Below are 115,343 nucleotides of genomic sequence, written 5' to 3'. Positions count from 1 at the left end.
GCCGATTACCAGCACGGCACCGGCCGCCATGGAAGCTGCATACCAGCGCAATTGACCGGTCTCGCTGCGGCTCAGGGCGGTGTGACCGGCCTTGGCTGCACGCGGGATCAAACCGATGGTCTGGTCGAGCGGGTCTTTGCGCAGTACGTGGCTGATCGCAAGGTAAGGCTTGACGAACAGTTTGTCGTAGATCCAGTCGAAGCCCCAGGCAGCGAACCACCAGGCCGAAAGGAAGCGGCCAATGCCACTGTTGGCGATGGCGGTGACGAAGCGGCGCTTGCCGAGGAACAGCAGGGCCGCCAGCAGGATACCGGCGATAGCGATGGCACCCGAGGCGATTTCCAGGCTGTGCTTGGCGGCGCCACCGGCATGGCCGGCGCTTTCCGGCAGTACACCGGCCAGAGGCGGGGTGATCATGGCGCCGACGAAGGTCGACAGGATGATCAGCACCGACAGTGGCAGCCAGTGGGAAATGCCGTGGCCTGCATGGGCTTCAGTCTTGGCTTCACCGTGGAACGTGATGAAGATCAGGCGGAAGGTGTACAGCGAGGTCATGAACGCACCCACCAGGCCGGCGTACAGCAGGCCGTGGTTACCGCTGGCAAAGGCTTCCCAGAGGATTTCGTCTTTCGAGTAGAAACCAGCGGTCACCAGTGGCAGGGCCGACAGGGCCGCACCGCCGACGATGAAGCTGGCGTAGGCCAGCGGCAGTTTCTTCCACAGGCCGCCCATCTTGAAGATGTTCTGCTCGTGGTGGCAGGCAACGATCACCGCACCGGAAGCAAGGAACAGCAGGGCCTTGAAGAAGGCGTGGGTCATCAGGTGGAAGATCGCGCCGTCCCAGGCGCCAACGCCCAGGGCCAGGAACATGTAGCCGATCTGGCTCATGGTCGAGTAGGCGAGGATACGCTTGATGTCGGTCTGAACCAGGGCAGCAAAACCTGCCAGTACCAGGGTCACGCCACCCACCAGGCCCACCAGATGCAGAATCTCCGGCGCCAGGGTGAACAGGCCGTGGGTACGGGCGATCAGGTAGACACCGGCGGTTACCATGGTTGCGGCGTGGATCAGTGCCGAAACCGGGGTAGGGCCGGCCATCGCATCCGCCAGCCAGGTTTGCAGCGGCAGTTGTGCGGATTTACCGACAGCGCCACCCAGCAGCATCAGGGTCGCCAGGGTGATCCAGAAGTCGCCGACCTGGAATTTCTGCGGCGCCAGCACCAGCAGTTCCTGGATGTTCAGCGTGCCCACTTGTTGGAACAGGATGAACAGGCCGATGGCCATGAACACGTCGCCGATCCGGGTCACGATAAAGGCTTTGAGTGCGGCGTTACCGTTATTGCGGTTGCTGTAGTAGAAACCGATCAACAGGTACGAGCACAGGCCCACGCCTTCCCAGCCGAAGTACAGGAACAACAGGTTATCGCCCAGCACCAGGAACAGCATGCTGGCGATAAACAGGTTGGTGTAGGCGAAGAAGCGCGAGTAACCGGCTTCACCGCGCATGTACCAGGACGCGAACAGGTGGATCAGGAAGCCTACACCGACGACCACGCCAAGCATGGTGATCGACAGGCCGTCGACGTAGAGGGCGAAGTTGGGCTTGAAGCCCTCCACCGACATCCACTGCCACAGCACCAGGGTGTAGTGGCCGCCTTCCGGCGGCGCGACGTTGAATTGCCAGATGACGTAGGCGGCGACAATCGCCGACAGGCCAATGGAACCCACGCCGACCAGGGCCGAGAGGTTTTCCGACCAGCGTCCACGGGAGAACGACAGCAGCAGGAAACCGATCAGGGGAAATACGAAAGTCAGAAAGATCATGTTCATCCGCGCATCTCACTGGCAGCGTCGATATCAAGCGTGTGGAAGCGACGATACAGTTGCAGCAGGATCGCCAGGCCAATACTGGCCTCGGCGGCTGCCAGGCTGATCACCAGGATGAACATCACTTGTCCATCCGGCTGGCCCCAACGGCTACCGGCCACGATGAACGCGAGTGCCGCGGCGTTCATCATGATTTCCAGGCTCATCAACACGAACAGAATGTTGCGGCGAACCATCAGGCCGACCAGGCCAAGGCAGAACAGGATGCCGGCGACCGCCAGACCATGCTCCAAAGGGATAGCAGGCATCGTCATTGCTCCTTGGCTTCGTTGCGGCCCAAGTGGAAGGCGGTGATGGCTGCGGCGAGCAGCAGCATCGAAGCCAGTTCGACCACCAGCAGGTACGGGCCGAACAGGCTGATGCCCACGGCTTTCGCGTCTACGGTGGTGTGGCCGATGGCCTGGCCGCTCTGGTGAGCGAACAGCACATACAGCAGTTCACCCAGCAGCAGGGCTGCGAGGATCACCGGGCCGAGCCAGATGCCGGGCTTGAGCCAGACGCGTTCCTGGGCGACCGAGGCCGGCCCCAGGTTGAGCATCATCACCACAAACACGAACAGCACCATGATGGCGCCGGCGTAGGCGATCACTTCCAGCACACCGGCGAACGGTGCGCCGAGGCTGAAGAAGGTCATGGCCACGGCGATCAGCGAAATGATCAGGTAGAGCAGGGCGTGCACGGGGTTAGTGTTGGTGATCACGCGAAGCGTGGACACCACTGCAATACCCGATGCGAAATAGAAAGCGAATTCCATCTTTCTTCCTTAAGGCAGCAAGCTCTTCACGTTGATCGGCTCGGCTTCGTTTTGTGCGGCGCCTTTCGGCTTACCGGCAACGGCCATACCTGCAACACGATAGAAGTTGTAATCAGGGTTTTTACCGGGACCAGAGATCAGCAGATCTTCTTTCTCGTACACCAGGTCCTGACGTTTGAACTCGGCCATCTCGAAATCCGGTGTCAGCTGGATCGCGGTGGTCGGGCAAGCTTCCTCGCAGAGGCCGCAGAAAATGCAGCGCGAGAAGTTGATGCGGAAGAAGTCCGGGTACCAGCGACCGTCTTCGGTTTCAGCTTTCTGCAGCGAGATGCAACCCACCGGGCACGCCACGGCGCACAGGTTACAGGCCACGCAGCGCTCTTCGCCGTCGGGGTCGCGGGTCAGGACAATGCGGCCGCGATAACGCGGCGGCAGGTACACCGCTTCTTCCGGGTATTGCAGGGTGTCGCGTTTGCGAAAGCCGTGACCGAACACCATCACCAGGCTTCGCAACTGGGTACCGGTACCCTTAACGATGTCGCCAATATATTTGAACATGGGTCAAATCCTCACTGAACCGCGCCCGCTGGCGTGTTCAACAACACAACGGCAGCAGTCACCAGCAAATTGATCAGGGTCAGCGGCAGGCAGAAACGCCAGCTGAAATCCATCACCTGGTCATACCGTGGACGCGGGATGGAAGCGCGCAGCAGGATGAACAACATGATGAAGAACGCGGTCTTCAGGAAGAACCAGAAGAACGCCAACTGCGGCAGGATGCCGAACGGACCGTGCCAGCCGCCGAAGAACAGCGTGACCAGCAGGGCCGAGATCAAGATGATGCCGATGTACTCACCCACGAAGAACATGCCCCACTTCATGCCGGCGTATTCAATGTGGTAACCGTCGGCCAGTTCCTGTTCCGCTTCCGGCTGGTCGAACGGGTGACGGTGAGTCACGGCGACGCCAGCAATGAAGAAGGTACAGAAGCCGAAGAACTGCGGAATGATGAACCACAGGTTCTGCGCCTGGTACTCGACGATGTCGCGCATGTTGAACGAGCCCACCTGCACCACGATGCCCATCAGCGCGAGGCCCATGAACACTTCGTAGGACACGGTCTGGGCCGAGGCCCGCAAGCTGCCCAGCAGGGCGAACTTGTTGTTGCTCGACCAACCGGCGAACAGCACCGCGTAGACCGACAAGCCGGCCATGGCGAAGAAGAACAGCAAGCCGATGTTCAGGTCCGCCACGCCCCAGGTCGGGGTGATCGGGATGATTGCGAAGGCAATCAGCAAGGCGCTCATGGCCACGACCGGTGCCAGGGTGAAGATCACCTTGTCGGCAAACGGCGGAGTCCAGTCTTCCTTGAAGAACATTTTCAGCATGTCGGCGGCGATCTGGAACATACCAAACGGGCCAACGCGGTTCGGACCGTAACGGTCCTGCCACCAGCCCAGCAGGCGACGTTCGACGAAGCTGAGCAAGGCGCCCGCCACGACCACGGCCAACAGGATCACGATGGCCTTGACCACCGCGATGATCACGTCGATCACTTCAGGGGTGAACCAGGTCATTGAGCTGCCTCCTGCAGACCGTCAACGGTAAGACCAAAGATCGCCGGAGGAATCCCCGCGAGGCCTTTTGGCAATGCAACCAGGCCAGCACCCAACTCTTCGTTGATGCGCAGCGGCAGACGCAGGGTCTTGCCGGCAACGTTCAAGCTGAGCAGGGCACCGTCGTTGACGCCCAGGCGGTCGGCTTCGGACTTGGCTACGGACACGTAGGCGGCCGGAATGCGCTCTTGTACCGGTGCGGCTTTGGAAGAGGTTTCTTCACTGCCGAACAGGTGGAAGAACGGCACAACCTGCCAGGTACCCTGGGCCGGGTTGAACGGACGCGGAACGCTGGCGAACCAGTTCAGCGAGTCACCGGTGCTTTCGATCAGGCGGGTGCCCGGGTCGCCAGCACGGATGTGACCACCGACTTCGTCCTGGAACTTGTTCCAGGCTTGCGGCGAGTTCCAGCCCGGCGACCAGGCGAAAGGCACCTGCTGACGCGGCTCGACCGAACCCGAGTAACCTTCCATGGAGAAGGCGAACGCGGTGTCGTTGTCTTGCGGCGTACGTGGTTCATGCACGCTGATGTCAGCCCGCATGGCGGTACGCCCGGAGTAACGCAGCGGTTCACGGGCCAGTTTCATGCCCTTGATGCGGAACGCGGCGGACGGTGCAGCGTCGACGATACGGGCCAGTTGCGGTGCAGCGGCGGCTGCGGCAGCGGTCACGTGGTCGAGTTGGGTCCAGTCGATCGGCTGGTTCAGCAGGGTAGCGCGCAGGGCATGCAGCCAGCGCCAGCCTTCGTGAACCAGGATGCTGGCGTCCATGTACTTCGGATCGAACACCTGGAAGAAGCGCTGGGCGCGGCCTTCCTGGCTGACCAGAGTGCCGTCGCCTTCAGCAAAGCTGGCGGCTGGCAGTACCAGGTGGGCGCGGTCGCTGGTGGCGGTTTTCTGGTGATCGGCAACGATCAGCACTTTGGCCGCGTTCAGCGCTGCGTCGACCTTGGCCGAATCAGTGCGGGTGTACAGGTCGTTTTCCAGTACCACGATGGCATCGGCGCTGCCGTCGGTCACGGCTTGCAACGCCGCGTCCAGGGACTCGCCACCGAGCATGGCCAGGCCGAGGCTGTTGGCTTCCGGCACGATCAGGCTGATGGAACCGTTCTTCTCGCGCAGCTTCAAGGCCTTGGCGATGTTGGCAGCGGCTTCGATCAGCGCCTTGGAACCCAACGAGGTACCGGCAATGATCAATGGGCGCTTGGCGGCCAGCAGGGCGTCGGCGATGCGTTTGGCCAGTTCAACGGCTTCAGCGTCCAGGCCTTCAACGGCAGGTGCGCTGGCGTCGAGGGCGTGGGCCACGGCGAAACCGAGGCGGGCCAGGTCGTCGGGCGCGGCGTGTACGCATTCTTCGGCGATGTCGTCGAGCTTGGTTTCAGCCAGGGATGCAATGAACAGTGGGTTCAGCGCGTGCTGGCCGATGTTTTTCACCGCAGCGTCGAGCCATGGCTGGACGCGCATGGCGTCGGCCATGTCTTCGGCCTTGCCTTTCACCGACTGGCGCAGGGACAGGGCCACGCGGGCAGCTGTTTGGGTCAGGTCTTCGCCGAGGACGAAGATCGCGTCGTGGTCTTCGATGTCGCGCATGTTCGGAACCGGCAGCGGGCTGTCGTTCAGAACTTGCAGTACCAGGCGGATACGCTCCAGTTCACCGGCTTCGATACCCGAGTAGAAGTGCTCGGCACCCACCAGCTCGCGCAACGCGTAGTTGCTTTCGAGGCTGGCGCGGGGCGAACCGATACCGACGATGTTGCGACCGCGCAGCAGGTCGGCGGCTTTATCCAGCGCTTCGTCGAGGCTCAGCTTGGCGCCGTCGGCCAGCAGTGGCTGACGCGGGCGGTCTTCGCGGTTGACGTAGCCGTAGCCGAAACGGCCACGGTCGCACAGGAAGTACTGGTTGACCGAACCGTTGAAGCGGTTTTCGATGCGACGCAGTTCGCCGTAGCGCTCGCCCGGGGAGATGTTGCAACCGCTGGAGCAGCCATGGCAGATGCTCGGCGAGAACTGCATGTCCCACTTACGGTTGTAGCGCTCGGAGTGAGTCTTGTCGGTGAACACACCGGTCGGGCAGACCTCGGTGAGGTTGCCCGAGAACTCGCTTTCGAGGGTGCCGTCTTCAACGCGACCGAAGTACACGTTGTCGTGGGCGCCGAACACGCCGAGGTCGGTGCCGCCGGCGTAATCCTTATAGAAGCGCACGCAGCGGTAGCAAGCGATGCAGCGGTTCATCTCGTGGGAAATGAACGGGCCCAGTTGCTGGTTCTGGTGGGTGCGCTTGGTGAAGCGATACCGGCGCTCGTTGTGGCCGGTCATCACGGTCATGTCTTGCAGGTGGCAGTGGCCGCCTTCCTCACACACTGGGCAGTCGTGCGGGTGGTTGGTCATCAGCCATTCGACGACGCTGGCGCGAAACACTTTCGCTTCTTCGTCTTCGATGGAGATCCAGCTGCCGTCGGTGGCAGGGGTCATGCAGGACATCACGATACGACCACGGGTGTCGTTCTCGTCGGTGTACTGCTTGACCGCGCACTGGCGGCAAGCGCCAACGCTGCCAAGGGCGGGGTGCCAGCAGAAATATGGAATGTCGAGGCCTAGCGACAGACACGCCTGTAACAGGTTGTCTGCCCCATCGACTTCGAGCTCTTTGCCGTCTACGTGGATAGTGGCCATGGTTCAAAGTTCTTCGTTGGCCCGGTGTCAGCGGGCGTGGCTAATGGAATCTTGTTATTCATGTGCATCAACACAGCCTTGAAGGCGTCAGCACATGAGAAAGCGAAGGGCACTGACCCTTCGCCTTTTTAAGCGTTACGCGCCGACTACAATCGGCCTTGCCAGAGGCGGGACGGCGGCGCTTTTGGGCGCGATGCCGGCTTCGAACTCCGAGCGGAAGTATTTGATCGCGCTGCCCAATGGCTCCACGGCGCCCGGTGCGTGAGCACAGAAGGTCTTGCCTGGGCCGAGGAAGCCGACCAGACCCAGCAGGGTCTCGATATCGCCGGGCTGGCCTTCGCCTTTCTCGATGGCCATCAAGAGCTTGACGCTCCATGGCAAACCATCGCGGCACGGGGTGCAGAAACCACAGGATTCGCGGGAGAAGAACTGCTCCATGTTGCGCAGCAACGACACCATGTTCACGGTGTTGTCCACGGCCATGGCCAGGCCGGTACCCATACGGGTGCCCACCTTGCCGATGCCGCCGGCGTACATTTGTGCGTCCAGGTGCTCAGGCAGCAGGAAGCCGGTACCGGCGCCGCCTGGCTGCCAGGCCTTGAGGGTGTAACCGTCGCGCATGCCGCCGGCGTAGTCCTCGAACAGTTCGCGTGCGGTCACGCCGAAAGGCAGTTCCCACAGGCCCGGGTTCTTGACCTTGCCGGAGAAGCCCATGAGCTTGGTGCCCATGTCTTCGCTGCCTTCGCGAGCCAACGATTTGTACCACTCCACGCCGTCGCCGATGATCGCCGGCACGTTGCACAGGGTTTCAACGTTGTTCACGCACGTCGGCTTGCCCCACACGCCAACGGCGGCGGGGAAGGGTGGCTTGGAACGCGGGTTGGCGCGGCGGCCTTCGAGGGAGTTGATCAGTGCGGTTTCTTCACCGCAGATATAACGCCCGGCGCCGGTGTGCACGAACAGCTCGAAGTCAAAGCCCGAACCGAGGATATTCTTGCCCAGCAGGCCTGCTGCCTTGGCTTCTTCCACGGCACGGTTCAGGTGCTTGGCGGCGGTGGTGTATTCGCCACGCAGGAAGATGTAGCCACGGTAGGTTTTCAGCGCGCGGGCACTGATCAGCATGCCTTCGATCAGCAGATGGGGCAGTTGCTCCATCAGCATGCGGTCTTTCCAGGTGTTCGGCTCCATTTCATCCGCGTTGCACAGCAGGTAGCGGATGTTGATGGATTCGTCTTTCGGCATCAGGCCCCACTTAACGCCAGTGGGGAAGCCTGCACCGCCGCGGCCTTTGAGGCCTGCGTCCTTGACGGTCTGGACGATGTCGTCCTGGGCCATGTCGGCAAAGGCTTTGCGCGCGGCCGCGTAACCGTTCTTGGCCTGGTACTCGTCAAGCCATACAGGCTCGCCGTCGTCACGCAGGCGCCAGGTCAGCGGGTGAGTCTCGGCCGACCGCTTGATGCGGTTGGCAGGACCGAAGGAAGTCAGGGTCATGGGTAGCCCTCGAGCAATTGGGTGACGCCAGCAGGCTGCACGTCGCCGAATGTGTCGTCGTCGATCATCAACGCCGGCGCCTTGTCACAGTTGCCCAGGCAGCACACCGGCAGCAGCGTGAAGCGGCCGTCCGGAGTAGTTTGGCCAAGGCCGATGCCCAGCTTGTTCTGGATCTCGCTGACCACGGACTCGTGGCCACCGATGTAGCAGACCATGCTGTCGCATACGCGAATGATGTGGCGGCCAACCGGCTGGCGGAAGATCTGGCTGTAGAACGTCGCCACGCCTTCAACGTCGCTGGCAGGGATGCCCAGGATCTCGCCGATGGCGTAGAGGGCGCCGTCGGGCACCCAGCCACGTTCCTTCTGGACGATCTTCAAGGCTTCGATCGACGCCGCGCGCGGGTCTTCGTAGTGATGCAGCTCGTGCTCGATGGCCGAGCGCTCGGTTTCACTCAAGGTGAAACGGTCTGTCTGGATAAGCGTGCTATTCATGCTTAGCGGTCCACGTCGGCCATAACGAAATCGATACTACCCAGGTACGCAATCAAGTCCGCGACCATTTCACCTTTGATCACCGAAGGGATCTGTTGCAGGTGCGGGAAGCTTGGAGTACGAATCCGGGTGCGGTAGCTCATGGTGCCGCCATCGCTCGTCAGGTAATAACTGTTGATACCCTTGGTCGCTTCGATCATCTGGAAGGATTCGTTGGCCGGCATGACCGGGCCCCACGAAACTTGCAGGAAGTGCGTGATCAGGGTTTCGATGTGTTGCAGCGTGCGCTCTTTCGGCGGCGGCGTGGTCAGCGGGTGATCCGCCTTGTACGGGCCTTCCGGCATGTTGCGCATGCACTGTTCGATGATCTTCAGGCTCTGGCGCATTTCTTCGACGCGCACGATGCAGCGGTCGTAGGCATCGCCGTTCGCCGCCAGCGGGACTTCGAATTCGAAGTTCTCGTAGCCGGAGTACGGGCGTGCTTTACGCAGGTCGAAATCGCAGCCGGTGGAGCGCAGGCCAGCACCGGTGACGCCCCATTCCAGGGCCTCTTTGGTGTTGTACTGGGCGACGCCGATGGTCCGGCCCTTGAGGATGCTGTTGTCCAGGGCGGCTTTCTGGTACTCGTCCAGACGCTTTGGCATCCAGTCGATGAATTCCTTGACCAGGCGTTCCCAGCCACGCGGCAGGTCGTGCGCCACACCGCCGATGCGGTACCAGGCCGGGTGCAGGCGGAAGCCGGTGATGGCTTCGATGACCTTGTAGGCGCGCTGACGGTCGGTGAAGGTAAAGAACACCGGGGTCATGGCGCCGACGTCCTGGATATAGGTACCCAGGAACAGCAGGTGGCTGGTGATCCGGAAGAACTCGGCCATCATGATGCGGATGGTGTCGACCTTGTCCGGCACTTTGATACCGGCCAGCTTCTCGACCGAGAGCACGTACGGCAGGTTGTTCATCACACCGCCGAGGTAGTCGATACGGTCGGTGTACGGGATGAAGCTGTGCCACGACTGACGTTCGGCCATCTTCTCGGCACCACGGTGGTGGTAGCCGATGTCCGGTACGCAGTCGACGATTTCTTCGCCGTCCAGCTGCAGGATGATACGGAAGGCACCGTGAGCCGAAGGGTGGTTCGGGCCCAGGTTGAGGAACATGTAGTCCTCGTTGGTGCCGGAGCGTTTCATGCCCCAGTCTTCCGGACGGAAGCGCGCAGCCTCTTCTTCAAGCTGTTGCTTGGCGAGGGTCAGGCTGAATGGATCGAATTCGGTGGCGCGGGCAGGGAAGTCCTTGCGCAGCGGGTGACCTTCCCACGTTGGCGGCATCATGATGCGCGTCAGGTGCGGGTGGCCCGGGAAATCGATGCCGAACATGTCCCACACTTCACGCTCGTACCAGTTGGCGTTTGGCCAGATACCGGTCACGGTCGGAACGCTCAGGTCGCTCTCGGAGAGGGCCACCTTGATCATCACGTCGCTGTTACGTTCCAGCGACATCAGGTGGTAGAACACGGTGAAGTCGGCGCCGCTCGGCAGTCCCTGGCGCTTGGTGCGCAGGCGCTCGTCCACGCCATGCAGGTCATAGAGCATGACGTACGGCTTGGGCAGGTTGCGCAGGAAGCTCAGGACTTCGACGAGCCTGGCACGCGCCACCCACAGCACCGGCATGCCGGTGCGTGTGGCCTGGGCGGTGAAGGCGTCAGGGCCAAAACGGTTATTGAGTTCGACGACCACATCCTGGTCGTCTGCCTTATAAGGCGGGATGTACAGAGCACTGCCTGTAGTCATGGTTTTTTATCGCTTTCGGTCAACGTAAAGAATGAAGCCAGGTTTTCGTTCTATAAAAGAAGCGGTTCTGGATCAGACTTCGTCGGGGCTGCGCAGGTTGGTTACCTGAATACGCTGTTCGCGGCGCTGTTCCTTTTGTGACGGCATCTCGGCGCGGTATACGCCTTGATCTCCGACAACCCAGGAAAGTGGGCGACGCTCCTTGCCAATCGATTCCTGCAGCAGCATCAAGCCTTGCAGAAATGCTTCAGGGCGGGGCGGGCAGCCAGGCACGTAGACGTCCACGGGCAGGAACTTGTCCACCCCCTGAACTACGGAGTAGATGTCGTACATGCCACCGGAGTTGGCGCACGAACCCATGGAGATAACCCACTTTGGCTCGAGCATTTGCTCGTAGAGACGCTGAATGATCGGCGCCATCTTGATAAAGCAGGTACCGGCGATAACCATGAAATCCGCCTGACGCGGCGAGGCCCGGATAACTTCGGCGCCAAAGCGCGCGATGTCGTGGGGCGCCGTGAAGGCGGTGGTCATTTCCACGTAGCAGCACGAAAGACCGAAGTTGTACGGCCACAGGGAGTTTTTACGCCCCCAGTTGACCGCGCCACTCAGCACGTCTTCCAGCTTGCCCATGTAGATGTTTTTGTGGACTTGGTCTTCTAACGGATCGGAAACGGTTTCCCGTTCGCCGATGGGGTACTGCTCGTTAGGAGCATCCGGGTCGATCCTGGTGAGATTGTATTGCATCGCCAAAGCCTCATTGTTTCAGCTTCGCTTGCCGCTTGCGACGAGCTTCCGGAGCCCAGTCAAGGGCGCCCACTCGAAATAGGTAGACAAGGCCTGCCAACAGAATTGCTATGAAAACGAGGGCTTCGACAAATCCGGTCCAGCCGCTTTCGCGGACGGACACAGACCAGGCAAAGAGAAAAAGGGCTTCGATGTCGAAGATCACGAAGAGCATCGCGACCAGATAGAATTTGGCTGAGAGCCGCAAGCGGGCGCCACCTGTAGGTAGCATGCCGGACTCGAACGGTTCGTTTTTGCTGCGGCCCCAGGCTTTTGACCCGAGGAGGCTGGAGACGCCGAGCATGAAGGCGCAGAGGCCGACGACACCGAGGAGGAAAATGGCAAAGCCCCAGTTGTGGGCCATGAGTCCTGTCGCTTCGGTCATGCTGGAAATCCTTAACAGAGAGCAAAGGTCTCTGAGCTCGAAAAAGTAACGATGCAGTGACGATATGTCGCAGCGCAATCAATCGCGGTGATTTTATGGCTAAACACCGGGCAAGTAAAATTCCTATAGCGAAATTATTCGATGGAATAAGGGCATAGTGCACCTTCTTGGGGCTGTAGGCCTTGTAGGGCGGGCATTAGCGGGCATTTCACCAATTATGTTTTGTTTAAGCTGTAAAGAAGTTTTCATGCTCTAAATGATAATGAATATTGTTTGCGTGGGTTTTAAACAGCTGTTCGGGGTTTAACGGGGGAAGTTGCTGTTACTTGTGTGGGTGATGCTAGTTGGTAAAGCGGATCTTTTAACTGGTTTTGTAGGTGGGGGTACCGCTCTGAATCAATGTTTTGATCGAAAATGGGGGTGGGGGGTGTACATATCCGTTGCTGCGGTAACGGCTGCTTATGGTTCCGCTCTTACAGCGGGTCACTTTTGGCAAACGCCCGGAATGCCGGCCCAGCCAAAAGTAACCAAAAGGTCTTTGCCCCACCACTCGGTGCCTCGCTTAGGCTCGGCATGCCGGAACGAAGGCCCGTTTCCGCGGGCCGCTCCACCGTGCCTACTTGCGGCCATCGTGGTTAACGGGGCCCGCAGATCAAGATCAAAAGCAGATCAAGAGCACGGCGGCCTGAAAGCCGACCTGAGTGGTAGAAGCAAAGGCAAAAGCCGCTTTTCTGTAGGAGCTGGCTTGCCGGCGATGCGGACAACTCGGTCTTTCAGATACACCGAGGCGATGCCATCGCCGGCAAGCCAGCTCCTACAGTGGACCGTGGTCGTTTTAGATTTTGATGTTGCCTTTGCTTCACCACACTCAAGCCGGCCTGTAGGCCGCTGTGCTTTTGCTGTTGATCTGCTTTTGATCTTGATCTTAGGCGGCCCGCTTCGTGCTGCCTGCGTTCGGGCACACCGAGCCTAGGCGAGGTGCCGAGTGGTGGGGCAAGAGCGTTTTGCTTACTTTTGCGCTCTTCAAAAGTGAGCCGCTGTAAGAGCGGAACCCATATCGGCCGTTACAAAAACAACGGATATGTACACCCACCCACCCACGCCCACAAAAAAACCTTGGCCAAACCAGTCACCCAAGTTGAAAGCTTTGACCATTGCCCGCCCAGCCCTCTAGAGCGACTATTTCACCGGTCTACGTACCCATCCTGAAAACAAAAAAACACACAGGGATTTGAAGCGATGCGTGATTACTCGGCTGCCACCACCCAATTCAACTACCAACACACCGTCGACGCCGCCCTGTCGGGCAACCTGCAGGCACTCAACGCCTGTGTCGAATGTTGCGACCGCCACGCATTACCCGGCCGCATCGCGCTGTTCTGGGAGGGCAAGGACGGCCGCAGCGCCACCTCCACCTTCACCCAATTGCAAGACCAGGCCGCCCGCTTCGCCAACTTCCTCCTGGCCCAGGGCGTAAAGCCCGGTGACAAGGTCGCCGGCCTGCTGCCACGTACCGCCGAGTTACTGGTTGTCGTCTTCGCCACCTGGCGCATCGGCGCGGTCTATCAGCCGCTGTTCACCGCCTTCGGCCCCAAGGCCATCGAACACCGCCTGACCAGCTCAGGCGCCGCACTGGTGGTGACCGACGCAGTAAACCGCCCCAAGCTCATGGAAGTAGCCGACTGCCCAACCATCGTCACCGTCGCCGGCCCTCAGGGCGAAGGCATCGTGCGCGGCGATTTCAGCTTCTGGGCCGAACTGCCCAACTATTCCAACGCCTGCGAGCCGGTGCTGCTGGGCGCCGAAGATCCATTCCTGCTGATGTTCACCTCCGGCACCACCGGCCCCTCCAAAGCCCTGGCCGTACCGCTCAAGGCCATCGTCGCGTTCCAGAGCTACACCCGCGACGCCGTGGACCTGCGCCCCGAAGACGCATTCTGGAACGTCGCCGACCCAGGCTGGGCCTACGGCATCTATTTCGGCGTCACCGGGCCGTTGTCCATGGGCCACCCGATCACCTTCTACGATGGCCCGTTCACCCTCGAAAGCACCTGCCGCGTCATCAATAAATACGGGATCACCAACCTCACCGGTTCCCCGACGGCCTACCGCCTGCTGATTGCCGGCGGCGAGCAGTTCGCCAAGTCGATCAAGGGCAAGCTGCGCATTGTCAGCAGCGCCGGCGAGCCATTGAACCCGGAAGTGATCCGCTGGTTCGCCGACAACCTCGGCGTGACCATACACGACCACTATGGCCAGACCGAGCTGGGCATGGTGCTGTGCAACCATCACGGCCTGGAGCACCCGGTGCACGTCGGTTCCGCCGGCTTTGCCTCGCCGGGCCACCGCATCGTGGTGCTGGACGACAACCATCAGGAACTGCCGGCCGGCCAGCCGGGCATCCTCGCCATCGACCGCGAGCAATCGCCGATGTGCTGGTTCGCCGGCTACGACGGGGTCAAGACCAAGGCCTTTGTCGGCAAGTACTACCTCAGCGGCGATACGGTGGAGCTGAACCCCGACGGCAGCATCAGCTTTGTCGGGCGCAGCGACGATGTGATCACCACCTCCGGCTACCGTGTAGGCCCGTTCGACGTGGAAAGCGCGTTGATCGAGCACCCCGCAGTCGTGGAAGCCGCGGTGGTGGGCAAGCCATGCCCGGAGCGCACCGAGATCGTCAAAGCCTTTGTGGTGCTCAGCGAGCAATACCGCGCCGAGCCGGCCCTGGCCGAAGAGCTGCGCCAGCACGTGCGCAAGCGTCTGGCCGCCCACGCGTACCCACGGGAAATCGAATTTGTCAGCGAGCTGCCCAAGACCCCGAGCGGCAAGCTGCAACGCTTCATTTTGCGTAATCAGGAAATTGCCAAGGCCCAGGCGGCCACGGCGTGACCCCCTTTTCAAGGAAACAGTGATGCAGATTGAGAACAAGGTTTTTCTGGTCAGCGGTGGCGCTTCCGGCCTCGGCGCGGCGACGGCCGAGATGCTGGTGGCGGCCGGTGCCAAGGTGATGCTGGTGGATTTGAACGCCGACGCGGTCGCCGCCCAGGCGCAGAAGCTCGGCGGGCAGGCCCGCAGCGTCGTCGCGGACATCAGCCAGGAAGCCGCCGCCGAAGCGGCCGTGCAGGCCACCGTGGCCGCCTTTGGTGGTTTGCATGGGTTGGTCAACTGCGCCGGCGTGGTCCGTGGCGAGAAGATCCTCGGCAAAAATGGCCCGCACGTATTGGCCAACTTCGCCCAGGTGATCAACGTCAACCTGATCGGCAGCTTCAACCTGCTGCGCCTGGCCGCAGCGGCCATCGCTGAAACCGAGGCAAATGCCGACGGCGAGCGCGGTGTGATCATCAACACCGCTTCGGTGGCGGCCTTTGACGGCCAGATTGGCCAGGCAGCCTATGCCGCCTCCAAGGGCGCGATCGCCAGCCTGACCTTGCCCGCCGCCCGTGAGCTGGCGCGCTACGGGATTCGGGTGATGACCATCGCCCCCGGCATTTTCGAAACACCGATGATGGCCGGCATGACGCCAGAAGTGCGCGAGTCCCTGGCCGCCGGCGTGCCATTCCCGCCGCGCCTGGGCAAGCCGGGCGAGTACGCCGCGCTGGTGCGGCATATCATTGAAAACAGCATGCTCAACGGCGAGGTGATCCGTCTCGACGGTGCCTTGCGCATGGCGGCCAAATAAGGAGATTTTTCATGACTGATCCAATCGTTATTGTCAGCGCAGTACGTACGCCCATGGGCGGGTTCCAGGGCGACCTCAAGGGCCTGACTGCCCCGCAACTGGGTGCGGCGGCGATACGTGCTGCGGTCGAACGTGCCGGTATCGCCACCGATGCGGTGGACGAAGTGCTGTTCGGTTGCGTACTGCCGGCCGGTCTCGGCCAGGCGCCTGCACGCCAGGCGGCACTGGGCGCAGGCCTGGATAAATCCACCCGCTGCACCACCCTCAACAAGATGTGCGGCTCCGGCATGGAGGCCACCATCCTGGCCCATGACTCGCTGCTGGCGGGCAGTGTGGAGGTGGTGATCGCCGGTGGCATGGAGAGCATGTCCAACGCCCCGTACCTGCTGGACCGCGCTCGCAGCGGCTACCGCATGGGCCACGGCCGGGTGCTCGACCACATGTTCCTCGACGGCCTCGAAGACGCCTACGACAAGGGCCGCCTGATGGGCACCTTTGCCGAGGACTGCGCCGAGCACAACGGTTTTTCCCGCGAGGCCCAGGACGCGTTCGCCATTGCGTCCCTGACCCGCGCGCAACAGGCGATCACCGACGGCAACTTCATTGCCGAAATCGTCCCGGTGCAGGTCACCGTGGGCAAGGAACAGAAAACCATCACCCACGACGAACAGCCGCCCAAGGCCAAGCTGGACAAGATCGCTACCTTGAAGCCGGCCTTCCGCGAAGGCGGCACCGTGACGGCGGCCAACTCCAGCTCGATTTCCGACGGTGCGGCGGCGTTGCTGCTGATGCGTGAATCCGAAGCCCACAAACGCGGGCTCAAGCCGCTGGCGGTGATCCACGGCCACGCAGCCTTTGCCGACGAGCCAGGCCTGTTCCCGGTGGCACCGGTGGGTGCGATCCGCAAACTGATGACCAAGACCGGCTGGAACCTCGATGAGGTCGACCTGTTTGAAATCAACGAAGCCTTCGCCGTGGTCAGCCTGGTGACCATGAGCAAGCTGGAGATTCCCCACAGCAAGGTCAATATCCACGGTGGTGCCTGCGCCCTGGGCCATCCGATCGGTGCGTCCGGTGCGCGGATCCTGGTGACCCTGCTCTCGGCCCTGCGCCAGAAAGGCCTCAAGCGCGGTGTTGCGGCGATCTGCATCGGCGGCGGTGAAGCCACGGCCATGGCCGTTGAATGCCTGTATTAAGGAACACCTATGCTCCCGAATGACGAACAACTGCAGATCCGCGAAGCCGCCCGGCAATTTGCCCAGGAGCGGCTCAAGCCCTTCGCCGCCGAGTGGGACCGCGAACACCGGTTTCCCAAGGAAGCCATCGGTGAAATGGCCGAGCTGGGCTTTTTCGGCATGCTGGTTCCGGAACAATGGGGTGGCTGCGACACCGGCTACCTGGCCTACGCCATGACCCTGGAAGAAATCGCCGCCGGCGATGGCGCCTGCTCGACCATCATGAGCGTGCACAACTCCGTGGGCTGCGTGCCGATCCTCAAGTTCGGCACTGACCAGCAGAAAGAGCAATTCCTCAAGCCCCTGGCCAGCGGTGCGATGCTCGGCGCGTTTGCCTTGACCGAGCCCCAGGCCGGTTCCGACGCCAGCAGCCTGAAAACCCGCGCCCGGCTGGAAGGCGATCACTATGTATTGAATGGCTGCAAACAGTTCATCACCTCCGGGCAAAACGCCGGGGTCGTGATTGTGTTCGCCGTCACCGATCCGGCCGCCGGCAAACGGGGCATCAGTGCGTTTATCGTGCCTACCGATTCGCCGGGCTACAGCGTGGCACGGGTCGAGGACAAACTCGGCCAGCACGCTTCCGACACCTGCCAGATCCTGTTTGAGGACGTGAAGGTGCCGGTGGCCAATCGCTTGGGCGAGGAGGGCGAAGGCTACCGGATCGCCCTGGCCAACCTTGAAGGCGGACGCGTCGGTATTGCCTCCCAGGCAGTGGGCATGGCGCGGGCGGCGTTCGAGGCTGCGCGGGATTACGCCCGCGAGCGGGAAAGCTTTGGCAAGCCGATCATCGAGCACCAGGCCGTGGCGTTCCGCCTGGCGGACATGGCGACGCAAATCGCGGTCGCCCGGCAGATGGTGCATTACGCCGCCGCCCTGCGTGACAGCGGCCAGCCGGCGCTGGTGGAAGCATCCATGGCCAAGCTGTTTGCTTCGGAAATGGCCGAAAAGGTCTGCTCGCAAGCATTGCAAACCCTCGGCGGTTACGGTTACCTGAGCGACTTTCCCCTGGAGCGGATCTACCGCGATGTGCGGGTCTGCCAGATTTACGAAGGCACCAGCGATATTCAACGCATGGTCATTTCACGCAATCTCTGAGGAGCATCTATGAGTTACGAAACCATTTTGCTGGACGTCCAGGGCCGTGTCGGGCTGATCACCCTCAATCGCCCACAGGCGCTGAACGCCCTCAACGCACAGTTGGTCAGCGAGCTGAACCAGGCGCTGGACAGCCTGGAAGCCAACCCGGAAATCGGCTGCATCGTGCTTACCGGCTCGAAAAAAGCCTTTGCCGCCGGCGCCGACATCAAGGAAATGGCCGAACTGACCTATCCGCAGATCTATCTCGATGACCTGTTCAGCGACAGCGACCGCGTGGCCAACCGCCGCAAGCCGATCATCGCTGCCGTTAACGGTTTTGCCCTGGGGGGCGGGTGTGAGCTGGCGTTGATGTGCGACTTTATCCTGGCCGGTGACAACGCCAAGTTCGGCCAGCCGGAAATCAACCTCGGCGTGCTGCCGGGCATGGGCGGCACCCAGCGCCTGACCCGCGCCGTGGGCAAGGCCAAGGCCATGGAAATGTGCCTGACCGGGCGGTTTATCGACGCGGTGGAAGCCGAGCGTAGCGGGATTGTCGCGCGGATCGTGCCGGCGGATGAGCTGCTGGATGAAGCGCTGAAAGTCGCGACCCTGATCGCCAGCAAGTCGGTGCCCATCAGCATGATGGTCAAGGAAAGCGTCAACCGCGCGTTTGAAGTGAGCCTGTCTGAAGGTGTGCGCTTTGAGCGCCGGGTGTTCCACGCGGCATTTGCCACGCTGGACCAGAAGGAAGGGATGGCGGCGTTTGTGGCCAAGCGCACGCCGGAGTTCAAGGACAAGTAAAAAGGCAGATCAAAAATATGGGAGCTAATAAGCTCCCATATTTTTTAGTAAAGTCAGCTAGTTACAGCTGATAGTTCTTCAATTCTCTAGCAATCACCATCCGCTGGATCTCGCTGGTGCCTTCGTAGATCTGGGTAATCCGCGCATCCCGGTAGTAACGCTCCACCGGGTAATCCTCCAGATAGCCATAACCCCCATGAATCTGCATCGCGGACGAGCACACCTTCTCGGCCATTTCCGAGGCAAACAGCTTGGCCTGGGACGCTTCCGACAGGCACGGCTTGCCGGCACTGCGCAAGCGGGCGGCATGCAGGATCAACAAGCGCGCAGCGTTGAGGCGGGTTTGCATATCGGCCAGCAGGTTGGCCACGCTCTGGTGCTCAATGATCGCCTTGTCGAACTGCACCCGGTCACGGGCATAGGCCAGTGCCGCTTCAAAGGCGGCCCGGGCGATCCCCAGGGCCTGGGCGGCAATCCCGATGCGCCCGCCTTCAAGGTTGGACAGGGCGATGGCCAGGCCTTTGCCGCGTTCGCCCAGCAGGTTGGCTTCAGGCACGGTGCATTGGTTGAGCGTGACGGCGCAGGTGTCGGAGGCACGAATGCCCATCTTGTGTTCGGTACGGTCGACCACGAAGCCCGGGGTGCTGGTGGGCACGAGGAATGCCGAGATGCCTTTCTTGCCCAGGTCCGGGTCGGTCACTGCAAACACGATCGCCAGTTTGGCGCGCTTGCCGTTGCTGACAAATTGCTTGGCGCCGTTGATGACCCACTGGCCGTCCCGCAGTTCGGCGCGGGTACGCAGGTTGTGGGCTTCTGAACCGGCCTGGGGCTCGGTGAGGCAGAAGCAGCCGATGGCCTGGCCGCTGGCCAGTTCGGCCAGCCAGGTTTCCTTCTGCTCCTGTGAGCCGTAGTTGAGGATTGGCCCGCAACCCACTGAATTATGGATACTCATCAGGGCGCCGGTGGCGCCGTCACCGGCAGAAATCTCTTCTACCGCCAGTGCGTAGGCCACGTAGTCGACGTAAGTGCCGCCCCATTCCTCGGGGACCACCATGCCCAGCAACCCCAGCTCGCCCATCTTGGCCACCAGGGCATCGTCAATCCAGCCGGCCTTTTCCCACGCCTGGGCGTGAGGCGCAATTTCGCCACGGGCAAAGTCCCGAGCCATGTCGCGAATCATTACCTGTTCTTCAGTAAATTCAATATCTTGCATGACTTAGTTCTCGTTCTTATCGAAGTCGCGGAAGAAGCTCTCGACATGATCAGCCTCCAACGCCTGGAGGGTCGGAGGGTTCCAGCGAGGGGTTTTGTCCTTGTCGATCAGCAGGGCGCGCACGCCTTCAATCAGGTCGCCCCGGGCGAACCATTGGCGGTCCAGGTGCAATTCCAGGGCGAAGCACTGCTCCAGGTGCAGATGACGGCCACGGCGCAGCATCTGCAGGGTGACGGCCATGGCCAGGGGCGAGCGGGTTTGCATCAGGCTGGCGGTGGTCAATGCCCAGTCATGGCTGTCGGCGACGGTGACTTGCTGCAACTGCTCGACGATGCTCGGTACGTCCGGCAAGGCAAAGAAGTGATCGATAGCCGGGCGAAGTGCGGCCAGTGGCGCATCGGGCAATTGCTGCACGGCCAGGCCGGCCAGCAGGCCTTGCAGGTCCTTGAGGGGTGAATCGTGCCATTTCAGGCGGTCCAGGCGCTGATCGAGCTCGCTCAGCTTGGCGCTGTCGAGGTACCAGTCGGCAAGCCCGCAATACAGGGCGTCGGCCGCCCGGATCTGCACGCCGGTCACACCGAGGTAGATCCCCAGTTCGCCGGGAATACGCGGCAGGAAGTAGCTGCCGCCCACGTCAGGGAAATAGCCGATGGCCACTTCCGGCATCGCCAGGCGGCTGCGTTCGGTGACCACTCGCAGGTCGGCGCCTTGCACCAGGCCCATGCCGCCACCGAGGACAAAGCCGTCCATCAACGCCAGGACTGGCTTGCGGTAGTGGTGAATGGCGAGGTCGAGGGCGTATTCCTCGACGAAGAAGTCTTCATGGAGGGTGTCGCCGCTCTTGAAGCTGTCGTACAACGAACGAATGTCGCCGCCAGCGCAGAAGGCTTTTTCCCCGGCACCGCGCAACACCACGGCGTGCACCTGGGGGTCGTTTGCCCAAGCCTGCAAATGCCGGCTGAGGCTGCGGACCATGTCCAGGGTAATGGCATTCAGGCCGGCGGGGCGATTGAGGGTCAGGTGACCTATGTGGTTGCGGACTTCAGCCAGGACCTCGTCATGCACGATCCCGGCGCTGCTTGCCTCGGATGAAACCTGAGCAGTCATCTCTAACTCCCTGCTTTTATTGTTCTTTATCAAGATGTTCGCGGGCGAACCATCTCGCGATCGTACCAGTGCAAATTTGCCAAGTACAAGTCGGAATCCTGCAGGTCGTTTTTGCATTTTTGCATGAGGGACGGCATCACCCCTGGCGTTGGAAAACCGCCCCGATTGCACGCCGCCGGGCATACCGCTCGCTGGCCTGGATCAGCTCTTCCAGCTCCTGTGGGGTCACATCCACGAACTGCTCGCGCTCGGCCAATGCCTGCTTGAGGTCTTCGGCGCTGATGCCGGGGGTGTCGGTGACCGTTGCCATAAAGTTCGGCGCGGCAGCTTCGCTGGCGCCTTTGGGGTAACGCGTGCGTGTCGCGTTGTTGTACGCCAGGGCGCACGCGAGCAGGGCGGCGGCGCCCAGCATGACCGCGGCCACTTCCTGCCAGCCCAGGGCGATGGAGGCGGGGTCCGCCAGCACCAGGCTCATGGCCAGCCCACCCGCAGGCGGGTGCAGGCAACGTAGCCAGCAGATCAGGATCACGGTCATCCCGGCGGCCAGGCACGCGCTGCCCAGGGTACGTCCCAGCACCCGGGCCACCAGCAAGGCAACAATGGCGGCACACAAGTAGCTGCCGATGATCGACCAGGGTTGCGCCAACGCGCCCGATGACACGGCAAACAGCAACACGGCCGATGCTCCGAGCGGGCCGATGAGGTGCAACGCCACCTCCATGCCGAATACTTGGGCACACACCCAGACACTGAACAGCGTGCCCAGGGCCATGCCGACGGCGGCGCGGCTCCATTCGGCGGGGCGGGTATTGACGGCAGCGGGTAACCAGCGAGCAAGCATTAACGGGAGATCCATAAAACGGGCGAAAAAAAAGGCTTGTCTGGTTTCCCGGAAAAGCCCTTCAAAAAAGTTCCTGCATTTGGGGGAGGAACCTGCGCAGTGTGCCCATCGAGCAAGGTTGCCGCCAATGCATATTAATGCAGGTCAAATGCAGTATTTTTGCAGTTAACCGGTCTCAGCCAAAGGGTATCAACCCGGTTGGGCGTTGCAGGGGGCTACTGATCTTGCCCAGCACCCGGTCATTGGTTTCCTCGTTGATCAGCAGGTTCTGTACGTTCTCCCTCAATGATGGATTGTTGGCCAGCGGCCCCTTGAGCACCACCAGCGCATCGCGCAGTTCCATCAGCCGATCCAGTTTGGGAATGGCGACGTAGCCGACATTGACCTGTGCAGGCGCTGTCTGGTCTGTGGGTGGCAAACCTGTCGCAACAGAGGGGTCGGGCAATGGTTGATCGGACACGGAGCATTCCTCTAGATGAAATAAACGGCAGGTTAAATGCTGTTTAAACTTATTTATTGTTATTGCAGCTCTGTCTATAACGGGCGTTTTTTTGTTTCTTTCAATATTGTCATGAAGGCCCTGGGGCGAGCGTTTGGCGATACTGGAAATACCTGGAAGGTAGTAACTAATTAACTCACTTGGCTGGCGAGTCTACAGTTGGGGACTTTGAGCGGGAAGGGGAGTTGCATCGCTGGTTACGTATAGATGCGTAGGATTTTTCTCGATAGTTACTATCTAGAAAGTTGCAGAAGTTGTTGGGCAAAGAAGTTTCTTACATGCACAGTGGTCCGAAGCTACTTATGCGTCTGGCGGCAGGACAAGCGGATTGCCCGCTTATCCTACCGCCAGTTATCAAGGCTGAGGGAGTTTAACCAAGTGCAGCAGCACATACGGGTTCTTGTCGAACTGCCCGGTCAGTACCGGCACCAGTGAGCGAAACCGGGGATCAGTCAACCCTTCAAAGTCCGCCTGGCTCATGATCAGCCAGGCCGGCGCCTGAATCGGTGTCAACTCGGCGGGCAGTTGGGTAAACAGCGGCACCCGGTCGCAATCGAGGTTGACCACGAACTTGATGGCTTTCGCGTCCTTGCCCAGCGCGTGCAGCACCAACGGCGCGCGTTCCTGCTGGATCAGCGCCTGGGCCTGAAGGGTAAAGGTGCGGGTGTCATACAAACGACGCGTCAGGGGCTCGACCATCACGATATACGTCAGCCACACAGCCAGCACCGCACCGAAAGCGGGGCCCAGGTAGCGAAGGCGCGGCTTGAACAGAAACACCAGTGCCAAGGCCTGGAACGCTATCAGGATGCCGAACACCGGATTGAGGCTGCCGATCTGCTCCGGGAAGCGATGACGCGCCACGAACAAGCCTGCGATCAGCAGCCCGGGAACTGCCGTCCAAAGCACCAGCATCAGCCAGCGCAGCCCGGCGAACAGCCGCCCGCGTGAGGCCTGGAACGGATACGCGGCGATGATCGCCGCCATCGGCAGCATCGGCAGCACATAGCGAGCCTTTTTCGCCTGGGGCACCGACAGGCCGATCATCACGATCAGGCCCGCGGCGAGGCAGTACAGCACCAGTTTCAGCGCCGGACCCTTGTCTTCGCGGCCGCCTGCGGCAATCGCAATCAGCGCCAGTATGGCCAGCGGGTATGCCGGGGCGTAGTTGCCCAGCGAACTGGTGAAGTAATACAGCACGCTGCCGGAACCTTCAGTACCGTCCATACGGCCGAGGAACTGCATGCGGATCACGTCCTGCATGAACACTTCGCCACCGCTGAGCTTGGCCAGCAGCAACAGCAGGCCGACACACGCGGCCAGCAACGCCAGCGCCAACAGGCCAAAACTGAACAGCTGCCGCCATTGGCGATTGATCAGGTAATAACTGCAGAGCATGCCGGTGGGAATCACCAGGCCGATCGGCCCGCGGATTGCGAAGCCCAGGATCAGCAGCAGAAACAGCCAGTGCAGGCGTTTGCCGGCGCCGAAGTGGTCATGGGCATACCCCAGGTAAAACACTGCCAGGGCCACGGCGGCCAGCATCTGGTCGAGGGACACGGCGCGGGTTTCGCTGATGAAGGTACTGCTGAGCAGCATCACCGCGATGCTCAGCAGCGCCCAGCGCCGGGAGTAGGGCGCCGTCAGCCGGTACACCAGCACCACGATCAGCGCCGAAGCGATGGCCGTGGGCAGCCAGGCCGTCAGGCTGGTGACCTGCCCGAGAGGCAGGGACAGCAGCCAGGTCATCAGCGTCGAGGTGGCCAGGTAATCGGCATACGGTTGCCCGTATGTCGTCGGGAAGAACCCAGGCCCATGGCGCAGCATCTCCTGGGCGAACAGTACGAAGCGCGAATCAAAGCCGATGATTGCCTGGTTCCAGTTGCCCGCGACAAACAGGACCAGAGCCAGGAGCCCCATTACCCATGAGTGGCGGCGGATCGTCGGGCTGAGCAGGGGCGGATGAGCTTTGTCCACGTCTTAGGCTTCCTCGGCCTGAGGCGCCCAGTTTTGCTGGGGGATCGGCAAATTGCAGGAATCGCCGCGGCCCATCGGGAAGTACTGGATGCCTTTGCGCGCCAGGCGCTCGCCGTCGTAAAGGTTGCGGCCGTCGAAGATCACCGGGGTTTTCAGGCGTTGCTGGATCAAGTCGAAATCCGGGGCCTTGAACTGCTGCCATTCGGTGCAAATGATCAAGGCGTCGGAGCCGCTGAGGGTCGATTCCGGGGTGCCCATCAGCATCAGGCGCGGGTCATCGCCGTAGATGCGCTGGGTTTCCTGCATGGCTTCGGGGTCAAACGCGCGCACATTGGCGCCGGCGGCCCACAGGGCTTCCATCAGCACTCGGCTTGGCGCATCGCGCATGTCGTCGGTGTTGGGCTTGAAGGCCAGGCCCCACAAGGCGAAGGTCTTGCCCTTGAGGTCGCCCTTGAAGAACGCGTTGGCGCGTTCGAACAGCTTGCTCTTCTGGCGCTGGTTGATGGCTTCCACGGCTTCCAGCAGGTCGCTGGAGCAGTTGGCGGCCTTGGCGCTGTGGATCAGGGCACGCATGTCCTTGGGGAAGCACGAGCCGCCATAACCGCAGCCCGGGTAGATAAAGTGGTAACCAATGCGCGAGTCGGCACCAATGCCCAGGCGCACCGCTTCGATATCGGCGCCCAGGTGTTCGGCCAGCTCGGCGATCTGGTTGATAAAGCTGATCTTGGTGGCCAGCATGCAGTTGGCGGCGTACTTGGTCAGTTCGGCGCTGCGCAGGTCCATGAAGATGATGCGGTCGTGGTTGCGGTTGAACGGTGCGTACAGTTCGCGCATCACCTCGCGCACTTCTTCACGCTCGCAGCCGATGACGATGCGGTCCGGGCGGCGGCAGTCGGCCACGGCCGAGCCTTCCTTGAGGAATTCCGGGTTGGAGACGATATCGAACTCCAGGTGGCGGCCGGCAAGGTGCAGGGCCTTTTCCATATGCGCGCGCAAGGTGTCGCCGGTGCCGACGGGCACGGTGGATTTTTCCACCAGGATCACCGGTTCGATCCGGTGACGGGCCACCGCGTCACCTACCGACAGCACGTACTTGAGGTCGGCCGAACCGTCTTCATCCGAAGGCGTGCCCACGGCAATGAACAGCACTTCGCCGTGTTCAACGGCGAGTTTCTCGTCATAGGTAAACGTCAGGCGACCGCCTTCGAGGTTTTCCTTGACCATGGCCGCCAGGCCCGGCTCAAAAATGCTCACGTGGCCTTGTTGCAGCAACTTGACCTTGTTCTCGTCTACGTCCATGCAGATGACATCGTGGCCGACTTCGGCCAACACGGTGGCCTGCACCAGACCGACGTAACCGCTACCAAATACACTGATTTTCATGGGGCATTCCTGGGACTTGTGGTGCTAGCACGACGAGAGTTGATAGTCAGGACTCCGAGAATGACCAAGGCCACTCCCGCAGTTTTTGAAACCGAAAAATGTTCGTTGAACACCGGCAGGCTGGCCGCCAGCAGGTACACCAGCGCGTAGCTGATGCTGAGCAGCGAATACGCGCGGCCCAGTGGCAAATCTTTCAGCGCGCCGAGCCAGCAGAGCATCGACAGCGCATAGGCGATGATCGCCAGGGTCACCACGCCCAGTGCGCCGAAGTCGATGGCGCCGGCGTTGAAGGCTGTCAGCCATTCGGTGGGCAGCGGCAGGCGCGTCATGCTCCAGCGCATGCCCAACTGCGCACCGCTCACCAGTGCAACGCTGCCCAGGGCCAGGGCAAAACCGCGCGCGCGACTCATACCTGGCGCCCCAGCAACACCACACCGGCAATCACCAGCAGCACGCCGAACCAGTGGCGGCCATCGATGTGTTCGTGGAACACAAAACGCGCCACCAGGGTCACCAGCACAAAGTTAAGGCTGAGCATCGGGTAAGCGATGCCGACTTCCAGGCGTTGCAGCACCAGCAGCCACACCAACAGGCCGAGGCCCAGGCACGCCAGCGCCGACCACAACCACGGCGAGCGCAGCTTCAAGGCCCAACCGTCGGGTTGGTCGCGCCAGCCTTCAACGGCGAATTTCTGCGACACCTGGCCCATGCAGGTCAGCAGGCAGGCGGCCAACAAAAGCAGCAACGTGGTCATGGCGCACTCTGCGGGAAGATCAGAATCACGATATTGCCCTGCTCGTAACGCTTGCCATCTTTGGGCAGCAGCTCCACTTCCTGACGCTCGTCATCACCCTTGACCCGCATCACCACGCCCACCGAGCCTTGTTTGCGCGCATCAGTCATCCATTGCTCGACATGGGCGGCATCGATCTTGCGGTAAGCGGTGTCCGGGAAGGCGATGCCGTATTTCACTTCGCCAACGGTGTTGTAGAGCATCACTTCGGGACGCTGCAGGCGCCAGGACAACGCCGAGGCCGCACCCAGGTCGTTGCTCAGCAACGCGGTGGTTGGCTGCAGCTCCTGGAGGTGGTCGATGATGAACTGGTCGGGGGTCTTGTTATAAACCACCGAGTGCGGCAGCGCGGCCGGCACCAGGGCCACCAGCAACCAGCTGCCGATCACCGGCGCGGCCCACATATGCAACGGGCGGGCGGCTTGCAGCAGGTTGGCGATGATCCAGCCGAACAGGAAGATGAACACCAGCACCAGGCTCAAGGTTTCCTGGCCGTGCTCATACACCGGCTTCTTCAATTGGAACCAGGTCAGGGCCAGCAGCCCCAGCACGCCGATGATCAGGTTCAGCCAGCCGTTGATGCGCAGCACGCGGCCACGGGCCTGAGCCAGCTTGTCGGCCAGGGTATGGCCCATCAGCAACGCCAGTGGCAGCAGGCACGGCATGATGTATGACGGCAGCTTGCCCTTGGCCAGGCTGAAGAACGCCAAAGGCATCAGCAGCCAGAACAGCAGGAAGGCGATCTTGGCACTGCGCTTTTCCAGCCACGCCTGTTTGACGGTGGACGGCAGCAGGGCCATCCACGGCAGAACGAACGCCACCATCAGCGGCAGGTAGTACCAGAAAGGTTCGGAGTGCTGGGCGTCTTCACCGGCAAAACGCTGGATGTGCTCGTGCCAGAAGAAGAAGTTCCAGTAATCCGGCTCCTGGGCATGCACCATCAGCGCCCACGGCAGGCTGACGACAATCGCCACCACCACGGCCACCAGGCCATAGGTGAGCAGTTCACGAAAGCGTTTTTGCCAGATCATGTAGGGCAGGGCGATCAGCACCGGCAGCAACCACGCCAGGAAACCCTTGGTCATGAAGCCCATGCCGCAGGCGAACCCGAGCAAGGCCCACGACCACAGGCGGCCGCGGGTGGTGGTGCTGTCGGCGCAGAACCACAGTGCGGCCCCGGTCAGGTTGACCCAGAAGGTGAACTGCGGGTCGAGGTTGGCGTAGCCCGCCAGGAACGCGACGCTGACGAAACTCATGTACAGCACGGTGCTGACCAGGCTCTTGCGCGGGTCGTTCCACAAGCGCCGGGCCACGCCGTACACCAGCAGGATGCTCAAGCCGGTGCTCAGGGCCGAGGCGAAACGCACGCCGAACAGGTTCTGGCCGAATATCGCCTGGCCCAGCGCGATCATCCAGTACCCGGCAGCGGGTTTTTCGAAGTAGCGAATCCCCATGAAGTGCGGCGAGGCCCATTTGCCGGTCAGCAGCATTTCCTGACTGATCTGCGCATAGCGGGTTTCGTCGGGAATCCACAAGCCGTGGGTGGCCAACGGGATCAGGTAGAACACCCCGAAAGCCAGCAGGAGCAGGGGCAGGGCCCAGCGCCGGATCATGCCTTTTGCACTCCGAGCCAGCCTTCACGGCCGCTCAGCACACCGCGCACCAGTTGTTGCTGGGGCAGGGTGGTCACGTCGGCGGGCAACAAGTCGCCCAACGGTTTGAAGTCGATGCCGCGCTGCCCTGCCTGGGCGAGCAACTGGCGAAAATCATTGGCCATCAGAATCCCTTCTACTTCTGCGTGGATCGTATAGACGTTGAGCTTCGACGGCTTGAAGCGGTCGAGGATGAACGCATTGAAATCCTTGGCGGCCACCACCGGGCCCACGACTTCGTCGAAGGTCGGCATGTCCACCGGAATTTGAGGCGTGCCGGCACTGCCATCCGCCAGTGTGGGCCGGAACAGGCTGGTACCACGGCAATCGCTGTTGTAACGGAAGTTGAACTGTTGCTTGGCTTGCACCACACGCTCATCGGCACGCCAGCCGGCGGCGGCTGAACAGTCGATGCGCTCACCGAGGATGTCGCTCAAGGTGTCGACGCCACGGCGGATCTGTTCGACCAGCTGTTTGTCGCTCCAGCTTCCGGTGTTGGCCTGCCAGCCATGGTGATCCCAGGCGTGCAGGCCGACTTCATGCCCGGCAGCCTTGGCCTGGCGCATCAGGTGCCCCAGGTCGCGACCAATGGGTTTGCCCGGCCAGGCGGTGCCGGCCAGCAAAATATCCCAGCCGTACAGGCCGGCAGCGTTGGAACGCAGCATCTTCCACAGGAATTGCGGGCGGATCAGGCGCCACAAGTGGCGCCCCATGTTGTCCGGCCCGACGCTGAAGAAAAAGGTCGCCTTGACCCCGGCTTCATCCAGCGACTCCAACAACCTTGGCACCCCTTCACGGGTGCCTCGGTAGGTGTCGACGTCGATGCGTAGACCGGCCTGCATTAACGCTTGTCCGCGATTTCGAGCATGGCCTCACGCAGGAAGAAATCCAGGGTGTTGCCGATGGTTTCGCTCATCTCCACGGTAGGCTCCCAGTTCAGCAGGCGCTTGGCGTTGTCGATGCTTGGCTTGCGGTGCGCCACGTCCTGGTAACCGGTGCCGTAGAACGCCTTGCTCTCTACGTCGCGGAAACCGGCGAACGGAGGGAAGTTGGCGCGCAGCGGGTGAGCTTCGAACTGACGCAGCAGCTCTTCGCCCAACTGACGGATGCTGGCTTCGTTTTCCGGGTTGCCGATGTTGATGATCTGGCCGTTGCAGTTATCATTGTCGTTATCAATGATGCGCGCCAGGGCCTCGATGCCGTCGGCGATGTCAGTGAAGCAACGCTTCTGCTCGCCGCCGTCGAACAGACGGATTGGCGTGCCTTCTACCAGGTTGAGAATCAGCTGGGTGATGGCGCGGGAGCTGCCGATACGGGCCGAGTCCAGACGGTCCAGGCGCGGGCCCATCCAGTTGAATGGACGGAACAGGGTGAACTTCAGGCCTTTGTCGCCGTAGGCCCAGATCACGCGGTCCAGCAGTTGCTTGGAGACCGAGTAGATCCAGCGCTGCTTGTTGACCGGGCCCACCACCAGGTTGGAGGTGTCTTCGTCGAAGTACTGGTCCTGGCACATGCCATACACTTCGGAGGTCGACGGGAAGATCACGCGCTTGTTGTACTTCACGCAGTAGCGAACCAGTTTCAGGTTCTCTTCGAAGTCCAGTTCAAATACGCGCAGCGGGTTGCGGGTGTATTCGATCGGGGTGGCGATGGCCACCAGCGGCAGAACCACGTCGCACTTCTTGATGTGGTACTCGATCCACTCGGAGTGAATGCTGATGTCGCCTTCCACGTAATGGAAGTTCGGGTGGCTGCGCAGGCGCTCGATGGCGTCGGAACCGATGTCCAGGCCGTAGATCTCGTAGCGGTCGTCACGCAGCAGGCGCTCGGACAGGTGGTTACCGATGAAGCCGTTCACACCCAGGATCAGCACGCGGGTACGGCGTGGCTTGCGGCCGGACTCGGCGCCGCGCAATACGGAACCGTCCACCAGGCCCAGTTCATCGGCCAGGGAAGGGCCCGCCAGGTACAGGCCGTTTTCGTTGCGCTGGCCAAACTTGACCACCAGGGAGTCTTCACCGCAGGCGATGCGCAGCGGGTTGACGCTGATCACGCGGCCTGGCGCCAGGCCTTCGTTGCCTTTAACGACTTCAGCGCTCCAGACGATCAGCTTGTGCTCGCCCACGGCGCAGAAGGCGCCCGGGTATGGCTGGGTAACGGCACGCACCAGGTTGAACAGTTCTTCAGCCGGTTTTTTCCAGTCGAGCTTGCCGTCTGCTGCGGTACGACGACCGAAGTAGGTGGCTTGGCTTTCGTCTTGTGCGGTTTCAGCCAGCTTGCCCTGAGCCAGTTGTGGCAGGGCGTCGCGCAGCAGGCTGGTGGCGGCGTCACGCAGTTTGGCGTGCAGGGTCAGGCCGGTGTCGGTGCGGTCGATCACGACTTTCTGCTGGGCCAGGATCGCGCCGGCATCGGCACGCTTGACCATGCGGTGCAGGGTTACGCCGGTTTCGGTTTCGCCGTTGACCAGCACCCAGTTGGCCGGTGCGCGGCCACGGTATTTAGGCAGCAGGGAACCGTGCAGGTTGAACGCGCCTTTTTTGGCGGTGGCCAGCAGGGCTTCGCTCAGCAGGTTGCGGTAGTAGAACGAGAAGATGTAGTCCGGGTTCAGCTTGGCGATGCGCTCGATCCACAGCGGGTGGTTGGCGTCTTCCGGGGCGTGCACCGGGATGCCGTTGCGGGCGCACAGTTGGGCGACGGAACCGTAGAAATTGTTTTCCTTGGGATCATCGGCATGGGTGAACACGGCAGCAATTTCGTAACCCGCATTGAGCAGGGCTTCGATGCCTGCACAGCCAATATCGTGGTAAGCGAAGACAACAGCTTTTGAATTCATGACGAAACCTGATCGGAAGGAGAAGTAGAGGTGTGGGAGGAGGTCAGGCCATCGACCGTAAAGGTCTCGGCCGGTGCTGCCGGCTGGTTGCGCAACACTTTTTCGATAAAGAACCGTGGGCGGGCCCGCACATCGCTGTACATGCGGCCCAGGTATTCACCCAAAAGGCCCATGCCGATGAACTGGCCACCGGTGAACACGAACAATATGGCGAACAGCACGAACATGCCGTCGCCGGCCCAGCCGGAGCCGAAGGCAATGCGCAGCACAATCAGCGCAAAGGCGAAGAGCATGCCCAGGGCCGCCAGGCTGAAACCGACGATGCTCAACAGGCGCAGTGGCGTGGTGGTCATGCAGGTCAGCAGGTCGAACATCAGGCTGATCAGGCGCATCGGGCTGTATTTGGACTCGCCGTGTTCACGCTCGGCGTGGTGCACCAGGATTTCCGTGGTGTGGCGTGCAAAGCTGTTGGCCAGGATCGGGATGAAGGTGCTGCGCTCGCGGCAGGCCAGCATTGCGTCGACGATGGTGCGCCGGTAAGCGCGCAGCATGCAGCCGTAGTCGCTCATGGCCACGCCGGTGGAGCGTTGCACGGCAAGGTTGATCAGGCGCGACGGCCAGCGGCGGAAGGCCGAGTCCTGGCGGTTGTTGCGCACGGTGGCAACCACGTCGTAGCCCAGGGCGGCCTGTTCGACCAGGCGCGGGATTTCTTCCGGCGGGTTTTGCAGGTCGGCGTCCAGGGTGATCACTACGTCGCCCCGGCAATGTTCGAAGCCGGCCATGATCGCGGCGTGCTGGCCGTAGTTGCGGTTGAGGATCACCGCGACCACGTTGCTGCCTTCAAGGGCTGCGGCGTCTTCGAGCAATTGCGCGGAGTTGTCGCGGCTGCCGTCATCCACCAGGATGATTTCGTATTCGTAAGCCAGTTGTTTGCAGGCGGCCATGGTGCGACGCAGCAATTCAGGCAGGCTTTCTTGTTCGTTGTAGACCGGGATAACGATCGACACGCAATGAATTGGATAGGGTTTCAAAGATTCATTACCTCGGGGGTTAGAGCAACTTGGAGCGTAAACACAGCAGTTATCATCAGCCTCGGATGACGGGCATCCGATCAAAGATAGCGTTGGTTTGTGGCATTCATTCGACAGTCCTGACAGGTCACAGTGGGTCTTCCATGGCTTACGTGAGTAAAGACCAAAACGCTCAAAGGTAAAGCGGAATCAACGAGTTAACCTGCAAAGTACGGTTCGCTCTCAAGTCGTGCCGCCAAGATTAAGCGCAAAAATGTTCAACGAATATGAAACGCAGATGAAAAAGTCGTTTTTTTGGCAGGTAGACAGCTAGTGTTCAGCTAAACAGCAGGAACACGGACAATGCCGTCCTGGCCACGCGTAGACAAGGATTAGACTTTTTCTGCGTGTTAGTTCGTTCCTGAAGAATCTTCTCTGCAATGCCGCGCAAGTGCCGGTAAAGTAAGCCATCTCTTGCCAGGGCAGTCGGATGAATAGCGTGCAGCGTTTACGGCCAATGTTGATGGTGTTGTTGATGTCCGTGGCGTGGGCCACGGTGGTGCGGGCCGATGACGGTGTGGCACTGACGGCCGTCGACCAGGTGCCCGATGGCGTGGAAGTGCGGGGTAAACAGGTCGGGGCCTACACCTGGAGCGATAAACAGGGCAAAAACCTGTTGGTGCTGGCGGAACAGGTCAGCGAGCGCGACGACGACGGCGCGCAGTCGGCCTTTGTCTATGCCGCCCAGTACCTGCTCGACGGCGACCGGCCCAAGCGGCTGTGGATGCTCTACGACGACGTGCAGCACTGTGAATTCGATGCCGGCGCGCACTTCAACACCGACGCCACCCAGGTCACCGACCTGCTGGGCGATGGCGTCAGCCAGGTCACCGTGGGCTATAGCCGCACCTGCACCAGTGATGTCAGCCCCAACGACTTCAAGCTGATCATGCACATCGGCAAATCCCAGAAGTACCGCCTGCGGGGCATCGACCGTTATGGCGCCAGTTGGTGGGATGAGGACGCCGGCGCCCTGCAGGGCATGCCATTGCCCAAGGATTGCAGCGTTGCAGCCCAGCAAGCGCTGGTCAGCCAGTTCAAGGAACAGGGCACCGAGCTGCCGTTGCCGGGCTGTTATGGCGACGAGCAGGACTTTGCCAAGGCGCCCAAACCGTACCTGGAGTTCATGCGCCAGCACTGGTTTGCCTTGATGCAGAAGCAGGACACCGACTGGAGCCAGCAGCAGACGCCGGCCCCGGCTGAAGACGATCAGGAATAGCCCTTCGGGATTGACCTGCGCTAGACTCGGCGCTCGCCAATTCACTAAATAGGTCGATTAATCAGATGGTTAGTCGGCTTATTTAATCCAAAGGCTGATCTACCTTGACTGAGTCTACCCGCAACCCGCTGACCCTCTATCTCACCCGCCTGGCGCCCTCCAGCCAGCTGACCATGCGCTACGTGCTGCAAGACGCCGCCGACCGCCTGGGCTTTGAAGACATCAACCTCGAAGACATCGACTGGCACCTGCTGCAGCCCGAGCAGGTCATGGCCCTGGTGGCCGTGCTGCGCGAAGACGGCTACGCGCCGAACACCTCGTCGCTGTACGTCAATGCTGTGCGCGGGGTGATGAATGAAGCCTGGCGCATGAGCCTGATCAGCCAGGATCATCTGCTGAAGATGCGCTCGGTCAAGGCCATGGCCGGCACCCGCCTGAGCCAGGGGCGCAACCTGCGGCGTACGTTGATTCGTGAGTTGATGGACGTCTGCGCCGCCGACCCGCGGCCCCAGGGATTGCGGGACGCGGCGGTGATCGGGATCCTGTATGGCTCGGGCATGCGCAAGTCGGAGTCGGTGAACATCGAGCTGAACCAGGTCAACTTTGAAGAGCGCAGCCTGCAGGTCACCGGCAAGGGCAACAAACAACTGATCAAGTACGCGCCGGCCTGGGCCTTTGCCAAGCTGGACGCATGGCTGGAATTTCGTCGCAGCCAGCTGAAACCGGGTGAACAGGACGACGGTTTCCTGTTCAACCGTATTCGCCGGGGCAGCCATATCACCCGGGAACGCATCACCAAGCACGCGATTTACTACATCGCCCGCCAGCGTGGGGAACAAGTTGGCGTGAAGATCATGCCCCATGATTTCCGGCGTTCGTTTATCACCCGGGTGATTGAAGAGTACGACCTGTCCATCGCCCAGAAACTGGCGCACCACACCAATATCCAGACTACCGCCAACTACGACGTGCGCGACGACAATGAGCGGCGCCGGGCGGTGGATCGGTTTGACCTGTAGCGCCGCCTGTAACCTGGGCCGCCAACTGCCTTGAACTCTGCCCGGCGGCTGGGCTCGCAATAACAGGGCGCGGGTTTTGCCGCGTGCCGTGTTCATTCAGTCAAGGGAGCAGACCATGGATACCTACAACATCAACAAGACCGGCACCGGTTGGGCGTTGACCAGGCAGGGCTCGGCACGACCGTCGAAAACCGCGGAGACCAAGGAGGCGATCGTTGAGTTGGCTAAGGAGTTTCTCAGCGACAAGACGGCGTCGCTGAGGATTCACAGCATGGATGGGCGGATTCAGGAGGAACGCACGTATCCGCGCAAGGCTGATCCGGTAAAGTCTCCCGGTTAGACGGTTGAAATACCAACAGGTGGCGAGGGAGCTTGCTCCCGCTGGTTTTGGGGGCGCTTCGCACCCCAACGGGAGCAAGCTCCCTCGCCACTGGGTACCTGCATTGCGATTTAGAGAATCGGCTTGCCACCTGTCACCGCATACCGCGAGCCCGAGATGTAGCTCGCTTCATCCGACGCCAGCAACACATAGATCGGCGCCACTTCCACCGGCTGCCCGGGGCGGCCCAGCGGCGTCTCGCTGCCAAAGCTGTTCACGTCTTCCTCGGGCATGGTCGAGACAATCAACGGTGTCCAGATCGGCCCCGGCGCCACGCTGTTGACCCGGATGCCCTTGCTGCCCAGCAGTTGCGCCAGGCCGCCGGTAAAGTTGGCAATCGCACCCTTGGTGGCGGCATACGCCAGCAACGTCGGCTTGGGCATATCGGAATTCACTGAGCTGGTATTAATGATCGACCCGCCGGCCTTCATATGCGGCAGCGCTGCCTTGCAGAGGCGAAACATCGCGGTAATGTTGATATCGAAGGTCTTGACCCATTCTTCATCGGGAATCTCTTCCAGGGTTTCATGGGTCATCTGGAACGCCGCGTTGTTGACCAGTACGTCGATGCGCCCGAACTGTTCGACAGTCTTGTCGACAAGCGCCTGGCAGGTGGCCTTTTGCGCGATATCCCCGGGCAGCAGCAAGCACTGGCGGCCGGCTTCTTCAACCCAGCGTGCGGTCTCCTTGGCGTCCTCATGCTCATCCAGATAAGCGATGGCCACATCGGCCCCTTCACGGGCAAACGCAATCGCCACTGCACGGCCAATGCCGCTGTCGGCACCGGTGATCAGGGCGATCTTGTTGGCCAGGCGGCCAGAGCCGGTGTAGCTCTTCTCGCCGCAGTCAGGGTAGGGGTCCATCTTCTTCTGGGAACCGGGAACGGACTGGGCCTGGCTGGCGAACGGTGGGCGTGGGTAGTCAGTCATCTCAATCTCCATAGATCACAACGGGTTCTATGGATTAGTGATTTTGCCAGCGGCAATAGTTGTAATCGATTCCCGCCAGGCCCGACGAATGGTTTTCCATCAACCGTGCTGGCAGGCATCGCCCATGCGCATGTAGTCCAGTTCGTGACGTACACCATGGCTATCAATATAGACCATGTGGCCCTTGACCGGACCGCACTCGGTGGAGGATTCGCTACTGACGCGTACCACCTTGGCGATATCCAGGTCCTGGGAGTAGTCGTATGTCTCACTCGCGGGTGCAGTGGCACTCACGGCTGGGGCCGGGTTTTCGCCCTGGGCGACGGCAAGTGTGCTGAACAAGCCCAGCACGGCGATAAGCAGATAACGCATGGGAACCTCCGACACCACGCAGGTGGTGAGTTGACTGTGGGGTTCATTCTACAAAGCGCTTGCCGTGGGGATGAACGACTGCGAGGCAATAGCAGACATCAGTCAAATCGATGGCGTGATTTTCCTGCGCCCGGCGCTTCCATATCCTTATTCCAAATCGGTATTTCCACGCCTTTCATAAGACTCCTTATGATCACGTCATAACTCGTTATGACAAGTGGTCCTGATGAACGAATCAACCGTCGCCTTATCTCCTCTGTCCAGCATTCCGTTGCATGCGCAACTGCGGGATCTGCTGCGCAGCCGCATCCTCGATGGTGAATACGCGCCGAACACCCAGATGCCGTCCGAAAGCGAACTGGGCGCGCGCTTCAAGGTCAGCCGCATCACCGTGCGCCAGGCGCTGGGTGATCTGCAAAAGGAAGGCCTGATCTACAAGATTCACGGCAAAGGTACCTTTGTCTCCAAGCCCAAGGCCTATCAGAACGTCAGCACCTTGCAGGGGTTGGGCGAGTCCATGACCGAGCGCGGCTATGAAGTGATCAACCGCCTGCGCAGTTACCGCTTTGTGCCGGCGGACAAACTGGTGGCCGAGCGCCTGGGTGTGGAGGAGGGCACCACGGTCACGCAGATCAAGCGCGTACGCCTGATCAACCGCGAACCGGTGTCGCTGGAAATCACCTATCTCAGCCAGGCCCTGGGCGAACGCCTGGAAAACGCCGACCTGGTGACCCGCGACATCTTCCTGATCCTGGAGAACGACTGCGGCCTGCAACTGGGCCACGCCGACGTAGCGATTGACGCGGTGCTCGCTGACAGCGAGCTGACCCAGGCGCTGAACGTCGAGGCCGGTTCGCCGATCATGCGCATCGAACGCCTGACTCATACCGCCAACGGCCAGCCCGTGGACTTTGAACACCTGTATTACCGCGGTGATGCCTTTCAGTATCGCCTGCGCATCGACCGTCAGCGAGGTAGCCGCCCGTGAGCCGCAAAACCCTGGAACTGGAATACGACATCGTGGTGATCGGCGGCGGCACCGCCGGCCCCATGGCGGCGATCAAGGCCAAGGAGGCCAACCGCGACCTGCGGGTGTTGCTGATCGACAAGGCCAACGTCAAGCGCAGCGGCGCCATCAGCATGGGCATGGACGGGCTGAACAACGCGATTATCCCGGGCCACTCAACGCCGGAGCAGTACACCAAGGAGATCACGATTGCCAACGACGGCATCGTCAACCAGGCGGCGGTGTATGCCTACGCGACCCACAGTTTTGAAACCATCGAGCAACTGGACCGCTGGGGCGTGAAGTTCGAGAAGGACGAAACCGGCGATTACGCGGTGAAGAAAGTCCACCACATGGGCGCCTACGTATTGCCGATGCCGGAAGGGCACGACATCAAGAAGGTGCTGTATCGCCAGCTCAAGCGGGCCCGGGTCAGCATCACCAACCGCCTGGTGTGCACCCGTCTGCTCACCGACAGCGAAGGCGCGGTGAATGGTGTGATGGGGTTTGACTGCCGCACTGCGGATTTTCAGGTGATCAAGGCCAAGGCGGTGATTCTGTGCTGCGGCGCGGCCGGCCGCCTGGGCTTGCCGTCCTCGGGTTACCTGATGGGCACCTATGAAAACCCGACCAACGCCGGCGACGGCTACGCCATGGCCTACCACGCCGGCGCCGAACTGGCGAACCTGGAGTGCTTCCAGATCAATCCGCTGATCAAGGATTACAACGGTCCGGCCTGCGCCTATGTCACCGGGCCCCTGGGCGGCTACACCGCCAACAACAAGGGCGAACGCTTCATCGAGTGCGACTACTGGAGCGGGCAGATGATGTGGGAGTTCCACCAGGAGCTGGAAAGCGGCAACGGCCCGGTGTTTCTCAAGCTCGATCACCTGGCCGAGGAAACCATCCAGAACATCGAACAGATCCTGCACAGCAACGAGCGCCCCAGCCGTGGCCAGTTCCACGCCAACCGGGGCACCGACTACCGCAGCCAGATGGTCGAGATGCACATCTCCGAGATCGGCTTTTGCAGCGGGCATTCGGCGTCGGGCGTGTGGGTCAACGAGCGCGCCGAGACGTCGGTCAAGGGCCTGTACTCGGCGGGTGACATGGCGGCGGTGCCGCATAACTACATGCTCGGTGCGTTCACCTACGGCTGGTTTGCCGGCACCAACGCTGCAGGCTTTGTGGCCGGGCGCGAGTTCAGCGCCGTGGATGCCGCGCAAGTGGCTGCAGAACAGGCTCGGGTCTATGCGCCACTGGACCGCGAAACCGGCCTGCCGCCGGCCCAGGTCGAGTACAAGCTGCGGCGTTTCGTCAACGATTACCTGCAACCGCCCAAGGTCACCCGCAAGATGGAAATCGGCTTGCAACGCTTCGCCGACATCGAACGCGACCTGGACCAGATGAAGGCGCACAACCCCCATGAATTGATGCGCGCCATGGAAACCAGCGTGATCCGCGACTGCGCCGAAATGGCCGCCCGCGCCTCGCTGTACCGCGCCGAAAGCCGCTGGGGCCTTTACCACCACCGGGTCGATCACCCGCAGCGCAACGACGCCGACTGGTTCTGCCATTGCCACCTGAAAAAGGGCGACGACGGGCAGATGGTCAGCTTCAAGAAACCCGTCGAGCCCTATGTGATCCCGCTGGACGCCGAAGAGATGCAGGCCTACGACCGCCTGCGCGTAGGGGCTGACGCCGCCTGAATGTGCCCCCCCAAGCTCGCTCACCACAGGACACCGTGAAATGGCCTATCAGCCCCAGGAAATATTCTTCCGTTCCAACGCCCCGGTGACGGTGGACGAAGACAAGTGCATCGCCGAAAAAGGCTGCACGGTCTGCGTCGACGTGTGCCCGATGGACCTGTTGGCGATCAATCCGGCAACGCAGAAAGCGTACATGGCCTTCGATGAATGCTGGTACTGCATGCCCTGCGAAAAAGATTGCCCCACCGGCGCAGTCAAGGTCGAGATCCCGTACCTGCTGCGCTGAGACCCGCCGCAAAAGCCATCCGCCAACACCGGACGCCGCCCTTGCCACACCCCCTCGTTTCCCACCGCGCCAGACCGTGGCGGAGACGATTCCTTTAACCATGATTCGAGGGGAAACACCCAATGTTATTGCGCGCAACGCTGGCCGGCCTGGTGCTGGCTTCCCTGGGCCTGTCGGCTCAGGCCCAAACGATCCGGGTAGCCATCGGCACCCAGGACACCACCATCAACTGCGCGGCGGGCGGCTTGCTGATCCGCGAGCTGGGGCTGTTGGACAAGTACCTGCCACACGACGGCACGTACAAGGACGCCACCTACGACATCCAGTGGAAAAACTTCACCAGTGGCGCGCCGCTGACCAATGAAATGGTCGCCGGCAAACTGGACTTCGGCGCGATGGCTGACTTCCCGGGAGCCTTCAATGGCGTGGCGTTCGAGGCGGCGGGCAAGCACAGCCTGTTTATCAGCGTGCTGTCGGGCAATATCAAGGGCAGCGGCAACGGCATCGTGGTGCCGACCGCTTCCAGCGCCCAGTCCCTGGCGGACCTCAAGGGCAAGACCATTTCCGTGCCCTTCGCCTCGACGGCCCATGGCATGTTGCTGCGCGCCGTAGCGGCCCAGGGTTGGGACCCGCTCAAGGACGTCAATATCATTGCCCAGGCGCCCGAAGTGGCGGGTTCGGCGTTGCAGGCCAACAAGATCGACGCCCATGCGGACTTTGTGCCGTTTGGCGAGTTGTTCCCCAACCGTGGGTTTGCCCGCAAGATCTACGATGGCTCGCAATCCAACACCCCGACATTCCACGGCGCGCTGGTGGATGAGGGCTATGCCAAACAGTACCCGGAAGTCGTCGTCGCCTACCTGCGTGCGAGCATCGAAGCCAATCAGTTGCTGGCGGCAGAGCCGGAGAAGTACAGCGAACTGATCGAAAAAGTCACCGGCGTTGAAGCCGAGGTCAACTACCTGTTCCATGGCCCACTGGGGGTACAGACCCGCGACCTGAGCTGGAAACCCGAATACCGCCAGGCCGTGGGCACCGCCATCGACACCCTCAAGCTGCTGAAAAAAGCCGACCGCGGGCTGGACCTCAATACCTTTATCAACGACCAGTACATCCGCGCCGCGTTCAAGGCGTCGGGCCTGGACTACGAGGCGCAATTGGGCAACTACGCCCAGGCACCGCTGAAGGCCAACGACGCCCTGAGCGGCGCGCCGATCACCGACTGGAAGCATGTCGCGCAAATCTGGGTCAAGGGTGAGCCCAAGGTGCGCAATTACGCATCGGCCGAAGCCGCATTCACCGCGTTGGACAGCCTGAACAAACAAGGCAAGGCCGTGCGCGCGGTGTATGCCCAGGCCGAGGACAGCGGCATCAAGTTGCTGGCGAGCCAGGCCTGGTTTGCGACCAACCAGCAAGGCCAGCTCAGTGCATTCCTGCTCAAGGGCCAGGCGCAGCAGTTCGCCCAGGCCCAGGGCGGCAAGGTGTTCAACTTTACCGACGCCGGCGCGCAGGCCGTTGCCGGTCGCTGAGGGAGCGCATTCATGACAAGCACCCCATGGCGCTGGTTGCCCAAGGCCGCTTCATTGCTGTTATGCCTGCTGTTCTGGCAGTTGGCGGCCAGCCTGCACTGGAACCTGGGCCTGGTGACCTTTGCCAACGTGCCCACACCGGGTTCCGTGGTGCAGGCTGCCCTGGGCCTGGTGGACTCGGGCAAGCTCGCCCGGCACCTGAGTGCGAGCTTGACCCGGGTATTCGAGGGCTACCTGGCGGCAGCGCTGGTGGGGATTGGCCTGGGTATCGCGATTGGCCGCTGGAAGTGGGCGGAAGACCTGCTGCTGCCGCCCCTGGAGGTGATCCGACCGATCCCGGCAGTAGCCTGGATCCCGCTGGCGATCCTGATGTTTCCCTCATCTGAGCTGTCGATGATCTTCATCACCTTCACCGGCGCGCTGTTTCCGGTATTGCTCAACACGGTGCATGGCGTGGAAGGCGTCGACCCACGGCTGATCGCCTCGGCGCGCAGCCTGGGGGCAGGGCGCCGGGCGATCCTGCTGGAAGTGATTCTGCCGGGCGCTGCGCCGAGCATCATTACCGGCCTGGCGATCGGCATGGGCACCTCGTGGTTTTGCCTGGTGACGGCGGAAATGATCTCCGGCCAGTACGGTATCGGCTATTACACCTGGGAGTCCTACACCATCCAGAACTATGCCGACATTGTCGTCGGCATGCTGTTGATCGGGGTGCTGGGCATGGGCAGCAGCCTGCTGGTCAAGCGCCTTGGCGCACTGTTCACTCCCTGGCATCGACCACGAGGTAAAGCCTGATGAGTCATCTTGAAGGCCGTGTCGACATACGCGGCTTGTCCATTGTATTGGGCGAAAAGCAGCAGGCGTTCGAGGCGGTAAAGGCCCTGGATTGCAGGATCGAACCGGGGCAGTTCGTGTGCGTTCTCGGGCCGTCCGGGTGTGGCAAGTCGACCTTGCTCGGTGCGCTGGCCGGGCACCTCACCCCGAGCCTGGGCACCCTGGAAATGGACGGCCAGCCGGTGGTCGGGCCGTCTCAGCAGCGGGGCATGGTGTTTCAGCAACACACGCTGTTTCCCTGGCGCTCGGTGCGCGAAAACGTCGCCTTCGGCCTGAAGATGCGCGGCGTGGGCAAAGCCGAGCGCCTCGCCGCGGCCGATGAGATTCTTCAACTGGTAGGCCTGGAAGGCTTTGCCGAGCGCTGGCCCAACCAGTTGTCCGGCGGCATGCAGCAGCGGGTGGAAATTGCCCGGGTGCTGATCAACCGTCCCAGCCTCTTGTTGATGGACGAACCCTTCGGTGCACTGGATGCCCTGACCCGCATGAAAATGCAGGCCTTGCTGCTGGACATCTGGACCCGCATCCGCACCACCGTCGTGTTTGTCACCCATGACATCGACGAAGCGTTGTTCCTCGCCGACCGCATCCTGGTGATGAGCCCGCGCCCCGGGCGCATCATCGAAGACTTCCCGCTGACCTTCCCGAGGCCACGCAGCACGGAGCTGATGACCTCCGCGGAATTTACCCACCTCAAGCGTCATTGCCTGGAACTGCTGCACCACGAAGATGGACGCCAGTTGCCACGGCTGAACCCGCTCGGGCTGCCCAACGATCACCCAAGACCGCGATTTGCCATATGACCTATGAAACCGAAAACCCCGACATCGAGGCCCTGCGTCCACGGCTGCAGGCGGCGGATGCCGGCATGCGCCGGATCGCCCTGATTGAGCTGGCCGACCTCGAAGACCCCGACGGCCTGGTGTGGCTGGTGGACAGCCTGGGCAACGACCCGGCCACCGATGTGCGCGCCCAGGCCGCCAGCCTGCTGGAGGCGTGGGAAGAAGACGAGGTGGTCGAGGCACTGTGCCAGGCACTCACCGACACCGAGGCGTCGGTACGTGACGCTGCCGCCCAGAGTTTGAGCGTACTCAAGACAACGCAGGCGGGCCGGTTATTACTGCCGTGGACCAGCCACGCCGATGTCAGCGTACGCACCGCGATATTCCGGGCACTGCGCGAGTTGCGCCTGGAAGCCGCGGCGCCGTCAGCCCTGCTGGCGCTGAACGATGCCGATGCCGGCGTACGTCGCGAAGCCGTGGGCGTGCTCGGCTGGCTCAAGCACCTGCCGGCCCTGGACGCCTTGGCGACCTTGGCCAGCACCGACCCGGATACCGAAGTCCGCCGAGCCGCCACCGGCGCCCTGGGCCTGGCCAGTGATGATCGGGTACTGCCGGCGCTGTATCAGGCGTTGCAGGACGCCACCTGGCAAGTGCGCGAAGAGGCCGCGACCACCCTGGGCAAAGTCGGCAGCGCCAGTGCCGGCGACGCCTTGATCAAGGCGCTGGCCGATGACTATTGGCAAGTCCGGCTGCGCGCCACCCGCAGCCTGGGGCGCTTGCGATACGCACCGGCGTTGCAAGCGCTGATCCTGGCGCTGGGCCACAGCATCAGTAACCTGCGCAAGGAAGCCGCCCTGGCGCTGGGGGAGTTGGGCGACCGCCAAGCCCTTGGCCCGCTGCGGGATGCCGCCGACGATGGCGACCCGGAAGTGCGCAAGGCGGTACGCATTGCCCTGGCACAGCTGCAATGAACCGCCCGCCTGAAGGCATTGGCCGGGATGACGGTGGACGCTTGAGGCTGGAATGGCGCGAGGGCGTGCAATGGATCGACCATGCCCGCCTGCGCCGTGAATGCCCATGCTCACAGTGCCGGGCGTTTCGGTTGAGAGGCACGCCGCCGCTGGTGTCGGACGGCGTGCGGGTGCTGGAAATCCATTCCCAGGGATATGGCGTGCAGTTGGTCTTCAGCGACGGGCATCAGCGGGGGATTTACCCGTGGGCTTATTTGGCACAGATGAGTCCCTATCCATTGCTGCGGTGACGGCCTCGTCTTCTGTAGGAGCTGGCTTGCCTGCGATGCAGGCGCTTCGGTCTATCTGAAAGTATTGGATCAAACTGTGGACTGCATTTCAGGACATCGCAAAGTGGCGGTTGATCGTGTGCAATAGCGCGAAAGCCCCGGATTGCGGGGTAGAGCAGGGGCCCGATTGCCGGGTGTGGCAACCAACTACCCCGCGCCGTTATGACCCAGTGCCGGCCAGGTGCGCCGGCAATCGGTTGAGGGTCCACCACGCAGTCAGCATCGCCGCCACCGCGCTCAGAGCGATGCCGATCAGCATCGGCGCCGGTGTATGGTCGGCAAACACACCCACCACCGCCATGCACGCAGCGGCGGTGATCATCTGGATCGCGCCCAGCAGCGCGGATGCAGAACCGGCCACCGCGCCGTGGTCTTCCAGGGACAACACCCCGGCGGCGGGCAACAGGAGCCCGAGGAAACCAAAACCGATAAACAGCAGCGCCATCATCAACGGCAGGCTGTTGGCCCACAGGGTGGTGAGTGCCAGCAGGGTCATGACTGTTGCGACGCCCGCCACCGACCAGCGAATCAGCGGCGCCAGACCGAAGCGGGCACTCAAGCGCGCGGTCAGTTGGCTGAGGGCAAAAAACGAGGCGGCGTTGAGGGCGAAGCACAGGCTGAATTGGGTCGGCGTCAACCCGTAGTACTCGATGTACACGAACGGCGCGCTGCCGATAAATACAAAGAAGGTCGCCAGGCCAAAACCGCCCACCACCGACAAGCCGGTAAACACCGGGTCGCGCAGCAACGCGCCGTAGCTGCCGAACGCATTGCCCAGGGTCTTGCCCAGGCGGCGTTCGGCGGGATGGGTTTCCGGCAGTTGCACGGCGGTCATGATCAGGCACAGCACGGCGGCCACCGCGAGTACCCAGAACACTTCGCGCCAGCTCCACACCGCAATGACCAGGCTGCCGGCCAATGGCGCCAGGATCGGTGAAATACTCACCACCAGCATCAACAGCGCCATCAAGCGTGCCGCTTCATGGCCGGTGTACAGGTCACGGACAATCGCCCGGGGAATTACCATCCCGGCGCAGGCGCCAAAGGCCTGCAGGGCCCGGAAGCCAATCAGCACTTCGATGTTTGGCGCCAGGGCGCAGCCAATACTGCCCACGATGAAAATCACCAGGCCGGCATAGATCGGCGGCTTGCGACCGAACACATCGCTGATCGGCCCGTAGAACAACTGGCACACCCCGATGATCATGAAGAACACCGTGAGGCTCATCTGCACGGCAGCAGGCGAGGCGTGCAGGCTGGCGCCCAGCGTCGGCAAGGCCGGCAGGTAGCTGTCGATGGCAAAGGGGCCGACGGCGGTGATCAACCCCAGCAGCAGGGCGAGGTGGGCGATACTTCGGGGCATGGAGGTTCCGGGCGACGGTAAAAAAGAGCAGCCAGCTTAGTGACCGCTTGTTGGGGATACAAGCCGGTGTTTGTTGAGGGCAAAATCCTCGACCTGCAAGGTCATCCCAGTGATCAACCCGGCCAGTGTCGCCGGGCCGATTATTTCCCGGGGATCGGTGCGGCCGCATCAACTGCGATCCGGTCCCGCCGAGCTTCTCCAGCCGGGGATAGCCAACGGTTATCGTCCGCGGCGCACTTCTCATTACTCGCCCGGCAGCAAGTGCAGTACTTTCATTTGGCAGCGATTCACTCAGCCATGACGGTTTGTCGTCGTGGCGGATTTCCCAAATGGAAGAGGTTCTTGCAATGCAGACAACTGGGCCGTACTCGGGGCTATTTCCTGTTGCCCCGACGCCTTTTACCGACAATGGTGAGCTCGATTTCGAGGGGCAGGGGCGTGTACTTGACTGCATGATCGACCAGGGCGTCGACGGCATTTGCATTCTGGCCAACTACTCGGAACAGTTTCTGCTCTTGGATGAAGAGCGTCGACAGTTGACTGAGTTTTGCCTGGCCCATGTCCAGGGGCGTGTCCCGGTGATGGTTACCTGCAGTCATTTCAGCACTCAGGTCGCCGGTCAGCGCGCTCGTCACGCGGCGGACCACGGGGCGGCGCTGATCATGATGATGCCTCCCTACCATGGCGCGGGCATCAAGCTGGAGCCGCGGCTGATCATCGAACATTTCGCACGGGTCGCCGAGGCGTGCCAACTGTCGATCATGATCCAGGACGCGCCCCTCAGTGGCGTCACGCTCTCGACCGCATTCCTGGCAGAAGTGGCACGCACCTTGCCGCTGGTTCGGTACTTTAAAATCGAGGTGCCGGGCACCGCGGCCAAGCTGCGTCATCTTATCGAGTTGGGCGGTGACAACATTGTTGGTCCGTTTAATGGTGAAGAGGCTATAACCCTCATGGCCGATCTGGATGCCGGTGCACGCGGCGTCATGGCCAGCGCGATGATTCCCGATCTGATTCGGCCCGTGATGGCGGCTCACGCTGAAGGTCGTCGTCAAGACGCCATCCAGGCCTATGAGCGGATTTTGCCGCTGATCAACTACGAGAACCGTCAATGCGGTCTGCGCGCCGCAAAAACGGTGATGAAGGAGGGCGGGGTGATCAAGTCAGACTGCGTGCGTCACCCACTGGAAACGTTGCACCCGCAGACGCGTGCGGGCTTGCTTGAACTGGCCAGTGCGGCCAATCCGATTGCGTTGCAATGGGGTCGGTAAGAGGGGCACCTGACGCCTGGCAACGGCGTGAAGGTGGCCGGGCTACGCTATCTGAAGATCGTTGAGTATTTGTCTAGGGCTCGGGTGAGAACAACAAAAATGACTGTTTTAGCGAACGCTGGTTTGTCCACGGTGACATCGGAATTGATTCGTCTGGTTGATGTGACGAAGTCATATGGCAGTATCAATGTGTTAAAGCCGGTCAATCTGGATATTAAAGACGGCGAGTTTCTGACGATTCTTGGTCCGTCCGGATCCGGTAAAACAACCATCTTGCGCATGATTGGCGGGTTTACGGCGCCGACTTCAGGCCAGGTGTTATTGCGCGGAACCGATATCGTAAGCCTGCCGATCTTCAAAAGACCGTTCAACACGGTGTTTCAGGATTACGCACTCTTCCCCCACATGACGGTGGCGGGCAATGTGGGGTATGGGCTGCGCATTCGCCGCTTGCCTGCCGACCAGATCAAGGCCAAGGTCAGGGCTGTGCTCGAAACCGTCAACCTGGCCGATAAGGCCGACCGTTATCCTTCGGCGCTTTCCGGCGGCCAGCGTCAGCGAGTCGCCCTGGCAAGGGCCATTGTCTGTGAGCCGCAAGTGATCCTGCTCGACGAGCCCCTGGCGGCACTGGATGCCGAACTGCGTCGATCGATGCAGGATTTTCTCAAGGATCTGCAGCGAAGAATCCGTACCACGTTTGTGTTCATCACCCATGACCAGGAAGAGGCGATTGCCATGTCGGATCGCATCGCAGTGATGGACCACGGCAACCTTATTCAAGTCGGAACGCCCAAAGAGATTTACTACAAACCCAAAAGTGAGTTTGTCGCGAAATTTTTTGGAGAAAACAACTTACTGCCGACCACCCCAAAGGGCGGCGCCTTAATTGAGAGCCCGCTCGGTCAACACGCCTCTCCCGGGGCTATGGATAAAGCGCTGCAAATAGCCATCCGGCCTGAGAGTTTCAGCCTGCACGATGGAACCGAGTGCGGACCGGATCAGCAGGTTACCACCGCCAAACTGGAAAGCCTGACCTTCCTTGGGCCTACCACCCAGTTATCACTTTCTCTGGGGAGTGCGGCGGCGCATCGAATCAAAGTCCGCTTGCCAACGGCGCTGTGTGCCAATCATCTGAGTGTTGGCGCACAGGTTTCGTTGCGCTGGTCGGCATCCGATGTCAGCTTCGTGCCGAGAGAAGCCTGAATGACCTCCCTGACTCTGGAAATGGAACCTGTCAGCCGGTCGCGGCTGCAACTTACGAGGATCATCGTGAAACTCCTGATCTATGGCGTCCCCACCGTCATGATCCTGGTTCCATTGGTGTCTTTCCTGGCTTATAGCTTTTTAGAACAGAAAAACGGCGCCCTGACGGGGAGTTTGACGTTGGCAAACTATGCCGGATTTTTTGCCGGCAGTTACCTCAAGGTTTTTCTCGGCACGTTGAAACTGGCCTTCTTTGTTGCCTTGGTAGCGTTGGTGTTTGGCTACATCATTTCCTACCTGATTTGGCGCCTGGAGGGTTCTGCGCGCTACTTGCTGTTGTTGCTCAGCGCCTTGCCCCTGGTGATGAATTACGTCGTCAAGATTTACGCGATGCGCAGCATTCTTGGGTACAGCGGATTTCTGAATTCGCTGTTGTTATCGCTCGGGATCATCGACGTGCCAAGCCGGCTGTTTATTTTCAACCAGACGGCCGTAATGATTGCGATGGCAGTGATCTATTTGCCCTTTGGCATCTTGCCGATATTCCTCGCACTCGACCGCATTCCACCGTCTTTGATCGCCGCCGCTGCCGATTTGGGAGCCAAGCCCGGCCGGACGTTTTTCACCATCGTCCTTCCGTTGAGTCTGCCCGGTTCGATTGCCGGTGCGTTGTTCGTGATGGTGATCGCCATTGGTGACTATCTGACGCCGCAAATGGTCGGTGGCAGCGAGGGCTTCACATTTGGGCGCGCCATCTGGAGCCAGTTCGGGATGGCGTTCAACTGGCCCCTCGGTGCTGCATTGGCTGTTGTGCTGCTGGTCGCTGTGATCGCAATCATCGGGCTGGCGTCCCTTGTTTCCCGGATCGGGAGAGTGAAATGACCCTCATGGAACGTATCACGCTCACTGTGCTGTGGGTGATCGGTGTCTTGGCGTTCGCCGTGTTGTATGCGCCAGCCGCCATCGTAGTCACGCTGTCGTTCTTCAGTATTAAAAATCACCAGATTGACTGGTCTGATTTCAGCTTGCAGTGGTACGGCAAGTTTGCTGAAAACACTCAATTGCTGGAATCACTCGGTAACTCGTTGTTGGTAGGCGCCTGCGCTGTCGTGGGCGCAACCGTTATTTCGCTGGCGCTTGCCTACTACATGAAAACTGGCGCGAGAAAAGGTCAGAAATATATTGAGTTCGTTATATTTTTGCCCTTTGTACTGCCTGCAATCATTACCGGTATTTCATTGCTGGTGGCATTTCGAGAGGCAGGCCTGGAACGGAGTCTGGTCACCGTCACCATCGGCCATGTGGTCCTGATACTGGCGGTTATCTACCGCATGATCATGATCCGGTTGGACACCCTTGAAGATTCACAGATCGAAGGCTCACTTGACCTGGGCGCCAATGGCTTCGAGACATTTATTTATATTGTTTTCCCGCAGTTGCGTTCCGCGTTAGTGACAAGTTCCCTGCTGGCGTTTGCGCTTTCGTTTGATGAAACATTGGTGACCTTCTTCCTGGTCGGGGGCGACAGCACACTTCCGATGCGATTGTGGGCAATGATGCGAACCGGCTTCACTCCGGAAATCAATGCACTGGTTTCGGTGGTGCTGTGTGTAACGCTGGTTTGTGCGGCGCTGGGCGCGCTGTCGCTACGTCAAAGTATTGAACGCAAGGCATAACAATAATACGGCTTTACCCAAGTTGAACCCTTTTTACTGCTGAGCAGGTGTCGTGTACGAAGAGTGATAACGCTATGGGCAGACAAGAACGTCCAAGTAGTTAGCACATAATAATTTAAAACTATCGAGAGAGAACGACATGAAAAGACGTGATTTTTTGGCTTTAAGTACCGTCGTTGCGGCCAGCACGCTAATAACGCCGGGGTTGATGCGCATCGCCGGGGCCGCGAGCAAAGAACTCAGGGTATTGACTTGGGAAGGTTACGCTGACGATCAGTGGGTTAAAGCGTTTGAGAAAAAAACCGGTGCTTCGGTCTCGGTGACCTACGCGGCCAGTGTGGATGAGATCTTCGCAAAAATGACGGCGTCCCAAGGTGCTGATTACGACGTGATCGCCATCGAGACATCGTCTTATAAACGCCTGACTCAGGAAAAGCTGATCCAGCCACTCGAGGTGGCCAAGCTGCAGAACGCGAAAAACCTGATGCCCAGTTTCCAGAACGTGTCGGCGATCACCTTTGATGGCAAAACATACGCGGCCCCCTTCGCCTGGGGCTCCATCCCTCTTATATACAACGCTGACGTATTTAAAGTCGCCCCGGACAGCTGGGAAGTGTTTTGGGATGAAAAATACAAAGGCCGGATGATTATCGTGGACGACGCCAACAATGCAATTGTGACGGCGGCGTTGACACTTGGCATTAAAGACCCGTTCAACTTGACCGACGATCAATTCGGCCTGATCAAGACCAAACTGCTGGCGCAAAAATCCAACATTGCCAGTTATTACTCGGGCTTCGACGACGGGGTTAGCATTTTTGCTCAAGGCGGTATCGACTTCATGATGTCCATGGGCGAGCCTCAGGCTGCCATGCTGAAGAAACGCAATGTTAATGCGCAACTCACTATTCCCAAAGAAGGGGCGATCGGCTGGATTGATTGTTGGTGTATCAGTGCCAAAGCCCGGGATGTGGGCCTGGCGCATGCCTGGGTCGATGCCATGCTGGAAAAGGATGTGGGCACTTATATCAGTGAAAAAACCGGTTATGGCAACTCCACCAATGAAGACGCGAACATCAAGATTGGCCTGACGTATTCCGACAAGTTGGTGTTTTTGCAGGCCCCCGAAGATTTTGGTCGCCGCATAGAATTGTGGAACGAGATCAAGGCAACTTCAGTTTGATGACGTTGCAATACCGATAAAACAAGAAGTAAAAGGATCAGTACATGAAAGCATTATTCGAGGCTGTACCGTTGGGTCTTACCCCCCTTCGGGTGAGCCGGTTGGGCGTCGGTACTACGGCAATCGGCGGCCTCTATTCGCCTACCAGCGCGAGCAGCGCCGAAGAGACGCTGCAGGCGGCCTGGGACACCGGGGTTCGCTTCTTTGATTCCGCTCCCCAATATGGCAACGGCATGGCTGAACAACGGCTGGGCGCCTTTTTACAGGGCAAGCCTCGGGATGAGTATGTGGTGTGCACCAAGGTCGGTCGCCTGCTGCGGGTGCCCGACATTCCAGTGGCCGACGGCTACTACAAAGGCACTCCACCGGAGCGGCCGGTATTTGATTTCAGCTATGACGGCGTGATGAAGTCCGTGGAAGAAAGCCTCGTTCGCCTTGGCCTCGACCGCATTGACGTGTTGCACATCCATGACCCTGACAACCATTATCCGCAGGCCATCGACGGTGCCTATAAAGCACTCGACCGGTTGCGCGCAGATGGCACGATTGGCGCGGTCGGCGCGGGCATGAACCAGAGCCATATGCTCGCCGAGTTTGCCCGCAATGGAGATTTCGACTGCTTCCTGCTGGCGGGCCGTTATACCTTGCTGGAGCAGGGCGCCCTGACAGAGTTGCTGCCGCTGTGCGTACAAAAGAACATTTCGATCATTATCGGTGGGGTCTACAACAGCGGCATCCTGGCCAACCCCAGCGCCGGCGCAAAATTCAATTACGAAGATGCCGACCGGGCCCAGATAGCGCGCGCCTTGATGCTTGAGAACGTGTGCCTGAGTCATGGCGTATCGTTGAAAGCCGCAGCCGTCCAGTTTCCACTGGCCCATCCTGCAGTGGCCAGCGTGCTCACGGGCCCCAGGACTCCGGCAGAAATGCTCGAAAACGCCGAACTGTTCCGCACGCCGATCCCGAGTGCCTTGTGGCGGGATCTCAAGGCCCAGGGCCTGATTGCTGCCGACGCGCCTACAGCGTGAAGGCCATCATGTCGAACCGGATCATCGATACCCACCAGCACTTTTGGAACCTGTCCACCGGAACCTACCCATGGATGGCCGGCGATGCGATGCGACCCCTGCGACGCCACTTTGGCCCGCAGGACCTGCAGCCTCTGCTGGTCGAAAACGGCATCAGTGCGACGATCATTGTGCAATGCCGGCACGACATGGCGGAAACTCGCGACTTGCTGGCGATCGCCGCCAGCCATGACTTTGTCATCGGCGTTGTGGGTTGGGTCGATCTCGAATCAGGCAACGTACCCGGGCAAATCGACGCCTTGCGCGCGTTACCCGGGGGCGACAAGCTCGTGGGCATACGCCATAACGTTCATGACGAGCTCGACGCCGAGTGGCTGTGTCGGCCCGCGGTACAGGACGCCGTCGGCGCGGTCATCAGTGCAGGGCTGACCTTCGACCTGTTGGTGCGCAGCAGGGAGTTGCCGGCGGCGACGCTGCTGGTCCGGCGTCATCCACAGGGCCGTTTCGTGCTTGACCATCTCGCCAAACCGCCAATCGCCCAAGGGTTCAGCCACACCTGGCATGAAGCGCTGAAGCTGCTTGCCGAAAGCGACAATGTTTGGTGCAAGGTCTCGGGGCTGGTCACGGAAGCAGCCCCTGGCGCCAGCGTCGAAACCTTTGACCACTACACGCAGATTGCCCTGGCGGTTTTCGGCCAGTCGCGTGTGTTGTTCGGTTCGGACTGGCCCGTGTGCACACTGGCGGCGACTTACCTCAAGGTCAAGACCGTCGCTGAACGACTGGTCGCCGCACAGCCGGAGCTGGCGGGGCGATTTTTCCATCTCAATGCTATCGACGCCTATAACCTGGGTTAACGCCCTGCAAGACAAGGACAATCACATGAGCATCGACTTTAGTACCGGAACCTGGCTGAACCCACCTGCCGATTGGTTGGCGGACGGCACCGGCCTGACCCTGACCACCGACGAAAAAACTGATTTCTGGCGTAAAACCCATTACGGTTTCATTCGCGACACCGGTCACTTTCTGGGCTTCCCGGCGGCCAACGGGTTCACGGCGCAGATTCGCATTCAGGGTGAGTTTCGTACGCTTTATGACCAGGCAGGCCTGATGGTGCGGATTGATGAAACCCGCTGGATGAAAACCGGCGTGGAGTTCACCGACGGTGAGTTGTTCCTCAGCACCGTCATCACTGACGGGCAGTCCGATTGGTCGGTGTCCCAGCCATTCAAGGCACTGGAGGACTTCTATCTGCGGGTCACCGTGGGCAACGGCGCGATGCGTGTCCAGGCATCGCGTGACGGTATTTTCTGGCCATTGTTGCGCCTGGCGCCGTTCCCGGAGGCCGCCAGCTATCAGGTGGGGCCGACGGCCTGTACGCCGGAGCGAAGCGGCCTGACCATCCGGTTTACCGAGTTCTCCATCGGCCCGGCCACCACCAAAAACCTCCACGACTTGAGCTAAAGGACTTCCCATGCTGATTGGTATTGACCCGATCCTGAACGCCGACATTCTGTTTGCATTGCGCGCAATGGGCCATGGTGACGAGATCGTCATCGCAGACGGCAGTTTCCCTGCACACACCGTGGCCAAGCGGCTGATTCGCATGGAGGCAGCCGACCTGTCACGCATGCTCAAAGCCGTGCTGTCAGTGATGCCGATTGATGAGTCTGAACCCGATCCGGTGGTAGGCATGGAAGTGATCGATGAGCCTGACACCCTCGTTACGGCGCATACGGTGATTCAGGATGTGCTGGACGCACTGCCAGGCGCATCGCCGACCCTCAGTCGCATCGAGCGTTTTGCTTTCTACGACCGAGCCAAGGAAGCGTTTGCGGTTATCGCAACTGGTGAAACCCTGTTTTACGGCAATGTGATCATCCGCAAAGGTACCGTGAACCTGGGCGGTAATTGACACAGGCAGCCCCACAAAAAAGGGGACCTTCGGGTCCCCTTTCTGCTGTCTGTGATCAGGTAATGGCGCCAATCTGCCAAGGCACAAATTCATTCTGCCCGTAGCCGTGGGTTTCGCTCTTGCTGGGCTCTCCGGATGCCACGCGCAGCATCATGTCGAAGATATGGATGCCGCGCTCCTCGATCGTATCGGTGCCGTCGGCGATGCCGCCACAGTTCACGTCCATGTCTTCTTCCTGATGATTGAACATGTGCGAGTTGGTGGCGATCTTGATCGAGGGGGAGGGCGCACAGCCGAACGCCGAGCCCCGGCCGGTAGTGAACGCCAGCAGGTTGGCACCGCCCGCCACCTGGCCGGTGGCCGAAATCGGGTCGTAGCCCGGGGTGTCCATGAACACCAGGCCGTGAGCGGTGACCGCTTCGGCATATTCGTAGACATCCACCAGGTTGGTGGAGCCGCCCTTGGCCACGGCGCCCAGGGACTTCTCCAGGATTGTGGTCAAGCCACCGGCCTTGTTGCCGGCCGATGGGTTGTTGTTGAGTTCGGCATTCATGCGCTGGCAGTAGCTTTCCCACCAACGGATACGGGCGATGAGTTTTTCACCGACTTCGTCGCTGACGGCACGGCGTGTCAACAGGTGTTCGGCGCCATAGATCTCCGGTGTCTCGGACAGGATCGCGGTGCCGCCCGCGGCGACGAGCCGATCGACTGCGTTGCCCAGGGCTGGGTTGGCGGTGATCCCGGAGTACCCGTCCGAGCCGCCACATTGCAGTCCGACCACCAGGTGCTTGGCGCTGACCGCCTGGCGCTGTACCTGGTTGGCGGCCGGCAACAGGGCCTTGATTTGCTCAATACCGTTGGCAATGGATTTCGAGGTGCCACCGACACCCTGGATGGTGAACACGCGAAGGTGCGGGCCGGCTTGCAGGTGTCGGGCGGTGAGCAAGTCGTCGATCTGGTTGGTTTCGCAACCCAGGCCAATCATCAGCACCGAATGGAAGTTGGCGTGCACGGCATAACCACCCAGGGTTCGCTGCAACATCGCCAAGGCTTCGCCGCCGGGGTCCACCGCGCAGCCTATACCGTGTGTCAGCGCGACGACGCCATCCACAGCCGGATAAGGCGCGAGGGCTTCGGGGTGGATGTCGCGCCGGAAGTAGTCGGCGATCGCCCGCGCCACCGTGGCCGAGCAGTTCACCGACGTCAGCACGCCAATGTAGTTGCGCGTGGCGACGCGCCCGTCCGGGCGCACGATGCCCATGAACGTTGCCTCGCGATGCGGGGTGGGTTTGGCATCGATGCCGAATGCGTGACTGCGTGAAAAGTGTGCCATGCCGAGGTTATGACTGTGCACGTGGGCACCAGCGTCGATCGCCACTGAGGCAACGCCGATGATCTGTCCGTAACGGCGTACATTCTCTCCGGCCTCGATCCTCCGCACAGCGACCTTGTGCCCGGCCGGAATGGCCTGCTGCACAACCACCGCGTTTTCTTCCAGCACGAGCCCCGCCGGCAGCGGCTGGCGTGCGATCAACACATCGTCATGGGGGTCCAGGCGGATTGTGGCGGCGGCAATCTGGCTTTGCGCACTTGTTTTGGCAATCAGTTCCATTACGGCACCTTACTGTGGGAAACGCGGATGCAGCGGTATGGCGCGATGCTAACGCCGGCCTGATCGGGCGGGTAATGAAAATCCAGCGCCTTGGGATAACCACGCGTTATCTGTACTGCAACAGTGCAAGGGCTATTGCGTCAGCTCTTCGATCAGCAAGTGTGTCAGTTGCGAGAGTTCTACCTGCCTGCGCGTGACGATGGCAAACGGCTCGCTCTTGGGTGTGATGGTGCAGGGCAGGCACGTCAACATGGCTCGCATTAACGGCAGCTCCGCCACATCGGTGGGCAGCACCGCGACCAGGTTGGGGTCGCTGATCAGCAACAACAGGGTGGCAAAGGTGGACGAGGTTTCGATGGGGTGGGCGGGAAAGTTCACGCCTGATTCGTGGAACTCGCGCTCCAGCGTCTGGCGCAACGGCATGTTCGCCGAGAAGATCACCCAGCCTGAATCCGCCAATTCTTCGAGGGTCAACGTGTCGCGCCCTACCAGCGGGTGATCGGGGTTGGCCATGACCACCAGCGCCTCCGGTTTCATACTGATGCTGTCATACGCCGTGGGGCGAGGGCTCACGCTGGGATAACACAGCGCCATGTCCAGGCGCCCCTGGTCCAGCAGGCTCAGCAGTTTGACGCTGGTGTCTTCGACGATTTCGATGGTTGCCTGCGGTTGCCGCTTGCGCAGGCGCAACACCCCCTCTGTGAGCAGCGGTACGCCGCCCATGATCGTACCGACGGTGAGGCGTCCGCCGTGGCCCTGGAAGATGCCGTGCATCTCCTGGCGCAAGTGAGAAAGGTCCGTCAGGATCAGCCGTGCGTAGCGAATCGCGCAACGGCCCATGGCATTGGCGTTCAGGCCCTTGCTGGTGCGCTCGAAGAGCGTCGCACCGAGGGTTTCTTCGACGTCGTGCAGGGCCTTGGTGGCGCCAGGCTGGGTGATGCCGATGATCTCGGCGGCCCGGTGAATCGAGCCGTGATCGTCGAGTGCGACCAGCAGGCGCAACTGCTTGAGACGAAGGCGCGAGGAGAGGGTTTCCAGGGTTGGCATCGTCATCAGGGAGACGCTTTTTTTAGAGGAGGTGCCCGGCATTAGGCATCAGCAGCCGCGAAAACGCCAGTGACCTGCCGGTGCAGGTCAGGGCGCTTTTACCCGCGGGGATAGCCAGTGGTTATCGGCAGGGGGTGCACTTGTCATTACTCGCGCAGCGTGAAGTGCAGTACTTTTCATGCAGCGGGTTTTGCGGTGTATGTCATTGCGTCGTAGGGACCGCAAAACGATTCGGGTTGTTTTATAGAACAGGAGTCACGTAGATGCCTGACAGGCCAGAAAACACGCCAGAAGTGACGGGTCGAACCCGGGTACTGGGCATCCTTGCTCACCCCACCGATCATGTAAAGGCACCACCCAAGATCAACCGGATTGCCCGTGAACGGGGCAGTGACGCGATCATGGTGCCGATGAATGTTGCGCCGGAAAACTTTGAAGGCTTCGTCAACAGTCTGCGAACCGTTCTGAGCTTCGACGGTGCCATCGTGACGGTGCCGTTCAAGCAAGCCATCTTGCCGCTGTGCGATGAACTCAGTGAGCAGGCCGCCGCCGTGGGGGCTGCCAATGTCATCCGGCGCTTGGCCGATGGCCGCCTGGTGGGTGATCAACTGGATGGCGTCGGTTTCCTGCGTGGACTTGAGCATGCCGGCATCCAAGTGGCAGGCCGGTCGGTGTACCTCGTGGGGGCCGGCGGTGCGGCGAACGCGGTGGCTTTCGCGCTGGCCCAGGCCGGCATCGGTCGTCTGACGCTGGCCAACCGCAGCCAACACAAGAGCGATGAACTCAGGGAACGCCTGCTGCGCCACTACCCGACCCTGGCGGTTTCGCTCGGCACCCAAGACCCCAGCGGCCACCAACTGATCATCAATGGGACCTCGCTGGGTATGCAGGCCACGGACCCGCTGCCGCTGGATGTGACCCGGCTGACGCCACAGATGACGGTGGCGGAAGTGGTCCAGGAGCCTGAACGCACGGCATTGCTGGTGGCCGCTGAAAACGTCGGCTGCCGGGTCCATCTGGGGCGCCATATGCTGGAGCACCAGGTGCAGTTGATGGCGGATTTCCTTGGCCTGTAACCGGCCGCACTCACTTCGCAAAAAGGATTGATCATGAACGAATTAGCCATCCATGGGGGGCCCCGTGCTATCGAAGGGACCCTGCCCAGTTTCCGTGATGCATCCGGGCGCACCTTCGGGATAGAGGAAGAAAAGGCGCTGCTGGAAGTGATTCGCTCCGGCAGCCTGTCCTTTCTGGTGGGCCCCAAGACCCGACAGTTCGAGCAGCGCTTTGCCGACCTGTATGACGTATCAACGGCCGTCGCCGTCGCAAACGGCACGGCAGCCTTGCATACCGCGGTGATCTTCCTGAACCCGGAGCCGGGTGACGAGATCATCCTGTCGCCGGTCACGGACATTGGCACCGTGATTCCGGTGCTCGCGCAGTTGGCGGTGCCGGTCTTCGCGGATGTCGATCCACTGACGCAGAACCTCGACCCGGCCTCCATCGAGAAGAACATCACTGCACGCACACGCGCGATCATCGTGACCCATGTATTTGGTCATCCGGCGGACATGGACGCGATCATGGCGATCGCCCGCAAGCACAACCTGTTTGTCATCGAAGACTGTGCCCAGGCACACCTGGCCTACTACAAGGGCCAGTTGTGCGGCACCTTTGGCGATGTCGGCTGTTTCAGCTTCCAGCAATCCAAGCACATGACCACCGGCGACGGCGGCATGGTCATCAGCAATCGCAGCGAATACAACGGTCGTGGCCTGCGTGCGTGCAGCGACAAGGGCTGGCCACGGGAGCGCGGTGGACGTGATCATCTTTTCCTGGCACCCAACTACCACATGACCGAGTTGCAGGCGGCCGTCGGTTTGGCGCAGGTCGAGAAACTGCAGCAGTTTGTCGATGCACGTGTGGCGTCGGCCGACCGCCTGACCGAATTGCTGGACGGGCTGGCTATCCAGCCGGTACTGCCTTTGCCCGACACCCTTGGGGTGTACTTCTTTTATTCGTTCCGTGTGGACACGACGCAACTGACAGTCTCGATGCAGGACGTCATGAAAGCGCTGGTGGCCGAAGGGATCGATGGCTTTATCGGTTATCCGGGCGAAGTGCCGCTGTACAGCTACCCGGTGATCCGCGAGCGCAAGACGTTCGGCACCTCGGGATTGCCGTTTACCTTGCCGGGTGTCGACCCGCAGGACTTTTCCGGCAGCGTTTGCCCGGTGGCGGAAAAGGCGTGCAAAGAAACGGTGTGCATGTGGTGGACCGACCGTTTCGAGGAGAAACACCTGCAAGGCATCGCTCAGGCGATTCGCAAAGTATTGACCGCCTATGGCCGAGGCTGACACTCAATGGAAGAGGTTATGAAAATGCCGGCTGTACTCGGACAGCAGTTCATCGCGGGCGCCCGTAGTGGTCTCGGCGAGGCCCGTCACCAGAGCATTGATGCCACCACCGGGGAAGCGCTGCCTTACGTGTTCCACCAGGCTACGGTTGAAGAAGTCGGGCAGGCCGCTCTTGCCGCAAAAAGTGCCTTTGGTCCGTATCGCCAACTGAGCCCCGTGCGGCGCGCGGGGTTCCTTGAGGCGATCGCCGAGGAACTGGAGGCACTGGATCAGGACTTCATCGCGGTCGTCTGCAGTGAAACCGCGCTGCCTTCCGCGCGCATCCTGGGCGAGCGCCTGCGTACGAGCAACCAGATGCGCTTGTTCGCCCAGGTGCTGCGCCGGGGTGACAGCCTCGGGGCGCGAATTGATCTGGCACTACCGGATCGCCAACCGCTGCCACGGGTCGACCTGCGTCAATACCGGATTGGCGTCGGTCCGGTGGCGGTCTTTGGTGCTAGCAATTTCCCCCTGGCCTTTTCCACGGCGGGTGGCGACACCGCCTCGGCGTTGGCGGCCGGTTGTCCGGTGGTAGTCAAGGCCCACAGTGGCCATATGGCTACGGCTGATCTGGTGGGCGGCGCTATCGAACGCGCCGCCAAACGCACCGGCATGCCGCCGGGGGTGTTCAACATGATCTTCGGCGAAGGTGTCGGCGCAGATCTTGTCAGGCATCCGGCGATTCAGGCGGTAGGTTTTACCGGATCGCTGCGCGGCGGCGATGCCCTGTGCAAGATCGCAGCGGAACGTACGCAGCCGATCCCGGTGTTCGCCGAGATGTCGAGCATCAACCCCGTTATCCTGTTGCCGGATGCGCTGGCGGCCCGTGGCGCGACCATCGCAGGCGAGCTGGCTGGCTCGGTGGTGCTGGGGGCAGGGCAGTTCTGTACCAACCCGGGTTTGGTAATCGGTATCCGCGGCCCGGCATTCACTGCGTTTACCGAACAGTTCAAGGCGCATTTTTCGGCACAGGCGCCGCAAACCTTGCTGAATGCCGGTGGCCTGCGCAGTTATCAGAAAGGTGTCGACGCCTTGAAAGCGTGCCCGGGTGTCGCACACCTGGCGGGGCAATCCCAGGAAGGCAATCAAGCGCGAGCGCAGCTGTTCAAGGCCGACCTCGCGTTGCTGCTTGAGGGGCATCCCTTGCTACAAGAAGAAGTCTTCGGCCCAACCAGCGTACTGATTGAGGTGGAGGACGATGCGCAACTTGAACAAGCGTTGCGAGCGCTGCGCGGCCAACTGACGGTGACCCTCATCGGCGAGCCGGCCGACCTGCATCGGTACCAATGGCTGGTGCCGCTCTTGGAGGAGAAGGTGGGCCGCATCTTGGTCAATGGCTATCCGACTGGCGTAGAAGTGTGCGACGCCATGGTGCATGGCGGCCCGTACCCGGCCACCAGTGATGCCCGAGGTACCTCGGTCGGCAGTTTGGCAATCGATCGGTTCCTGCGTCCGGTCTGCTATCAGGATTACCCGGACAGCCTGTTGCCCGCTGCCTTGCAGAACGCCAACCCGTTGGGCATCAAGCGGTTGGTGAACGGTGAGTGGACCCGCGATCCGATTGATTAAGCAGGCGACTGGGGTTGCAAGTGCGCCATTGAACAATAACTCAACTAAATATCCATTTAGTTGAGTTGGGTATTTGGGTGAGCTTAAGGCTGGGTGAGGGCGCTTGTACGGGCCTCACTGATGCGTTCAACCGTCTGCATGTGCTCGGTGCCCCATTGGCACAACGCCCCCAACGCCTTGGCCAGCGAGTGCCCGAACGGGGTCAGGGAGTATTCCACCTTCGGCGGGATTTCCTTGTAGTCGATACGAGCGATGATTTCATCGCGTTCCAGCTCCTTCAATTGCTGGATCAGCACCTTGTCGGTCACGCCACCAATCGCGCGCCGCAGCTCGCCGTATCGATGAACGTCCTGCGCCAGATGGTAAAGGACCAGTGGTTTCCATTTCCCGCCAATCACTGCCAGGGCAGCATCGAGTCCGCAATTGAAGGTGTTGTTCGCCATGACGTCACTCACTGAATTGGGTACTTACCAAAAGGTGCATACTATTCAAATAGAATGCGCGGATCTACAGTTGGGCCTCAACTTTTTTGGGAAACCAACATGAGCAGGCTCAACGGAAAAATTGCACTGATCACCGGCGGCAACAGCGGTATCGGCTTGGCCACTGCCATACGTTTTGCTGCAGAAGGCGCGCAAGTCGTTATCGTGGGGCGTCGGCAAGAGGAACTGGATAAAGCGCTGCAGATCATTGGCGCTGGAACCGTAGCCATTCAGGGTGACATTTCAAACCTGGATGACCTTGACCGAATCTACGCGCAAGTCAAAGCGGATAAAGGTCGTATCGACATCTTGTTCGCCAACGCAGGGCTGGGAGATTTCGAGCCGATCGGATCGATCACCGAAGCGTCGTTTGACCGCACCTTTGGCATCAACGTCAAAGGCACGTTATTCACCGTACAAAAAGCCTTGCCACTGATGCACGCAGGCGGCTCGGTTATCCTGACGGGCTCGACGACGGGCACCATGGGCACACCGGCATTCAGCGTGTACAGCGCCACAAAGGCGGCGCTGCGTAATTTCGCCAGGAGCTGGGCGCTGGATCTCAAAGGCACGGGGATACGCATCAACGTGCTGTCGCCCGGGCCGATCTCGACACCAGGGCTGGACCTGGCGCTTTCGGCGACAGGTCAGAAGGATGCAATCATCGATGACATGACGGCGCAGCTTCCTCTGGGGCGTATCGGCAAGGCTGAAGAAGTTGCTGCAGCCGCGTTGTTCCTGGCATCGGACGAGAGCAGCTTTATGACGGGTAGCGAAATGTTCGTCGATGGTGGGTTTGCTCAGGTTTGATCACCAGAGGGGTTTTGCCAGTTGAAATCTGACTGGCACTGCCCCTGATAGCGAATCATATGATTACGCATAATATATATTATGTTAAATCACGTACCAGGCTATGGCAGCCCAGTGACCCATCTGTCATCCCAGGACTTTATAAATCTCGGAAACCACCTGCAACGTCGCCCCCTCAATCGTTCCTTCATTCCGGCATAAGACCCAACCGTGATCTGCAACCGCTCGTTCGAACGCCTGGGTACTGGCGACATGTTCGTCCAGCTTATGCATCACCGTGCTACTCAGCCCACGCCGGCGCGCAGCAGCCCTTGCCCATGAAACTTCAGGCGCGGTGACAACCCCTACATGCAGGTCCGGCACTTGCACGTTTCGGTCAATGTTCAGCCGCAGGATCTCTTCCATCGGGACGGTGCGGCGAAACGCGGCATCAGACGGATACCAGCGATCAATCAAGACGATACTGCCCGGCGGCTGTTCAGCCAGCACATGCCGGGAAATCCACGCACGGCTGTCCGCGAAGCGCTCACACACTTCCCACTCCAAATCCCGACTCGGACTTCTGGCAAGCTGGTTAACGAGCACCATTGTTTCACTTCGGTAGGGATCGCTTTTTCTTTCGCACAGCCGGATCACCTTTTTATTGCCCGCCCTCAGTATTTTCGTAACGGCTTCCAGCAGTGTGGTTTTGCCGGTGCCCTTGGGCCCATCGAGGGAAACAAACAGCGGACGATCAACCGCCTGGCTCAACACGGCTTTTCAATCCGGGTGCGCAGGGTTTCGGCGATTACCTTCGCCAATGCAGCTTGGTCAAATGGTTTGGGAAGTCGCGTCAATGTGGTTTTGATATCCAGGGTAATCTCGGAAAATCCTGACGAAAGGATGATAGGAAGTGTGGGAAACAGCGATTCGATATTGCCGGCGAGTTCAATCCCGGTCATGTCCGGCATTGCCATGTCGGTGACCACCAGGTCAAAACGCTTGCCTTGGGCCAGGAAAGACAGCGCCGCCTGGCCGTCTGCCGCCAACACGACATGATGGCCCAGGTCTTCAAGCATCGCCCCGGTGCTGATGAGCACCAGAGGGTCATCGTCTACCAGCAGAATGTCGAGGCTTCGCTGATGGGCGACGTCTGGCGTGTTTGCTATTGATGCCTGCGCTGGCGACTGCGTGGTCTCCATCACCGCCACCGGTAACCAAAGCTCTGCGGTTGTGCCCTCTCCCTCCGTGCTTTTCAACACAAAGTGGCCCTGTGATTGTGCCGCCAGGCCGTGCACCATCGAAAGGCCAAGCCCGGTGCCTTTTCCCGCGCCTTTGGTGGTGAAAAACGGCTCCATGGCCCTTTGCAGGGTCGCGTCATTCATCCCGGGGCCGGTGTCGACGACAGAGATGCAAATCAACCTTTCGGATTCATTCGGCCTGCCGGGAAACGAATCTTCCCTCGCCGAAATCAGAATCCGTCCTCGACCTTCCATTGCGTCCCGGGCGTTGATGACCAGGTTCATCAAGGCCATTTCCAGTTGGCTCATGTCGACCAATACCGGCCGCAAGATCAGCGGGAACTGTGTGTCTACGCTGATGCCAGCCCCTAAAATCCGGGACAGCAGATCAGACATGTTTCTGATCAGGCCACCCACATCCACAGGCTGCGGATCCAGTTCCTGGCGACGGGCAAAGGCCAGCATTCGCTGGGTAAGCGTCGCGCCCCGTTCGGCACCAGCGATCGCGTTATTCAACAGGGAATAGATTTTCGAGTCTTGTGGAACGCGCTTCTTGGCCAGTTCAAGGCAGCCAAGGATCACCATGAGCAGGTTGTTGAAGTCATGGGCGATACCGCCGGTAAGCTGGCCCAGGGATTCCATTTTCTGGGACTGGAACAAAGCCTCGCGGGTTTCCTTGATCTCCTGTTGGGCCTGAACACTCTCGGTCACGTCCTGTGTGATCTTCGCGAAACCCACCAGCTCGCCTAGCTCATTCTTGATCGGGTCGATCACCACATGAGCCACAAATCCCGTGCCGTCCTTGCGCAGACGCCGGCCTTGCCCTTCGTAGCGACCTTCGCGCACAACCGTTTCGAGGGCGCGCTGCGGGACGTTGTTGTCGACGTCTTCACGCTGGAAAAACATGGAGTAATGTTTGCCGATGACTTCTGCCGGCTCATAACCCTTGATGCGCTGGGCACCGGCGTTCCAGGTGGTGATCACGCCGTGGGGGTCCAGCATATAGAGCGCGTAGTCGGTCACGCCTTGTACCAGCAGGCTGAATTGCTGCTCACTCTGGCGCAGGGCCTGCTCCGCTGCCTTGCGCTCGGTCAGGTCCCGTGTGACTTTTGCGAAGCCGATCAGCGTGCCATCGTCGGCGCGTATCGGGTCGATAATGACCAACGCCCATAGGCGCGTGCCATCTTTCCTTAGGCGCCAGCCTTCGCCCTCGAAGCGGCCTGACTGTTCGGCGCTCTTGAGGGCGCGGCCCGGCAGATCCGAGGCCAGGTCTTGCGGGGTGTAGAACAGCGAAAAATGCTTGCCCAGCACTTCGCTTTGTTCGTACTGCTTGATCTTCTTCGCGCCCGAGTTCCAGCTGCAAATCAACCCGTTCGTATCAAGCATATAGATGGCGTAGTCGACCACTGCGTCGACGAGCAGCCGATAACGGTCGTCCTGATTGAAAGGCCCGCTGGCAGGTTCGGATGGCATCAGGACAGCCTCGGGACAAATGAGTGGTTAGAACCCTCAGTATGTCTAAAAAAATCCCCTGCCAACCGGTTTATTAACCTGAACAGCTTCTTTTTGAATCAGACACTCCTGCCGCGAGCAAATCGTGGAATCTCCAACCCCAGGCTTTCCCGAAGCGTCGTCCCTTCATACGCCGTGCGATACACGCCGTGTTCCTGCAACAATGGGATGACTTCCTGGGTAAACCGCTTGAACTGCTGAGGATGCCCGATATAGATGTTGAAGCCATCCACCGCCCGCGCTTCAAACCAGTCCGCCATCTTTCGGGCGACCGTCGCCGCCGATCCCACAAACGCCCCCGGCCGCAGTTGCCGACCAAACTCCACCGCCTGGCGCAACGTAAAACCTTTCTCCCGCGCCTGATCGGCAATGCGCTTGGCATTGGTAAAGAAGCTGCTGCGCGCGGCCTCCAGACTCTCCTGTGGGAACGGCGCATCCAGGTCGTACTGACTGAAATCATGCCAGCCGAAATTGCGGCCGAACTCCTTCAGTGCCAGCTCAAAACTATGGTCGGCCTGATGGTAGTGCTGCTCGATTTCCCGGGCATGCTCATCAGTATCACCCACATAGATTTCAGCGCCGGGCATCACCAGCAATTGCCCGGGATCACGGCCATGTCGCTGTGCCCTGCCCTTTATGTCCCGGTAAAACGCCTGGCCCTGCTCGATGCTGGCGGCGTGGGTGAAGATGACATCGGCGGTGGCGGCGCCCAGGTCGCGGCCTTGCTCCGAATCACCGGCCTGGAAGATCACCGGTTGGCCTTGGGGTGAGCGTTGGATATTCAGCGGGCCGACCACGGAAAAGTGCTCGCCCTTGTGATTCAGGCTATGCAATTTGCTCGGGTCGAGGAACTGGCCCGTAGTCGTGTCGCGCACAAATGCGTCTTCCTCATAGGAGTTCCACAGGCCCTGCACCACTTGGACGTGTTCGGCGGCCCGGCCATAGCGGGTGTCGTAGTCGTAGTGTTCGTCGCGGCTGTAGTTGCCGGCGGTGCCGGCGTCTCCGCTGGTCACCACGTTCCAGCCTGCGCGGCCTTTGCTGATCAGGTCGAGCGAAGCCAGGCGCCGTGCGACGTTATATGGCGAGTTGTAGGAGGTCGTCAGCGTGCCAACCAGGCCCAGATGCCGGGTGCTTACGGCCAGTGCCGAGAGCAGCGTGAGCGGTTCAAGGCGATTGAGGTAATGGGATGGCGAACCCGGGGTGATGAACTGGCTGTCGACGATAAACATCAAGTCGAACAGTGCCGCCTCGGCCTGGCGTGCGATGTCGATGTACCAGTCGACGTTGACGCTGGCATCGGCTGGCAGTTCGGGATCAAGCCATAGATTGTGGCGACCGGGCCCGCCACAGCCCATGGTCAAGGCGCCAAGTTTGAGCTGTCGTTTGGTCATGTCTAACGTATTCCTTGAGGCGTTCAGGGCTGGGTTTTGGCGACGGCGGGCTGCAAGGCTGCGGCGAAGGAATCGTCGAACAGCTTGGCTGCCGGGTAAGACTTGACCAGTCCCTGGCTTGCGAAAAAGTCCACGGTCTTTTGCGCTTCCACAGGCGATTGGGCGGTCACCGGCTCCACCGTGGTGCGTGCCCGGGCGAACCAGGCGCGGGCTATATCGGCGTCTGCCCGGGTGCGTTTGGCCCAGGCATCCGCGTAGGCGTCGGCGTTGGCCGGGCTTTGGCGAGTCCAGTCACGGGCTTTTTTCAGGCGTTGAAGAAAATCGCTTATTTGCGCACGCTTGGTATCGACGGCCTTGGTGCTGGCAGCAACAAAGCTCTGGGCCGGGATCAATCCGTCAGCCGTCGCCAGAACCCGCGCGCCCTGGCGTTCCTGTTGGGTGACGTAGGGTTCCCAGGTGGCGATGACGTCAACTGAGCCGCCCTCCAACGCATGGGAAGCGTCCAGCGCGCTGAGGTAGCGCAGTTCCAGTGAGTCCTTTGGCACGCCGGCTTTATCCAGTGCAGTCAGCAGCAACTGCTGGCTCCAGGAGCCTTTCCAGATGGCGGCGCGCTTGCCTTTCAGGTCGGCAAGGCTGTGGATCGACGAATCCTTTTTCACCAGGATGGCCACGCCGTCGAGATTTTGCCGGCTGATGGCGATTACCTTGATCGGCGCGCCCAGTGCACCGAGGAACAGCACGGGCGCATCGCCGAGCAGGCCGATGTCCAGGCTGTTGGTGTTGAGCGCCTCGGCGACCGGTGATCCCGCAGTGAATTGCTTCCATTCAAGGGTATAGGGCACATCATCCAGCACCCCCGCCGCTTCCATCACGGCCTGGGCGTTGTAACTTTGGTCACCCACCACCAGCGTTTGCGCGTTCGCAGTGAGGCACAGCAAGGCGGCCAACCCGGCCGCCAGTTTTGTCAGATAACGCACGTTCGCTCCAGATGCCTGCTCAGGCATTTCAAGTCGATCCGCGCGCGCGGTCTCGGCAGTATTCGTAGGGAGGCCTACCATGAGGGGCAAAAGGTTGCCTGTAAAATACTTATAATGCATAACGTAATTCGATATTAATGCGCCAAATGCATTTTGATTGAAGATCCGCGTGCGCTGACATTGCGTACCCGGCCGCACCACCTACACTGATCTGAATTCGGCTAATCTCGAGCCATTGTCCAGCGCCCCGGCCCGATGCACCCGCATTTATTGCTCACTACAGAAAACAGTTAACCAACTGATTAATCAGAGTAAATATGAAAGAGCAGCCTCGGCAGCTTGCATCGGGACCGCAACAAGTGGCGCTGACTCGCGCCCTTTTTCGACAACCACACCTCCTGGCTCCCTTGAGCCTGCTGTGCATCGCCCTCGCCGGCTGCACTGTCGGGCCGGATTTCGCGCGGCCCGAAGTGCCGGCGAATGCCGATTATTCACGGGAAAAACTCACAGCTACCGCCAAGGCCGATATCGACGCCGGCGGCGCAGCGCAGCGGCTGATCGCCGGGATGGATATTCCCGGACAATGGTGGACCCTGTTCCGCTCGCCGGACCTTAATGCGCTGGTGGAAGAAGCCTTGCGCGCCAACCCGGATGTGACGGCCGCTCAAGCCGCTTTGCGCCAGGCCAACGAGCTGGTCTATGCCGACCAGGCGTCGTTGTTTCCTTCCGTAAGCGGCAATGTGCAAAAAGCCCGGGAGAAAGTATCGGGCGTCACCTCGGGCCTGCCGGAGTCGCCGATTCTCACGGTGAGTTCGGCATCGTTGAGCGTTTCCTATGCCCCGGACGTGTTCGGCGGCACGCGCCGGCAAATCGAATCCACGTCCGCCCAGGCCGAGTACGAACGCTTCCAGCTGGAGGCGACGTACCTCACCCTGACCTCCAATCTGGTCAATACTGCGGTCAGCCTGGCGTCGATACGTGATCAAATCGCCTCAACCGAGGCAATCGTCCGGCTCCAGAGTGACCAGCTCGACGTGCTGCAGGCGCAGCGGCGGCTGGGTGCCATCGGTGATAGCGACGTCCTGACGCAGCAGACCGCACTGGCGCAAACCCGTGCCAGCTTGCCGCCCCTGCAGAAGCAATTGGCGCAGACCCGCAACCAGTTGATGGCCTACCTCGGCCGGTTTCCCAACCAGGACCGCGACGAGCGCTTCAACCTGGCCTCCCTGCACTTGCCGGAAGAACTGCCGGTCAGCCTGCCCTCGGCCATCGTCGGCCAGCGGCCCGATGTGCGCTCCGCCCAGGCGCAACTGCACCAGGCCAGCGCCAACATCGGCGTGGCCGTGGCCAATCAGTTGCCGCAGTTCAGCATCACCGGGTCCGTGGGCTCCACGGTGGCCAGCGGGACCAAGCTGTTTTCGGCGGGCAGTGGCGTGTGGAGCCTGGCCGGATCGATCACCCAACCGATCTTTGATGCCGGTGCCCTCGAACATCGCAAGCGTGCCGCCGTGGCAGCCTACGACGAGTCGGCGGCCCGCTACCGTGGCACCGTGATTGGTGCGTTCCAGGACGTGGCCAACGCCCTGCGGGCGCTGGAGGCCGATGCTGACGCGCTGAACCAGCAAGTGGTAGCCGAGCGTTCCGCGCAAGCCAACCTGGACCTGGTGCAGGCGCAGTTCAAGCTCGGCGCCGTGGCGTACATCAACCTGCTGACGGCCCAGCAAACCTACCAGAACACCGTATTGTCCCGCGTCAAGGCGCAGGCCTCGCGCTACAGCGATACCACTGCGCTCTTCCAGGCACTGGGTGGCGGTTGGTGGAACCGAACAGATGTAGACCCCGCCACCAAGGGCAAACCGGATCGCTTCGGCTTGCCGTCGTGGAACGAGATCATGCCGGCCAAGAACAAGGCAGCGCCTGCCGATTCGGCACGGTTCGACTGAACTGAATCATTGAAACAGTGAGAACACCCATGGCTGACGTCATTACTGCCTCTCCCCTGCCCCCCGAGCCCGGCGCACCGCGCAAGCGTCGACTGTGGCGGCCGATGATCATCATGATCGTGGTGGTGCTGGTGATTGTCGCGATCATCGCCGGGGTGAAGTTCGTGCAGATTTCGGCGTTGATTGCCCAGTCCAAGCAGCCCCTGCCCGCTGCAGTGGTCACGGCCATGAAAGTTCCCTTCAGCGATTGGCAACCCAATGTCACCGCCGTGGGTTCGATGAAGGCTGTCCGCGGGGTGGATGTGACCACCGAGGTGGGCGGCATCGTGCGCACCCTCGGCTTCACGCCCGGGCAGCAAGTGGCGGCCCAGGCGCTGCTGGTGCAACTGAACGCCGACTCGGACATCGCGCAACTGCATTCCCTTGAAGCCACGGCCGACCTGGCGGTGATCGTCCTCAAGCGTGACAAGGCCCAGCTGGCGGTCAACGCCATCTCCCAGGCCCAAGTCGACACCGACACCGCCGACCTGAAAGCCAAGCTCGCCGCCGCCGAACAACAGCGGGCGCTGGTGGCGAAAAAAACCATTCGCGCACCGTTTGCCGGGCGCATCGGGATCACCAGCGTCAACCCCGGGCAATACCTCAACCCCGGCGACAAGATCGCTACGTTGCAGACCTTTGATCCGATCTACATCGACTTCACCGTGCCCCAGACCCAACTGGAAGCCATCGCCATCGGCCAAGGGGTGTCGGTGACGGCCGACGGCCTCTCCAATCAAACCTTCACGGGCAAGGTCAGCACCATCGACACCCAGTTCGACTCGACCACGCGCAACGTCACTGTAGAAGCCACCGTCGACAACCCCAAACAAAGCCTGGTGCCCGGGATGTTTGCCCGCGCCGTGGTCACCTCCGGCGCGACCCAACGCTACCTCACCGTTCCGCAGACGTCGGTCACCTACAACCCTTACGGCACCACGGTGTTCATCGCCACCTCCAGCAAGAACGACAAAGGCGAGGAAGTGCTCACGGCGCAACAGACCTTCATCAAGACCGGGCCAACCCGGGGCGACCAAGTCGCCATTCTGTCGGGCGTGAAGGAAGGCGACCTGCTGATCACCAGCGGCCAGATGAAGCTCAAGAATGGCTCGCCGGTGAAAGTCGATAACAGCGCCGCGCCGCTGAACGACCCGGCGCCGACTCCCCAAGAACACTAAAGGTGTCCCATGAAATTTACCGATACCTTTATTCAGCGACCGGTCTGGGCCATTGTCGTCTCGCTGTTCATCCTGATCCTGGGGCTGCGCTCGATCTTCGAACTGCCGGTGAACCAATGGCCGCGCACCGAAAATACGGTGGTCACGATTACCACCGCTTACTACGGCGCTGACGCGTCGACGGTGGCCGGCTTTATCACCCAGCCCCTTGAGTCGGCTATTGCCCAGGCCCAGGGCATCGACTACCTGTCGTCGACGAGCATCACCGGCGTGTCGACGATTACCGCCACGCTGCGGCTGAACTACGAGGCCAGCAAGGCACTCACCGAGATCAATACCCAGGTCAACTCGGTCAAGAACCAATTGCCGGCCCAGTCCCAGGAGCCGGTGCTGACGGTGGCGGTCGGGCAGACCACAGACGCCATGTACCTGGGCTTCTACAGCGACACCCTGCCCACCAACAACATCACCGATTACCTGGTGCGGGTGGTCAAGCCCAAGCTGGATTCGATCCAGGGTGTGCAAACCGCTGAAATCCTCGGCGGGCGTCAGTTCGCCCTGCGGGCCTGGATGGACCCGAACAAGCTGGCGGCGCACAACGTGACGGCCCAGGACGTGTCCACTGCCCTGGCCAACAACAACTACCTGTCTGCCGTCGGTTCCACCCGCGGGCAAACGGTGACGGTCGACCTGACCGCCGGGACCGACTTGCACACCGTGGATGAATTCAAGCGGTTGGTGGTCAAGCAAAAAGGCGATGCCCTGGTGTACCTGGAGGATGTGGCCACCGTCACCCTCGGCGCCGAGAGCTACGACAGCAGCGTGGCGTTTTCCGGCAAGCGTTCGGTGTTCATCGGCATCAAGACCGCGCCCAACGCCAACATCCTGACCGTCGCCGACAGCGTGCGCGAGGCCTTCCCCGAGCTGCAATCCCAATTGCCTACCGGGGTGCGCGGCGAGATCGTGTACGACTCCACGGCGTTCATCAACACCTCGATTTATGAGGTGGTGAAAACCCTGGTGGAGGCGATGATCATCGTGTCTGTAGTGATCTACCTGTTCCTCGGCTCGTTCCGCGCGGTGATCGTGCCGCTGGTGGCGATCCCGCTGTCGCTGGTGGGGACGTTCTTCATCATGTACCTGCTGGGGTACTCGATTAACCTGCTGACCCTGCTCGCCCTGGTTTTGGCGATCGGCCTGGTGGTGGACGACGCGATTATCGTGGTGGAAAACGTCGACCGGCATATCAAGGAAGAAGGCAAAGGTGTGCTGGAGGCCGCGCTGGTGGCGGCGCGGGAACTGGGTGGCCCGATCGTCGCGATGACCGTGGTGCTGATTGCCGCCTACGTGCCCATTGGCCTGCGCAGCGGGCTGACCGGGGCGCTGTTCAAGGAGTTCTGTTTCTCCCTGGCCGGTGCGGTGACCGTGTCGGCCGTGGTGGCGTTGACGCTGTCGCCGATGATGACTTCGCGACTGTTCAAGTCCGGGCAGGAAGAAGGTCGCTTCGCCCGCAAGCTCGACCAGTACTTTGACTGGTTGCGGGGGCGTTACCACCGCGTACTTTCAGGCGGGCTGAACGTGTGGCCGGTGCTGGTGACGTTTGGCTTCTTGCTGTTTTTGCTGGTGGCCGCCAGTGGCATGACCGCCAAGAGCGAACTGTCGCCCACCGAGGACCAGGGCCTGGTGTTCATGCAGATCAAGGGCCCGCCGACCGCCTCGCCCCAGCAGATGGAGCGCATTGCCGACCAGGCCTTCCAGATCGCCAACAAAGAGCCTGAATACGCGCAGATGTTCCAGCTCACCGGGCTGCCGATCCTCAACCAGGGACTGGGTGGTGTGCTGCTCAAGAACTGGGGCGACCGCTCGCGCTCACAGGCTCAACTGATATTGGACCTCCAGCAAAAATGGAACCAGGTGCCGGGCGCTACCATCGCGGCGTTCCCGCTGCCGTCGCTCCCAGGCGCCCAGGGCTTGCCGGTGCAGTTTGTGATCACCACCACCGACTCGGTGGAAAACCTCAACGAAGTCGCCCAGGCGGTGGTGGCCGAGGCACAGAAACAACAGCTGTTCTATTTCTCCGACATGGACCTGAAACTCGACAAGCCCCAAGCCAGGCTGGTGGTCGACCGGGAAAAAATCGCCGCACTGGGCATGACCCAGGCTGACGTCGGCGCGGCGCTGTCCGCTGCACTGGGTGGCAACTATGTGAACTACTTCTCCACCGCCGGGCGCTCCTACAAAGTGATTCCCCAGGTGCTGCAGGTTGACCGGCTCAACCCCGACCAGATCCTCGATTACTACATTCGCACGCCGTCCGGCAGCATGATCCAGGCGCGCACCGTGGCGCATATCGAGACCTCGACCCAGCCCGAGTCCATCAACCACTTCCAGCAACTCAACTCGGCGACCCTGTCGGGCGTCAGTGGCGTGGCCCAGGGTGAGTTGCTGGCGAAACTCAACACGATCCTGACCAACATCGCACCCTCCGGCTACACCTCGGACTTCTCTGGCGAGTCGCGCCAGTTCATGCAGGAATCCGGCGGGTTCTTCGGGTTGCTGATGTTCTCGATCCTGATCGTGTACCTGGCTCTGGCCTTCCAGTTCGAGAGCTTCCGCGACCCGGTGGTGATCCTGTTCTCCGTGCCCCCTGCGCTCTTTGGCGCACTGGCCTTTATCACCATGGGGTTTGCGTCCATCAACGTGTACACCCAGGTAGGCCTGGTGACGTTGCTGGGGTTAATCACCAAGCACGGGATTCTGATCGTGCAGTTCGCCAATGAATTGCAGCGCGCGGGCCACAGCAAGCGTGAGGCGATAGAAGAAGCGGCCGGCGTGCGTTTGCGGCCGATCCTGATGACCACGGCGGCGATGGTGCTGGGGGTGGTGCCTTTGGTGTGGGCGTCTGGCGCCGGGGCTGCGGGCCGGCATGACATGGGCCTGGTGATCTTCGCCGGGTTGTCGATCGGTACCGTGTTGACGCTGTTTATGGTGCCGGCGATGTATATGTTTATTGGTTCGACGCACCATCAGGAGGTGGAGCGGCCGCTCGATAGTGAACGTGAGGAAATACCAGTCGGCGGCGGCTAGGCCGTTCTGCAACGTAACGCTAAGCGAAACCCGGGGTCTGATTTTCAAGACCCCGTCCCACGCCCTGTTCGGCCCCGCCGACAAATCTGTCATTCGACTGCAATACAACCCTGCCTAAGATCCGGCCATGGATTTTCATGATCGGCCTTTGGGGTTTATCCCCGGGCCGATTTTCAAGGTCAGTTATCTACGCGCGTAGATAGCTGTAGAACGCAGAGCAACCACCTCAATGGTCATGTCCGGGCCTTCCTTGGATCAGGAGTTTTTTGATGTCGACAGTTGCAAGTGCCGCCCACCCCGCTGCCCTAACGGCCAGTGGCGCAGCGGATGAAAGCTTGGTAACCCCGCAAGGACGCCGGGAGTTGTATCGCGCCACCCTCGCCTGTTGGCTGGGCACGGCAATGGAGTACGCGGATTTTGCCCTGTATGGCCTGGCGGCGGGCCTGATCTTCGGCGAGGTGTTTTTCCCGAACGTGTCGCCGGCCATGGCGTTGCTTTCCACCTTCGCCACCTGGTCGGTTGGGTTTGTGGCGCGGCCGATCGGTGCGCTGTTCTTCGGGTGGCTGGGTGATCGCAAGGGCCGCAAGGTGGTGATGGTCTCTACCGTCGTGTTGATGGGCGCATCCACCACCTTGATCGGCTTGATCCCCAGCTACGCATCGATCGGTATCTGGGCGCCGGCATGTCTGGTCCTGCTGCGTTTTACCCAGGGTTTTGGTGCGGGCGCCGAACTGGCTGCAGGCACAGTGATGCTGGGCGAGTTTGCACCTGCCAAGCAACGGGGCCTGGTGTCTTCAGTGATTGCCTTGGGCTCCAATAGCGGGACGTTGCTGGCTTCATTGGTCTGGCTTGCCGTGGTGCAAATGGACCAACAGCAATTGCAGGAATGGGGGTGGCGCATTCCGTTTCTGTGCAGCTCGCTGATTGCCCTGGCTGCCCTGTGGCTACGTCGCAACCTGCGGGAAACACCGGTGTTCGAACTTCGAAAGGCCGAGCTGCAAGCCCAACGCACTAACGCCCTCACCACCGCTGCACAACCTGTTGGGTTCTGGAAAGGCAGCCGGGCATTTCTCACCATGGTCGGTTTGCGCATTGGCGAGAACGGCCCTTCCTACCTGGCCCAGGGGTTTATCGTCGGCTATGTGGTGAAGGTGCTTGCGGTGGACAAGTCCGTCGCGACCCAATCGGTGTTGATCGCGTCGATACTCGGCTTTTTGATTATCCCCCTGGCGGGCTGGTTGTCTGACCGATTTGGCCGGCGCATTACCTACCGTTGGTTCTGCGGGCTGCTGATGCTGTATGCGTTCCCGGCATTCATGCTACTCGACTCTCGCGACCCAGCCATTGTCATGGCCACCATCGTGGTCGGCATGGGCCTCGCCTCCCTCGGCATCTTTGGCGTACAGGCGGCCTGGAGCGTTGAAATATTCGGCGTAAAAAACCGCTACACCAAACTGGCCCTGGCCAAGGAGCTGGGTTCGATCCTCTCGGGTGGTACCGCGCCGCTGGTGGCTGCCGCGCTGCTGACCTGGACCGGTCACTGGTGGGCGATTGCCGCGTACTTTGTCGCCATGGCAGGGATCGGTTTCGTGACCACCTTTGTCGCTCCGGAAACCCGGGGGCGCGACCTTAACGCGCTGGAAGATGCCATCTAGTTTCACCCCCCTGAAAAACCACTGACGCCTCGCAGAAAGGCGCAAACCCGCACGACTGTTCAACCACAAGTCGGGCGAAGCCATGCCTGTAAATCGGCAAATCCATCGGAGCATTTACATGAAACGGTCCACCCTCGCACTGGCAGTCACCACCACGATCCTGGCGCAACACGCGCTTGCTGCAGGCTTTATCGACGACAGTACTGCGTCGGTCAACGCACGCACTTTCTACCTTCGCAGTGATAACCCCAACACACCAGGGGTTGACCAGAACGAACTGACCCAGGGCTTCAAGCTCGACTATCTGTCCGGGTTTACCCAAGGTACCGTCGGTTTCGGTCTCGACGTTCAAGCGCTGCAAGCGTTCAACCTTTCCGGTGGCACCCAGCACCCCAATGCCAGCACCTCGAACTCACTCGCACCGGTCAATTCCGACGGCACGCCGGTGGACAACTGGAGCCGTCTTGGGGCCAACGCCAAGCTGCGCGTGTCCAAGACCGAGTTCCACGCCGGCAGCGCGCTGTCGCCTAACCTGCCAATCCTGGTGGCCAACGATGGCCGCCTGCTGCCGCAAACCTTCGACGGCGTGACGGTGACCTCCAAAGACATCGACAACCTGACGATCAATGCCGGCCAACTCAGCCGCTCTACCGGGCGGGCGTCGTCCAACTCCACCGGCTTGGCCATTGCGGGTGGCACCGAGGCCAGCAACTCATTCACCTATGCCGGCGCCGACTGGAAAATCACCCCCACGACAACCCTGCAGTACTACCGTGCCGACCTGAAGGACTATTACACCCAGGACTTTTTTGGCCTGTTGAACACGACGCCCCTGGGTGAAAACTCACGTTTTAAAACTGACCTGCGCTACTTCAACAGCAAATCCCAGGGTAAAAACGGCACCGCCGGTTACCTCTTCAACAATAACGGCGGTTATGCCAGCGAGCCGGGCAAAGTGGATAACACCACCTGGAGTGCGGCGTTCACCTACTACCTGGGCGGCCACGCCTTCATGCTCGGCCGCCAGCAGGTGTCCGATTCGGGCGGTACCGTGTACCTCAACCAGGGCAACATACTGGGCGGCGCCGGCAACAGCGAAGGCAACGGCGGCGCGAGTGTCTACCTGATCACCGACGTGATGGACAACTCGTTCATCCGCGCTGGCGAAAACACCAACTTTGCCCAGTACTCCTATGACTTCGCAGCCCTGGGCGTGCCGGGTCTGTCGGCATCGGCCCTTTACCTGCACGGCGACAATATCCGTGGGGCTGACGGTGGTTCCCGCTACTCCGAATGGGAACGTGACATGCGCATCGACTACGTCGTGCAGAGCGGCCCGTTGAAAGGGTTTGGCACCTCCCTGCGTGAAGGCAGCTTCCGCAGCGGCATTCCCAATGTTGGCGCGGTCGACCAGGCGCGTGTGATCTTCAGCTACACCTACGCGATCTTCTGATTTCGATTGAGTGAAAGGGCTACCGGTGGCGCCAGGGTCATCAAACTGCAATAAAACAGCCGTGATAATGTCGGATGTCACAAGGTGTTACCCCGTAGCCTTTTTTTTAGCCCGAACATCTACGCGAGTAGACCCCGCCCCGGGCGTCTACTTCTCCAGAAAAATGGCAGGTCGTTTTGACAAAACAGTATCCCACCCGCGCCACCCGCGACGATGTGGCCCGCGAAGCCGGTACGTCAGTCGCGGTGGTCAGTTACGTCATCAATGACGGCCCCCGGCCCGTCGCCAAGGCCACTCGCCAGCGCGTACTGGACGCCATCAAACACACCGGCTACCGACCCAACGGTGTCGCCCAGGCACTGGCCTCGGGCAAGACCAAAACCTACGGGCTGGTGGTGCCGAACATTTCCAATACCTTCATCGCGTCCTTTGCCCATGCCCTGCAACAGGAGGCGCTGGATAACGGCCTGGTGATCCTGCTGGGGGATTCCGGCGACTGCCGCAAACGCGAGCTGAATCTGATCAACACCCTGTTGAGCCAACGGGTAGACGGTCTGTTCTATACCAGCGTCGACCGCCACCCGCACATCGAGCTGATCCAGGCCAGCGGCACACCCTTTGTGATGCTCGACCGAGTCACGCCCAGTATCCCCGTCAATATGCTTCGGGTGGATGAGCGCGGCGCGGCACATCAAGTCACCGCGCATCTGCTGAGCCATGGTTACCGTGAGGTTGGCATCATTTGTGGCCCGCCGGAAATGCTCAACGCCCAGGACCGCTTGAACGGCTGGCGTGACGCGCTGGCCGACCGTGGCCTCGAAGAACATCCTGAGTGGGTTGTTGGCGCCAGTTACACACGCAGAGGCGGATACGAGGCGACACAACAGCTCCTGGCCGATGGTCGCGCGCCCCGCGCGCTGTTCTGCTCCAACGAAGCCCAAGCCATCGGCTGCATGCGTGCGCTGTCGGAACGCGGGATAAAGGTCCCGGAACAGGTGGCCCTGGTGTGCTTCAACGGCACTGAAGAGTCGGCGTTCTATGCGCCCTCCTTGACCACGGTCTGCCAGCCTGTGCGGGAAATGGCCAAGGCAGCCATCGCGATGCTGCTGGCCTGGAATGGCGAAGTGCAGTTGCAAGAGTTTTCTCACCGCCTCGTGATTGGTGAGTCCTGCGGATGCGGCGCTGTGCAAACACCGCGAGTCTAAAAAAAGAAGGTGAAATGAAACGCTTAATTATTGATTGCGATCCCGGAAACGGGATTGCAGGGGCAAATGTTGACGACGGTCTGGCATTGGCGCTGGCACTCTCTGCGCCCGAACTCTCGCTTGAACTGGTCACCACCGTCGCGGGCAACACGCCCAGCGCAGTGGGTTACAACGTCGCCAAAGACCTGATGGCCCGAGCCGGCCGTACGCTGCCGGTGGTCAGGGGCAGCACCCAGGCACTGGAGGAACCCGGCGGCCCCTGGCGCGATGCGCTGGACAACACCGTACACAAGCGCCAACTCGCGCATTTATGGAACGCTGTGCGCCCTCCCCTGGATTTCGAGGCCCCTGCACAAGAAGCGGCCGACGCCATGGGCCAGCTGATTTGCGCGAATCCCGGGGAAATCACCCTGGTGGCAATCGGGCCGCTGACCAACGTGGCGCTGGCGCTTGAACGCTACCCCGACATGATCCAGGCGGTGAAGGAAATCATAATCATGGGAGGTGTTTTTGCCCTGGATGACTTCATCAAGGACACCAACTTCGGCTTCGACCCGGAAGCGGCGGACCGCGTGCTCAGCAGCGGTGCGAACATCACCCTGGTGCCCCTGGATGTCACCACGCAAACCTTGATGACGCACCACGACCTGGACCGTATCCAGCAACTCGATACGCCCCTCGCCGATTTTATCTGTGAGACGTTCAGGCCCTGGATCGACTATTCAATGGCCACTCGCAGCCTGGCCGGTTGCTGGATCCATGACGCCCTGGTGATTGCGTGGTTGCTGGACCCACGCGTCGCCACCGCCACGCAGTACTACACGGAGGTGGAACTGCGCGCCGGCCGAACGCGGGGCAAAACCTGGCGCTACAAGCAGCCCCTGCGGTTGGACGTTGGCATCCCGCCAGCCACCAGCGGCCTGGTGAACGTATTGCAGAGCGTGGATAACCCGTTGTTGCTGGAGATCATCGAAAAGTACTTGTCGATGGTCCCCCTCAAATCATCGGCGAGCTGCTGACCACCCGCAGTGCCAACCCTTCATACGCATCCAGCGTAATGGTGAAATCCCCCTCGGCGGTCAAATCACCTTCCACCCGCTCATTGATGATGTCCACCACCGGCCCGGGCGCAATATCGGGCAGGTGCAGGGTTTCGGTAATCGGCGTGGAGCCGAAGTTCAGCGCGGTGATCTGGGTGCCTTTGCCCGCCGGCAACTCGTGCACCATGATCAGCAGCCCCGGGTGCTGCACGTCCGGCACCAGGATCTGGCGGCTGGCGGCGATATCGTAGGCGCGGCGCACGGCGAGGATTCTTTGCAACTGTGAAGCAAACGAATCCGGGTCGGCCAGTTGGCTGATCAAGCTGCCATATAAGGTTTTCGGGCGTGGCATCTGCCCGGCGGATTGCGGCGCATCCGGGTTCAGGTCCACCAGGTCGTAGGCGCCGCGATGGATCCAGCGGGTGTCGCCATCGAGCATCAAATGGGCGACCTCCTCCGCCGGCAACGGCAGTGCGCCTACCAGGTCCCAGCCGGAAAGTGCGAATACCCCAGGCTGCATGGCGTTGTACATCACCAGCAGCAGGTGAATCTGGCGTATCTGCTGGATATCCGCCGGGGTGATCGCCTCCAGGTCGCGAATCCCCAGCGCCGCCGTGATGATGCTGGCGGTGGTGCAAGACACGCCATTGGTCACGAACTTCAGGTTATACGGTGCGTGCTCGCCCGCCAGGCGTTCGTACATCTGCTCGCGGATATGTTCGCGCAGGATGCCGCCGGGGAACGTCTGCCCCTGGTACAGGTAAGTGTCGTGGGCATGCAGGGTCCAGAAATGCACCAGTTCAAGGGTCAGCTCGTCATGGTTCTGCAGCGCGTGGATCAGCGAGCCCGGGTCGATACCGAGGGTGTGCATCTCCCGCAGCATCAGGCGCAGGAATTCGGTATCGCCCATCAGCAACGCGTGCTGATAGGCCGGGCGCGTGATGAAGTCATAGGACAGGTCGGCGCCGCCGTGGGACATGGCGGCAATGTCGTCCACCGTCAGGTTCAGTTCCTGGAAGCTAAAACCGCCAGCCTTGCGAATCGCGCCGCCCAGCAGCTGGTTGCCGGTAATGGAGAGCGGGTGGCTTTCCGACCAGGCGTTACCCTCAAGCTTGCGTTCCACGCCGAGGAAGCCGTTGGCGTCCAGGCGCAGGATTTTCGCGCCCATCACGTCGATGGCGTGCAGGGCGTCACCGATGATCATTTGCTGCGCGGCGAAGGTCGGGTCCAGCCAGTTCAGCGACGGTTGCCCTTCCTTGAAGTAATGCAGGTACACCCAGCGCCGGGGCTTGCCATCCACGCCGATGACCACATCGGTAGCGCTCCAGTCGGTTTCCTTGACCCCAGGCTCGAAGAAAATCACTCGTTGCAGCTGGCCGACGATGTAGTGCTTGTCTCTCAGCACGTCGACCTGCTGCGGGCTGAGGTTTTGCGCGTCGCGGCCCTCGCTGATCTCGGGCAGCAGTGGCCAGTCTTCCTCGCGGATTTCCACCATGTGGTAGAGCCCGGGGTAGTCCTCGTAGGCCATCTCCGCCAGGCGGAAGTCCGCGCCTTTGCCGGTGTGTGACGGGATCACGTCGTCGATGATCACCGCGTTGTGCGCGGCGGCCATGCGGGCCAGGGATTGAAGTTGGGCTTCGGTGCCCAGTTGCGGGTCGATGTCGAAGCTGATGCGGTCAAAATTGCCGTCAATCGTCGGGGTGTGTTCGGTTCCCGAAAGGCCGCCCGAGCGTTTAAGCGGGCCGTTATGAATGCCCTGGATGCCGATTTTCGACAGGGCGTGCCACAAGGTTTCATCCCCCAGGGCCTCCAGCACACTGCCGTTTTCGCGGGTAACGATGGACGCCGGGTACGCTGTGAACCACACCGAGGCCAGGGCTGAAGCATCACGGGGCCGGGTATGCGCATACGGCTGCTGCCACAACCGGCCTTGCCCCGAATAGAGTTTGGCCCGCTGTTTTGCGGCATGCAGCATCGATTGTTCCACCAGCCAGGCCACATGATTCTTCTCGGCATCTGTCATAAATCGATCACCTGCGGTCGTGAAGTATTCGGTTGCGGTGCTTGCATCGGCGCACCGTTGGTTATTGTATGAGGCCCTGAGCGGCCATTCGTTGCATTGGCCCTCCCCCATGATCCAGACCGAGGGCTGCACTTGGACTATTTCGCAGCGTTGACCGCCTTTGTCGAAGCCGCCGAGGGCAATAACTTCTCCCGTGCCGCCGACCGGCTGGGCATCAAGGCTTCTACCGTTTCACGCTACGTGAAAGACCTGGAGCAGGACCTGGGTATCGCCCTGTTCAACCGCTCGACCCGCACCCTGCACCTGACCGAGGGCGGCCAGACCTTCCTGATGCATGCGCGCCGGGTGCTGGACGAGCTGGAGCAGGCCAAGGCCGCCACCTCCGCGTTGAATGAACATCCCCGGGGCGTGCTCAAGCTCAACCTCCCGCCCGCCTTTGCCCGCCACCATGTGCTGCCCACCTTGAACGCGTTCCTGGCCCGCTACCCGCAGATCAAGCTGGAACTGGTGCTGGATGACAGCCACGTCAACCTGATCCACGCCGGCGCGGACCTGGCGATCCGGATTGGCACCCTGGCGGATTCCACGTTGAAGGCGCGCAAGATTTGCGATGAAAACTACCGGCTGGTGGTCAGCCCGGGGTTTTGCCGGGAGCACCCGGCACCGTCCAGACCTGCCGACCTGGCGGCATTGCCCGGGATTCTGGGGGCGGCTGAGATTGCTTTCGCCAATGGGCATGAAGTGTCGCCGCTGGTGCATAACGACTGCCTCCGGATCAACGACCTGGACGCGCAGATGATCGCGCTACAGCAAGGCCTGGGGTTTGCCTTGCTGCCCGACTGGCTGGTGGCCAAGCGCATTGACGCCGGCGAGCTGGTGGTGTGGTTGCCTGAGTGGAGTATCCGCATCGCCGGCCGCGAATCGGCGGTGTGGTTCGTCTATCCACCCAAGCGCATCGTGTCTTCCAAGGTGCGGTGCTTCATCGACTTTATCGTCGAGCAACTCGGCGAAACACCGCACTGGAAGCGTGTCAGCTGAAGCGAATATCCAGCGAGCGCAGGTAGGTTTGCAGCCCGGCGTCCTGGATCGGAATCAGGAACGCCTCGGTGTCGGACTCGTTGAAATGGGCATGCCAGTAACCCGGCGGTGTTACAAACGCGAGCCCCGGCGACCAGTCGACCCGCACCGGGTTGCGGATTTGCCCGTCGGCGTCCAACTCGGTGCCCACCAGCGAGTAGCAGCCCGTTGGGCAATCGATGATGAAATCCAGCGCAATCGACTGGTGCCGATGGGGCTTTTGAATCGACCCCGCCGGCAGGATCCCGTACATCGCCCATAGCACATGGGTCACCGTGCGGGTTTGCGGGAAATGCCGATTGCCCAGCAGGATGCTGATGCGGCTGCGGTCCTGGGCGCGGGGATCATCGGCGGCCTCACGCAGCTTGGCGTTGGCCAGGTCCGCCGGGTACAGCGTGGGTGCGAAGCGATCGGTAGTGCGGGTCACGCCCAGATAGCGCAACAGCGGTTCGTCATGCACGTAGTACAGCCGCGCATCCCGAGACGCGCTGAACTGCGCCTGCTGCAGGCCCGGCAGTGCCAGGAAGCAGCCCTTGGACCATTCGATCCGATGCTCACCCTGAACCACACTGCCCTGCCCCGCGATCACATAAAACACCTGTGAGGTGGCGTTGGGTTGCAGGTCCAGCGTGTCGCCGGCGTTCAAGCGAATGAAGTTCGCACACAGCCCCGGGCCGGTCGCCGGGCCTTCACAGCCCAGAGCGTCGCTGAGGTCCAGCGGCACAACCCGGGACGGGCCACCGTCGTACAGCGAGGCCGGGAAGCTGTGGTAGGGAATGCGGGTGATCAGATTGGCACTGATGGGGTTGGCGGCTTTGCTGTATTCGAAGTACTCGGCGTCGAGCAGGTGCAGGGGCTGGGTGTCGGTCAGGTCAGGCTTGAATTCACGGTTCATTATGATCACCTCAATCTACGGCTGGATTTCGCGACATCCCAAGGGACGTTGCGGCGGTGATGGAACTATAGGCACTCAATCGCGCAGGATTAATCCCTCGTCTCGCACAGCAGTTGTGCGAAATGGGGCAGAAGTGAACCGTTCTTCTACGCAGGTGCTTAGTTCGAATTAGCCAACTATCAAAGTGCCATTTTATAAACGGATTAAATATTTCTACATCTAACGCGCATAAAAAATCCGCCGCAGAGACTGCGGCGGCAAACCAAAGGATTTTGTCGAAGCAGAGCGGCTAAGACACGATCAAAACTACAGCAGCACGCGCAGCGGTACAGTGAATTTTAATTAATCGAGTTTAACCATCCCTTCACTGGTCCTTTACCGCAAACCGGTTAAAAATCCCCCATCGCGCAAAGGCCAGCGCCGCCCGCCAGGGTGGTGCCCGGCTAAAACTACAACACGCGAAACCCGGCTGAATGCCAATCTTAATATCGCCTGCCCAAAAGTTATATACGCCATAAAAAATAAGGCTGTGCACCTGCGCACGCAACTATTAGCGATTAATCTATCCGGGGAAACTATAACCATGGTTAAACAGTGGAGCCTATTAGCGCTGGTAATTTCCAGCAGCCTGAGCCAGGTGGCTTTGGCAGAATCAGTAACGGATCAGGCAGATGCCAAGGGTTTTGTCGATGGCAGCAGTCTCACCGGCGTCGCGCGCAACTACTACTTGAACCGTAATCGGGAAGAAGGCCGCGCCGACCAGCGCGACTGGACCCAAGGGGTCATGGCCAACTACATCTCCGGCTTCACCCAAGGCACCATCGGGTTCGGCGTGGACGCCTATGCCTACGGCGGGCTGAAACTCGACTCCCAGCGCAAATACGCGAACACCGGCAACCTGCCCCTGGATCGCAACGGCGACCCTCAGGACGCCTACGGCTCGCTGGGTGGTGCGTTGAAGCTGCGGATCTCCAAAACGCAGCTCAAATACGGTGAAATGCAGCCCACCGCGCCGGTGTTTGCCGTCGGTGGTGTCGGGTTGCTCGACCAGACCGCCACGGGCTTTGACCTGACCAGCAACGAAATCGCCGGCCTGAACCTGGAAGCCGGTCACTTCACCGCTACCAACGGTGGCGATACCACCAACCATGAGCACGATATCTTTGCCACCTACGCCAACGTAGCGACCAAGAGTGCCAGTTTTGTCGGTGGCAAATACACCTTCACCCCGGACTTGAGCGCCACGGTGTATGCCGGCGAGTTGCAGGACGTGTGGCGCCAGTACTACAGCAACCTCAATTACGTGATGCCCCTGAGCAATGGCCAGTCGGTGACCCTGGACGGCAACCTGTACCGCACCCTCGATACCGGGAGTGCCAATGCGGGCACGATCAACACCACGGCGTACTCGCTGGCGGCGGCCTATTCGTTCCTGCAGGCCCACACGCTGACGCTGTCGTTCCAGAAGATCGATGGCAACGAGCCGTTCGACTATATCGGCGCGGGTGACAACGGTGCCGCCGCGACCGGCGACTCGATCCTGCTGGCCAACTCGGTGCAATGGTCTGACTTCAATGGCCCAGGCGAAGCCTCCTGGGCCCTGCGGTACGACTTGAACATGGCGCCCTACGGTGTGCCGGGGCTCAGCTTCATGAGCCGCTACATCAACGGCTCCGACATTGACGGCAGCCACACCCCCGCCAACAGTGCCTATCTCGGCGCCTACGGCGACGGCGCCAAGGAGCACGAAACCGACGTAGAAGTTAAGTACGTGGTCCAGAGCGGGCCGGCGAAAAACCTCGCGTTCCGCCTACGCCAGGCCTACCACACCGGCAGTTCCGAGTCGGGCAGTGGCGGCGACGTCAACGATACGCGCCTGATCGTCAATTACCCGTTCAGCATTCTGTAAGCCCTTCCCGGGACGTGCCAGCGACGCAGGTCGCTGGCACGGTGATCGGCTATTTGGGTTGGCAGTTCTGCTGGAGGCGTTAAACTGCGCGGCCTCTCTCTGCAGAAAAACGAGACCTCCATGGCCAACCACGACCTCGCCTTCACCCCCGACCTCGACCCGGACTCCATCTCCTCCGACGTCATCGGCTTCAACGGCATCCTCGTCTCCACGCAAATTCCCACCCGTGCCGACGGCAGCCTGGAACTGGGCGACATCACCCTGCAAAGCGAATGCACCCTGCAAGCCCTCAAGGTGGCCCTGGAACGTGCAGGCAGTTCGATTGACCGGGTCATGCACCTGACCATTTATCTGACCGACATGGCCGATCGCGCCGCCTTCAACGAAGTCTACAAACGCTATTTCGCCAAGCCCTGGCCCGTGCGCGCAGCCGTTGGCGTGGCCGCCCTGGCTGTCGAAGGCATGCGGGTTGAAGTCACCGCGATGGCCGCCAAGGCCTGACCACAATGGTCAAACGTGGGAGCTGTCGAGCCCCAGCGAGGCTGCGATGGGATCGCCTCGGTTTCACTGATACACCGCGGTGCCTGCATCGCGGGCAAGCCCGGCTCCCACAGTTGACTGCATTCCCATGTGGGAGCCCGCGTAGGGCCTGGTAGATGTCGATAAGGCATTTCACAGCTACAATGCCCGCCTCCGTGACAAGCCTGACTAAAAAAACTATGTCCTTGCCCAAGCATCACCTGGAATTGCTCAGCCCTGCGCGCGATGTTGCCATCGCTCGCGAGGCCATCCTGCATGGCGCCGACGCCGTGTACATCGGCGGCCCGAGTTTCGGCGCGCGCCATAACGCCTGCAACGACGTGAGCGATATCGCGCAGCTGGTGGAGTTCGCCCGGCGCTATCACGCGCGGGTGTTCACCACCATCAACACGATCCTGCACGACAACGAGCTGGAGCCGGCCCGCAAGCTGATCCACCAACTCTACGACGCCGGCGTCGACGCGCTGATCGTCCAGGACCTGGGGGTGATGGAGCTGGATATTCCGCCCATCGAGCTGCACGCCAGCACCCAGACCGATATCCGTACCCTGGGCCGCGCCAAGTTCCTGGACCAGGCCGGTTTCTCGCAACTGGTATTGGCCCGCGAGCTGAACCTGCAAGAGATCCGTGCGATTGCCGACGAAACCGACGCGGCCATCGAGTTCTTCATCCACGGCGCCCTGTGCGTGGCCTTCTCCGGCCAGTGCAATATCTCCCACGCCCAGAATGGCCGCAGCGCCAACCGTGGCGATTGCTCCCAGGCCTGCCGCCTGCCCTACACCCTGAAGGATGACCAGGGCCGTGTGGTTGCGTTTGAAAAGCACCTGTTGTCGATGAAAGACAACAACCAGAGCGCCAACCTGCGCGCCCTGGTGGATGCCGGCGTGCGTTCGTTCAAGATCGAAGGCCGCTACAAGGACATGGGCTACGTGAAGAACATCACGGCCTATTACCGTCAGCGCCTCGACGAGATTCTCGAAGACCGCCCCGACCTGGCCCGCGCGTCCAGCGGCCGTACTGCGCATTTCTTCCTGCCGGACCCGGAAAAGACCTTCCACCGTGGCAGCACCGACTACTTCGTCACCGACCGCAAGGTCGATATCGGCGCCTTCGACACCCCGACCTTCACCGGCCTGCCGGTAGGTGTGGTGGAGAAAGCCGGCAAGCGCGACTTGCAGGTGGTCACCCATGAGCCGCTGTCCAACGGCGACGGCCTCAACGTGCTGATCAAGCGCGAAGTGGTGGGTTTCCGCGCCAACATCGCCGAGCCAAAAGGCGAGTTCGAAGAGGACGGCGAAAAGCGCTACCGCTACCGCGTCGAGCCCAACGAGATGCCGGCCGGCCTGCATCAGCTGCGCCCGAACCATCCGCTGAACCGTAACCTGGACCATAACTGGCAGCAGGCGTTGCTGAAGACTTCGGCCGAGCGTCGTATCGGCGTGTCGTGGGCTGCCCGTCTGCAAGAGGACCGCCTTGAACTGACCGTCACCAGCGAAGAAGGCATCAGCGCCAGCGTTGCCCTGCCCGGCCCGTTCGGCGTGGCCAACAAGCCGGAACAGGCGCTGGAAACCCTGCGCGACCTGCTGGGCCAACTGGGCACCACCCAGTACCACGCCACCGCAATCGAGCTGGACGCACCGCAGGCGTTCTTCATCCCGAACTCTCAGCTCAAGGCCTTGCGCCGTGAAGTGATCGAGGTGCTGACCGAGGCGCGTATCCAGGCCCACCCACGGGGCGGCCGCAAGGCAGAAACCACGCCGCCGCCGGTGTACCCGGAATCGCACCTGTCGTTCCTGGCCAACGTCTACAACCAGAAGGCCCGTGACTTCTATCACCGTCACGGCGTGCAACTGATCGACGCGGCGTATGAAGCCCACGAAGAAACCGGCGAAGTGCCGGTGATGATCACCAAGCACTGCCTGCGCTTCTCGTTCAACCTGTGCCCGAAACAGGCCAAGGGTGTGACGGGCGTGAAGACCAAGGTCGCGCCGATGCAGTTGATCCACGGCGATGAAGTGCTGACGCTGAAGTTCGACTGCAAGCCGTGCGAGATGCACGTGATTGGCAAGATCAAGGGCCACATCCTCGGCCTGCCGCAACCGGGCAGCGTGGTGGGCTACATCAGCCCGGACGACCTGCTCAAGACCATTCCTCGCGCACCGCACTGATCCCTTCGCGCCTGCGTACCCGCAGGCACCACAGCGGAAACGGCAAGGTCACCAGCAGCAGCAACCACAACAGGGCGTAGACACTGTCTACGCCCTCGTTCTGCAGGTTGACGAACAGCTTGACCGGAATCCCCTGCGGGAAATACGCAAACACCATCACGATCCCGAACTCGCCAATCACCCGCACCCAGACAATCGCCAACGCGTTGGCCAGGGCTCGCCGGGTGACGGGCAAGGTCACCTGCAAAAACACCTCGAACGGTGTGCAACCCAGGCCCCGCGCGGCTTCTTCCAGGGAGCGCGGCACCGCCTCGAACGCTGTGCGTGCACACAGGATGTAATAGGCCAGCCCGCCGTAGAGTTGCGCCAGGATAAATGCCGGCAGGTTGTTGCTCAGGGAAATCCCCAACTTGCCCAACGCTTCGCCAAGAGTGGCGTATGGGCCGTAGGCGGTGACCAGCAAAATGCCCATGGCCAACGGCGGCGTCAGCAGTGAGATCAGCAATAACGCCTCGACGCCGCTGCGCCAGGACGATGCAGTGCGGGCCAACCACAAGGCCAGCGGCGTGCCCAGCAGCACAATCAACAGGGTCGAAACGCTGCTCAGCCCCAGGGACACGGCCACCGCCGACCAGTCGCCGTAGGCCAGTTGCAACTGGCCCCAGGACGTTGCACCGGCCAGGGCTACAAACGGAATGATCAGCAGCACCGCCGCCGGCACGCTCATCCATAGCGTGGGCGAGCCCTTCAGCACATCAAAGCGCTCCGCCTTTCGGCTGGCCGTAGCCATTGGCTTCAAACAACTTCAGGCCTTCAGGCGATTGCAGGTAGCTCACGAACGCCTGGGCCTGTTGCGGGTTGGGCGCGTTCTTCAGCACGGCTGCGTAGAACACCAATGGCTGCGGCTTGAGGGTTTGCATCTGGCCGTTCTTGTCCGGCAGTTGCAGGCTGACGGTGTCGTACCAGTCTTTGGTGAACGTCGGGTTGCTCAGGTTGATCTCGTCGGGCAGCGCGATATACGGCAGCTTGGCTGAAATCGTCGCGCTCTCGTAGCCGGACGCGGCGTCTATCTGGCCGGCTTGCAGGCGGGTCAACAGGCCGCCTTCGCCAAACACCTGCTGCGGGTTTTGCACGTCACCAAGAATCTGCCGGGCGAGGCCCGGCTGCCGGTAATACTTCTCGGCCAGTTGGACGGTAAAAATGATGTTCTGCCCTTGCGGGTCGGTGGCGGCGTCGGTGCGGCCAAAGCGCAGGCCGGGGCTTTGCAGCACCTTCCACCAGGCTGGCGAGTTGGCGTTCTTGCTGGCTTCCAGTGCCGGCGCAAACGCGCTCTTGGGGTTGTAGGCAATCACCATGCGGGTGCTGGCCACCGGCACCGCCTGCCCGACCAGCCCGGCTTTTTGCAGCACCTCAATCGGCCCCGGGGTGATGGAGACGAACACGTCGGCCACCACCTTCTTGGACGCCAGCAACCGCGCCATCCCATAGGCGCCCTCGCCCTGCCCCTGATACGTCAGGTGCTCGCGTTCGGCGAAGGCCGGCCCCAGGGCCTTGTCCATCACCACGCCCATGGAGCCGGCGTAAGTCACATGGATTGCGTTTTCGGCATGGGCCGACAACGCCACCGACAGCACCAGGCCACTGAGTAGCCATGCACGACTTTTCTTCAACATGAGCGGTTCCGCTGTAAAGGTAGATATACAGCGGAGAATAGTAACCAAGGTGCTATCAGTGCTTCATGAAACATGCCCTGGCAACGCCTTCGGGCGCCACCACCAACCCCGCTGCAGCCCCGCCGCCGCGAGCAGAATCGCCGCCACACCGAGCCATTGCAGCCAGCCGAGGCGATGACCAAAGGCGATCCAATCGACAAAAATGGCCGCGATCGGGTAGATAAACGACAGCGCTCCGGTGACTGCCGTGGGCAACTTCTGGATCGCCCCATACAGCAACACGTACATCAAGCCGGTATGCACCACGCCCAGGGTCAGCAGTGCCGCCCACGAATCCATCGAGGCGGACAGGCTCTGCCACTGCATCAGCGGCGCCAGCAGCAAGGCGCCCGTGGTCACCTGGATCAACGCCATCAGGTGCGGCGGCACTTCTTTCAAACGCTTGATGATCAGCGCTGCAATCGCATACAGGAACGCTGCGCCCAGCGCTAACCCCACCCCAGCCAGGTAGTCGTCCCCGGTGTTTTGCTGATCGCCGTGGGCGGTGACAATCGCCAGCATCCCCACAAACGCCACGCTCAGCCAGGCGAGCTTCTGCACGGTAATTTTCTCGCCCAGGAACACCGCTGCCAGCATCACCAGCATGAAGGGCTGCACGTTATACACCGCCGTGCTGATGGAAATTGATGCCTTGGCATAGGACTCGAACAGCAGTAACCAATTGCCCACAATCGCCACGCCGCTGAGCATCGCCAGCCCCAATTTGGCGTAGCTCAGCAACTCAAGGCGCAGATAGCCCATCAGCCAGCACACCACCAGCAACGTCACCGCGCCGATCACGCAGCGCCAGAACACCACCTCCACCACCGGCACGCCCGACACCAGCACAAACCAGCCGATGGTGCCGGATATCAGCATGGCGGCGACCATTTCCCATGACCCGCGACGTATGGACTTGTCCATGATCAAGCTCCTCAAGTGAGGCTCAATTATGGCAATCTCGCCAATAGCGACTCCAGATTCTAAATTAGGCGAACCGTAGCTTTCGCCTATTCTTATTAGGCAAACCCGAGCAATGGCTTTCGGAGCGACCATGATTGACAGCATTGACCAGCAACTGATCGCCGCGCTGATGGACGATTCGCGTCTGTCCCTCAAGGCCTTGGCGGGCATCACCGGCCTCTCCTCCCCCAGCGTCGGCGAGCGGCTGCGGCGCCTGGAAGAGCGCGGCGTCCTGAAGAATTACACCGTGGACATCGACCCCAAACATTTCGGCTACTTGCTGCAAGCCATTGTGCGTATTCGCCCGTTGCCCGGGAAATTGCAGGAAGTGGAACGGCAGATCCAGGCGATCCCCGAGTTCACCGAATGCGACAAGGTGACCGGCGATGATTGCTTCATCGCACGCCTGCACGTGCGCACCATGGATCAGTTGGACACGCTGCTGGACCGACTCAACGCGTATGCCGAAACCAACACCGCCATCGTCAAGAAAACCCCGGTAAAGCGCCGGTTGCCGCCGCTGGGCGACTCGTGACGCTGAGTCACTGATGCAATGACGGGATCGCTATTCTGTCCATCTGGCGCGCTGTTTATGCTTGATCCACCCATTGGAACAACAGGCGTAAACACCATGTATGTCATTACCGGAATCACAGGCAAAGTCGGCGGCGCCCTGGCGCGGTTTCTCCTCGATGATCATCAACCCGTGCGTGCGGTGATCCGCGATGCCGCCAAGGGTGCCGAATGGGCCGCGCTCGGTTGCGAGGTCGCCATCGCCAACATGGATGACGCCGCTGCACTGACCGAAGCGTTCAAGGGCGCCACCGGCGTGTTCATCCTGCCGCCGTCGGATTTCGACCCTGAACCGGGTTTTCCCGAGGCGCGCAAGGTGATTGCCGCCGTTGCCCAGGCCATCGAGGCGGCTGTGCCGCAAAAGGTGGTGTGCCTGTCGACCATTGGCGCCCAGGCCGAGCAGCTTAACTTGCTGACCCAGCGCACCCTCATGGAACAGGCCCTGAGCGCGTTGAACGTACCGGTGACCTTTCTGCGCCCGGGCTGGTTTATGGAAAACGCCGCCTATGACGTGGTCGCCGCCCGCGAGCACGGGGTGATCAGCAGCTTCCTGCAGCCGCTGGACAAAGCCGTGCCGATGATTGCCACCGCCGATGTCGGCCGTCTCGCCGCACAACTGTTGTTGCAACACTGGACCGGGCGCCGGGTGGTTGAACTTGAAGGCCAGTGGGTCAGCCCGAACGATATTGCCAGGACGTTGACCGAAGTGCTTGATCGCGGCGTGACCGCGCAGGTGGTGCCTCGGGATACGTGGGAGCCGATGTTTCGTGAGCAAGGTGCGCAGAACCCACTGCCGCGGATGCGCATGATCGATGGGTTCAATGAAGGTTGGATCTGCTTTGAGCAGGCGCAGGTGGTCAAGGGAGAAACCACGTTGCTGAAGGTATTGCGCGAACTTGCTGCCACCGCCTAAATCCCGCCTGGCGGGCTTTTGTGGTGAGGGGGCTTGCTCCCGCTGGGCTGCGCAGCGGCCCCGGAATCTTTGGGAGCGCTGCGCACTCCAGCGGGAGCAAGCTCCCTCGCCACAGGGTCACCTCCCTGACCGTGCAACGCCTTGGCGGCGCCCAACACCCCTGCAGCACTGCTGCCAACGCCTAAATCTGGCCTGGAGGGCTTTTGTGGCGAGGGAGCTTGCTCCCGCTGGGCTGCGCAGCGGCCCCGGAATCTTTGGGAGCGCTGCGCACTCCAGCGGGAGCAAGCTCCCTCGCCACAGCGTCACCTCCCTAATCGTGCAACGCCTTGGCGGCGCCCAACACGCCTGCAGCACTGCTGCCACCGCCTAAATCCCGCCTGGCGGGCTTTTGTGGCGAGGGAGCTTGCTCCCGCTGGGCTGCGCAGCGGCCCCAAGATCTTCGGGAGCGCTGCGCACTCCAGCGGGAGCAAGCTCCCTCGCCACAGCGTCCACCTCCCTAACCGTGCAACGCCTTGGCGGCGCCCAACACGCCAGCAGCACTGCTGCCAACGTCTAAATCTGGCTTGGAGGGCATTTGTGGCGAGGGAGCTTGCTCCCGCTGGGCTGCGCAGCGGCCCCGGAATCTTCGGGAGCGCTGCGCACTCCAGCGGGAGCAAGCTCCCTGGCCACAGGGTCACCTCCCTAATCGTGCAACGCTTTGGCGGCGCCCAACAGTCCCTGGAACTTGCGATAACGCGCCTGCAGCACAGCAGCTTGAGCGCCATCCGGGAAAAACCGGGCCTTCACCGGCATCCCCGCCTGCAACAGCGCCGCGCCCTGCCCGCTCGCCACAAACCCTAACTTCGCCGCTCCAATACACGCGCCCAGCTCACTGCCGTGCAACGTGTAGATCTCCCGCCCAAGGATATTGGCCAGCAACTGCGCCCAATACTCACTGCGTGCGCCACCGCCCACCAGTGCACAAGCGCCCACCGTGGCCCCGGCTGACTGCACCGCATGCAACGCATCCAGCAGCCCGAACCCGACCCCCTCCATCACCGCATAACCCAGCATCGCCGGCGTGCAGTCATGCCCCAGGTTCATGAAGCCACCCCGCAACAACGGGTCGTTATGTGGCGTACGCTCGCCCGCCAGGTACGGCAAGAACAGTGGATTGGAAACCGGCACGCCCTGGCCGATTGGCCACTCGGCCTGCACCTGATCCAGCAACGCCTGTTCATCAGCAGTACCCGTCAAACGGGTCACCCAACGCAAGCAACTGGCTCCGGCCAACATGGCGCCCATGGTGTACCAGCGATTGGGCAGTGCATGGCAAAAGCTATGCACGGCACTCGCCGGATTGCCCGCCGCATGATCGGTAATCGCAACAATGGCCGCACTTGTACCGAGGGTGATAAACGCGTCACCGGCGTTCACCGCGCCGATGCCCACCGCGGCCACCGGGTTGTCCCCGCCACCGCCGGCAATCACCAGGCCCTCGGCCAAGCCCAGGCGCAGCGCCGCAGCGGCATTTAAATAAGCACTGGCGGCGCCGCCTTCCACCAGCCTTGGCATCTGCGCCAATCGCAAACCCGTCGCCTGCAGCATCGGTTCAAACCACGCGCGGTTGGCCACATCCAGCCACAGCGTCCCGGCGCCATCGGACACGTCGCTGACGCGCTCGCCACTCAAGCGCAGACGCAGGTAATCCTTGGGCGACAGTACGCAATCAATGGCGCTGAACACCGCCGGCTCGTGCGCTTGCAGCCACAGCAGCTTGGGCGCCGTGAGCCCGGCCATCGGCAAACTGCCGGTGACCTCGGCAAACTCGCTGCCCAACGCCTCGGCCTGGGCCATGGCGCGGGAGTCGTCCCAGAGAATCGCCGGGTACAACACCCGGTCGTCCTGCCCCAGCAATACCGCGCCGTGCATCTGCCCGGACAAACCGATGCAACTGACCCGGCCATAGGCATCCGGCTGATCCGCGCGCAATTGGTCCAGAGCCTTCAGGCACGCTTGCCACCAATCCTCAGGGGCTTGCTCGGACCAGCCCGTGTGCGGGCGCGAGACCGTCAGCCGCGCACCGGCATGGGCGAGGACGCGGCCTTGCTCGTCCATCAGGATCGCCTTGAGTTCCGAGGTGCCAAGATCAATGCCAAGGGAAACCGGGTTGTTCATATCAGGGGCAGCCGCATGAGTTACGAATCTTCAGGGTGGGCGCGAGCCGCACGCTGTGTTTTTTACGCTTGGGCGACGCCATGCGCTCAAGCAGCAGGTTGACCGCCTGCGCTCCCAACTCCTGGACCGGCTGCGCGATCAGGGTCAGGCGCGGCACGAAGAAGTCCGCCCATTCAAAATCATCGAAGCCCACCAGTGCCATTTGCCCGGGCACCTCGATGCGTGCATCGCGCAAGGCATGCATTGCGCCGAGGGTCATCAGGTTGTTGCCCGCCATGATCGCCGTGGGCGGTGTGTCCAAGGCCAATAGTTGCTGCGTGGCCTGTCGTGCCGGCTCGCTGCTGGAGCCGCCATTGACCAGCAATTGCGGGTCAAACGGTAATTGCGCCGCAAGCAATGCGGCTTGATAACCGGCCACGCGCTCATCGGAAGTGCCCAGCCCTGCCCGCCCGGATATAAAGCCGATGCGCCGGTGGCCATGCTCGATCAGGTGCGCCACCAGCGCCTGGGTGGACTGGGTATTTTCTACCCCGACCTGATCAAAGCGGTCGCTCATCATCCGGTCCACCAACACCGCCGGCACCTCATTGGCCAGCAGGTATTCCAGGGCCAGCGAACCGGTGGACGGCGCCAGCAGAATGCCGTCCACCCGCCGGTGGTGCAGCGCGGTGACCACGCGCAATTCCTGCTCGGGATCGTCGTGGGTGTCGACAAACAACATCATGTAGCCGTGTTTGGCGCACTCGGTTTCCATCGCGTGCACCGTTTCACTGAAGTAGTGGTTGGACAGCGCCGAGATCGCCACGCCAATCGTGTTGGTGGTGGACCGGGCCAGGGAGCGCGCCAGCGTGTTGGGGATGTAGCCCAACTGCCGGATCGCGCTCTGCACCGCTTGCACCGTGTCCGGGCTGACCTTGCGGGTGCCGTTCAAGACGTGGGAAACCGTCGACGTCGACACTCCTGCAATTCTTGCCACATCCTCCATGGTTGCCACGGTGCTCACTCCTGCGTTCTTTTAATGTTTGCTTGACCAACCGCTGTAGGAACCGACGTTGTCGCGGGTGATCAATTTTGGCGCCAGCAGGGTAACCGCTTCTGCGGGTTGTTTGTCATTGAGAATGTCATTGCCGACGTTGACGGCGGTCTGGGCCATGGCCCAAGGGTCCTGGCTGGCGGAGGCCTGGATCAGGGTGTCGGTCTTCAGGGCGTTCTCGATGTCCGGTGCGCCGTCCACGGAGGTGATGATGATGCCGCTGCGTTTCAACTGCTTGGCCGCCAGGTCACTGCCGATGGCTTGCGGGTCGTTGATCGCGAACAGGCCGTCGATTTTCTGGAAGCGTGTCAGGTAGCCCTGCATCACGTTCAGGCCACCTTCGCGGGAGCCTTTGCCATCCTGGTCGTCCGACAGCACCTTGATCTCCGGCGCGCTGGCCAGGGCGGCTTTACAGCCTTTGACGCGATCGGTCACGGCCGTCACTTGCGGGCCGTTCTGGATAATCACATTGCCCTTGCCCGAGAGCTTGTCGACGATGAACTGGCAGGCGAGCTTGCCGGCTTCGACGTTGTCGGTCTGCACCGTGGCGTTCACGCCCTTGGCGTCCACATCCACCGCCACTACCACGATCCCGGCGTCACGGGCTTTCTTGATCGCCGAGGCCATGGCCGACGGGTCGACAGCGTTGATCAGGATCAGGTCGACCTTGGACGAGATGAAGTTGTCGATCTGCGAGAACTGCTTGCTCAGGTCATAGTCGGCCGACACCGAGGTCACCTTGACCGCCGGGTTCAGCTCCTTGGCCCGGGCCGTGGCGCCGTCGGCCAGGGTCACGAAATACGGGTTGCCCAGGGAACCCATGCTGATGCCGATGGCTTTCAGTTCACGGGCCTCTACGGCGTGGGACATCAACACGGCAACGCCCAGGGAGGCGACAACAGGAAACATGCGTTTGAAGTTCATGATGACTCTCTTGTGATTGTTGTTTGAGTGAAATCAGGTCCGTGCGCCGGACTGGCGATAACGATCCAGCGCGACTGCGCCGATGATCACGATGCCCTTGATGATGTACTGCCAGATATCCGAGACGCCCAGCAGCACCAGGCCGTTGGTCAATACCGCGATGATCAGCGCACCGATCAGCGTGCCGCCGATGGTGCCGACGCCGCCGGTAAAACTGGTGCCGCCGAGAATCACCGCCGCGATCGCATCCAGCTCATAGGATTGCCCGAGTTGCAGGCCATTGGCGGCAAACAGGCGTGACGCGCTCATCACCGCACCCAGCCCCGCCAGCGCACCGGACATGGCATAGACGAACAGCAGCACTTTCCACACCTTGATCCCCGACAAGCGCGCCGCTTCCGGGTTACCGCCCACGGAGTAGATCTGCACCCCCATCACCGTGCGCCGCAGGATGAACCACGACAGCGCGATAACGGCCACCGCGATGATCACCAGCCATGGCACGCCCAGCACTGAATCATTGCCGATAAAGGCGAACGGCAAGTCAGGGTTGAACACGGTTTTGTCGTCGGCCAACAAACGGGCCAAACCACGCATGGCGGTCAGCGCACCCAGGGTGACGATAAACGGCGGCAGGCGCATAAAGGCGATCAGCCCGCCGTTGACCAGGCCCAGCAACAGGCCGAAGCCAACCCCGGCGGCAATCCCGAACATGCCGAATTGCGGCGACATCGACGCTTGCAGCGCCACCACCGCCGAGGCCGCGAGAATCGCGCCTACCGACAGGTCGATGCCCGCCGTGAGGATCACAAAGGTCATGCCCGCCGCCAGCACCACGTTGACCGAAGCCTGCTGGGTGATGATCGACAGGTTCTGCTCCGTCATGAAGTTTTCGCTGGCCAGGGCAAAGCCCACCAACAGCAGCACCAGCACCGGCAACATGCCCACTGTGCGCATCAGTTCGCGAATACGCTCAGCCTTGCCGATCGTTGCCACAGTCATGGTGTTGCTCCCGCTTGTTGTTGAGTTAGCCATGGGCGGCCACCTGTTCGCTGCCGGTGGCGAGGTCGATAATCGCCTCCTGGGAAATGTCCTGCCCCGATGCCCCGCCGACTTCGGCCACCAGTTGCCCTTCGCGCATGATCAGCACGCGGTCGCAGGTACCGATGATTTCCGGCAACTCGCTGGAGATCACCACGATGCCCACGCCGGCCTTGGCCAGTTGGTTGATGATGCGGTAGATCTCGGACTTGGAGCCGATGTCCACGCCACGGGTCGGTTCGTCGAGGATCAGCACATGGGGCTTGACCTCCAGCAGCCGCGCCAGCAGCACCTTCTGCTGGTTGCCGCCGGACAACGCGCCGACATTGACTTTGCCCGACGCCACGCGGATCGACAGTGACTTGATCGCATCCCGCGCCCGTTGTGCAGCGTGGCCCCGGTCGAGCACGCCGCCGGCATGGGCATCCGGCACACAGGCGCAGACGTTGATGTTGTCGGCCACGCTCATGTCGAGAAACAGGCCCTGGGCCTTGCGGTCTTCAGTGAGATACACCACGCCGGCACGAATCGCGTCCGCCGGGTTGCGCAGTTGGGTCACGGTCTTGCCGACCACCTCCAGGGTGCCGGAAGTACGCGGGTCGGCGGCAAAGATCAGCCGCGCCAACTCGGTACGACCAGCGCCCACCAGCCCGGCGATGCCCAGCACTTCACCGGCGTGCAGGTCGAAGCTGCAGTTGCGCACGCGCTTGCCATCGGCCATGTCACGCACGCGCATCACCACTTTGCCTGGGTCGTAGGCCGCGTGTTCCTTCTTGTAGAAACCCGACAGGTCGCGGCCCACCATCATCTTCACCAGCACCTCGGCCGACAGCACCTCCCGCGCCAGTTCGCCGACGTACTCGCCGTCCCGCAGCACGGAGACCCGGTCCGACAACTCGTAGATTTCGGCCATGCGGTGGCTGATGTAGATGATCGCCAAGCCCTGGCTGCGCAGCTGTTTGATCAGCGCGAACAGGCGGTCGGTCTCCCGGGAGGACAGCGGCGTGGTGGGCTCATCCATCACCAGGATTTTCGCGTGGGCATGCAGGGCCCGGGCGATTTCCACCAGTTGGCGCTCGGCGATGGACAGGCCGGCGACACGGGTGGTGGGCAGGAACTCCGCGCCGAGCCGCGCCAGCACCTCGGCCACCCCGGCTTCCATGCCCTTGCGGTCGATGGTCCAGCCACGGCGCAGCTCACGGCCCAGGTAGATGTTCTCGGCCACCGTGAGGTTCGGGCACAGGCTGAGTTCCTGGTAGATCACGGCAATGCCGAGGGCTTTGGCGGAGGCTGGGTTGTAGCTGGCGACGGGCTGGCCATCGATGCGGATGGTGCCGCCGTCATCGGCCTGGTAGGCCCCGGAGAGGATCTTCATCAACGTCGATTTGCCGGCGCCGTTCTCACCCATCAAGGCGTGGATTTCACCGGCATAGACTTTCAGGCTGACGTTCTTGAGCACCCGCAGGCCGTTGAAGGTCTTGCTGATGCCCTGCATTTCAAGCAAGGGTTCAAGGCTCATGACTGAGCTCCTGGTTTTATTATTGTTGTGTTCAAGCGTGTGCCGACGACAGCCATCGGCAGACCTGATTGCAGCCGACTCTAATCAGATACATTTGTTAACGCAAGCGCTTGCGTAGGCCTTTTGTCGATTGATTAAACGTTTCACCTGATGAAGAAAGCTTCATTTGGTGATTGGCTGATCATTGCGCCTCCTCCATCCGTGCGAATGTAAAAACCATGCGGCCAGCCATCAAAACGCCACTTTCTCTGCTATTGTCCAAAGACCTCATCTCCTCCTCATCGCACCCGTGCGATCTTCTGTGAGCATGCTCTGCGGCGCTGCCTGTGGCAGCGTCGGGCCTGAAGTCCACGGAACGCCCCGCGATGGAAAAACCTGCTCCCGATAACTCGCCCGAACCCCAATCCCGGGCCGAAAAAATCGTCGAATTCAAACGCCAGAAAACCCTGCTCAAGACCGGTGCCCTGCAAGACGCGATCTTCAACAGCGCCTATTTCTCCAGCATCGCCACCGACGAAAAAGGCGTGATCCAGATTTTTAACGTCGGCGCCGAACGCATGCTTGGCTATGCCGCTGCCGACGTGCTGAACCGCGTCACCCCGGCCGACATTTCCGACCCCGCCGAACTGATCACCCGCGCCGCCGCCCTCAGCCTGGAACTCGACACGCCGATCACCCCCGGCTTTGAAGCCCTGGTGTTCAAGGCGTCCCGGGGCATCGAAGACATTTACGAGCTGACCTATATCCGCAAGGACAACAGTCGCCTGTCGGCCATGGTCTCGGTGACGGCCCTTCGCAATAAGAACGACGCGATCATCGGCTACCTGCTGATCGGCACCGACAACACTGCGCGCAAGCAGGAAGAGGCGGAACGCAAAGGCTTCGAGCGCGCCCTGGAAGAAAAAAACCTGGAGCTGGAACACGCCAGCCACATGAAGTCCGAGTTCCTCGCCACCATGTCCCACGAGCTGCGCACGCCGCTGAATGCGGTGATCGGTTTTTCCGAGGCGCTCAAGGACGGCCTGGTGGGCGACATGAGCGATATCCAGCGCGAATACATCGGCGACATCTTCACCAGCGGCCAGCACTTGCTGTCGCTGATCAACGACATCCTCGACCTGTCCAAGGTCGAGGCCGGAATGATGGACCTGGAGCTGGAAGCCGTGGAATTGGCGGGTTTGTTGGCCAACAGCCTGCTGATCGTGCGGGAAAAGGCCGCCCTGCAACGCATCCAGTTGAAGCTCGAAAGCCCGGATGACTTCGGCACCCTGGAACTGGACCTGCGCAAGACCAAGCAAATCATCTACAACCTGCTGGCCAATGCGGTGAAGTTCAGCGAGCACGGCGGCTCCGTGACCTTGTCGGTGCGCGAGGTCGATCGCGCACAAGTGGGACAGATTCCCGGTGACTGGCCTACCCACGGCTTTGCCCTGCAGCCCAGCGAGCATCAGCAGTTTTTGGAGCTGAGTGTCAGCGACACCGGCATCGGTATTGCCCGCGACGACATGAGCAAGCTGTTCAAGGCTTTCAGCCAGATCGACAGCAGCCTCGCGCGCAAATTCGAAGGCACGGGCCTGGGCCTGGCGATGGTCAAGCAACTGACCGACTTGCACGGTGGCAGCGTCGCCGTGGCCAGCCGTGAGGGCGAAGGCGCGCGTTTTGTGGTGTGGCTGCCGCTGCACCGCGCAGCGGATACGGAGGCCTCGTGGCCGAAATCCTGATCGTCGAAGACAACGAGGCCAATATGCGCCTCGCCCGCCTGCTGCTGGTGAACGCCGGCCACACGGTATTGTGGGCCGCCGACGCCGAGACCGGGCTGACCCTGGCCCGGGAAAAACAACCGGCGCTGATCCTGATGGACATCCAGCTGCCCGGCATGGATGGCCTGGCAGCCACCTCGTTGCTTAAGCAAGACCCGCACACCGCGCACATCCCGGTAATCGCCCTGACCGCCATGGCGATGAAGGAAGACCGCGACAAAACCCTGCGGGCCGGCTGCGACGCGTACATCATCAAGCCCCTGCGCTACAAAGAGCTGTACCAGGTGATTGATACGCTGCTGCAAAAGAACACTACTCCTCCGACTTGAGTCCTCTCCATGGCCAGCCAACCCGCAACGCTGTTGATCGTTGACGATGAAATTCAGGTACGCAAACTGCTGGAAACCCTGCTGCGTCACGAGGGTTACCAGACAGTCAGTGCCGCCAGTGGCGAAGAAGCCTTGCGGCTGGTGGCGCAGCGGCCGCCGGACTTGATCCTGCTGGACATCATGATGCCGGGCATGGACGGGTATGAAGTGGCCAACCAGCTCAAGGGCAGCCCGGCCACGGCGAACATTCCGATCATCATGCTCTCGGCCCTGAGTGAGCCGAGTGCGCGCCTCAGTGGCCTGGAAACCGGCGCCGAAGAATTCATCAGCAAGCCGGTGGAACGGGTCGAATTGTGGCTGCGGGTGCGCAACCTGCTGCGGCTCAAGGCCCACGGCGACCAGTTGAAAAACCATAGCCTGATGCTTGAGCAGCAACTGCAGCAACGCAGCACGGAAACGGCGCAGATGAACGTTCATGATTTGGCCCGCCTGGACCTGGAACAGGCCTTGCGCCTGGCGGTTGAACGCAACGAGTTCACCCTGCATTACCAACCCAAGGTCGAGTTGGCCAGCGGCCAGGTGTGTGCCCTTGAAGCGCTGTTGCGCTGGGTGCGACCGGGTTACGGTGCGGTCTCGCCGGCCGTGTTTGTGCCGATCCTGGAAAGCCTGGGGCTGATCGTGACGGTTGGGCGCTGGGTGATCGATCACGTTTGCCAGCAGATTGCGGTGTGGCAGCGTGGCACCGTGGGGGCGGTCGAGGTGTCGGTGAACGTGTCGGGGCATCAGTTGATCGAGGGCGACCTGATTGCCGATATCGGTCGTTTCCTGGTGGAACACGGGGTTGAGCCCCACTGGCTGGAGGTCGAACTCACCGAAGGCTCGCTGATGGAAAACACCCAGCACACCATCACCAGCCTGCAGCGGTTGCGGGCGATGGGGGTGAAGATTTCCATCGACGATTTCGGCACCGGTTATTCAAGCCTGGCTTACTTGCGGCGGTTTCCCATCGACACGCTGAAGATCGACATTGCGTTTATCCGCGAAGTCACCAGCAACCCCCAGGATGCCGCGATCACCCGCACCATTATCGAACTGGCCCACAGTCTGAACCTGCGGGTAGTGGCCGAAGGCGTGGAAACCCAGGCGCAACTGGAGTTCCTGCGGCACGCCGGCTGCGATCAGATCCAGGGGTATCTGTTCAGCCGCCCGTTGCCGATGCAGGAGCTGGAGCGGCTGTTGCTGGAGAAACGCAGCCTGGTCAGGCCGCCGCCTCACTGACCTCGAACAGGCCCACCAGCTTCTGCAACTTGCTGGCATTGACCCGCACGGTTTCCGCGCTGGTTTGCAAGACCCCCACGGTCAGGCGCATCTGCTCTGAAGAATGGCTGACCTGCTTGATGGTCTTGCCATAGTCCAGGCTGCGGGCGTTGAGTTGCTGGATGATGCTGAACATGCTCTCCACCGCCTGGTGCAGGTGCACGTTTTCCGAAGACGCGTCCTCGGCCAGGCGCAGGCTGCTGTCCACATTGGTGACGCCGTTTTCCATGAAACCGACGGCCTTGCGGGTCTCACCCTGCAGGCCTTCGACCATCTGGCGAATGTCTTCGGCTGCCTTGGAGGTACGTGACGCCAGGGTGCGAACTTCGTCGGCCACCACCGCAAAGCCGCGGCCATGCTCACCGGCCCTCGCCGCTTCGATCGCCGCGTTTAAGGCCAGCAGGTTGGTCTGGTTGGTGATGTCACTGATCAACCCGGTGATGTTGCTGATCTGCGACATACGGCTGTCGAGTAACTGCACGCTTTCGGCGGAGCGCTGCACCACATCGCGAATTGACTGGGTACCGACCTGTACCGCGAGAAATTGCTCGCGGGCCTGGCTGACCACTTCGTCCATGGCCTGCTTCATCTGCTCGGCGCTCACCGAGGCTTGCTGGATTTCCCCCAGTTGCTCTTCGACGATGATCATCATGCGGTGGGTCGCGTCGGCCACTTCATGGGACATCAACCCGGCCGCCTCGCTGCGGCCCAGCATCAACTGGTTGGTGTTGCCAACGCTGTGACTGGCCTTGACCACCTGGCCGACCACCGAGTCCAGGCGGTCGATAAAGCTGTTGATCCAGCGGCTCATGTCGCCGGTCTCGTCGTTGACCATGCGCCCGCTGTCCAGGCGCTGGCGCAGGTTGCCTTCGCCTTCGGCGATGGTGCGGATCACTTCGGTCATTTCATTCAGGCGTGCGGCCAGGCGCTTTGGCCCCAGGCGGCTGAACAGCATGGCCGCCACGACCATGCTCAATACTTCGCACGCATCGGTCCAGGCGGCGGGCAAGCCGCTGTAGTGGCGGACGAGGAAATTGCAGGCAAACAGACCGGCCATGGTCGCCAGATAGGGTTTCATCAGGCCGTGGCTCAGGGAACGCCGGCGGTAAACCTCTTCCAGGTCGGCCTCGCACATCATGCCCCAGCGGTCCGGCGAGCCCGGCAGTTCAAAGGTCACGCCCTTGCCCACCACCGGGATGTGGCGGTAGTCGGAGTAGCCGGGATAGGTGACAAACAGGTTCGAGCCCTTGCGGATGGTCTCGCGCACGCCGGGGTGCAGTTGTTGGGTGGCCGGGTCGATAAAGCGCAATTCCAGTTCGGTGTGGCGCTGGATCTGCACGGTTTTCCACGGTGTGTGCACGCCGCTCTTGAGGTTTTCGCCGTGGGTAAAGGCGCCGTCCTCGAAGCGTGATCGGGACAGCGCGATACCGGGTTGAAGCGCCGGGTCGAAGCGCGATTGCACCATGAACAGGTAGTTGTCGCCGGACTCGGGAAAAATATGCCCGGCCTCGCGCTGGATCAAATCCCCGAGGATGTCGTTGGGCACTCGCCCGCACAGGCAACCGAGCACCCTGCCGTCACGGGTCAACGGTTGGTAGAACATCAGGGTCACTTCGTCATGGAAGCGCGAGGACGAAGGGCCTATCTGCAGGGTCAGCGGGTCGCTGTAGGGACCGTGGAGAAACGGCGCCTTGAGACCGGCGGCCAGGGCTTGATGATTCAGGGCGCGGTGACCGGCCTGGTTCCAGGTGGTGGCCAGCACCTCGCCCTTGAGGTCGACGATAAACAGTTCGGAAAAGTCGCCAGCCTGTTGCAGTTTGTCCAGCAGCAGGCTGTTGTCGGTGAGCACGGTGTCGCGGGTGAGCACGCTGGCCAGTTCGCTGAGGTGTTCCCACTGTTCGCGGGTCCAGGTTTGCAGGAGTTTGACCCGGGTTTCTGCGATGGCTTCGAAAGTTTGCTCCATCACCGGGTACACGCTGCGGTTTAGGCGGCAGGACCAGCCCATGGCGAACTTGCCGGTCTTGCCCCACCAGGGCAGCCAGCTTTTTTCGGCGGAAGATAACTGCATCGTGCTGCTCGACAGGCTGCTCATGGCGGACTCCGGGAGTGATGTCTAATTGCCATAACTCAAGGCAATTAACACGCCAATTAGCTAGCTTGCTATTGATTAGGCTGCCGGGGCCGCTGCGCAGCCCAACGGGAGCAAGCTCCCTCGCCACAAAAAGCTGCATGCAATCAATGGCATGCACCAGTGTGTGGCAGTGAAATCTCTTCGCGCAGGAATTCGATCAGGCCTTGGTGCGTCGGGCTCAGGCGTTCGTTGCCGCTGATCAGTGCCAGTTCAGAGGGCGGTACCGGCGGCAGCTCGGTACATACGCGGTGGCTGGCGAGCACGGCGCTGACCGGCAAAATACTCAGCCCCAACCCGGAGGTCACCGCCGCCTGAATCCCGGTCAGGCTGTGGCTGCCGAACGCCACCCGCCAACTGCGCCGGGCCTTGTCCAGGGCACGGGTGGCCCGCTGGCGGTAGATGCAGCCTTGGGGGAACAGCGCCAGTGGCAGGGTCTCCAGTTCAAGGTTCTGGTCTTGCCCACTCACCCACACCAGCGGCTCCGCCCAACTGGCGTGGCAGTCACCGCTGCCGGCTTCACGCTTGACCAGGGCAATGTCGATCTCGCCGGTGTCCAGTTGCCGGCGCAGGTCGGTGCTCATGCCACTGACGGTTTCCAGCCGCGCTTCAGGACGAGCCCGCACAAACCCGCTGAGCATCGAGGCCATGCGCACGGCGTCGAAATCTTCCGGCACGCCCAGGCGCACGGGCACCACGCTGGCTTCGGTGCTGAGGGCGTCCCGCGCTTCCCGGGCCAGGTTCAGCAACCGGCGCGCGTAGTGGGTGAGCACCTCGCCCTGCTCGGTGGGGCTGACCTGCTGCCCGGAGCGGTCACGCACCAACAGCGTCTGCCCGGCGCTTTCTTCGAGCTTGCGAATCTGCTGGCTGACCGTGGACTGAGTGCGGTGCACGCGCTCGGCCGCGCGGGTGAAGCTGCCTTCATCCACGACGCAGACCAGGGTGTGCAGCAGTTCGAGATCAAACATGGCGTGGCCTTCATATCGATAATTCAACTGAGATAAAGAGAGTAATTTAATTTCCAACTGACGGGTACTGTTCCTATGCTTCAGGCATCACTGACTTCCCTGAACAGGTGCCCCATGTCCCTTGAACACTCCCCTCGCCCGCTCTGGCTGACCTTTGACTGCTACGGCACGTTGATCCAGTGGGATGAGGGCTTGCGTGCGGCAATCGATCAGATCCTCACCGCCAAGGGCGCGCACAGGGTGGATACCGAGACGTTGATCAGCGTGTATGACCGGCATGAACATGCGCTGGAGCAAACTCCGCCGCATCGCAGCTTTCGGACGTTGGCGGGGCTTGCGTTGCAGCAGGCGTTGCAGGAGTTGGGTTTGCCAGCCGATGAGCACGACGCTGCGACCCTGACGGACCGCATCAGTGCGATGCCGCCGTTCCCAGAAGTGGTCAAGACGCTCAAGCAACTTAAGGCCATGGGCTACAAGCTGTGTATTGTCTCCAACACTGATGACGATGTGATTGCCTGCAATGTTGCCCAACTGGGCGGGACTATTGACCGGGTGATCACGGCCCAGCAGGCCGGGGCGTACAAGCCGGATCGGCGGTTGTTTGACTATGCCCATGAGCAGTTGGGGGTGAACCTTGAGCAGGTGGTGCATATTTGCGCCAGCCCCCATCTGGATCACGCGGCAGCGCGGGATATCGGGTTTCGGTGTGTCTGGATTGATCGGGGAACGGGTCGCACATTGCTGCCTGACTACCGGCCGGATGCGATTTTGCCAACCCTGGATAGCGTACCTGCGCTGTTTAAGTCGCTGGGGTGGTGAGCCATGGCCCATACCTTTACCCCAAACTCCCTGAGCCCCCGCGCCGGGCGGTTGAACCTGGACAGTGCTGCCGCGATCACCGCCCGCGTCGAGTTGGCGGCCTGCTTTCAACTGGCGGCGCTTCATGGCCTGGAAGAAGGCATCTGCAACCACTTTTCCGCCATGGTGCCGGGTCACGACCAGCTGTTTTTCGTTAATCCCTATGGCTATGCCTTTGATGAAATCACCCCGTCACGCCTGTTGGTGTGTGACTTTACCGGCAACGTGATCGACGGCGACGGTAGGCCGGAGGCCACCGCGTTTTACATCCATGCACGCCTGCATCAGCAACAACCGCGGATAAAAGCAGCGTTCCACACCCACATGCCCAACGCCACCGCACTGTGCCTGCTGCAAGGCCCACCCCTGCTGTGGCTGGGGCAAACCGCGTTGAAGTTCTACGGGCGAACGGCGGTGGACGAGCATTACAACGGCCTGGCCCTGGACACGGCCGAGGGCGACCGGATTGCCGCAGCGCTGGGTAATGCGGATGTGCTGTTCCTGAAAAACCATGGGGTGATGGTGGTGGGGCCGAACCTCGCTGAGGTCTGGGATGACTTGTATTACCTGGAACGTGCAGCCGAGGTTCAGCTCAAGGCCATGGCCACCGGGCGGGCACTCAAATCGATCGCCCCGGCGGTTGCACAGCGGGCTTACGAGCAGATGCGCGAAGGCGATCCGGCCAGTGCCCGTGCGCACCTGGAGAGTGGAATGCGGCAGTTAAAAAAACGGGGATCGAACTTTGAACGTTAATCAGTAGGGAGCAGCTATTGAGTTCAGGTCCCGTTGAAGTTCAAGCCATTTAGGAACCGGCAGCCACGCCTGCGTAAAACCAGCTTTCAGATACTCCAATCGCTTGCGCCTGAGTGATTCAGGCCGCCGGTCATCCAAACCCACCGATACAACACACGCCCAGGCGGCGGGTACAATAATTTCAAGATATTTGAAAATCTTATCGCCACGGTCTGTGTCTTTAACTCCAATCCAGCTCCAATACAGAATATCTAAATAACTTAGGGTGTTTGAGGCAATAATAATATTTAGAGCATGATCTGAATGTCGACTGGATAAAGTTTTGAGTAGCTCTTCCAGCCCTTCTTCTCGATAAAGGGGGGAGTCGAAATCTGTAAGGCCGAGTTTTCGAAGGCGGCTTTTAGTGCTGAACATTGAAGATAATTCGGCTATCTCACCTGGGGAATAGAAGCTACTTACAATATCTTCTATCGCGACAGTTTCCAGCTGCTTGACCATGGAACTGTACAGTGCAAGAGTTCGGGGAGTAATACTGCCGGGTAGTCTTTGTGCTTCGCTCTCGACAAACAGGCTCTGTTCGAATATTGCCGCACCCGAGTCGCATAGTTTGACCACGTCAAGCACCAAACTATCAACGCGCCTAAGCAGGCTGCACCCTGTCAGGTTTTGCGCTTGGTCATGACCATGCCTTGCCATCAGGATCAATCGGCTGACCAGGTTAAATGCAACGCGAACCTCCACAACCGAAGGGTCCTCGCACAAGCACCACAAATTCTCCAGCAGGTTGACATGGCGTTCAGCGCGGTGAATGGCGCTATTGTAGTTCGACTGATTCAGCTCACGACTGGCAATCCCGATTTCTTCTGAATAACACAGCATGGCGATAAAAAAGAGCTGCGTCGCGACATCGTTAAGAGGTTGATGCGAGGCCTCTGCACCGAACATCAGAAGCTCTGTCACATAGTGATCGTAATGGCGTTGAGACCACTTTTCCAGGAAGGTGCAATACTCTTGAGTCGTGATGCTTGTCTCGCGTGTTTGCAAAGCCATCTCATAGTCGATCCGATCTTTCAGATCTGTTTTACGCAGCGTTTGTAATGCTACCACCTTGTGCAGCAGACTGTGGTATTGAGGTGACCCCTCGCCAAGTTCATCCTTAACCGATAATAAAATCGCCGCTGCCACGGCTTGCTCACGCTCTCCGCGCTTGGATTTGTCCGGTGATATATTGACCGGAAATTCCATCTGCCCAATATATTTTCTAGCAATGACCTCCAGCATTTCCGGAGCTTCGTGCTTCAGAATGGTCTGCAAGACAATCGCTTTCCAGTTCAACTCGTTGGCGCCATGACGGCTCGCGGCGTTCCTGAGTAGTCCTAGGTCTCGGGCAATGACCTTGCACAGGCGCGGATTACTGGGTAACCACTGATAGATATCCTCAAGCGTTTCTGCGGCAATAAAGGGGCAGCCTTTAGCGAATACGTTACGCGCCAGATTAGCAACCTGCTCTGAAGATGGAGTTGGCAGACTAAACTGGATGTCGATGATCTTTTCGAGAAACCGTTGGGCATCTTTGCCGAATGTATTCGAATAGGTCGAGAGCGCCTTGCCAATAATGTCGAGGTCAAATGCCAACACAAACGCAAATTTCTGCCAGTCAAGTAACTCCCTGAGGGCGAGCATGGTTTTTGGAATGACAGCTGGGTCGGCGCGATCAAGATCATCAATAAACACTACGACTCGATAACCATTGAGCTCCTTCTGCAGTTCAAACAAATCTTTCTTGTCGATGGCACTCCACTCGCCCATTTTTTTCAGGGTTACTCCAATAGCTGCAACACTCGCAGCGGTGACCGGGGCACCGTACGCGGCGGCCCCTTCTGCCACCGTTGCTGAAAAGACATCGCTGGTACCCAAAATTCGCCTGAATATCTGTTTGGTCTTGCGCCATGTTCTGCCCGGCAATCGTTGCTTATCCGGTAGTTGCTCAAGCAGTGCCTGATAGAACTGGGAGATCACGCCCCCTTCGCCGCTTGCATTCCAGGCGGAAAAGCGCACAACAACCACTTTCAGGCTATTCGGGTCTGGGGAGATCCGATAATTCTGTTCCTTTATCTGGGTCTCAATAAAGTTTAAGACGCTGGTTTTCCCCGTCCCCCATTTTCCATGCAGCGCAATCCTGATGGACCAATCATCAGGAGAGCTTTCAATCGCCCGTAACACTGATTTCGAAATAGACCAACGATTGAGATTATCTTCGTCACGAAGGTTAACTGGAGCGTCATGACCGCCAGGGTGAACCATTGGGTTCACGTTGTGTTGTGTCAAGCGCCGTATTTGATAGCAAAAATAATTGTAGAACGTGACCAGCATAGGTGACCCTTGGGATTGTCTTGTAAAGTCACGACGGGGGGCATGCGTGGCTTTTTGCCACCCTACCTTGACGTACAAGTCCGGGCAACACTGGGATCATTTTAAGGATCAAGCACCCCACCGCTGTAGCTGTCAGACAACCGCAAACCGGTAAACTTGGCCACCACCGAACCCTGCGACACCAGGCGCTCCCGATGCCCCGTCACCATGCGCCCGGTTTGCACGACATGCAGCACCACTTCAGACGCCGGGTCCCCGGGCCGCCGGATAATCCGCGCAAACCGCTCGCCCTCCTCGACCTGTTCACCGAGGCGTTTTTCAAACACCAACACCCCGGCACACGGCGCCAGAATGGTCTCCATACACCCCATATCCACCACCTGCCCCCGCCAATCGGCAATCACCGGGGCTTCGTCGATCACCCCGCTCGCACAGAGCCAGGCCCAGATGCCGTCGCCATCCTGCCCGGCCAGAGCGTCACTCACATCCGCCTGCCCGCGCAGTTCGATGGTCGCCGCCAACCGCAGGTTCGCGTGATCGATGATGGTCTCCTCAAACGACCCGTCGCCGCCCTCGTCCCAGACAATCACCACATCCACCTGCAACGCCGCCGCCAACGCCCGGCCCTCGGGCCAAAAACTGCGGTGGATATACAGGTACGGCAGCGCTTCATCATCCGTGTGCAGGTCCAGCACCAACTCGGCATCGGCCGCCAGTTGCACCAGGCTTTTCTGCCATTGCGCCAGGTTGCTGGCCGGGCGCTCCATCGCCAATGAATGATCGAATGCCCGGTTAAAATTTTGCCCGGTGGCTTCGTGAAAACGCCCCAGCAACCGCCCCTGGCGAAACTGGCCAATGCCGAACGGGTTGGCCTGGGGCACCACCGTCACCGTGCCTTTGAGCCGCCCCTGCTCCTGGCACGCCTGCAAACGCGGCAACAGTTGGTGCAGCACCAGCATCCCGGCGATCTCGTCGGCGTGCACGCCGGCTTGCAGGTGCACCCGCGGACCACTGCCGTCTCCCTCGAAGCGCCAGGCGCCGATGTGCAAGGTGTTCCCGGAATCACCCGGGACTTGCCACGAAAGGTCTTTTGCCATGCCGTTGCCCTCCTCTTGTTGGATCTGTGGGTATATATTGAACACACGTTCAACCATGTATCTTGACCAAGGGTGTGCCTGTGACCGAAGACCGTCGCGACCTGTTGATTGCCGCCACCCTCACCAGCCTCGCCCGGGACGGGCATGCCGGCATTTCCGTGCGGCGCATCGCCGCTGAAGCCGGGGTTTCGGTGGGGTTGCTCAATCACCATTTCGGCAGCATCGATGCCCTGATCGCCGAGACCTACCACAAGCTCGCCAGCGAACTGACCACCGCCCTGTGGCAGGAAGTCGACCAGGCCCAGGACCCGGCGGCGCGGCTGGATGCATTCCTCGCCGGGTCGTTTTCCTCACGGGTCATGGACCCGAAATTGCTCGGTGTGTGGGTGGTGTTCTGGAGCCTGATCCGCCATTCGGACCACGTGAACGACTCCCACGAAAAAAGCTACCGCGCCTACCTCGAACTGATTCGCCAATTGCTCGACGACCTGGCCGCGAGCGAAGGTTTTGTGATCCACGACACGCGCCTGGCGGCCATCGGCTTATCGGCGATGCTCGACGGACTCTGGCTCGAGTGGTGCCTCAACCCCGGCACCTTCAGCCCCGCCAACGGGCTGCACATCTGCCGCTGCTGGATACAGGGGCTGCGTCACGGAGCATTCGGCGCCGACCACGTCCTGTGACACGGGATGCCGGGCACTCAGCATGGCCAGGGTGCCGCTGATGGCGATCAGCACCGCGCCGAAGATCAGCGACACGTCCATCACCGTGCCCCACACCAGGCTCGACAGCAGGAACGCCCAGATCAACCCGGTGTACTCAAACGGTGCCAACAGCGTCGCCGTGGCCCGGCGGAAACTCGCAAACAGCAGGAACTGGCCAATGCCACCCACCAGCCCGGCGCCGAGCATGCCCAGCCACGCCGGTGTGGGGGACGGTGTATGCGTCCAGGGCAGCGTCACCGCCATGCAGATCACAAACACCACGTTGGTGATCAGCATCTGTTCCAGCACTGAAGTGTTGTCGTCTACCTGGCGCAGCTGGATATAGGTAAACGCCCAGCACAACGCCGCCGCCAGCGTCAGGCCGATAGGCAGCGGGTCGACCATGCTGCTGGGACGACAGGCGATCACCACCCCCACAAAGCCGATGATCAGCGAAAGCCACTGGCCGCGACTGGCGCGTTCCTTGAGGATCAGCGCCGCCAGCAAGGTGACCATGATCGGCGCGGAAAAATACAGCGTGGTCATTTCCGCCAGGGTCAGGTCCTTGGCCGCGGTGTAGTACAGCAACCAGGCCAGCAGCGACAGCAGGCCGCGGATGATCAACAGCTTGCGGCTGACCGAATTCCAGGCCCGCTTGAGCAGGCCAAGGCGCCCGGCGATCACGCACGCGGTGACCACCACCAGGCTGCGCCAGAACAGGATGGTGAACACTGAATAGTCGGCCACCAGCCATTTGATTCCGGCGTCCTGCAATGCCAGGAACGCATAGGCCAGCGAGCACAGGGCAATCCCTTGCAACGAGCGATCGGTTTTCATCCGGCCGACCTGCGCAACGGTGTGCCACGCCGCTCGGCAATCGCGTACAGGGCTTCAATCAGGAACGTCAGGCACAGGTAAACCCCGGCCACCAACAGCAGCGGCTGATAGATCTGCAAGGTCTGGGCACGCACCACGTTGGCGGCGCCGAGCAGGTCGACCACCGCGATGGTGGACGCCAGTGCCGTGGACTTGAGCAACATCACCGTCTCCCCCGCGAGTGTCGGCAGCAACAGGCGCATGGCCCGTGGCAAGCGCACCCGCAACAGTGCCTGGTGTGGCGTCATGCCGAACGCCGAGGCGGCTTCCATTTCGCCCTTGGGCACCGCCAGCAGGCCGCCGCGAATCACTTCACCGACGTAGGCGCCTACCGAGAGCACCAGGGCGAACACAATGTACCAGTAGCCGTCCCGCAGGAACGGCCACAGGAAGCTTGCGCGAATCATCGGGAACTGGGCAAACAGGCTGCCCAGGCCGTAGTAAAAGATGTAGATCTGGATCAGCAACGGCGTGCCCCGCAGCACGCTGGTGTACCCCAGCGCACAACGGGCCAGCCACTTGCGCCGCGACAGCCGCGCCAACGCCACCAGCACCGCCAGGGCGAAGCCCAACAGTGCCGAGATCACCAACAGCGACAGGGTCGTCTGCAAGCCCTTGGCGATCAGTCCTGCGTAATAACTTATCCACTCAGGCATGTGCGGCTCACTCGACAACCGGCATCCAGCGACGAATACGTCGCTCCAGGCGCCCGGACAGGTAGTTGGAGGCCAATGTCACCAGGTAATACAAGGCGGCGGCCGTGAGGTAGAACAGCAGGTAATGCCGGGTCGAGCCCGCGGCCTGCTTGGCGGTGTACAGCAGTTCGTTGGTGCCCACCACGCTGATCAGCGCGCTGTCCTTGATCAGGTTGATCCACAGGTTGGACATGCCGGCCAGCGCGTATGGCGCCATGATCGGCAGGGTCACCCGGCGGAACAGGCCAAAGCCGCTCAAGCCAAAGGCCCGCGCCGCTTCGATCTGCCCGTGGGGAATCGCCAGGATCGCCGCGCGGAAAATCTCCGAGGCGTATGCGCCTTGCACCAGGCCCAGCACCAGGATCGCCACCAGCGGCCCGCTGATATTGAACTGCTCGAACCCAAGCCACAGCATCAGCGCGTTGAGGGCCATGGAGCCTGCGTAATACAACAACAGGATCAGCAGCAACTCGGGCACCGCGCGGAACACCGTGGTGTAGCCGCGCATCAGCATGGCAATCGGGCGCGGCGCACTGAGCTTGGCACAGGCCACCACCAGGCCGATCAGCAGCCCCACCGCAAACGAGCCGGCGGAGATCTGCAGGGTCATCCATAACCCTTTGAGCAGTGCGTTGCCCCAGCCTTGCTCGCTGAAGTTGAGTAGATCGAACATCGGCGCTCCCTATTTCTATGACAAGCAATGACCCTCTGGCGAGGGAGCTTGCTGTTGCGACGGAGCTTTTGTGGCTAGGGTGTTGCTGTGGTGAGGGAGCTGTTGTGGCGAGGGAGCTTGCTCCCGCTGGACTGCGTAGCAGGCCCATTTTTTGGGGGCGCTTCGCACCCCAGCGGGAGCAAGCTCCCTCGCCACAAGAGCTCCCTCATCACAAGAGCTCTCTCATTACAGCAAGCTCCCTCACCACAAAAGCGCCCCCCTCTACCGGGTTAGTTTGTGTAGGGGCTGTCACATACTTTGCTGAAGTAGGCTGGCGTGTCGGCGCGCTTGCACGGGCTCACCGACACACCAAACACACTCTGCGAGAGGTCAGCGTAGTCCTTGCTCACCAGCAACTCACCGATGGCCTTGTCCAAGCGGGCCTTGAGTTCAGTGTCTTCCTTGCGCAGGCCGGCGCCCACGCCACGGCCGATGATCGGGTCGTAAGGCACTTCGGCGATCTCGGCCAGCCCCTGGGCTTCAGGAGTTTTCACCATCATGGCGATGGCGACACCGTCGGCCATCATCAAGTCGGTGCGCCCGGCAATCAGGTCGGCGTTGGCCGATTCCTGGGTGTCGTAGTACTTCAGGTCAGCAATTTTCTCGTAGTACTTCTTCAAGTAGTTGGCACTGACCGTGGAGATCTGCACGCCGATGATCTTGCCCTTCAGCCCTGCCGGCGAAACCTCGACAGTCGTGCCCTTGGGCCCGGCAATGCCCAGCAGCGAATCGTAGTAGGCGCGGCTGAAGGCGATCTGTTTTTCACGCTCTTCGGTGACCGACATCGAGGAGAAGATCACGTCGATTTTCTTCGCCAGCAACGATGGAATAATCCCGTCCCACGCCACTTCCTTGATCTGGCACTCGGCTTTCATCAAGCTGCAGAGCTTGTGGATCAGGTCCACCTCAAAGCCCGTCCACTCGCCGTTGCCGCCCTTCACCGTGAACGGTGGGTAAGGTTCCGCCGCCACCGCGAACACAATGGGTTTCTCCGCCGCCAACGCAGTACCTGCCGCCAGCATCAACACTGCACTGCTCAACCACTTTGCCAAACGTTTGGATTTCATGATCTTGCCCCGTCTTTTTTGGAGTTAGCGAGTTTGATGCGCGTTGACGAACTGCCGGCAACGTTCACTGCGTGGGTCGATAAACACTGAGTCCGGCGAGCCGGTTTCCTCGATCAGGCCTTGGTGCAAAAACGCGACTTTGGATGACACATCCCGGGCGAACGCCATTTCATGGGTGACCAGGATCATGGTGCGGCCTTCCTCGGCCAGGGAACGAATCACCCGCAGAACTTCGCCCACCAGTTCCGGGTCCAGGGCCGAGGTGGGTTCGTCGAACAACATGACTTTGGGGCGCATGGCCAGCGCGCGGGCGATGGCCACCCGCTGCTGCTGGCCGCCGGAGAGGAACGCCGGGTATTCGTTGCGCTTGGCGGCCAGGCCGACCCGGTCGAGCAAGGCCTCGGCGCGTTCGATGGCTTCGGCACGGCTTTCCCGCAGCACCTGGATCGGCGCTTCGATCAGGTTTTCCAGCACGGTGCGATGGGGCCACAGGTTGAAGTTCTGGAACACCATGCCCAGCGTCGAGCGGATCCGTACCAGCTGTTTGGCGTCGGCCACCAGCGGTGCGCCGGGGCGGCCGTAGTTGAGTTTGATGCTTTCACCGTCCACATGAATGCTGCCCTGGTCCGGCACTTCGAGCATGTTGATGCACCGCAGCAAGGTGCTTTTGCCCGAGCCGCTGGCGCCGATCAGCGAGATCACCTCGCCTTCGTGGGCCGTCAGGGAAATGCCCTTGAGCACTTCGATATTGCCGAAGCGTTTGTGCAGGTCGAGTACCTCGATCATCTTTTTCGCGGCCACCGGCTGCACGCTGATGATTTTCGCCGCAGGTTCTATTCTTGGCTCGCCGGCGAGCTTGGCGACGAAGCGGCTGATGCGCTCGCAGGCCTCGGCCAGTCGCGCTTCACCCAGGGTGAATGACAACCGCACGAAGCCCTGTGCCGGCTCACCGAAAGCGGCAGCATCCAGTACGGAAACCCCCGCTTCGCGGAACAGCCGCCAGGCGAAGTCCAGGGAACTGAGGCCGGTGTCCCGCACATCCACCAGCACGAACATGCCGGCTTGCGGGGCGCGGACATGAATGCCCGGGCAACCGGCGAGGCCGGTCACCACCAGGTCGCGGCGACGACGGTAGGTCTCACGCATGCCATGGGTGACTTCATCGTGGGCCAGCACGGCGGCGGTCGCGGCTTGCATCACAAACCCCGGCAAGCCGTACAGCATGCTCAACACCAGGGTTTCGGCGTGGGCCACCATGGCAGGTTCTGCGACGATCCAGCCGATGCGCCAGCCGGTCATGGCGTGGGATTTGGACAGGCTGCCAATCACGATGCAACGCTCGGCCATGCCCGGCAGCGCGGCCAGGCTATGGTACTCACCGTCGAACACCAGGCTTTCGTAGACCTCGTCCACCACGACCCACAGCTCATGCTCGATCGCCAGGTCGGCAATCGCTTGCAGCTCCTGGGGGGTGAGCACCACGCCTGTGGGGTTGTTGGGGTTGGAGAAGAAAATCGCCCGGGTGCGCGGTGTGATGGCGGCGGCCAGCAGCGCCGGGTCAAGACGAAAACCCGAGTCGGCGGAACACGGCACCCGCACCAGCGTTGCGCCGCTGGCCTTGAGGGTGGCTTCGTAGGTGACATACATCGGGTCGAGGACGATCACTTCATCACCGGCCTGCAACAGGCACAGCGAGGTGACGAACAAGGCGTTTTGCGCACCGGCCACGGTGATGACGTTTTCAGCGCTCAGCGGCCGGGCCAGGGATTTGCTGTAACGGGCGGCGATCGCATCCCGCAGCGCCGGGCGGCCGGGAATTTCGGTGTAGTGGGTGTCGCCCTGGCGCAGGGCTTCGACGGCGGCGTCGGTGATAAACGAAGGTGTGGCGAAATCCGGGTCGCCGACACTCAGGATAATGATGTCTTCACCTTTGCTGCTGGCCTGGAACGCGGCGTGGTGGATGTCCCAGGCGGCTACGCCCTGCCCTGCAATTCGCTCAACAAAGGGTGAAAACCGCATGCCAGTGCCTCTCGTTCAATCAGAAAAAGCGCAAGCCCGCTCGTTGCCAAGCGGGGGGTTGCAGCCAACATAATTGAAACTGAACACTCGTTCAACGGCAAAATCAGCGGATGTCGTTAACAGCTAAAACAGGTCGTTGTGGTGGTTTGCCCATCAGGTTGCACTGGTGGTCTTGCAGCTCCTCGGCAGACGCCAGGTTCCACTCCTTGAGGGTCAGCCGGGTGGTCAGCAGCACGAAGTTGCCATCTGCCTCGGGTGCCAGCAACAGGCTGTAGCTGGCCATGGTGTCGCCCTGGGCCTGTACGTACTCATTCAGGATGGCGAGCGGGTCACGCAGGTCGAAGTCTGCCGCCGACAGGGTACGGGCACTGTAGGTGTGCCCCTGCAGTTTCACCGGCAGGGTTTGCCAGTGCTCGTCGAGGGTCGCGGCGCGTTCGTTGAGGGTGTTGAACACATCGGGGCGCAGGCAGGCGATATGGATATGCAGCTGGTTTTGCGAGCGGCCATAACGGGAGTTGATCGCCAGCGACACATAGCGGTCGGCAATCGGCGCAGGCAGGCCGCTGGACAGTACCGCGTGGTTCTTCCA

General features: G+C 61.1%; 100 protein-coding genes and 1 pseudogene (2 of these 101 running past the window's edge). 48 read left to right on the top strand and 53 right to left on the bottom strand.

Annotation, left to right across the window (positions count from 1 at the left end; genetic code table 11):
* From nuoL to M2400_RS08755, 11 genes are all read right to left on the bottom strand, one after another.
* A protein-coding gene (gene nuoL / locus M2400_RS08805; RefSeq protein ID WP_003219559.1) for an NADH-quinone oxidoreductase subunit L crosses the window boundary here: on the bottom strand, positions 1–1,830 show its 5' portion. The gene continues 24 nt to the left of window position 1, outside the view; only the first 1,830 of its 1,854 coding nucleotides appear in the window; its start codon is at positions 1,828–1,830; the stop codon falls past the left edge of the window.
* A complete protein-coding gene (gene nuoK, locus M2400_RS08800; protein WP_003219560.1) occupies positions 1,827–2,135 on the bottom strand; it encodes an NADH-quinone oxidoreductase subunit NuoK in 309 nt (102 codons plus the stop codon). The genes nuoL and nuoK overlap by 4 nt, the downstream gene beginning before the upstream one ends.
* Before the next feature lie 2 nt (positions 2,136–2,137).
* The gene (nuoJ, locus tag M2400_RS08795) at positions 2,138–2,641 is read right to left on the bottom strand and encodes an NADH-quinone oxidoreductase subunit J (RefSeq protein WP_003219561.1); all 504 of its coding nucleotides are present in this window, start codon (positions 2,639–2,641) and stop codon (positions 2,138–2,140) included.
* 9 nt (positions 2,642–2,650) lie between these two features.
* Positions 2,651–3,199: an NADH-quinone oxidoreductase subunit NuoI gene (gene nuoI / locus M2400_RS08790; protein WP_003174725.1), complete on the bottom strand. Its 549-nt coding sequence runs from the start codon at positions 3,197–3,199 to the stop codon at positions 2,651–2,653.
* Between the two features lie 11 nt (positions 3,200–3,210).
* Complete coding sequence (gene nuoH, locus M2400_RS08785; RefSeq protein ID WP_003219563.1) at positions 3,211–4,218, bottom strand: NADH-quinone oxidoreductase subunit NuoH; 1,008 nt, start codon at positions 4,216–4,218, stop codon at positions 3,211–3,213.
* Positions 4,215–6,929: an NADH-quinone oxidoreductase subunit NuoG gene (gene nuoG / locus M2400_RS08780; RefSeq protein ID WP_259195670.1), complete on the bottom strand. Its 2,715-nt coding sequence runs from the start codon at positions 6,927–6,929 to the stop codon at positions 4,215–4,217. The genes nuoH and nuoG overlap by 4 nt, the downstream gene beginning before the upstream one ends.
* A 135-nt stretch (positions 6,930–7,064) precedes the next feature.
* Positions 7,065–8,420: an NADH-quinone oxidoreductase subunit NuoF gene (gene nuoF / locus M2400_RS08775; RefSeq protein WP_177075795.1), complete on the bottom strand. Its 1,356-nt coding sequence runs from the start codon at positions 8,418–8,420 to the stop codon at positions 7,065–7,067.
* Positions 8,417–8,914, bottom strand: coding sequence for an NADH-quinone oxidoreductase subunit NuoE (gene nuoE, locus M2400_RS08770; RefSeq protein WP_003174721.1), 498 nt, complete (start codon positions 8,912–8,914; stop codon positions 8,417–8,419). Before nuoE ends, nuoF begins: the two co-directional genes overlap by 4 nt.
* A 2-nt stretch (positions 8,915–8,916) precedes the next feature.
* On the bottom strand, positions 8,917–10,701 hold the full coding sequence (gene nuoC, locus M2400_RS08765) for an NADH-quinone oxidoreductase subunit C/D (RefSeq protein WP_177042661.1): 1,785 nt from the start codon (positions 10,699–10,701) through the stop codon (positions 8,917–8,919).
* A 72-nt stretch (positions 10,702–10,773) separates the two neighbouring features.
* On the bottom strand, positions 10,774–11,448 hold the full coding sequence (locus M2400_RS08760; protein WP_003219572.1) for an NADH-quinone oxidoreductase subunit B family protein: 675 nt from the start codon (positions 11,446–11,448) through the stop codon (positions 10,774–10,776).
* 10 nt (positions 11,449–11,458) lie between these two features.
* On the bottom strand, positions 11,459–11,872 hold the full coding sequence (locus M2400_RS08755; protein ID WP_003219575.1) for an NADH-quinone oxidoreductase subunit A: 414 nt from the start codon (positions 11,870–11,872) through the stop codon (positions 11,459–11,461).
* 1,239 nt (positions 11,873–13,111) lie between these two features.
* Between M2400_RS08755 and M2400_RS08750 the strand changes: the two genes are divergently transcribed.
* The 5 genes from M2400_RS08750 to M2400_RS08730 are packed head-to-tail and all read left to right on the top strand — an operon-like array spanning position 13,112 to position 18,667.
* Positions 13,112–14,761, top strand: a complete 1,650-nt coding sequence (locus M2400_RS08750) for an AMP-binding protein (protein ID WP_177077802.1) — start codon at positions 13,112–13,114, stop codon at positions 14,759–14,761.
* 22 nt (positions 14,762–14,783) lie between these two features.
* Positions 14,784–15,551, top strand: a complete 768-nt coding sequence (locus M2400_RS08745) for an SDR family NAD(P)-dependent oxidoreductase (protein WP_259195673.1) — start codon at positions 14,784–14,786, stop codon at positions 15,549–15,551.
* An 11-nt stretch (positions 15,552–15,562) separates the two neighbouring features.
* Positions 15,563–16,747: an acetyl-CoA C-acyltransferase gene (locus tag M2400_RS08740; protein WP_177044262.1), complete on the top strand. Its 1,185-nt coding sequence runs from the start codon at positions 15,563–15,565 to the stop codon at positions 16,745–16,747.
* A 9-nt stretch (positions 16,748–16,756) separates the two neighbouring features.
* Positions 16,757–17,884, top strand: a complete 1,128-nt coding sequence (locus M2400_RS08735; protein ID WP_177044263.1) for an acyl-CoA dehydrogenase — start codon at positions 16,757–16,759, stop codon at positions 17,882–17,884.
* A 9-nt stretch (positions 17,885–17,893) separates the two neighbouring features.
* Positions 17,894–18,667 (top strand): enoyl-CoA hydratase, encoded by a 774-nt coding sequence (locus M2400_RS08730; RefSeq protein WP_177121076.1) that lies wholly within the window; start codon positions 17,894–17,896, stop codon positions 18,665–18,667.
* Between the two features lie 61 nt (positions 18,668–18,728).
* Here M2400_RS08730 and M2400_RS08725 read toward each other — a convergent pair whose 3' ends face one another.
* From M2400_RS08725 to arnC, 12 genes are all read right to left on the bottom strand, one after another.
* Positions 18,729–19,880, bottom strand: a complete 1,152-nt coding sequence (locus M2400_RS08725; RefSeq protein WP_177044265.1) for an acyl-CoA dehydrogenase family protein — start codon at positions 19,878–19,880, stop codon at positions 18,729–18,731.
* A gap of 3 nt (positions 19,881–19,883) precedes the next feature.
* The gene (locus tag M2400_RS08720; RefSeq protein ID WP_177044266.1) at positions 19,884–20,987 is read right to left on the bottom strand and encodes an enoyl-CoA hydratase/isomerase family protein; all 1,104 of its coding nucleotides are present in this window, start codon (positions 20,985–20,987) and stop codon (positions 19,884–19,886) included.
* Positions 20,988–21,123: 136 nt separating this feature from the next.
* Positions 21,124–21,828 (bottom strand): HPP family protein, encoded by a 705-nt coding sequence (locus tag M2400_RS08715; RefSeq protein WP_177044267.1) that lies wholly within the window; start codon positions 21,826–21,828, stop codon positions 21,124–21,126.
* Between the two features lie 175 nt (positions 21,829–22,003).
* A complete protein-coding gene (locus M2400_RS08710; RefSeq protein WP_256348133.1) occupies positions 22,004–22,183 on the bottom strand; it encodes a type VI secretion system contractile sheath small subunit in 180 nt (59 codons plus the stop codon).
* A 498-nt stretch (positions 22,184–22,681) separates the two neighbouring features.
* Positions 22,682–24,304 (bottom strand): glycosyltransferase family 39 protein, encoded by a 1,623-nt coding sequence (locus M2400_RS08705; protein ID WP_177121078.1) that lies wholly within the window; start codon positions 24,302–24,304, stop codon positions 22,682–22,684.
* A 3-nt stretch (positions 24,305–24,307) separates the two neighbouring features.
* Complete coding sequence (locus M2400_RS08700; protein WP_259195683.1) at positions 24,308–25,687, bottom strand: UDP-glucose/GDP-mannose dehydrogenase family protein; 1,380 nt, start codon at positions 25,685–25,687, stop codon at positions 24,308–24,310.
* A complete protein-coding gene (arnF, locus tag M2400_RS08695; RefSeq protein ID WP_177044270.1) occupies positions 25,684–26,097 on the bottom strand; it encodes a 4-amino-4-deoxy-L-arabinose-phosphoundecaprenol flippase subunit ArnF in 414 nt (137 codons plus the stop codon). The genes M2400_RS08700 and arnF overlap by 4 nt, the downstream gene beginning before the upstream one ends.
* Entirely contained in the window at positions 26,094–26,441 is a 348-nt protein-coding gene (arnE, locus tag M2400_RS08690) for a 4-amino-4-deoxy-L-arabinose-phosphoundecaprenol flippase subunit ArnE (RefSeq protein WP_177044271.1), read from the bottom strand. Before arnE ends, arnF begins: the two co-directional genes overlap by 4 nt.
* Entirely contained in the window at positions 26,438–28,093 is a 1,656-nt protein-coding gene (gene arnT / locus M2400_RS08685; RefSeq protein WP_259195684.1) for a lipid IV(A) 4-amino-4-deoxy-L-arabinosyltransferase, read from the bottom strand. The genes arnE and arnT overlap by 4 nt, the downstream gene beginning before the upstream one ends.
* Positions 28,090–28,974: a 4-deoxy-4-formamido-L-arabinose-phosphoundecaprenol deformylase gene (gene arnD, locus M2400_RS08680; protein ID WP_177044273.1), complete on the bottom strand. Its 885-nt coding sequence runs from the start codon at positions 28,972–28,974 to the stop codon at positions 28,090–28,092. Before arnD ends, arnT begins: the two co-directional genes overlap by 4 nt.
* Positions 28,974–30,965 carry a bifunctional UDP-4-amino-4-deoxy-L-arabinose formyltransferase/UDP-glucuronic acid oxidase ArnA gene (gene arnA / locus M2400_RS08675; RefSeq protein WP_177044274.1) on the bottom strand — a complete coding sequence of 664 codons (1,992 nt, stop codon included), beginning with the start codon at positions 30,963–30,965 and terminating at the stop codon, positions 28,974–28,976. Before arnA ends, arnD begins: the two co-directional genes overlap by 1 nt.
* A complete protein-coding gene (arnC, locus tag M2400_RS08670) occupies positions 30,962–31,996 on the bottom strand; it encodes an undecaprenyl-phosphate 4-deoxy-4-formamido-L-arabinose transferase (RefSeq protein ID WP_177044275.1) in 1,035 nt (344 codons plus the stop codon). Before arnC ends, arnA begins: the two co-directional genes overlap by 4 nt.
* A gap of 469 nt (positions 31,997–32,465) precedes the next feature.
* Here arnC and M2400_RS08665 point away from each other — a divergent pair, with 469 nt between their 5' ends.
* From M2400_RS08665 to M2400_RS08655, 3 genes are all read left to right on the top strand, one after another.
* Positions 32,466–33,254: a M949_RS01915 family surface polysaccharide biosynthesis protein gene (locus M2400_RS08665; RefSeq protein WP_177113996.1), complete on the top strand. Its 789-nt coding sequence runs from the start codon at positions 32,466–32,468 to the stop codon at positions 33,252–33,254.
* A 104-nt stretch (positions 33,255–33,358) separates the two neighbouring features.
* Complete coding sequence (xerC, locus tag M2400_RS08660) at positions 33,359–34,273, top strand: tyrosine recombinase XerC (protein WP_177044277.1); 915 nt, start codon at positions 33,359–33,361, stop codon at positions 34,271–34,273.
* 115 nt (positions 34,274–34,388) lie between these two features.
* Positions 34,389–34,613 (top strand): DUF2188 domain-containing protein, encoded by a 225-nt coding sequence (locus M2400_RS08655; protein WP_177044278.1) that lies wholly within the window; start codon positions 34,389–34,391, stop codon positions 34,611–34,613.
* A gap of 110 nt (positions 34,614–34,723) precedes the next feature.
* Here M2400_RS08655 and M2400_RS08650 read toward each other — a convergent pair whose 3' ends face one another.
* The gene (locus M2400_RS08650) at positions 34,724–35,581 is read right to left on the bottom strand and encodes an SDR family oxidoreductase (protein ID WP_177044279.1); all 858 of its coding nucleotides are present in this window, start codon (positions 35,579–35,581) and stop codon (positions 34,724–34,726) included.
* Between the two features lie 99 nt (positions 35,582–35,680).
* A complete protein-coding gene (locus tag M2400_RS08645; RefSeq protein WP_177044280.1) occupies positions 35,681–35,953 on the bottom strand; it encodes a DUF2790 domain-containing protein in 273 nt (90 codons plus the stop codon).
* A gap of 226 nt (positions 35,954–36,179) precedes the next feature.
* Between M2400_RS08645 and M2400_RS08640 the strand changes: the two genes are divergently transcribed.
* The 8 genes from M2400_RS08640 (at position 36,180) to M2400_RS08605 (ending at position 43,357) form a co-directional block, all read left to right on the top strand.
* Positions 36,180–36,941, top strand: coding sequence for a GntR family transcriptional regulator (locus M2400_RS08640; RefSeq protein ID WP_259195685.1), 762 nt, complete (start codon positions 36,180–36,182; stop codon positions 36,939–36,941).
* Entirely contained in the window at positions 36,938–38,668 is a 1,731-nt protein-coding gene (locus M2400_RS08635; RefSeq protein WP_177044282.1) for a fumarate reductase/succinate dehydrogenase flavoprotein subunit, read from the top strand. Before M2400_RS08640 ends, M2400_RS08635 begins: the two co-directional genes overlap by 4 nt.
* 40 nt (positions 38,669–38,708) lie before the next feature.
* Entirely contained in the window at positions 38,709–38,954 is a 246-nt protein-coding gene (locus M2400_RS08630) for a ferredoxin family protein (RefSeq protein WP_003217650.1), read from the top strand.
* Between the two features lie 122 nt (positions 38,955–39,076).
* On the top strand, positions 39,077–40,483 hold the full coding sequence (locus M2400_RS08625; protein WP_259195686.1) for an ABC transporter substrate-binding protein: 1,407 nt from the start codon (positions 39,077–39,079) through the stop codon (positions 40,481–40,483).
* Positions 40,484–40,495: 12 nt separating this feature from the next.
* Complete coding sequence (locus tag M2400_RS08620) at positions 40,496–41,278, top strand: ABC transporter permease (protein ID WP_177044284.1); 783 nt, start codon at positions 40,496–40,498, stop codon at positions 41,276–41,278.
* On the top strand, positions 41,278–42,117 hold the full coding sequence (locus tag M2400_RS08615) for an ABC transporter ATP-binding protein (protein WP_259195687.1): 840 nt from the start codon (positions 41,278–41,280) through the stop codon (positions 42,115–42,117). Before M2400_RS08620 ends, M2400_RS08615 begins: the two co-directional genes overlap by 1 nt.
* Positions 42,114–43,067: a HEAT repeat domain-containing protein gene (locus M2400_RS08610; RefSeq protein WP_259195688.1), complete on the top strand. Its 954-nt coding sequence runs from the start codon at positions 42,114–42,116 to the stop codon at positions 43,065–43,067. Before M2400_RS08615 ends, M2400_RS08610 begins: the two co-directional genes overlap by 4 nt.
* Positions 43,064–43,357, top strand: coding sequence for a DUF971 domain-containing protein (locus tag M2400_RS08605; RefSeq protein ID WP_259195689.1), 294 nt, complete (start codon positions 43,064–43,066; stop codon positions 43,355–43,357). The genes M2400_RS08610 and M2400_RS08605 overlap by 4 nt, the downstream gene beginning before the upstream one ends.
* A gap of 199 nt (positions 43,358–43,556) precedes the next feature.
* Here M2400_RS08605 and M2400_RS08600 read toward each other — a convergent pair whose 3' ends face one another.
* Positions 43,557–44,759, bottom strand: a complete 1,203-nt coding sequence (locus M2400_RS08600) for a multidrug effflux MFS transporter (protein WP_259195690.1) — start codon at positions 44,757–44,759, stop codon at positions 43,557–43,559.
* A gap of 329 nt (positions 44,760–45,088) precedes the next feature.
* On the opposite strand from M2400_RS08600, the gene M2400_RS08595 reads away from it, so the two are divergent.
* The 9 genes from M2400_RS08595 to M2400_RS08555 all read left to right on the top strand — a co-directional run bounded on the left by M2400_RS08595 (position 45,089) and on the right by M2400_RS08555 (position 53,035).
* Positions 45,089–46,030: a dihydrodipicolinate synthase family protein gene (locus M2400_RS08595; protein WP_218171961.1), complete on the top strand. Its 942-nt coding sequence runs from the start codon at positions 45,089–45,091 to the stop codon at positions 46,028–46,030.
* Between the two features lie 99 nt (positions 46,031–46,129).
* Positions 46,130–47,233 (top strand): ABC transporter ATP-binding protein, encoded by a 1,104-nt coding sequence (locus M2400_RS08590; RefSeq protein ID WP_177044289.1) that lies wholly within the window; start codon positions 46,130–46,132, stop codon positions 47,231–47,233.
* The gene (locus M2400_RS08585) at positions 47,234–48,115 is read left to right on the top strand and encodes an ABC transporter permease (protein WP_218171962.1); all 882 of its coding nucleotides are present in this window, start codon (positions 47,234–47,236) and stop codon (positions 48,113–48,115) included.
* Positions 48,112–48,909 (top strand): ABC transporter permease, encoded by a 798-nt coding sequence (locus M2400_RS08580; RefSeq protein WP_177130474.1) that lies wholly within the window; start codon positions 48,112–48,114, stop codon positions 48,907–48,909. Before M2400_RS08585 ends, M2400_RS08580 begins: the two co-directional genes overlap by 4 nt.
* Positions 48,910–49,048: 139 nt before the next feature.
* The gene (locus M2400_RS08575; RefSeq protein WP_259195691.1) at positions 49,049–50,092 is read left to right on the top strand and encodes an ABC transporter substrate-binding protein; all 1,044 of its coding nucleotides are present in this window, start codon (positions 49,049–49,051) and stop codon (positions 50,090–50,092) included.
* Positions 50,093–50,136: 44 nt separating this feature from the next.
* Positions 50,137–51,120, top strand: coding sequence for an aldo/keto reductase (locus M2400_RS08570; RefSeq protein WP_177044292.1), 984 nt, complete (start codon positions 50,137–50,139; stop codon positions 51,118–51,120).
* An 8-nt stretch (positions 51,121–51,128) separates the two neighbouring features.
* Complete coding sequence (locus M2400_RS08565; RefSeq protein WP_259195692.1) at positions 51,129–51,974, top strand: amidohydrolase; 846 nt, start codon at positions 51,129–51,131, stop codon at positions 51,972–51,974.
* A 25-nt stretch (positions 51,975–51,999) separates the two neighbouring features.
* Positions 52,000–52,584 (top strand): DUF1349 domain-containing protein, encoded by a 585-nt coding sequence (locus M2400_RS08560; protein ID WP_259195694.1) that lies wholly within the window; start codon positions 52,000–52,002, stop codon positions 52,582–52,584.
* A gap of 10 nt (positions 52,585–52,594) precedes the next feature.
* A complete protein-coding gene (locus tag M2400_RS08555) occupies positions 52,595–53,035 on the top strand; it encodes an RbsD/FucU family protein (protein WP_177044295.1) in 441 nt (146 codons plus the stop codon).
* 55 nt (positions 53,036–53,090) lie between these two features.
* On the opposite strand, the gene M2400_RS08550 is transcribed toward M2400_RS08555, so the two are convergent.
* Complete coding sequence (locus M2400_RS08550; RefSeq protein ID WP_177044296.1) at positions 53,091–54,647, bottom strand: UxaA family hydrolase; 1,557 nt, start codon at positions 54,645–54,647, stop codon at positions 53,091–53,093.
* 132 nt (positions 54,648–54,779) lie between these two features.
* The gene (locus M2400_RS08545) at positions 54,780–55,700 is read right to left on the bottom strand and encodes a LysR family transcriptional regulator (RefSeq protein ID WP_256352056.1); all 921 of its coding nucleotides are present in this window, start codon (positions 55,698–55,700) and stop codon (positions 54,780–54,782) included.
* Between the two features lie 257 nt (positions 55,701–55,957).
* Between M2400_RS08545 and M2400_RS08540 the strand changes: the two genes are divergently transcribed.
* The 3 genes from M2400_RS08540 to M2400_RS08530 are packed head-to-tail and all read left to right on the top strand — an operon-like array spanning position 55,958 to position 59,659.
* Positions 55,958–56,770 (top strand): shikimate dehydrogenase, encoded by an 813-nt coding sequence (locus M2400_RS08540; protein WP_177044297.1) that lies wholly within the window; start codon positions 55,958–55,960, stop codon positions 56,768–56,770.
* Positions 56,771–56,803: 33 nt separating this feature from the next.
* Positions 56,804–58,051 carry a DegT/DnrJ/EryC1/StrS aminotransferase family protein gene (locus M2400_RS08535; RefSeq protein WP_259195695.1) on the top strand — a complete coding sequence of 416 codons (1,248 nt, stop codon included), beginning with the start codon at positions 56,804–56,806 and terminating at the stop codon, positions 58,049–58,051.
* 24 nt (positions 58,052–58,075) lie between these two features.
* Positions 58,076–59,659: an aldehyde dehydrogenase (NADP(+)) gene (locus M2400_RS08530; RefSeq protein ID WP_259195796.1), complete on the top strand. Its 1,584-nt coding sequence runs from the start codon at positions 58,076–58,078 to the stop codon at positions 59,657–59,659.
* A gap of 83 nt (positions 59,660–59,742) precedes the next feature.
* Here the strand turns inward: M2400_RS08530 and M2400_RS08525 are convergent, their stop codons facing one another.
* On the bottom strand, positions 59,743–60,102 hold the full coding sequence (locus M2400_RS08525; protein ID WP_259195696.1) for a helix-turn-helix domain-containing protein: 360 nt from the start codon (positions 60,100–60,102) through the stop codon (positions 59,743–59,745).
* A 99-nt stretch (positions 60,103–60,201) separates the two neighbouring features.
* Here M2400_RS08525 and M2400_RS08520 point away from each other — a divergent pair, with 99 nt between their 5' ends.
* Complete coding sequence (locus tag M2400_RS08520; RefSeq protein WP_177077769.1) at positions 60,202–60,951, top strand: SDR family oxidoreductase; 750 nt, start codon at positions 60,202–60,204, stop codon at positions 60,949–60,951.
* Between the two features lie 126 nt (positions 60,952–61,077).
* On the opposite strand, the gene M2400_RS08515 is transcribed toward M2400_RS08520, so the two are convergent.
* The 4 genes from M2400_RS08515 to M2400_RS08500 form a co-directional block, all read right to left on the bottom strand.
* Entirely contained in the window at positions 61,078–61,704 is a 627-nt protein-coding gene (locus M2400_RS08515; protein ID WP_259195697.1) for a dTMP kinase, read from the bottom strand.
* The gene (locus tag M2400_RS08510; RefSeq protein ID WP_259195698.1) at positions 61,698–63,644 is read right to left on the bottom strand and encodes a PAS domain-containing sensor histidine kinase; all 1,947 of its coding nucleotides are present in this window, start codon (positions 63,642–63,644) and stop codon (positions 61,698–61,700) included. The genes M2400_RS08515 and M2400_RS08510 overlap by 7 nt, the downstream gene beginning before the upstream one ends.
* Positions 63,645–63,742: 98 nt before the next feature.
* Positions 63,743–65,074 (bottom strand): LLM class flavin-dependent oxidoreductase, encoded by a 1,332-nt coding sequence (locus M2400_RS08505; protein WP_259195699.1) that lies wholly within the window; start codon positions 65,072–65,074, stop codon positions 63,743–63,745.
* A 23-nt stretch (positions 65,075–65,097) separates the two neighbouring features.
* The gene (locus M2400_RS08500) at positions 65,098–66,051 is read right to left on the bottom strand and encodes an ABC transporter substrate-binding protein (RefSeq protein WP_177130492.1); all 954 of its coding nucleotides are present in this window, start codon (positions 66,049–66,051) and stop codon (positions 65,098–65,100) included.
* 407 nt (positions 66,052–66,458) lie between these two features.
* Between M2400_RS08500 and M2400_RS08495 the strand changes: the two genes are divergently transcribed.
* The 7 genes from M2400_RS08495 to M2400_RS08465 all read left to right on the top strand — a co-directional run bounded on the left by M2400_RS08495 (position 66,459) and on the right by M2400_RS08465 (position 77,630).
* Positions 66,459–67,994, top strand: a complete 1,536-nt coding sequence (locus M2400_RS08495) for an efflux transporter outer membrane subunit (RefSeq protein WP_259195703.1) — start codon at positions 66,459–66,461, stop codon at positions 67,992–67,994.
* Positions 67,995–68,023: 29 nt separating this feature from the next.
* Positions 68,024–69,211 carry an efflux RND transporter periplasmic adaptor subunit gene (locus M2400_RS08490; RefSeq protein WP_256348429.1) on the top strand — a complete coding sequence of 396 codons (1,188 nt, stop codon included), beginning with the start codon at positions 68,024–68,026 and terminating at the stop codon, positions 69,209–69,211.
* A gap of 9 nt (positions 69,212–69,220) precedes the next feature.
* Entirely contained in the window at positions 69,221–72,298 is a 3,078-nt protein-coding gene (locus M2400_RS08485) for an efflux RND transporter permease subunit (RefSeq protein ID WP_259195704.1), read from the top strand.
* A 269-nt stretch (positions 72,299–72,567) separates the two neighbouring features.
* Entirely contained in the window at positions 72,568–73,953 is a 1,386-nt protein-coding gene (locus tag M2400_RS08480) for an MFS transporter (RefSeq protein ID WP_259195705.1), read from the top strand.
* A gap of 118 nt (positions 73,954–74,071) precedes the next feature.
* Positions 74,072–75,406 carry an OprD family outer membrane porin gene (locus M2400_RS08475; protein WP_177114026.1) on the top strand — a complete coding sequence of 445 codons (1,335 nt, stop codon included), beginning with the start codon at positions 74,072–74,074 and terminating at the stop codon, positions 75,404–75,406.
* 176 nt (positions 75,407–75,582) lie between these two features.
* Positions 75,583–76,611 (top strand): LacI family DNA-binding transcriptional regulator, encoded by a 1,029-nt coding sequence (locus M2400_RS08470; protein WP_177121472.1) that lies wholly within the window; start codon positions 75,583–75,585, stop codon positions 76,609–76,611.
* Between the two features lie 14 nt (positions 76,612–76,625).
* A complete protein-coding gene (locus tag M2400_RS08465) occupies positions 76,626–77,630 on the top strand; it encodes a nucleoside hydrolase (RefSeq protein ID WP_259195706.1) in 1,005 nt (334 codons plus the stop codon).
* Here the strand turns inward: M2400_RS08465 and treS are convergent.
* Positions 77,608–79,674, bottom strand: a complete 2,067-nt coding sequence (gene treS / locus M2400_RS08460) for a maltose alpha-D-glucosyltransferase (RefSeq protein ID WP_259195707.1) — start codon at positions 79,672–79,674, stop codon at positions 77,608–77,610. The two genes, M2400_RS08465 and treS, sit on opposite strands and share 23 nt — an antisense overlap.
* Before the next feature lie 132 nt (positions 79,675–79,806).
* On the opposite strand from treS, the gene M2400_RS08455 reads away from it, so the two are divergent.
* Positions 79,807–80,712, top strand: a complete 906-nt coding sequence (locus tag M2400_RS08455; RefSeq protein ID WP_259195708.1) for a LysR family transcriptional regulator — start codon at positions 79,807–79,809, stop codon at positions 80,710–80,712.
* On the opposite strand, the gene M2400_RS08450 is transcribed toward M2400_RS08455, so the two are convergent.
* The gene (locus M2400_RS08450; RefSeq protein WP_259195709.1) at positions 80,705–81,646 is read right to left on the bottom strand and encodes a cupin; all 942 of its coding nucleotides are present in this window, start codon (positions 81,644–81,646) and stop codon (positions 80,705–80,707) included. The two genes, M2400_RS08455 and M2400_RS08450, sit on opposite strands and share 8 nt — an antisense overlap.
* Positions 81,647–82,229: 583 nt before the next feature.
* Between M2400_RS08450 and M2400_RS08445 the strand changes: the two genes are divergently transcribed.
* The 3 genes from M2400_RS08445 to M2400_RS08435 all read left to right on the top strand — a co-directional run bounded on the left by M2400_RS08445 (position 82,230) and on the right by M2400_RS08435 (position 86,263).
* Positions 82,230–83,555: an OprD family porin gene (locus M2400_RS08445; RefSeq protein WP_259195710.1), complete on the top strand. Its 1,326-nt coding sequence runs from the start codon at positions 82,230–82,232 to the stop codon at positions 83,553–83,555.
* Between the two features lie 120 nt (positions 83,556–83,675).
* Complete coding sequence (locus tag M2400_RS08440) at positions 83,676–84,056, top strand: RidA family protein (RefSeq protein WP_010170818.1); 381 nt, start codon at positions 83,676–83,678, stop codon at positions 84,054–84,056.
* A 218-nt stretch (positions 84,057–84,274) separates the two neighbouring features.
* Complete coding sequence (locus M2400_RS08435) at positions 84,275–86,263, top strand: U32 family peptidase (RefSeq protein ID WP_177077700.1); 1,989 nt, start codon at positions 84,275–84,277, stop codon at positions 86,261–86,263.
* On the opposite strand, the gene M2400_RS08430 is transcribed toward M2400_RS08435, so the two are convergent.
* The 3 genes from M2400_RS08430 to M2400_RS08420 all read right to left on the bottom strand — a co-directional run bounded on the left by M2400_RS08430 (position 86,235) and on the right by M2400_RS08420 (position 88,899).
* A complete protein-coding gene (locus tag M2400_RS08430) occupies positions 86,235–87,017 on the bottom strand; it encodes a molybdenum ABC transporter permease (RefSeq protein WP_259195711.1) in 783 nt (260 codons plus the stop codon). The genes M2400_RS08435 and M2400_RS08430 overlap by 29 nt on opposite strands.
* A 1-nt stretch (position 87,018) precedes the next feature.
* Positions 87,019–87,936 carry an extracellular solute-binding protein gene (locus M2400_RS08425; RefSeq protein ID WP_259195712.1) on the bottom strand — a complete coding sequence of 306 codons (918 nt, stop codon included), beginning with the start codon at positions 87,934–87,936 and terminating at the stop codon, positions 87,019–87,021.
* A 63-nt stretch (positions 87,937–87,999) separates the two neighbouring features.
* Positions 88,000–88,899, bottom strand: coding sequence for a DMT family transporter (locus tag M2400_RS08420; RefSeq protein ID WP_177044316.1), 900 nt, complete (start codon positions 88,897–88,899; stop codon positions 88,000–88,002).
* A gap of 130 nt (positions 88,900–89,029) precedes the next feature.
* Between M2400_RS08420 and M2400_RS08415 the strand changes: the two genes are divergently transcribed.
* On the top strand, positions 89,030–89,473 hold the full coding sequence (locus M2400_RS08415) for an Lrp/AsnC family transcriptional regulator (protein WP_008433323.1): 444 nt from the start codon (positions 89,030–89,032) through the stop codon (positions 89,471–89,473).
* A gap of 96 nt (positions 89,474–89,569) precedes the next feature.
* A complete protein-coding gene (locus M2400_RS08410) occupies positions 89,570–90,424 on the top strand; it encodes an NmrA family NAD(P)-binding protein (RefSeq protein WP_259195713.1) in 855 nt (284 codons plus the stop codon).
* 681 nt (positions 90,425–91,105) lie between these two features.
* Here M2400_RS08410 and xylB read toward each other — a convergent pair.
* The 5 genes from xylB to M2400_RS08385 are packed head-to-tail and all read right to left on the bottom strand — an operon-like array spanning position 91,106 to position 97,098.
* Positions 91,106–92,581 (bottom strand): xylulokinase, encoded by a 1,476-nt coding sequence (xylB, locus tag M2400_RS08405; RefSeq protein WP_259195714.1) that lies wholly within the window; start codon positions 92,579–92,581, stop codon positions 91,106–91,108.
* 1 nt (position 92,582) lies between these two features.
* On the bottom strand, positions 92,583–93,575 hold the full coding sequence (locus tag M2400_RS08400) for a LacI family DNA-binding transcriptional regulator (protein WP_177077831.1): 993 nt from the start codon (positions 93,573–93,575) through the stop codon (positions 92,583–92,585).
* A 21-nt stretch (positions 93,576–93,596) separates the two neighbouring features.
* Complete coding sequence (locus tag M2400_RS08395) at positions 93,597–94,538, bottom strand: ABC transporter substrate-binding protein (RefSeq protein WP_177044322.1); 942 nt, start codon at positions 94,536–94,538, stop codon at positions 93,597–93,599.
* A gap of 33 nt (positions 94,539–94,571) precedes the next feature.
* Positions 94,572–95,540, bottom strand: a complete 969-nt coding sequence (locus M2400_RS08390; protein WP_259195715.1) for an ABC transporter permease subunit — start codon at positions 95,538–95,540, stop codon at positions 94,572–94,574.
* Positions 95,541–95,565: 25 nt separating this feature from the next.
* A complete protein-coding gene (locus M2400_RS08385) occupies positions 95,566–97,098 on the bottom strand; it encodes a sugar ABC transporter ATP-binding protein (RefSeq protein ID WP_259195716.1) in 1,533 nt (510 codons plus the stop codon).
* Positions 97,099–97,463: 365 nt separating this feature from the next.
* On the opposite strand from M2400_RS08385, the gene M2400_RS08380 reads away from it, so the two are divergent.
* The 3 genes from M2400_RS08380 to M2400_RS08370 are packed head-to-tail and all read left to right on the top strand — an operon-like array spanning position 97,464 to position 100,465.
* Positions 97,464–98,819, top strand: coding sequence for a HAMP domain-containing sensor histidine kinase (locus M2400_RS08380; protein ID WP_177114054.1), 1,356 nt, complete (start codon positions 97,464–97,466; stop codon positions 98,817–98,819).
* Complete coding sequence (locus tag M2400_RS08375) at positions 98,804–99,187, top strand: response regulator (protein WP_177077684.1); 384 nt, start codon at positions 98,804–98,806, stop codon at positions 99,185–99,187. Before M2400_RS08380 ends, M2400_RS08375 begins: the two co-directional genes overlap by 16 nt.
* A 9-nt stretch (positions 99,188–99,196) precedes the next feature.
* On the top strand, positions 99,197–100,465 hold the full coding sequence (locus M2400_RS08370; RefSeq protein ID WP_259195717.1) for an EAL domain-containing response regulator: 1,269 nt from the start codon (positions 99,197–99,199) through the stop codon (positions 100,463–100,465).
* Here M2400_RS08370 and M2400_RS33500 read toward each other — a convergent pair.
* Together M2400_RS33500 and M2400_RS08360 are read right to left on the bottom strand one after the other, a co-directional pair.
* Positions 100,446–101,081, bottom strand: coding sequence for a methyl-accepting chemotaxis protein (locus M2400_RS33500; RefSeq protein ID WP_405046315.1), 636 nt, complete (start codon positions 101,079–101,081; stop codon positions 100,446–100,448). The genes M2400_RS08370 and M2400_RS33500 overlap by 20 nt on opposite strands.
* 1,658 nt (positions 101,082–102,739) lie before the next feature.
* A complete protein-coding gene (locus M2400_RS08360) occupies positions 102,740–103,600 on the bottom strand; it encodes a LysR family transcriptional regulator (protein ID WP_259195719.1) in 861 nt (286 codons plus the stop codon).
* Between the two features lie 114 nt (positions 103,601–103,714).
* On the opposite strand from M2400_RS08360, the gene M2400_RS08355 reads away from it, so the two are divergent.
* Both M2400_RS08355 and M2400_RS08350 read left to right on the top strand, forming a co-directional pair.
* Complete coding sequence (locus M2400_RS08355) at positions 103,715–104,419, top strand: haloacid dehalogenase type II (protein WP_259195720.1); 705 nt, start codon at positions 103,715–103,717, stop codon at positions 104,417–104,419.
* 3 nt (positions 104,420–104,422) lie between these two features.
* Positions 104,423–105,211, top strand: a complete 789-nt coding sequence (locus M2400_RS08350) for an aldolase (RefSeq protein ID WP_259195721.1) — start codon at positions 104,423–104,425, stop codon at positions 105,209–105,211.
* Here M2400_RS08350 and M2400_RS08345 read toward each other — a convergent pair whose 3' ends face one another.
* Together M2400_RS08345 and M2400_RS08340 are read right to left on the bottom strand one after the other, a co-directional pair.
* Positions 105,212–107,584, bottom strand: coding sequence for a KAP family NTPase (locus M2400_RS08345; protein WP_259195722.1), 2,373 nt, complete (start codon positions 107,582–107,584; stop codon positions 105,212–105,214).
* A gap of 101 nt (positions 107,585–107,685) precedes the next feature.
* On the bottom strand, positions 107,686–108,681 hold the full coding sequence (locus M2400_RS08340) for a succinylglutamate desuccinylase/aspartoacylase family protein (protein WP_259195723.1): 996 nt from the start codon (positions 108,679–108,681) through the stop codon (positions 107,686–107,688).
* Positions 108,682–108,755: 74 nt separating this feature from the next.
* On the opposite strand from M2400_RS08340, the pseudogene M2400_RS08335 reads away from it, so the two are divergent.
* A pseudogene (locus M2400_RS08335) lies at positions 108,756–109,268 on the top strand (TetR family transcriptional regulator C-terminal domain-containing protein); the annotation flags it as partial.
* Here M2400_RS08335 and M2400_RS08330 read toward each other — a convergent pair.
* The 6 genes from M2400_RS08330 to M2400_RS08300 form a co-directional block, all read right to left on the bottom strand.
* A complete protein-coding gene (locus M2400_RS08330; protein WP_177115301.1) occupies positions 109,224–110,222 on the bottom strand; it encodes a DMT family transporter in 999 nt (332 codons plus the stop codon). The pseudogene M2400_RS08335 and the gene M2400_RS08330 overlap by 45 nt on opposite strands.
* Positions 110,219–110,917, bottom strand: coding sequence for an ABC transporter permease (locus tag M2400_RS08325; RefSeq protein ID WP_259195724.1), 699 nt, complete (start codon positions 110,915–110,917; stop codon positions 110,219–110,221). The genes M2400_RS08330 and M2400_RS08325 overlap by 4 nt, the downstream gene beginning before the upstream one ends.
* 7 nt (positions 110,918–110,924) lie before the next feature.
* Positions 110,925–111,629 (bottom strand): ABC transporter permease, encoded by a 705-nt coding sequence (locus M2400_RS08320; RefSeq protein WP_177045172.1) that lies wholly within the window; start codon positions 111,627–111,629, stop codon positions 110,925–110,927.
* A gap of 269 nt (positions 111,630–111,898) precedes the next feature.
* Complete coding sequence (locus M2400_RS08315) at positions 111,899–112,735, bottom strand: transporter substrate-binding domain-containing protein (protein ID WP_259195725.1); 837 nt, start codon at positions 112,733–112,735, stop codon at positions 111,899–111,901.
* 24 nt (positions 112,736–112,759) lie between these two features.
* A complete protein-coding gene (locus M2400_RS33390; RefSeq protein WP_310503520.1) occupies positions 112,760–114,754 on the bottom strand; it encodes an aminotransferase class I/II-fold pyridoxal phosphate-dependent enzyme in 1,995 nt (664 codons plus the stop codon).
* Positions 114,755–114,857: 103 nt separating this feature from the next.
* Positions 114,858–115,343 carry the 3' portion of a CDP-diacylglycerol diphosphatase gene (locus M2400_RS08300; protein WP_177115298.1) on the bottom strand. Its footprint extends 306 nt past the window's final position, so only the last 486 of its 792 coding nucleotides appear in the window; its start codon lies beyond the right edge, outside the window; it ends in the stop codon at positions 114,858–114,860.

This window comes from Pseudomonas sp. BIGb0558, from assembly GCF_024807515.1.
Lineage (GTDB): Bacteria > Pseudomonadota > Gammaproteobacteria > Pseudomonadales > Pseudomonadaceae > Aquipseudomonas > Aquipseudomonas yamanorum_A.
This window is presented reverse-complemented; position numbering and strand designations above follow the sequence as displayed.

Excerpts from the sequence above, each read along its gene's own strand:
- M2400_RS08475 (WP_177114026.1), top strand. The coding sequence starts at position 74,072 with ATGAAACGGTCCACCCTCGCACTGGCAGTCACCACCACGATCCTGGCG.
- arnD (WP_177044273.1), bottom strand. The coding sequence starts at position 28,974 with ATGCAGGCCGGTCTACGCATCGACGTCGACACCTACCGAGGCACCCGT.
- M2400_RS33390 (WP_310503520.1), bottom strand. The coding sequence starts at position 114,754 with ATGCGGTTTTCACCCTTTGTTGAGCGAATTGCAGGGCAGGGCGTAGCC.
- M2400_RS08725 (WP_177044265.1), bottom strand. The coding sequence starts at position 19,880 with ATGCAAGATATTGAATTTACTGAAGAACAGGTAATGATTCGCGACATG.
- M2400_RS08665 (WP_177113996.1), top strand. The coding sequence starts at position 32,466 with ATGAATAGCGTGCAGCGTTTACGGCCAATGTTGATGGTGTTGTTGATG.
- M2400_RS08395 (WP_177044322.1), bottom strand. The coding sequence starts at position 94,538 with ATGAACTTCAAACGCATGTTTCCTGTTGTCGCCTCCCTGGGCGTTGCC.
- M2400_RS08590 (WP_177044289.1), top strand. The coding sequence starts at position 46,130 with ATGACTGTTTTAGCGAACGCTGGTTTGTCCACGGTGACATCGGAATTG.
- M2400_RS08640 (WP_259195685.1), top strand. The coding sequence starts at position 36,180 with ATGAACGAATCAACCGTCGCCTTATCTCCTCTGTCCAGCATTCCGTTG.
- M2400_RS08755 (WP_003219575.1), bottom strand. The coding sequence starts at position 11,872 with ATGACCGAAGCGACAGGACTCATGGCCCACAACTGGGGCTTTGCCATT.
- M2400_RS08575 (WP_259195691.1), top strand. The coding sequence starts at position 49,049 with ATGAAAAGACGTGATTTTTTGGCTTTAAGTACCGTCGTTGCGGCCAGC.
- nuoK (WP_003219560.1), bottom strand. The coding sequence starts at position 2,135 with ATGCCTGCTATCCCTTTGGAGCATGGTCTGGCGGTCGCCGGCATCCTG.
- M2400_RS08555 (WP_177044295.1), top strand. The coding sequence starts at position 52,595 with ATGCTGATTGGTATTGACCCGATCCTGAACGCCGACATTCTGTTTGCA.
- M2400_RS08390 (WP_259195715.1), bottom strand. The coding sequence starts at position 95,540 with ATGACTGTGGCAACGATCGGCAAGGCTGAGCGTATTCGCGAACTGATG.
- M2400_RS08340 (WP_259195723.1), bottom strand. The coding sequence starts at position 108,681 with ATGGCAAAAGACCTTTCGTGGCAAGTCCCGGGTGATTCCGGGAACACC.
- M2400_RS08550 (WP_177044296.1), bottom strand. The coding sequence starts at position 54,647 with ATGGAACTGATTGCCAAAACAAGTGCGCAAAGCCAGATTGCCGCCGCC.
- M2400_RS08465 (WP_259195706.1), top strand. The coding sequence starts at position 76,626 with ATGAAACGCTTAATTATTGATTGCGATCCCGGAAACGGGATTGCAGGG.
- M2400_RS08420 (WP_177044316.1), bottom strand. The coding sequence starts at position 88,899 with ATGGACAAGTCCATACGTCGCGGGTCATGGGAAATGGTCGCCGCCATG.
- M2400_RS08760 (WP_003219572.1), bottom strand. The coding sequence starts at position 11,448 with ATGCAATACAATCTCACCAGGATCGACCCGGATGCTCCTAACGAGCAG.
- nuoJ (WP_003219561.1), bottom strand. The coding sequence starts at position 2,641 with ATGGAATTCGCTTTCTATTTCGCATCGGGTATTGCAGTGGTGTCCACG.
- M2400_RS08580 (WP_177130474.1), top strand. The coding sequence starts at position 48,112 with ATGACCCTCATGGAACGTATCACGCTCACTGTGCTGTGGGTGATCGGT.
- M2400_RS08520 (WP_177077769.1), top strand. The coding sequence starts at position 60,202 with ATGAGCAGGCTCAACGGAAAAATTGCACTGATCACCGGCGGCAACAGC.
- M2400_RS08585 (WP_218171962.1), top strand. The coding sequence starts at position 47,234 with ATGACCTCCCTGACTCTGGAAATGGAACCTGTCAGCCGGTCGCGGCTG.
- M2400_RS08615 (WP_259195687.1), top strand. The coding sequence starts at position 41,278 with ATGAGTCATCTTGAAGGCCGTGTCGACATACGCGGCTTGTCCATTGTA.
- M2400_RS08650 (WP_177044279.1), bottom strand. The coding sequence starts at position 35,581 with ATGACTGACTACCCACGCCCACCGTTCGCCAGCCAGGCCCAGTCCGTT.
- nuoE (WP_003174721.1), bottom strand. The coding sequence starts at position 8,914 with ATGAATAGCACGCTTATCCAGACAGACCGTTTCACCTTGAGTGAAACC.
- M2400_RS08560 (WP_259195694.1), top strand. The coding sequence starts at position 52,000 with ATGAGCATCGACTTTAGTACCGGAACCTGGCTGAACCCACCTGCCGAT.
- M2400_RS08435 (WP_177077700.1), top strand. The coding sequence starts at position 84,275 with ATGTCCTTGCCCAAGCATCACCTGGAATTGCTCAGCCCTGCGCGCGAT.
- xylB (WP_259195714.1), bottom strand. The coding sequence starts at position 92,581 with ATGAACAACCCGGTTTCCCTTGGCATTGATCTTGGCACCTCGGAACTC.
- M2400_RS08325 (WP_259195724.1), bottom strand. The coding sequence starts at position 110,917 with ATGCCTGAGTGGATAAGTTATTACGCAGGACTGATCGCCAAGGGCTTG.
- M2400_RS08330 (WP_177115301.1), bottom strand. The coding sequence starts at position 110,222 with ATGAAAACCGATCGCTCGTTGCAAGGGATTGCCCTGTGCTCGCTGGCC.
- arnT (WP_259195684.1), bottom strand. The coding sequence starts at position 28,093 with ATGATCCGGCGCTGGGCCCTGCCCCTGCTCCTGCTGGCTTTCGGGGTG.
- M2400_RS08485 (WP_259195704.1), top strand. The coding sequence starts at position 69,221 with ATGAAATTTACCGATACCTTTATTCAGCGACCGGTCTGGGCCATTGTC.
- M2400_RS08355 (WP_259195720.1), top strand. The coding sequence starts at position 103,715 with ATGTCCCTTGAACACTCCCCTCGCCCGCTCTGGCTGACCTTTGACTGC.
- M2400_RS08385 (WP_259195716.1), bottom strand. The coding sequence starts at position 97,098 with ATGAGCCTTGAACCCTTGCTTGAAATGCAGGGCATCAGCAAGACCTTC.
- M2400_RS08595 (WP_218171961.1), top strand. The coding sequence starts at position 45,089 with ATGGAAGAGGTTCTTGCAATGCAGACAACTGGGCCGTACTCGGGGCTA.
- M2400_RS08345 (WP_259195722.1), bottom strand. The coding sequence starts at position 107,584 with ATGCTGGTCACGTTCTACAATTATTTTTGCTATCAAATACGGCGCTTG.
- M2400_RS08570 (WP_177044292.1), top strand. The coding sequence starts at position 50,137 with ATGAAAGCATTATTCGAGGCTGTACCGTTGGGTCTTACCCCCCTTCGG.
- M2400_RS08630 (WP_003217650.1), top strand. The coding sequence starts at position 38,709 with ATGGCCTATCAGCCCCAGGAAATATTCTTCCGTTCCAACGCCCCGGTG.
- M2400_RS08730 (WP_177121076.1), top strand. The coding sequence starts at position 17,894 with ATGAGTTACGAAACCATTTTGCTGGACGTCCAGGGCCGTGTCGGGCTG.
- M2400_RS08445 (WP_259195710.1), top strand. The coding sequence starts at position 82,230 with ATGGTTAAACAGTGGAGCCTATTAGCGCTGGTAATTTCCAGCAGCCTG.
- M2400_RS08380 (WP_177114054.1), top strand. The coding sequence starts at position 97,464 with ATGGAAAAACCTGCTCCCGATAACTCGCCCGAACCCCAATCCCGGGCC.
- M2400_RS08360 (WP_259195719.1), bottom strand. The coding sequence starts at position 103,600 with ATGTTTGATCTCGAACTGCTGCACACCCTGGTCTGCGTCGTGGATGAA.
- arnE (WP_177044271.1), bottom strand. The coding sequence starts at position 26,441 with ATGACCACGTTGCTGCTTTTGTTGGCCGCCTGCCTGCTGACCTGCATG.
- M2400_RS33500 (WP_405046315.1), bottom strand. The coding sequence starts at position 101,081 with ATGGACGAAGTGGTCAGCCAGGCCCGCGAGCAATTTCTCGCGGTACAG.
- M2400_RS08320 (WP_177045172.1), bottom strand. The coding sequence starts at position 111,629 with ATGTTCGATCTACTCAACTTCAGCGAGCAAGGCTGGGGCAACGCACTG.
- M2400_RS08415 (WP_008433323.1), top strand. The coding sequence starts at position 89,030 with ATGATTGACAGCATTGACCAGCAACTGATCGCCGCGCTGATGGACGAT.
- M2400_RS08505 (WP_259195699.1), bottom strand. The coding sequence starts at position 65,074 with ATGACCAAACGACAGCTCAAACTTGGCGCCTTGACCATGGGCTGTGGC.
- M2400_RS08715 (WP_177044267.1), bottom strand. The coding sequence starts at position 21,828 with ATGCTTGCTCGCTGGTTACCCGCTGCCGTCAATACCCGCCCCGCCGAA.
- M2400_RS08425 (WP_259195712.1), bottom strand. The coding sequence starts at position 87,936 with ATGTTGAAGAAAAGTCGTGCATGGCTACTCAGTGGCCTGGTGCTGTCG.
- arnA (WP_177044274.1), bottom strand. The coding sequence starts at position 30,965 with ATGAATTCAAAAGCTGTTGTCTTCGCTTACCACGATATTGGCTGTGCA.
- M2400_RS08745 (WP_259195673.1), top strand. The coding sequence starts at position 14,784 with ATGCAGATTGAGAACAAGGTTTTTCTGGTCAGCGGTGGCGCTTCCGGC.
- M2400_RS08540 (WP_177044297.1), top strand. The coding sequence starts at position 55,958 with ATGCCTGACAGGCCAGAAAACACGCCAGAAGTGACGGGTCGAACCCGG.
- M2400_RS08645 (WP_177044280.1), bottom strand. The coding sequence starts at position 35,953 with ATGCGTTATCTGCTTATCGCCGTGCTGGGCTTGTTCAGCACACTTGCC.
- M2400_RS08605 (WP_259195689.1), top strand. The coding sequence starts at position 43,064 with ATGAACCGCCCGCCTGAAGGCATTGGCCGGGATGACGGTGGACGCTTG.
- nuoG (WP_259195670.1), bottom strand. The coding sequence starts at position 6,929 with ATGGCCACTATCCACGTAGACGGCAAAGAGCTCGAAGTCGATGGGGCA.
- M2400_RS08510 (WP_259195698.1), bottom strand. The coding sequence starts at position 63,644 with ATGCCATCCGAACCTGCCAGCGGGCCTTTCAATCAGGACGACCGTTAT.
- M2400_RS08740 (WP_177044262.1), top strand. The coding sequence starts at position 15,563 with ATGACTGATCCAATCGTTATTGTCAGCGCAGTACGTACGCCCATGGGC.
- M2400_RS08655 (WP_177044278.1), top strand. The coding sequence starts at position 34,389 with ATGGATACCTACAACATCAACAAGACCGGCACCGGTTGGGCGTTGACC.
- M2400_RS08610 (WP_259195688.1), top strand. The coding sequence starts at position 42,114 with ATGACCTATGAAACCGAAAACCCCGACATCGAGGCCCTGCGTCCACGG.
- M2400_RS08565 (WP_259195692.1), top strand. The coding sequence starts at position 51,129 with ATGTCGAACCGGATCATCGATACCCACCAGCACTTTTGGAACCTGTCC.
- M2400_RS08750 (WP_177077802.1), top strand. The coding sequence starts at position 13,112 with ATGCGTGATTACTCGGCTGCCACCACCCAATTCAACTACCAACACACC.
- M2400_RS08450 (WP_259195709.1), bottom strand. The coding sequence starts at position 81,646 with ATGAACCGTGAATTCAAGCCTGACCTGACCGACACCCAGCCCCTGCAC.
- M2400_RS08545 (WP_256352056.1), bottom strand. The coding sequence starts at position 55,700 with ATGACGATGCCAACCCTGGAAACCCTCTCCTCGCGCCTTCGTCTCAAG.
- M2400_RS08720 (WP_177044266.1), bottom strand. The coding sequence starts at position 20,987 with ATGACTGCTCAGGTTTCATCCGAGGCAAGCAGCGCCGGGATCGTGCAT.
- nuoH (WP_003219563.1), bottom strand. The coding sequence starts at position 4,218 with ATGACCTGGTTCACCCCTGAAGTGATCGACGTGATCATCGCGGTGGTC.
- M2400_RS08480 (WP_259195705.1), top strand. The coding sequence starts at position 72,568 with ATGTCGACAGTTGCAAGTGCCGCCCACCCCGCTGCCCTAACGGCCAGT.
- M2400_RS08535 (WP_259195695.1), top strand. The coding sequence starts at position 56,804 with ATGAACGAATTAGCCATCCATGGGGGGCCCCGTGCTATCGAAGGGACC.
- arnF (WP_177044270.1), bottom strand. The coding sequence starts at position 26,097 with ATGAGTCGCGCGCGCGGTTTTGCCCTGGCCCTGGGCAGCGTTGCACTG.
- M2400_RS08700 (WP_259195683.1), bottom strand. The coding sequence starts at position 25,687 with ATGAAAATCAGTGTATTTGGTAGCGGTTACGTCGGTCTGGTGCAGGCC.
- M2400_RS08350 (WP_259195721.1), top strand. The coding sequence starts at position 104,423 with ATGGCCCATACCTTTACCCCAAACTCCCTGAGCCCCCGCGCCGGGCGG.
- M2400_RS08620 (WP_177044284.1), top strand. The coding sequence starts at position 40,496 with ATGACAAGCACCCCATGGCGCTGGTTGCCCAAGGCCGCTTCATTGCTG.
- M2400_RS08600 (WP_259195690.1), bottom strand. The coding sequence starts at position 44,759 with ATGCCCCGAAGTATCGCCCACCTCGCCCTGCTGCTGGGGTTGATCACC.
- nuoF (WP_177075795.1), bottom strand. The coding sequence starts at position 8,420 with ATGACCCTGACTTCCTTCGGTCCTGCCAACCGCATCAAGCGGTCGGCC.
- M2400_RS08315 (WP_259195725.1), bottom strand. The coding sequence starts at position 112,735 with ATGAAATCCAAACGTTTGGCAAAGTGGTTGAGCAGTGCAGTGTTGATG.
- M2400_RS08490 (WP_256348429.1), top strand. The coding sequence starts at position 68,024 with ATGGCTGACGTCATTACTGCCTCTCCCCTGCCCCCCGAGCCCGGCGCA.
- nuoI (WP_003174725.1), bottom strand. The coding sequence starts at position 3,199 with ATGTTCAAATATATTGGCGACATCGTTAAGGGTACCGGTACCCAGTTG.
- M2400_RS08525 (WP_259195696.1), bottom strand. The coding sequence starts at position 60,102 with ATGGCGAACAACACCTTCAATTGCGGACTCGATGCTGCCCTGGCAGTG.
- M2400_RS08735 (WP_177044263.1), top strand. The coding sequence starts at position 16,757 with ATGCTCCCGAATGACGAACAACTGCAGATCCGCGAAGCCGCCCGGCAA.
- nuoC (WP_177042661.1), bottom strand. The coding sequence starts at position 10,701 with ATGACTACAGGCAGTGCTCTGTACATCCCGCCTTATAAGGCAGACGAC.
- M2400_RS08370 (WP_259195717.1), top strand. The coding sequence starts at position 99,197 with ATGGCCAGCCAACCCGCAACGCTGTTGATCGTTGACGATGAAATTCAG.
- M2400_RS08440 (WP_010170818.1), top strand. The coding sequence starts at position 83,676 with ATGGCCAACCACGACCTCGCCTTCACCCCCGACCTCGACCCGGACTCC.
- M2400_RS08410 (WP_259195713.1), top strand. The coding sequence starts at position 89,570 with ATGTATGTCATTACCGGAATCACAGGCAAAGTCGGCGGCGCCCTGGCG.
- M2400_RS08530 (WP_259195796.1), top strand. The coding sequence starts at position 58,076 with ATGCCGGCTGTACTCGGACAGCAGTTCATCGCGGGCGCCCGTAGTGGT.
- treS (WP_259195707.1), bottom strand. The coding sequence starts at position 79,674 with ATGACAGATGCCGAGAAGAATCATGTGGCCTGGCTGGTGGAACAATCG.
- M2400_RS08625 (WP_259195686.1), top strand. The coding sequence starts at position 39,077 with ATGTTATTGCGCGCAACGCTGGCCGGCCTGGTGCTGGCTTCCCTGGGC.